116 protein-coding genes, 1 tRNA gene, 2 other RNA genes and 1 pseudogene (2 of these 120 running past the window's edge) are annotated in these 110259 nt (G+C 68.2%); 54 read left to right on the forward strand and 66 right to left on the reverse strand.

The window, feature by feature from the left end:
- The 6 genes in view from FBR43_RS08835 to FBR43_RS08855 are tightly spaced (at most 30 nt apart) and all read left to right on the forward strand, a layout consistent with a single transcriptional unit that may run on beyond the window.
- Positions 1–1100, forward strand: partial view of a 2-oxoglutarate dehydrogenase E1 component gene (locus FBR43_RS08835; protein ID WP_136942807.1) — the 3' portion only. It extends 1867 nt beyond the left edge of the window; the window shows 1100 of its 2967 coding nt (coding positions 1868–2967); its start codon lies off the left edge, out of view; the stop codon is at positions 1098–1100.
- A gap of 30 nt (positions 1101–1130) precedes the next feature.
- Complete coding sequence (gene odhB, locus FBR43_RS08840; RefSeq protein WP_136942808.1) at positions 1131–2399, forward strand: 2-oxoglutarate dehydrogenase complex dihydrolipoyllysine-residue succinyltransferase; 1269 nt, start codon at positions 1131–1133, stop codon at positions 2397–2399.
- Positions 2399–2593 carry a hypothetical protein gene (locus FBR43_RS16165; protein ID WP_169542556.1) on the forward strand — a complete coding sequence of 65 codons (195 nt, stop codon included), beginning with the start codon at positions 2399–2401 and terminating at the stop codon, positions 2591–2593. The genes odhB and FBR43_RS16165 overlap by 1 nt, the downstream gene beginning before the upstream one ends.
- Positions 2586–3977, forward strand: coding sequence for a dihydrolipoyl dehydrogenase (gene lpdA / locus FBR43_RS08845; RefSeq protein WP_136942809.1), 1392 nt, complete (start codon positions 2586–2588; stop codon positions 3975–3977). The genes FBR43_RS16165 and lpdA overlap by 8 nt, the downstream gene beginning before the upstream one ends.
- A 13-nt stretch (positions 3978–3990) precedes the next feature.
- A complete protein-coding gene (locus FBR43_RS08850) occupies positions 3991–4272 on the forward strand; it encodes a GCN5-related N-acetyltransferase (RefSeq protein WP_136942810.1) in 282 nt (93 codons plus the stop codon).
- On the forward strand, positions 4269–4901 hold the full coding sequence (locus FBR43_RS08855) for a trimeric intracellular cation channel family protein (RefSeq protein WP_136942811.1): 633 nt from the start codon (positions 4269–4271) through the stop codon (positions 4899–4901). Before FBR43_RS08850 ends, FBR43_RS08855 begins: the two co-directional genes overlap by 4 nt.
- A gap of 4 nt (positions 4902–4905) precedes the next feature.
- Here the strand turns inward: FBR43_RS08855 and FBR43_RS08860 are convergent, their stop codons facing one another.
- From FBR43_RS08860 to sppA, 3 genes are read right to left on the reverse strand one after another with little or no spacing between them, the layout of a single operon-like run.
- Positions 4906–5586 (reverse strand): DUF2490 domain-containing protein, encoded by a 681-nt coding sequence (locus FBR43_RS08860; RefSeq protein ID WP_136942812.1) that lies wholly within the window; start codon positions 5584–5586, stop codon positions 4906–4908.
- 31 nt (positions 5587–5617) lie between these two features.
- Positions 5618–6178: a GNAT family N-acetyltransferase gene (locus FBR43_RS08865; RefSeq protein WP_136942813.1), complete on the reverse strand. Its 561-nt coding sequence runs from the start codon at positions 6176–6178 to the stop codon at positions 5618–5620.
- The gene (sppA, locus tag FBR43_RS08870) at positions 6175–8058 is read right to left on the reverse strand and encodes a signal peptide peptidase SppA (protein WP_136942814.1); all 1884 of its coding nucleotides are present in this window, start codon (positions 8056–8058) and stop codon (positions 6175–6177) included. Before sppA ends, FBR43_RS08865 begins: the two co-directional genes overlap by 4 nt.
- Positions 8059–8285: 227 nt before the next feature.
- Here sppA and groES point away from each other — a divergent pair, with 227 nt between their 5' ends.
- The 5 genes from groES to FBR43_RS08895 all read left to right on the forward strand — a co-directional run bounded on the left by groES (position 8286) and on the right by FBR43_RS08895 (position 13535).
- Positions 8286–8576, forward strand: a complete 291-nt coding sequence (gene groES, locus FBR43_RS08875; protein ID WP_136942815.1) for a co-chaperone GroES — start codon at positions 8286–8288, stop codon at positions 8574–8576.
- Between the two features lie 51 nt (positions 8577–8627).
- The gene (gene groL, locus FBR43_RS08880) at positions 8628–10271 is read left to right on the forward strand and encodes a chaperonin GroEL (protein ID WP_136942816.1); all 1644 of its coding nucleotides are present in this window, start codon (positions 8628–8630) and stop codon (positions 10269–10271) included.
- A gap of 133 nt (positions 10272–10404) precedes the next feature.
- On the forward strand, positions 10405–12012 hold the full coding sequence (locus FBR43_RS08885) for a DUF6311 domain-containing protein (RefSeq protein ID WP_136942817.1): 1608 nt from the start codon (positions 10405–10407) through the stop codon (positions 12010–12012).
- A gap of 192 nt (positions 12013–12204) precedes the next feature.
- On the forward strand, positions 12205–12738 hold the full coding sequence (locus tag FBR43_RS08890; RefSeq protein WP_136942818.1) for a CarD family transcriptional regulator: 534 nt from the start codon (positions 12205–12207) through the stop codon (positions 12736–12738).
- A gap of 74 nt (positions 12739–12812) precedes the next feature.
- On the forward strand, positions 12813–13535 hold the full coding sequence (locus FBR43_RS08895) for a head GIN domain-containing protein (RefSeq protein ID WP_136942819.1): 723 nt from the start codon (positions 12813–12815) through the stop codon (positions 13533–13535).
- Here the strand turns inward: FBR43_RS08895 and FBR43_RS08900 are convergent.
- The 5 genes from FBR43_RS08900 to FBR43_RS08920 form a co-directional block, all read right to left on the reverse strand.
- Complete coding sequence (locus tag FBR43_RS08900) at positions 13532–14050, reverse strand: tetratricopeptide repeat protein (RefSeq protein ID WP_136942820.1); 519 nt, start codon at positions 14048–14050, stop codon at positions 13532–13534. The two genes, FBR43_RS08895 and FBR43_RS08900, sit on opposite strands and share 4 nt — an antisense overlap.
- A 35-nt stretch (positions 14051–14085) precedes the next feature.
- Positions 14086–15255, reverse strand: a complete 1170-nt coding sequence (locus FBR43_RS08905) for an RsmB/NOP family class I SAM-dependent RNA methyltransferase (RefSeq protein WP_136942821.1) — start codon at positions 15253–15255, stop codon at positions 14086–14088.
- Positions 15252–17084: a M61 family metallopeptidase gene (locus FBR43_RS08910; RefSeq protein ID WP_249276515.1), complete on the reverse strand. Its 1833-nt coding sequence runs from the start codon at positions 17082–17084 to the stop codon at positions 15252–15254. Before FBR43_RS08910 ends, FBR43_RS08905 begins: the two co-directional genes overlap by 4 nt.
- A 10-nt stretch (positions 17085–17094) precedes the next feature.
- On the reverse strand, positions 17095–18552 hold the full coding sequence (guaB, locus tag FBR43_RS08915; protein WP_136942822.1) for an IMP dehydrogenase: 1458 nt from the start codon (positions 18550–18552) through the stop codon (positions 17095–17097).
- 65 nt (positions 18553–18617) lie between these two features.
- Positions 18618–19448, reverse strand: coding sequence for an HpcH/HpaI aldolase/citrate lyase family protein (locus tag FBR43_RS08920; RefSeq protein ID WP_136942823.1), 831 nt, complete (start codon positions 19446–19448; stop codon positions 18618–18620).
- A gap of 50 nt (positions 19449–19498) precedes the next feature.
- Here FBR43_RS08920 and FBR43_RS08925 point away from each other — a divergent pair, with 50 nt between their 5' ends.
- From FBR43_RS08925 to FBR43_RS08935, 3 genes are read left to right on the forward strand one after another with little or no spacing between them, the layout of a single operon-like run.
- On the forward strand, positions 19499–20473 hold the full coding sequence (locus FBR43_RS08925) for an SPFH domain-containing protein (RefSeq protein ID WP_136942824.1): 975 nt from the start codon (positions 19499–19501) through the stop codon (positions 20471–20473).
- A gap of 5 nt (positions 20474–20478) precedes the next feature.
- Positions 20479–20931: an NfeD family protein gene (locus tag FBR43_RS08930; protein WP_136942825.1), complete on the forward strand. Its 453-nt coding sequence runs from the start codon at positions 20479–20481 to the stop codon at positions 20929–20931.
- Positions 20932–20935: 4 nt separating this feature from the next.
- A complete protein-coding gene (locus tag FBR43_RS08935) occupies positions 20936–22741 on the forward strand; it encodes a DUF885 domain-containing protein (RefSeq protein ID WP_136942826.1) in 1806 nt (601 codons plus the stop codon).
- On the opposite strand, the gene FBR43_RS08940 is transcribed toward FBR43_RS08935, so the two are convergent.
- The gene (locus tag FBR43_RS08940; protein ID WP_136944112.1) at positions 22730–23776 is read right to left on the reverse strand and encodes a mechanosensitive ion channel family protein; all 1047 of its coding nucleotides are present in this window, start codon (positions 23774–23776) and stop codon (positions 22730–22732) included. The genes FBR43_RS08935 and FBR43_RS08940 overlap by 12 nt on opposite strands.
- A gap of 135 nt (positions 23777–23911) precedes the next feature.
- Here FBR43_RS08940 and FBR43_RS08945 point away from each other — a divergent pair.
- Positions 23912–23986, forward strand: a tRNA-Glu gene (locus tag FBR43_RS08945).
- A 36-nt stretch (positions 23987–24022) separates the two neighbouring features.
- Here the strand turns inward: FBR43_RS08945 and rimM are convergent.
- The 3 genes from rimM to ffh form a co-directional block, all read right to left on the reverse strand.
- Entirely contained in the window at positions 24023–24514 is a 492-nt protein-coding gene (gene rimM, locus FBR43_RS08950; RefSeq protein ID WP_136942827.1) for a ribosome maturation factor RimM, read from the reverse strand.
- A 66-nt stretch (positions 24515–24580) separates the two neighbouring features.
- A complete protein-coding gene (gene rpsP / locus FBR43_RS08955) occupies positions 24581–25036 on the reverse strand; it encodes a 30S ribosomal protein S16 (protein WP_169542557.1) in 456 nt (151 codons plus the stop codon).
- A 119-nt stretch (positions 25037–25155) separates the two neighbouring features.
- Entirely contained in the window at positions 25156–26646 is a 1491-nt protein-coding gene (ffh, locus tag FBR43_RS08960) for a signal recognition particle protein (protein ID WP_136944114.1), read from the reverse strand.
- A 254-nt stretch (positions 26647–26900) separates the two neighbouring features.
- On the opposite strand from ffh, the gene FBR43_RS08965 reads away from it, so the two are divergent.
- Positions 26901–28538, forward strand: coding sequence for a putative bifunctional diguanylate cyclase/phosphodiesterase (locus FBR43_RS08965; protein ID WP_249276517.1), 1638 nt, complete (start codon positions 26901–26903; stop codon positions 28536–28538).
- Here the strand turns inward: FBR43_RS08965 and FBR43_RS08970 are convergent.
- Complete coding sequence (locus FBR43_RS08970; protein WP_136942828.1) at positions 28513–29091, reverse strand: DUF924 family protein; 579 nt, start codon at positions 29089–29091, stop codon at positions 28513–28515. The genes FBR43_RS08965 and FBR43_RS08970 overlap by 26 nt on opposite strands.
- On the opposite strand from FBR43_RS08970, the gene mtaB reads away from it, so the two are divergent.
- Genes mtaB through FBR43_RS08985 form a run of 3 tightly spaced genes read left to right on the forward strand, consistent with a single transcriptional unit; the run spans position 29090 to position 31850 of the window.
- Positions 29090–30301: a tRNA (N(6)-L-threonylcarbamoyladenosine(37)-C(2))-methylthiotransferase MtaB gene (mtaB, locus tag FBR43_RS08975; protein WP_136942829.1), complete on the forward strand. Its 1212-nt coding sequence runs from the start codon at positions 29090–29092 to the stop codon at positions 30299–30301. The two genes, FBR43_RS08970 and mtaB, sit on opposite strands and share 2 nt — an antisense overlap.
- Positions 30298–31227 (forward strand): signal recognition particle-docking protein FtsY, encoded by a 930-nt coding sequence (gene ftsY / locus FBR43_RS08980; protein ID WP_136942830.1) that lies wholly within the window; start codon positions 30298–30300, stop codon positions 31225–31227. Before mtaB ends, ftsY begins: the two co-directional genes overlap by 4 nt.
- Complete coding sequence (locus tag FBR43_RS08985; RefSeq protein ID WP_249276518.1) at positions 31224–31850, forward strand: septation protein A; 627 nt, start codon at positions 31224–31226, stop codon at positions 31848–31850. The genes ftsY and FBR43_RS08985 overlap by 4 nt, the downstream gene beginning before the upstream one ends.
- A 69-nt stretch (positions 31851–31919) precedes the next feature.
- On the opposite strand, the gene FBR43_RS08990 is transcribed toward FBR43_RS08985, so the two are convergent.
- Both FBR43_RS08990 and pspF read right to left on the reverse strand, forming a co-directional pair.
- On the reverse strand, positions 31920–32537 hold the full coding sequence (locus tag FBR43_RS08990) for a superoxide dismutase (protein WP_136942831.1): 618 nt from the start codon (positions 32535–32537) through the stop codon (positions 31920–31922).
- A 101-nt stretch (positions 32538–32638) separates the two neighbouring features.
- A complete protein-coding gene (gene pspF / locus FBR43_RS08995) occupies positions 32639–33643 on the reverse strand; it encodes a phage shock protein operon transcriptional activator (protein WP_136942832.1) in 1005 nt (334 codons plus the stop codon).
- 172 nt (positions 33644–33815) lie between these two features.
- Between pspF and FBR43_RS09000 the strand changes: the two genes are divergently transcribed.
- The 9 genes from FBR43_RS09000 to FBR43_RS09040 all read left to right on the forward strand — a co-directional run bounded on the left by FBR43_RS09000 (position 33816) and on the right by FBR43_RS09040 (position 37417).
- Positions 33816–34316: a TonB family protein gene (locus tag FBR43_RS09000; RefSeq protein WP_169542558.1), complete on the forward strand. Its 501-nt coding sequence runs from the start codon at positions 33816–33818 to the stop codon at positions 34314–34316.
- Between the two features lie 74 nt (positions 34317–34390).
- Complete coding sequence (pspA, locus tag FBR43_RS09005; RefSeq protein ID WP_136942834.1) at positions 34391–35059, forward strand: phage shock protein PspA; 669 nt, start codon at positions 34391–34393, stop codon at positions 35057–35059.
- A gap of 4 nt (positions 35060–35063) precedes the next feature.
- Complete coding sequence (pspB, locus tag FBR43_RS09010; protein ID WP_136944117.1) at positions 35064–35336, forward strand: envelope stress response membrane protein PspB; 273 nt, start codon at positions 35064–35066, stop codon at positions 35334–35336.
- A gap of 1 nt (position 35337) precedes the next feature.
- Positions 35338–35718, forward strand: a complete 381-nt coding sequence (pspC, locus tag FBR43_RS09015; protein ID WP_136942835.1) for an envelope stress response membrane protein PspC — start codon at positions 35338–35340, stop codon at positions 35716–35718.
- A 39-nt stretch (positions 35719–35757) separates the two neighbouring features.
- Positions 35758–36045: a hypothetical protein gene (locus FBR43_RS09020; RefSeq protein ID WP_136942836.1), complete on the forward strand. Its 288-nt coding sequence runs from the start codon at positions 35758–35760 to the stop codon at positions 36043–36045.
- An 86-nt stretch (positions 36046–36131) separates the two neighbouring features.
- Positions 36132–36389 carry a hypothetical protein gene (locus FBR43_RS09025; RefSeq protein ID WP_136944118.1) on the forward strand — a complete coding sequence of 86 codons (258 nt, stop codon included), beginning with the start codon at positions 36132–36134 and terminating at the stop codon, positions 36387–36389.
- Between the two features lie 11 nt (positions 36390–36400).
- Positions 36401–36664: a hypothetical protein gene (locus FBR43_RS09030; RefSeq protein ID WP_136942837.1), complete on the forward strand. Its 264-nt coding sequence runs from the start codon at positions 36401–36403 to the stop codon at positions 36662–36664.
- 41 nt (positions 36665–36705) lie between these two features.
- Complete coding sequence (locus FBR43_RS09035) at positions 36706–36945, forward strand: hypothetical protein (RefSeq protein WP_136942838.1); 240 nt, start codon at positions 36706–36708, stop codon at positions 36943–36945.
- Between the two features lie 61 nt (positions 36946–37006).
- Positions 37007–37417: a SufE family protein gene (locus FBR43_RS09040; RefSeq protein WP_136942839.1), complete on the forward strand. Its 411-nt coding sequence runs from the start codon at positions 37007–37009 to the stop codon at positions 37415–37417.
- On the opposite strand, the gene FBR43_RS09045 is transcribed toward FBR43_RS09040, so the two are convergent.
- Positions 37405–37719, reverse strand: coding sequence for a (2Fe-2S) ferredoxin domain-containing protein (locus tag FBR43_RS09045; RefSeq protein ID WP_136942840.1), 315 nt, complete (start codon positions 37717–37719; stop codon positions 37405–37407). The two genes, FBR43_RS09040 and FBR43_RS09045, sit on opposite strands and share 13 nt — an antisense overlap.
- A 7-nt stretch (positions 37720–37726) precedes the next feature.
- A complete protein-coding gene (locus tag FBR43_RS09050; protein WP_136942841.1) occupies positions 37727–38278 on the reverse strand; it encodes a J domain-containing protein in 552 nt (183 codons plus the stop codon).
- A gap of 131 nt (positions 38279–38409) precedes the next feature.
- Here FBR43_RS09050 and FBR43_RS09055 point away from each other — a divergent pair, with 131 nt between their 5' ends.
- On the forward strand, positions 38410–39981 hold the full coding sequence (locus FBR43_RS09055; RefSeq protein WP_136942842.1) for a SulP family inorganic anion transporter: 1572 nt from the start codon (positions 38410–38412) through the stop codon (positions 39979–39981).
- Positions 39978–40526: pseudogene (locus tag FBR43_RS09060) on the forward strand (carbonic anhydrase); the annotation flags it as partial. The gene FBR43_RS09055 and the pseudogene FBR43_RS09060, both read left to right, overlap by 4 nt.
- Before the next feature lie 137 nt (positions 40527–40663).
- On the opposite strand, the gene rnpB reads toward FBR43_RS09060, so the two are convergent.
- The 9 genes from rnpB to FBR43_RS09105 all read right to left on the reverse strand — a co-directional run bounded on the left by rnpB (position 40664) and on the right by FBR43_RS09105 (position 48075).
- An RNA gene (rnpB, locus tag FBR43_RS09065) (RNase P RNA component class A) lies at positions 40664–41050 on the reverse strand.
- A 10-nt stretch (positions 41051–41060) separates the two neighbouring features.
- Complete coding sequence (locus tag FBR43_RS09070; RefSeq protein WP_136942843.1) at positions 41061–41750, reverse strand: N-acetylmuramoyl-L-alanine amidase; 690 nt, start codon at positions 41748–41750, stop codon at positions 41061–41063.
- A gap of 38 nt (positions 41751–41788) precedes the next feature.
- Positions 41789–42646 (reverse strand): CheR family methyltransferase, encoded by an 858-nt coding sequence (locus FBR43_RS09075; RefSeq protein ID WP_136942844.1) that lies wholly within the window; start codon positions 42644–42646, stop codon positions 41789–41791.
- The gene (gene cheB, locus FBR43_RS09080; protein WP_136942845.1) at positions 42643–43719 is read right to left on the reverse strand and encodes a chemotaxis-specific protein-glutamate methyltransferase CheB; all 1077 of its coding nucleotides are present in this window, start codon (positions 43717–43719) and stop codon (positions 42643–42645) included. Before cheB ends, FBR43_RS09075 begins: the two co-directional genes overlap by 4 nt.
- Positions 43720–43729: 10 nt before the next feature.
- Positions 43730–44098: a response regulator gene (locus FBR43_RS09085; protein ID WP_249276519.1), complete on the reverse strand. Its 369-nt coding sequence runs from the start codon at positions 44096–44098 to the stop codon at positions 43730–43732.
- Positions 44099–44169: 71 nt separating this feature from the next.
- Positions 44170–44592 (reverse strand): chemotaxis protein CheW, encoded by a 423-nt coding sequence (locus FBR43_RS09090; RefSeq protein ID WP_136942847.1) that lies wholly within the window; start codon positions 44590–44592, stop codon positions 44170–44172.
- Complete coding sequence (locus FBR43_RS09095; RefSeq protein WP_136942848.1) at positions 44592–46907, reverse strand: chemotaxis protein CheA; 2316 nt, start codon at positions 46905–46907, stop codon at positions 44592–44594. Before FBR43_RS09095 ends, FBR43_RS09090 begins: the two co-directional genes overlap by 1 nt.
- A 53-nt stretch (positions 46908–46960) precedes the next feature.
- Positions 46961–47602, reverse strand: coding sequence for a histidine phosphotransferase family protein (locus tag FBR43_RS09100; protein ID WP_136942849.1), 642 nt, complete (start codon positions 47600–47602; stop codon positions 46961–46963).
- Positions 47603–47676: 74 nt separating this feature from the next.
- Positions 47677–48075, reverse strand: coding sequence for a M67 family metallopeptidase (locus FBR43_RS09105; RefSeq protein ID WP_249276520.1), 399 nt, complete (start codon positions 48073–48075; stop codon positions 47677–47679).
- Between the two features lie 25 nt (positions 48076–48100).
- Between FBR43_RS09105 and FBR43_RS09110 the strand changes: the two genes are divergently transcribed.
- Positions 48101–49057 carry an RluA family pseudouridine synthase gene (locus FBR43_RS09110; RefSeq protein ID WP_136942850.1) on the forward strand — a complete coding sequence of 319 codons (957 nt, stop codon included), beginning with the start codon at positions 48101–48103 and terminating at the stop codon, positions 49055–49057.
- A gap of 70 nt (positions 49058–49127) precedes the next feature.
- Positions 49128–50033, forward strand: coding sequence for an RNA polymerase sigma factor RpoH (gene rpoH / locus FBR43_RS09115; RefSeq protein ID WP_136942851.1), 906 nt, complete (start codon positions 49128–49130; stop codon positions 50031–50033).
- A gap of 6 nt (positions 50034–50039) precedes the next feature.
- Here rpoH and FBR43_RS09120 read toward each other — a convergent pair whose 3' ends face one another.
- On the reverse strand, positions 50040–50453 hold the full coding sequence (locus FBR43_RS09120; RefSeq protein WP_136942852.1) for a nuclear transport factor 2 family protein: 414 nt from the start codon (positions 50451–50453) through the stop codon (positions 50040–50042).
- A complete protein-coding gene (locus FBR43_RS09125; RefSeq protein ID WP_212611913.1) occupies positions 50446–50934 on the reverse strand; it encodes a nuclear transport factor 2 family protein in 489 nt (162 codons plus the stop codon). Before FBR43_RS09125 ends, FBR43_RS09120 begins: the two co-directional genes overlap by 8 nt.
- A gap of 77 nt (positions 50935–51011) precedes the next feature.
- Between FBR43_RS09125 and mtgA the strand changes: the two genes are divergently transcribed.
- Positions 51012–51731, forward strand: a complete 720-nt coding sequence (gene mtgA / locus FBR43_RS09130) for a monofunctional biosynthetic peptidoglycan transglycosylase (protein ID WP_136942854.1) — start codon at positions 51012–51014, stop codon at positions 51729–51731.
- Here the strand turns inward: mtgA and FBR43_RS09135 are convergent, their stop codons facing one another.
- From FBR43_RS09135 to FBR43_RS09145, 3 genes are all read right to left on the reverse strand, one after another.
- Positions 51732–51983, reverse strand: coding sequence for a hypothetical protein (locus FBR43_RS09135; protein WP_136942855.1), 252 nt, complete (start codon positions 51981–51983; stop codon positions 51732–51734).
- Positions 51984–52074: 91 nt separating this feature from the next.
- Complete coding sequence (locus FBR43_RS09140) at positions 52075–52398, reverse strand: YbaB/EbfC family nucleoid-associated protein (protein WP_136942856.1); 324 nt, start codon at positions 52396–52398, stop codon at positions 52075–52077.
- Complete coding sequence (locus tag FBR43_RS09145) at positions 52395–54026, reverse strand: DNA polymerase III subunit gamma/tau (protein ID WP_136942857.1); 1632 nt, start codon at positions 54024–54026, stop codon at positions 52395–52397. Before FBR43_RS09145 ends, FBR43_RS09140 begins: the two co-directional genes overlap by 4 nt.
- A 94-nt stretch (positions 54027–54120) precedes the next feature.
- On the opposite strand from FBR43_RS09145, the gene FBR43_RS09150 reads away from it, so the two are divergent.
- Together FBR43_RS09150 and FBR43_RS09155 are read left to right on the forward strand one after the other, a co-directional pair.
- Entirely contained in the window at positions 54121–54465 is a 345-nt protein-coding gene (locus FBR43_RS09150) for a hypothetical protein (protein ID WP_136942858.1), read from the forward strand.
- Entirely contained in the window at positions 54462–54743 is a 282-nt protein-coding gene (locus FBR43_RS09155) for a cupin domain-containing protein (protein ID WP_249276521.1), read from the forward strand. Before FBR43_RS09150 ends, FBR43_RS09155 begins: the two co-directional genes overlap by 4 nt.
- A 7-nt stretch (positions 54744–54750) precedes the next feature.
- Here FBR43_RS09155 and ffs read toward each other — a convergent pair.
- The 6 genes from ffs to FBR43_RS09185 form a co-directional block, all read right to left on the reverse strand.
- An RNA gene (gene ffs, locus FBR43_RS09160) (signal recognition particle sRNA small type) lies at positions 54751–54846 on the reverse strand.
- A 46-nt stretch (positions 54847–54892) separates the two neighbouring features.
- Complete coding sequence (locus FBR43_RS09165) at positions 54893–55972, reverse strand: catalase family protein (RefSeq protein WP_136942859.1); 1080 nt, start codon at positions 55970–55972, stop codon at positions 54893–54895.
- A gap of 67 nt (positions 55973–56039) precedes the next feature.
- Positions 56040–56897: a class A beta-lactamase gene (bla, locus tag FBR43_RS09170; RefSeq protein WP_136942860.1), complete on the reverse strand. Its 858-nt coding sequence runs from the start codon at positions 56895–56897 to the stop codon at positions 56040–56042.
- A complete protein-coding gene (locus FBR43_RS09175) occupies positions 56897–57232 on the reverse strand; it encodes a 2Fe-2S iron-sulfur cluster-binding protein (protein ID WP_136942861.1) in 336 nt (111 codons plus the stop codon). The genes bla and FBR43_RS09175 overlap by 1 nt, the downstream gene beginning before the upstream one ends.
- A complete protein-coding gene (locus tag FBR43_RS09180; RefSeq protein ID WP_136942862.1) occupies positions 57229–58323 on the reverse strand; it encodes a cysteine desulfurase family protein in 1095 nt (364 codons plus the stop codon). The genes FBR43_RS09175 and FBR43_RS09180 overlap by 4 nt, the downstream gene beginning before the upstream one ends.
- On the reverse strand, positions 58320–59426 hold the full coding sequence (locus FBR43_RS09185) for a cysteine desulfurase family protein (protein WP_136942863.1): 1107 nt from the start codon (positions 59424–59426) through the stop codon (positions 58320–58322). Before FBR43_RS09185 ends, FBR43_RS09180 begins: the two co-directional genes overlap by 4 nt.
- 107 nt (positions 59427–59533) lie before the next feature.
- Here FBR43_RS09185 and FBR43_RS09190 point away from each other — a divergent pair, with 107 nt between their 5' ends.
- Positions 59534–60190 (forward strand): alpha/beta hydrolase, encoded by a 657-nt coding sequence (locus FBR43_RS09190; protein WP_136942864.1) that lies wholly within the window; start codon positions 59534–59536, stop codon positions 60188–60190.
- Between the two features lie 14 nt (positions 60191–60204).
- Here the strand turns inward: FBR43_RS09190 and FBR43_RS16170 are convergent, their stop codons facing one another.
- Positions 60205–60375 carry a hypothetical protein gene (locus FBR43_RS16170; protein ID WP_169542559.1) on the reverse strand — a complete coding sequence of 57 codons (171 nt, stop codon included), beginning with the start codon at positions 60373–60375 and terminating at the stop codon, positions 60205–60207.
- A 36-nt stretch (positions 60376–60411) separates the two neighbouring features.
- Positions 60412–61323, reverse strand: coding sequence for a threonine ammonia-lyase (locus FBR43_RS09195; protein ID WP_249276658.1), 912 nt, complete (start codon positions 61321–61323; stop codon positions 60412–60414).
- A 203-nt stretch (positions 61324–61526) separates the two neighbouring features.
- Here FBR43_RS09195 and FBR43_RS09200 point away from each other — a divergent pair, with 203 nt between their 5' ends.
- Entirely contained in the window at positions 61527–62759 is a 1233-nt protein-coding gene (locus FBR43_RS09200) for a type III PLP-dependent enzyme domain-containing protein (protein ID WP_136942866.1), read from the forward strand.
- 63 nt (positions 62760–62822) lie between these two features.
- Here the strand turns inward: FBR43_RS09200 and FBR43_RS09205 are convergent, their stop codons facing one another.
- The 14 genes from FBR43_RS09205 to FBR43_RS09270 form a co-directional block, all read right to left on the reverse strand.
- The gene (locus tag FBR43_RS09205; RefSeq protein ID WP_136942867.1) at positions 62823–64001 is read right to left on the reverse strand and encodes a carboxynorspermidine decarboxylase; all 1179 of its coding nucleotides are present in this window, start codon (positions 63999–64001) and stop codon (positions 62823–62825) included.
- A gap of 131 nt (positions 64002–64132) precedes the next feature.
- On the reverse strand, positions 64133–65341 hold the full coding sequence (locus FBR43_RS09210; RefSeq protein WP_136942868.1) for a saccharopine dehydrogenase family protein: 1209 nt from the start codon (positions 65339–65341) through the stop codon (positions 64133–64135).
- A gap of 100 nt (positions 65342–65441) precedes the next feature.
- Entirely contained in the window at positions 65442–67325 is a 1884-nt protein-coding gene (locus FBR43_RS09215; RefSeq protein ID WP_136942869.1) for an XrtA/PEP-CTERM system amidotransferase, read from the reverse strand.
- Between the two features lie 7 nt (positions 67326–67332).
- A complete protein-coding gene (gene xrtA, locus FBR43_RS09220; protein ID WP_136942870.1) occupies positions 67333–68871 on the reverse strand; it encodes an exosortase A in 1539 nt (512 codons plus the stop codon).
- Entirely contained in the window at positions 68868–70046 is a 1179-nt protein-coding gene (locus tag FBR43_RS09225; protein ID WP_136942871.1) for a TIGR03087 family PEP-CTERM/XrtA system glycosyltransferase, read from the reverse strand. Before FBR43_RS09225 ends, xrtA begins: the two co-directional genes overlap by 4 nt.
- Positions 70043–71101, reverse strand: a complete 1059-nt coding sequence (locus tag FBR43_RS09230) for a FemAB family XrtA/PEP-CTERM system-associated protein (RefSeq protein ID WP_136942872.1) — start codon at positions 71099–71101, stop codon at positions 70043–70045. The genes FBR43_RS09225 and FBR43_RS09230 overlap by 4 nt, the downstream gene beginning before the upstream one ends.
- Complete coding sequence (locus FBR43_RS09235; protein WP_136944121.1) at positions 71098–71940, reverse strand: XrtA system polysaccharide deacetylase; 843 nt, start codon at positions 71938–71940, stop codon at positions 71098–71100. The genes FBR43_RS09230 and FBR43_RS09235 overlap by 4 nt, the downstream gene beginning before the upstream one ends.
- A gap of 17 nt (positions 71941–71957) precedes the next feature.
- Positions 71958–72995 carry an AAA family ATPase gene (locus FBR43_RS09240; protein WP_136944122.1) on the reverse strand — a complete coding sequence of 346 codons (1038 nt, stop codon included), beginning with the start codon at positions 72993–72995 and terminating at the stop codon, positions 71958–71960.
- A 28-nt stretch (positions 72996–73023) separates the two neighbouring features.
- Positions 73024–74652, reverse strand: a complete 1629-nt coding sequence (locus FBR43_RS09245; RefSeq protein WP_136942873.1) for a hypothetical protein — start codon at positions 74650–74652, stop codon at positions 73024–73026.
- Positions 74649–75560, reverse strand: coding sequence for an AAA family ATPase (locus tag FBR43_RS09250; protein WP_136942874.1), 912 nt, complete (start codon positions 75558–75560; stop codon positions 74649–74651). Before FBR43_RS09250 ends, FBR43_RS09245 begins: the two co-directional genes overlap by 4 nt.
- 8 nt (positions 75561–75568) lie before the next feature.
- Positions 75569–77110 (reverse strand): XrtA system polysaccharide chain length determinant, encoded by a 1542-nt coding sequence (locus FBR43_RS09255; RefSeq protein ID WP_136942875.1) that lies wholly within the window; start codon positions 77108–77110, stop codon positions 75569–75571.
- Entirely contained in the window at positions 77110–77754 is a 645-nt protein-coding gene (locus FBR43_RS09260; protein ID WP_136942876.1) for an XrtA/PEP-CTERM system exopolysaccharide export protein, read from the reverse strand. Before FBR43_RS09260 ends, FBR43_RS09255 begins: the two co-directional genes overlap by 1 nt.
- 92 nt (positions 77755–77846) lie before the next feature.
- Complete coding sequence (locus FBR43_RS09265) at positions 77847–79079, reverse strand: pyridoxal-dependent decarboxylase, exosortase A system-associated (protein WP_136942877.1); 1233 nt, start codon at positions 79077–79079, stop codon at positions 77847–77849.
- The gene (locus tag FBR43_RS09270) at positions 79076–80575 is read right to left on the reverse strand and encodes an AMP-binding protein (RefSeq protein WP_136942878.1); all 1500 of its coding nucleotides are present in this window, start codon (positions 80573–80575) and stop codon (positions 79076–79078) included. Before FBR43_RS09270 ends, FBR43_RS09265 begins: the two co-directional genes overlap by 4 nt.
- Before the next feature lie 112 nt (positions 80576–80687).
- On the opposite strand from FBR43_RS09270, the gene FBR43_RS09275 reads away from it, so the two are divergent.
- From FBR43_RS09275 to FBR43_RS09285, 3 genes are read left to right on the forward strand one after another with little or no spacing between them, the layout of a single operon-like run.
- Positions 80688–80960 (forward strand): acyl carrier protein, encoded by a 273-nt coding sequence (locus FBR43_RS09275; protein ID WP_136944123.1) that lies wholly within the window; start codon positions 80688–80690, stop codon positions 80958–80960.
- Between the two features lie 2 nt (positions 80961–80962).
- Positions 80963–81688, forward strand: a complete 726-nt coding sequence (locus FBR43_RS09280; protein WP_249276522.1) for an alpha/beta hydrolase family protein — start codon at positions 80963–80965, stop codon at positions 81686–81688.
- Positions 81676–82473: a hydrolase 1, exosortase A system-associated gene (locus FBR43_RS09285; RefSeq protein ID WP_136942879.1), complete on the forward strand. Its 798-nt coding sequence runs from the start codon at positions 81676–81678 to the stop codon at positions 82471–82473. Before FBR43_RS09280 ends, FBR43_RS09285 begins: the two co-directional genes overlap by 13 nt.
- Before the next feature lie 9 nt (positions 82474–82482).
- On the opposite strand, the gene ppsR is transcribed toward FBR43_RS09285, so the two are convergent.
- On the reverse strand, positions 82483–83904 hold the full coding sequence (gene ppsR, locus FBR43_RS09290; RefSeq protein ID WP_136942880.1) for a transcriptional regulator PpsR: 1422 nt from the start codon (positions 83902–83904) through the stop codon (positions 82483–82485).
- Between the two features lie 34 nt (positions 83905–83938).
- The gene (locus FBR43_RS09295) at positions 83939–84790 is read right to left on the reverse strand and encodes a cobalamin B12-binding domain-containing protein (protein WP_136942881.1); all 852 of its coding nucleotides are present in this window, start codon (positions 84788–84790) and stop codon (positions 83939–83941) included.
- A 224-nt stretch (positions 84791–85014) separates the two neighbouring features.
- On the opposite strand from FBR43_RS09295, the gene bchF reads away from it, so the two are divergent.
- From bchF to hemA, 14 genes are read left to right on the forward strand one after another with little or no spacing between them, the layout of a single operon-like run.
- Positions 85015–85527, forward strand: a complete 513-nt coding sequence (gene bchF / locus FBR43_RS09300) for a 2-vinyl bacteriochlorophyllide hydratase (RefSeq protein ID WP_136942882.1) — start codon at positions 85015–85017, stop codon at positions 85525–85527.
- On the forward strand, positions 85524–86816 hold the full coding sequence (locus tag FBR43_RS09305) for a ferredoxin:protochlorophyllide reductase (ATP-dependent) subunit N (protein WP_136942883.1): 1293 nt from the start codon (positions 85524–85526) through the stop codon (positions 86814–86816). Before bchF ends, FBR43_RS09305 begins: the two co-directional genes overlap by 4 nt.
- Positions 86807–88348 (forward strand): ferredoxin:protochlorophyllide reductase (ATP-dependent) subunit B, encoded by a 1542-nt coding sequence (bchB, locus tag FBR43_RS09310; RefSeq protein ID WP_136942884.1) that lies wholly within the window; start codon positions 86807–86809, stop codon positions 88346–88348. Before FBR43_RS09305 ends, bchB begins: the two co-directional genes overlap by 10 nt.
- Positions 88338–91901 carry a magnesium chelatase subunit H gene (locus FBR43_RS09315; RefSeq protein WP_136942885.1) on the forward strand — a complete coding sequence of 1188 codons (3564 nt, stop codon included), beginning with the start codon at positions 88338–88340 and terminating at the stop codon, positions 91899–91901. The genes bchB and FBR43_RS09315 overlap by 11 nt, the downstream gene beginning before the upstream one ends.
- 11 nt (positions 91902–91912) lie before the next feature.
- Positions 91913–92803, forward strand: coding sequence for a ferredoxin:protochlorophyllide reductase (ATP-dependent) iron-sulfur ATP-binding protein (bchL, locus tag FBR43_RS09320; RefSeq protein WP_136944125.1), 891 nt, complete (start codon positions 91913–91915; stop codon positions 92801–92803).
- Positions 92803–93483: a magnesium protoporphyrin IX methyltransferase gene (gene bchM / locus FBR43_RS09325; RefSeq protein WP_394344023.1), complete on the forward strand. Its 681-nt coding sequence runs from the start codon at positions 92803–92805 to the stop codon at positions 93481–93483. The genes bchL and bchM overlap by 1 nt, the downstream gene beginning before the upstream one ends.
- Complete coding sequence (locus FBR43_RS09330) at positions 93483–94901, forward strand: BCD family MFS transporter (protein WP_136942887.1); 1419 nt, start codon at positions 93483–93485, stop codon at positions 94899–94901. Before bchM ends, FBR43_RS09330 begins: the two co-directional genes overlap by 1 nt.
- A gap of 11 nt (positions 94902–94912) precedes the next feature.
- On the forward strand, positions 94913–95689 hold the full coding sequence (gene puhA / locus FBR43_RS09335; protein ID WP_136942888.1) for a photosynthetic reaction center subunit H: 777 nt from the start codon (positions 94913–94915) through the stop codon (positions 95687–95689).
- Complete coding sequence (puhB, locus tag FBR43_RS09340) at positions 95686–96312, forward strand: photosynthetic complex putative assembly protein PuhB (RefSeq protein WP_249276523.1); 627 nt, start codon at positions 95686–95688, stop codon at positions 96310–96312. The genes puhA and puhB overlap by 4 nt, the downstream gene beginning before the upstream one ends.
- Positions 96309–96776, forward strand: coding sequence for a photosynthetic complex assembly protein PuhC (gene puhC / locus FBR43_RS09345; protein WP_136942889.1), 468 nt, complete (start codon positions 96309–96311; stop codon positions 96774–96776). Before puhB ends, puhC begins: the two co-directional genes overlap by 4 nt.
- Positions 96773–97063 carry a hypothetical protein gene (locus tag FBR43_RS09350; protein WP_136942890.1) on the forward strand — a complete coding sequence of 97 codons (291 nt, stop codon included), beginning with the start codon at positions 96773–96775 and terminating at the stop codon, positions 97061–97063. The genes puhC and FBR43_RS09350 overlap by 4 nt, the downstream gene beginning before the upstream one ends.
- A complete protein-coding gene (gene acsF / locus FBR43_RS09355) occupies positions 97060–98142 on the forward strand; it encodes a magnesium-protoporphyrin IX monomethyl ester (oxidative) cyclase (protein WP_136942891.1) in 1083 nt (360 codons plus the stop codon). Before FBR43_RS09350 ends, acsF begins: the two co-directional genes overlap by 4 nt.
- The gene (puhE, locus tag FBR43_RS09360) at positions 98136–98927 is read left to right on the forward strand and encodes a putative photosynthetic complex assembly protein PuhE (protein WP_249276524.1); all 792 of its coding nucleotides are present in this window, start codon (positions 98136–98138) and stop codon (positions 98925–98927) included. Before acsF ends, puhE begins: the two co-directional genes overlap by 7 nt.
- Positions 98928–98929: 2 nt before the next feature.
- Positions 98930–100150, forward strand: coding sequence for a 5-aminolevulinate synthase (hemA, locus tag FBR43_RS09365; RefSeq protein WP_136944128.1), 1221 nt, complete (start codon positions 98930–98932; stop codon positions 100148–100150).
- 6 nt (positions 100151–100156) lie between these two features.
- On the opposite strand, the gene FBR43_RS09370 is transcribed toward hemA, so the two are convergent.
- From FBR43_RS09370 to bchC, 11 genes are all read right to left on the reverse strand, one after another.
- Positions 100157–100825 (reverse strand): DUF4197 family protein, encoded by a 669-nt coding sequence (locus tag FBR43_RS09370; RefSeq protein WP_169542560.1) that lies wholly within the window; start codon positions 100823–100825, stop codon positions 100157–100159.
- A gap of 40 nt (positions 100826–100865) precedes the next feature.
- On the reverse strand, positions 100866–102128 hold the full coding sequence (locus FBR43_RS09375; RefSeq protein WP_136942893.1) for a DUF3422 family protein: 1263 nt from the start codon (positions 102126–102128) through the stop codon (positions 100866–100868).
- 42 nt (positions 102129–102170) lie between these two features.
- Positions 102171–103316 carry a photosynthetic reaction center cytochrome PufC gene (gene pufC, locus FBR43_RS09380; RefSeq protein ID WP_136942894.1) on the reverse strand — a complete coding sequence of 382 codons (1146 nt, stop codon included), beginning with the start codon at positions 103314–103316 and terminating at the stop codon, positions 102171–102173.
- Positions 103313–104311 carry a photosynthetic reaction center subunit M gene (pufM, locus tag FBR43_RS09385; RefSeq protein WP_136942895.1) on the reverse strand — a complete coding sequence of 333 codons (999 nt, stop codon included), beginning with the start codon at positions 104309–104311 and terminating at the stop codon, positions 103313–103315. Before pufM ends, pufC begins: the two co-directional genes overlap by 4 nt.
- A 13-nt stretch (positions 104312–104324) precedes the next feature.
- Positions 104325–105164 (reverse strand): photosynthetic reaction center subunit L, encoded by an 840-nt coding sequence (gene pufL / locus FBR43_RS09390; RefSeq protein ID WP_136942896.1) that lies wholly within the window; start codon positions 105162–105164, stop codon positions 104325–104327.
- A gap of 152 nt (positions 105165–105316) precedes the next feature.
- Entirely contained in the window at positions 105317–105499 is a 183-nt protein-coding gene (pufA, locus tag FBR43_RS09395; RefSeq protein WP_136942897.1) for a light-harvesting antenna LH1, alpha subunit, read from the reverse strand.
- 11 nt (positions 105500–105510) lie between these two features.
- Positions 105511–105888 carry a light-harvesting antenna LH1, beta subunit gene (gene pufB / locus FBR43_RS16460; RefSeq protein WP_249276525.1) on the reverse strand — a complete coding sequence of 126 codons (378 nt, stop codon included), beginning with the start codon at positions 105886–105888 and terminating at the stop codon, positions 105511–105513.
- Positions 105866–107302: a chlorophyllide a reductase subunit Z gene (gene bchZ / locus FBR43_RS09405; RefSeq protein ID WP_136942898.1), complete on the reverse strand. Its 1437-nt coding sequence runs from the start codon at positions 107300–107302 to the stop codon at positions 105866–105868. The genes pufB and bchZ overlap by 23 nt, the downstream gene beginning before the upstream one ends.
- A complete protein-coding gene (gene bchY / locus FBR43_RS09410) occupies positions 107299–108792 on the reverse strand; it encodes a chlorophyllide a reductase subunit Y (protein WP_136942899.1) in 1494 nt (497 codons plus the stop codon). Before bchY ends, bchZ begins: the two co-directional genes overlap by 4 nt.
- Positions 108782–109765, reverse strand: a complete 984-nt coding sequence (locus tag FBR43_RS09415) for a chlorophyllide a reductase iron protein subunit X (RefSeq protein WP_136942900.1) — start codon at positions 109763–109765, stop codon at positions 108782–108784. The genes bchY and FBR43_RS09415 overlap by 11 nt, the downstream gene beginning before the upstream one ends.
- Positions 109762–110259, reverse strand: the 3' portion of a protein-coding gene (gene bchC / locus FBR43_RS09420; RefSeq protein ID WP_136942901.1) for a chlorophyll synthesis pathway protein BchC. It continues 426 nt past the right edge of the window; the window shows 498 of its 924 coding nt (coding positions 427–924); its start codon lies beyond the right edge, outside the window; its stop codon occupies positions 109762–109764. The genes FBR43_RS09415 and bchC overlap by 4 nt, the downstream gene beginning before the upstream one ends.

Consider the following 110259-nt stretch of genomic DNA (forward strand, 5'->3'; position numbering starts at 1 on the left):
GGGCGACCGGCGAGGCGCTGGCGTTCGGCTCGCTGCTCTCCGAAGGCTATGGCGTGCGCCTGTCAGGCCAGGATTCGGGGCGCGGCACGTTCAGCCAGCGCCATGCGGTGTGGGTCGACCAGGAGAACGAGCGCCGCTACGTGCCGCTCGCCGACATCCGCCACGGCCGCTTCGAGGTGCTCGACAGCCCGCTCTCCGAATATGGCGTGCTCGGCTTCGAATATGGCTTCGCGCTTGCCGATCCGAAGACGCTGGTGCTGTGGGAAGCGCAGTTCGGCGACTTCATGAACGGCGCGCAGATCATGATCGACCAGTTCATCGCGAGTGGTGAGGCCAAGTGGCTGCGCGCCAACGGCCTCGTGATGCTGCTGCCGCACGGCTATGAGGGGCAAGGCCCCGAGCATTCGTCGGCGCGCGTCGAGCGGTTCCTGCAATTGTGCGCGCAGGACAATATGCAGGTGGCGAACTGCACCACGCCGGCCAATTATTTCCACCTGCTGCGCCGGCAGATGCACCGCAACTTCCGCAAGCCGCTGGTGGTTTTCACGCCCAAGTCGCTGCTGCGCCACAAGCTGGCGACCTCGAAGGCGGCGGACTTCCAGGGATCGACGCATTTCATGCGCATCCTCTCGGACACCAACGGTGCACCTGATGCCGAGACGAAGCGGCTGGTGCTGTGCTCGGGCAAGGTCGCCTATGACCTCATCGAAGCGCGCGACGCCGTCGGCGACCGCCATACGCAGGTCGTCCGGATCGAGCAGCTCTACCCCTTCCCTGGCGAGCCGCTGGCAGTGCGCATGCGCCGGATGCCCGCGCTCGAGGAAGTGGTCTGGGCGCAGGAGGAACCCAAGAACAACGGCGCGTGGTTCTTCGTCGAGCCGCTGATCGAGGAAGCGCTCGCTGCCGCCGGTGCGCCCGTTTCGCGCGCACGCTATGCCGGCCGCGCGGCGTCGGCCTCGCCCGCCACGGGCCTGATGAAGCGGCACCAGGCCGAACAGGGCGCACTGATCGCCGACGCGCTGGGCCACAACGTGCGCGAGGAAATCCGCCGCGCGCGCAAGACCGAGGATGATCGCACTGCCGGCAAGTCGGCCTCGTGATCGTCGCGTATCCATAAAGGACCAATAACCATGGCCACCGAAATCCTCGTGCCCACGCTGGGCGAATCGATCACTGAAGCGACGCTGGGCGAATGGCTCAAGCAGCCGGGCGACCGCGTCGAGGCCGACGAGCCCGTCGCGAGCCTCGAGACCGACAAGGTATCGGTCGAAGTGCCTGCCCCGGCGGCCGGCGTGATGGGCGCGCATGGCGTAAACGTCGGCGATACCGTTAATGTCGGCGCGGTGATCGGCGCGATCGAGGCGGGTGACGGCGCGCCGGCGGCGAAGGCTGATGCACCCGCGCCGCAGCAGGCGGCACCCGCCCCTGCCCCTACGCCGCCCGAAGCCGGGCAGCAGGCGCCGGCATCGCCCGCCGGGGAACCGTCGTCGAATGTCGAGGCAGCGGCACTATCGCCTTCGGTACGTCGCGCGATCCTCGAGCACGGCGTCGATCCCGCCAACATCAAAGGCACAGGCAAGGACGGCCGCATCACCAAGGACGATGTGGTCGCCGCTGCGTCGAACAAGGCCAGCACGCCGGCATCGCCACCCGCCGCTCCCGCGCCTACCGCGCAGGCTGCAAGCGCGCCCACCGGCAATCGCGGCGAGGAGCGCGTGCGCATGACGCGCCTGCGCCAGACCATCGCCAAGCGGCTGAAGGAAGCGCAGGATACCGCGGCGCTCCTCACCACCTTCAATGACGTCGACATGACGGCGGTCATCGAAGCCCGGACCAAGTACAAGGACCTGTTCGAGAAGAAGCACGGCGTGCGGCTAGGCTTCATGGGCTTCTTCGTGAAGGCCGCGTGCCAGGCGCTGCGCGACATCCCCTCGGTCAACGCGCAGATCGACGGCGACGAGATCGTCTATCACGATTATGCCGACATCTCGGTTGCGGTATCGGCGCCGCAGGGCCTGGTGGTGCCGGTGATCCGCAACGCCGATGCGATGTCGGTCGCCGAGGTCGAGAAGACGATCGGCGACTTCGGCAAGCGCGCCAAGGACGGCACGCTCAAGATGGACGAGATGAAGGGCGGCACCTTCACCATCTCGAACGGCGGCGTATTCGGCTCGCTGATGTCGACGCCGATCATCAACCCGCCGCAGTCGGCGGTGCTCGGCCTCCACCGTATCGAGGACCGCCCCGTGGTGCGCGACGGCCAGGTCGTGGTGCGCCCGATGATGTATCTGGCGCTCAGCTACGACCACCGCCTGATCGACGGCCGCGAGGCGGTGACGTTCCTCGTCGCGCTCAAGAACGCGATCGAGGACCCGACGCGCCTGCTGATCGATCTGTAATGGCTCGTGTATTCCACCTTTGCTTGGTTCTGGCGATCATCGCCGCGATGCTTTGGTGGAGCGAGTTGGTTCAAGCGATCGGACCTTTGGCAGCCTATATCGTAACAGGCGCGCTGGTTCTTATCTTTGGCTGGGAAGTGAAGCGCGCATTGCGTTCGAGGCTCTCGCCTCACCAGGAGCAGACTAATGGCTGAATACGACTTCGACGTTCTGGTGATCGGTGCCGGCCCCGGCGGCTATGTCGCGGCGATCCGCGCGGCGCAGCTGGGCCTGCGCGTCGCGTGCGCCGAAGCCCGCGAGACACTGGGCGGCACCTGCCTCAATGTCGGCTGCATCCCCTCGAAGGCGATGCTGCACGCGTCGGAATATTATGACGCCGCCGCCAACGGCGCGATGGCGAAGATGGGCATCAAGGTCACGCCCGAGCTCGATCTCGAAGCGATGCACGCGCAGCGGCTCGATGCGGTGAAGGGGCTGACCGGCGGCATCGAGTTCCTGTTCAAGAAGAACAAGGTCGAGTGGCTGAAGGGCCGCGCCAGCTTCGTCGACGCGACGACGGTGCAGGTGGGCGAGCGCACCGTAACCGCCAAGGACATCGTCATCGCCACCGGATCGTCGGTGACGCCGCTGCCCGGCGTCGAGGTCGACCAGAAGGTCGTCGTCGATTCGACCGGTGCGCTCGAACTGCCGCGCGTGCCGGGCCATCTCGTCGTCATCGGTGGCGGTGTCATCGGGCTCGAGATGGGCAGCATCTGGCGCCGCCTGGGTGCCAAGGTGACGGTGATCGAATATCTCGACCAGATCCTCCCCGGCTTCGACGGCGACGTCCGCAAGGAATCGCTCAAGCTGTTCAAGAAGCAGGGCATCGAGTTCCGCACCGGCACCAAGGTGACAGGCGTCACCGTCAGCGGCAACAAGGCCAGCGTCACCGTCGAACCGGCCAAGGGTGGCGAGGCCGAGACGATCGAAGCCGACAATGTGCTCGTCGCGATCGGTCGCCGTCCGAACACCGATGGCCTGAACCTCGAAGCGGCCGGCCTCACGGTCAACCAGCGCGGCCAGATCGAGATCGACCACGACTTCGCCACCAAGGTCGACGGCATCTGGGCAATCGGCGACGTGGTGCCCGGCCCAATGCTGGCGCACAAGGCCGAGGACGAGGGCATCGCGGTGGCGGAGAACATCGCCGGCCATACCGGAATCGTCAATCACGACCTCATTCCGAGCGTCGTCTACACGCTGCCCGAGATTGCCGGCGTCGGCCTGACCGAGGAAGCGGCCAAGGAGAAGGGTGCGGTCAAGGTCGGCAAGTTCCCGATGGCGGGCAACAGCCGCGCCAAGACCAATCACGAGCCCGACGGCTTCGTGAAGATCATCTCCGACGCCGAAAGCGACCGCGTGCTGGGCGTCTGGATCATTACCTCGGTCGCCGGCACGATGATCGCGCAGGCGACGCAGGCGATGGAGTTCGGCGCGACGAGCGAGGACATCGCCTATACCTGCCACGCACACCCGACGCATTCGGAAGCGCTGAAGGAAGCGGCGATGGGCGTGCGCGGCAAGCCGATCCATATCTGACGATCGCGCTTCGATGGAGGCGCGATGGCTCGACCTCACGCGCCGCACGCTGCCCGGCCTTGCCCAAGAGCGTGGCTGGCCGGTGACGGCCGATCACTGCTTCCAGCGCATCCTGCTCGATGCGGCGTGCGGGGGCTGCTGGTACGACCATGTCGAAGGCCGGCCGGCCTATGCGCGTGCCGACGCTGCACTGCTCGCGCGCGCGGTGGCGCTGGCCGAAGGAGCGATCACTGGCGAGGTCGACCTGCACGCGCTCAACCGACGCTCGATCGCGTGGCGAAAGGCGCGGCGATGACACCCGACGCCCCCTTCGCGATCGGTCCGCTGCTGCCGTGGCTCGACTGGTTCGGCATCGCGATGTTCGCCGCTTCGGGTGCGATCGCGGCGGCGCGTGCACAGCAGACCTTCGTCACCGCGGCCTTCTTCGCGCTCATCACCGGCGTGGGCGGCGGGACGGTGCGCGACCTCCTGATCGATGCGCCGGTCTTCTGGGTGCACGATCCCGCCATCGCGGCGATCTGCCTCGGCGCAGCGCTGGTAATCTGGGTCACGCCCGAGCGCTGGTGGGCGGGGCGCGGGCTCGACTGGCTCGATGCCGTGGGGCTGGCCGCCTATGCGGTGTTCGGCGCGGCGAAAGCGCTGGGCTACGGCATTCCGCCGCTCGTCGCGATCGTGATGGGCATCGTCACGGCATGCGTCGGCGGCATCATCCGCGACGTGCTGGCGGGCGAGCCATCGATCCTGATGCGGCCCGAACTTTATGTCACCGCCGCCGCGCTTTCATCGGCGCTGTTCGTGGTGCTGCGCCTGGTCGACATGCCGAGCTTCATCGCTGCCACTATCGCCGCGCTGGCAGGCTTCGCGCTGCGCGCCGCGGCGATCGCGCTGCGTCTCCGCCTGCCCGCCTATCGCGGCAAGCGTTAGCGCGTCACAGCGCGTAGAACAGCGTGGCATTGAGGACGTGATTGGTGCGGTCCTCGCCGCGGCGGAACACGCGTTGGTTGAGGTAGCCTGGCTCGATGCGCAGCCGCCGCGCCACCGGCAGCCCGACGCCGACGAAGGTCCGCCACTGGTCGATCCCGGCGCGCGCGCCCCAATCGGTGCCGTTGAGGTTGAAGAAACCCTCGGTGATCGCGATCGCCTGTACGGCGCCACCCTGCGCGATCGGCAACTGCCCGCGGACGAACTGGCGCAGCCGCCAACCGGTTTCTCCCGCACCTTCGATCATCCGCTGCTCGAGGCGCGTACGGCTGATAAGCAGCGGCCGGCCGCCGGCGTCGCGCAGCAGCGGCACCTGCACCTGTTGCCACAACCGGTGCTCGTTCGAGGCCACGCCGTTCTCGGGCGTGGTGCGGATGAAGGCATAGCCGGCAAGCGCGGTCGAATCGGGTGCGAAGCGGATGCCGGCGGCGGGGCGCAGAATGACCTGCCCGGTGCGCGATACGTCGTCGGTCACGCGCCACTGGCCTTCGAGCCATACATACAGGTCGCCTCGCACCGCGCCCTGCGCCACGGCGGCACCCCAGCCCTGCACGTCCTCGTCGGCGTGGGCAGGCGCAGCCGCGAGCGTTGCGGCAACCGCCGCCATCGTCATCGTCCAGTTTTGCATGGGGGCCTGTCTAGCGACGCAGCCCAATCGTTCAATCCCGAACGACCCCCACTGCGCTGAACGGCCGCACCGCAGGCGGCGGCACCGCGCTGTCGTTGAGCTCGCGCTGCCAGAAGCCGACGTCGATCCAGCGACCGAACTTGAAGCCGATCTCGCGATACACCCCCGCGCGCCGGAAGCCGACCTGCTCGTGCAGCGTGATCGAGGCGTCGTTGGGCAGCGTGATGACACCGATCGCCTGCGTGAAGCCCTGCGCGCGCAGCGTGTCGAGCAGCGCCTCGTACAGCAGCCGGCCGACGCCGCGCCGCTGCGCGTCACCGGCCAGATAGATCGACGTCTCGACGGTCCATGCATAGGCCGGACGATCGCGGAAGCGGCCGCCATAGGCATAGCCGAGCACGCCGCCCTCGTCGGCGCCGTTGGTCGCGACGAGCCACGGGTACTGCCCGTCGCTCGCGGCCATGCGGCTGCGCATCGCGCGGGCATCGGGCGCGTCGGTCTCGAAGCTGACGGTGCCCGACATGACGAAGGGCGCATAGATCGCCGCTATAGCCGCGGCGTCGCCCGGCTCGGCAGCACGGATTGCGATCATGGCAGGCTGCGCTCGATCAGATAGCGCGCGATGCGGGCATCGGCGGCGCTGCCCGCCGCCGGTCCGAACGCCTGGCACTCGACGCAGCGTGCCTGCAAAGCCGGACCGGCCGCCAGACGCCGCGCATCGCCAATCGCCTGCGCGAACAGTCCACGCCGCTCGGCCGCGAGACGCGCGAAGATGTCGCGCCCGGCAGTGTCCGACGATTCGTCGTTCTCCGACGCTGCGAGCATCTCGGCGACCCGCGCCGCGAAGCTTGGCGGCTTTTCCAGATAGAGCGGCCGCACCGTTTGCGGATCGAGCTGCGCGCGGCGCGCGGCCTCGGCGATCGCGTCCTCGATGCCGCCGAAACGATCGACCAGCCCCAGCTGGCGCGCGGTGCCGCCCGCCCAGACGCGGCCCTGCGCGACCTGATCGACACGCGCCACGGGCATCTTCCGCGATTGCGACACGACGCTTAGGAAGCGGCGATAATTGTTCTCGACATTGCTCTGAAGGATCGTGTCGACCGCCGCATTGGTGCCGCTGAACAGATCGGGCTGCCCCGATAGCGGCGTCGTGCGCACGCCATCGGCGCCGACACCGATCTTCTCGAGCGTCCCCTCGAAGGTGGGAAGGATGCCGAACACGCCGATCGAGCCGGTGATCGTCTCGGGCTCGGCGAAGATGACGTCGCCCGGCGTCGAGACCCAATAGCCGCCCGACGCCGCGAGCGACCCCATCGATACGACGACAGGAATGCCGCGTCCCTTGGCAGCGAGAATGGCCTGGCGGATCTTCTCTGACGCCAGCACCGACCCACCCGGCGAGTCGACGCGGACGACGAGCGCCTTCAGGTCCTGTTCGGCGAGCCCCTTGTAGAGAAGGTCGGAGAGCGTATCGCCCGCCGCGGTGCCGGGGCCGGCCTCGCCATCGACGATCTCGCCCGCCACGGTCAGGATGCCGATCGCATCGCCGCTCGTAGGCAGCGGGTTCGCGGCCAGCCAGTTCTTCATCGTGATCGTCTTGAAGCTGCCGGCGGGCTTGTTGGCTTCGGCGCCTGCGAGTTCGGCGACACGCTGGCCGAAGGCGGTACGATCGCCGAGCTTGTCGACGAGACCGCCGCGCAGATTGGCCTGCGCGATGTCGCCGCCCGCCGCCGTCACGATCTGCGCGGGCTGCGCAAGAAACGCGCGCACCTGCGCCTTGGGCCGCGCGCGCGCCACTTCCTCCTGCCAGCGCGCGAGCAGCGTGCCGTAGAGCGCGCGATCGGCCTCGGCAGATTCGGGTGACTGGTCGTTGCGCAGGAAAGGCTCGACAGCCGCCTTGTAGGTGCCGACGCGGTAGATGTGTGCGTTGACGCCCAGCCGGTCGATCAGGCCCTTGTAATAAAGCCGCGTACCGCCGGGGCCCGAAAAGAGCGCGCCGCCGAACGGATCGACCCACACCTCGCTGGCATTGGCCGCGATAAGATAGCTGTCGTCGGTGTAGGCCGTGGCGAAGGCGAGCACGGGCTTGCCCGCCGCGCGCACGCGGCCGACGGCATCGGCAACGGTGCTGACCGCCGCGGGATAGCCCCCGAGAAAACGGTCCATGTCGATGACGACGGCCTTGACGCGGGCATCGGTGCGCGCGGCATCGAGCGCGCGTACCACGTCGCGCAGCCGGTGCTGCTGCACAACCTCGCCGCCGGCAAGGCTGGCAAAGGGGTCGCTCTGCTCGGGCTGCTCGACCAGCGAGCCGGCAAGGTCGATGACCAGCGCGCCGTCGGTGATCGCCGCGGCATTGGGTCGCGCTGAGAGCGCTGCGAACAGCAGCCCGAAGAACAGCAGCATCGCGAGCAGCACGAGGCCGTCCTTGATGCCGACCAGCAATTTCCACGTGCCCCGTACCAGCTTCACGTCACGGCTCCCATATTCATCCCATCGCGCTACAGGATGCACTGGTGCGAGTAAACGGCCCGTATTGCCCCGCTAATACAGGCATTGGGTCGGTTCGACTTTTTCGATGGAACTTTTGGCCGCGAGCCCCTTGACGGTGCCGCGCCACCTTCACATATCCCGGCTGCTGGCACTCGCCTTGGGTGAGTGCTAACGCCACCATCATTCTATGCAAAGGGATAGCGCGCATGAACTTTCGTCCGCTGCATGACCGCGTGCTCGTTCGCCGCGTCGAGGCCGAGGAAAAGACCGCCGGGGGCATCATCATCCCCGATACCGCCAAGGAAAAGCCGCAGGAAGGCGAAGTCGTCGCTGCCGGCGCCGGCGCCAAGAACGACAAGGGCGAGGTTTCCGCGCTCGACGTCAAGGCAGGCGACCGCATCCTGTTCGGCAAGTGGTCGGGCACCGAGGTCAAGGTGAACGGCGAGGACCTGCTCATCATGAAGGAAAGCGACATCCTCGGCATCGTCGAGGCCTGATCCCTTCCGCACGCAACGCATCCACATTCCTCAGACTGAAAGGGTAGCCACATGGCAGCCAAGGACGTGAAATTCAGCCGCGACGCGCGCGAGCGCATTCTGCGCGGTGTCGACATCCTCGCCGACGCGGTGAAGGTGACGCTCGGGCCGAAGGGCCGCAACGTCGTGATCGACAAGAGCTTCGGCGCGCCGCGCATCACCAAGGACGGCGTCACCGTCGCCAAGGAGATCGAGCTCAAGGACAAGTTCGAGAACATGGGCGCGCAGATGGTGCGCGAAGTGGCCTCGAAGACCAACGACGTCGCCGGCGACGGCACGACGACCGCCACGGTGCTCGCCCAGGCGATCGTCCGCGAGGGCATGAAGTCGGTCGCGGCCGGTATGAACCCGATGGACCTGAAGCGCGGCATCGACCTTGCGGTCGAGAAGGTCGTCGAGGACGTGAAGGGCCGTTCGAAGCCGGTTTCGGGTTCGTCCGAAGTCGCGCAGGTCGGCATCATCTCGGCCAATGGCGACCGTGAAGTCGGCGAGAAGATCGCCGAGGCGATGGAAAAGGTCGGCAAGGAAGGCGTCATCACCGTCGAGGAGGCCAAGGGCCTCGAGTTCGAGCTCGATGTCGTCGAGGGCATGCAGTTCGACCGCGGCTATCTGTCGCCCTATTTCATCACCAACCCCGAGAAGATGTCGGTCGAGCTGGCCGATCCCTACATCCTCATCCACGAGAAGAAGCTGTCGAACCTCCAGTCGATGCTGCCGATTCTCGAAGCCGTGGTGCAGAGCGGCCGTCCGCTGCTCATCATCGCCGAGGACATCGAGGGCGAGGCGCTCGCCACGCTGGTGGTGAACAAGCTGCGCGGCGGCCTCAAGGTCGCTGCCGTCAAGGCACCGGGCTTCGGCGACCGCCGCAAGGCGATGCTCGAGGACATCGCCGTCCTGACCAAGGGCGAAGTCGTCAGCGAGGATCTGGGCATCAAGCTCGAGACCGTGACGCTCGGCATGCTCGGCACCGCCAAGCGCGTGACCATCGACAAGGACAACACCATCATCGTCGATGGTGCGGGCGATGCCGATGCGATCAAGGGCCGCACCGAAGCGATCCGTCAGCAGATCGAAGTCACGACGTCGGACTATGACCGCGAGAAGCTGCAGGAGCGGCTGGCCAAGCTTGCGGGCGGCGTTGCCGTCATCAAGGTCGGCGGCGCCACCGAGGTCGAGGTCAAGGAGCGCAAGGACCGTGTCGACGACGCACTGCACGCCACGCGCGCTGCGGTCGAGGAAGGCATCGTCCCCGGTGGTGGTACGGCGCTGCTGTACGCGACCAAGGCTCTCGAAGGGCTGACGGGCGCGAACGAAGACCAGACGCGCGGCGTCGACATCGTACGCAAGTCGCTCACCGCGCTGGTGCGCCAGATCGCGAGCAATGCGGGCCATGACGGCGCGGTCGTGTCGGGCAAGCTGCTCGACCAGAGCGACACGTCGTTCGGCTTCAACGCATCGACCGACACGTACGAGAACCTCGTCTCGGCCGGCGTGATCGACCCCACCAAGGTCGTTCGTACCGCGCTCCAGAACGCGGCATCGGTCGCGGGCTTGCTCATCACCACCGAAGCCACGGTGGCCGAGCTGCCTGACGACAAGCCCGCCATGGCCGGCGGCGGCGGCATGCCCGGCGGCATGGGCGGTATGGACTTCTGATCCGGCGTCGGGGGTCGAACCCCGGCACACCGCAAGCAGAAGGAGGGCCGGGGAGCGATCCCCGGCCCTTTTTGCGTTGGTGGTTCGCAAGGTTAACGCTCTTGTAGCACCGATACGCGCATGGTCGCGGCTGATGCCCGCCCTCGCCCGCGCCTGCCTGCAACTCGCCGCTTTCGCGCTGCTGCCGCTGGCGCTGTATTTCGCACTGTTCCACCCCGCGACGCTCGATCCGGGCAATGTCGCGTGGCTGATCTACGGCACCGACAACGGCCAGAACGCGCTGGGCTTCCATGCCTGGCTCGCCGAGCCGCACAAGGGATGGTGGCCCGCCACCACGCTGCTCAACGCGCCCGACGGCGTGTCGATGCTGTTCACTGACGCCAATCCTCTGCTCGCGCTCATCGTCGCGCCGCTGGCGCCGTGGCTGCCGCACGATTTCCAGCTTGTCGGCCCGTGGATCCTCGCCTGTCTGATGCTGCACAGCCTGTTCGCCTGGGCGCTGCTGCGCGATCACGCGCCGTCGCCGATCGCGCTATGGCTGGGCGTCGCGATGTTCCTGCTGCTGCCGACGCTCGCCAACCGCTTCGTCCACGCCAATCTGACGGCGCACTGGCTGATCCTGTGGGGGCTGTGGCTGTTCCTCGACGCGCGGCGCGCGGGCGACCTGCGCTGGTGGGCGGCGCTGATGTTCGTCGCGGCGATGGTGCACAATTATCTGCTGCTGATGGTCGCAGCGATCTGGGCGAGCGCGATGCTCGAACGCTTCGCCGCCAGCGATGGCCGCGCGCGCACCAGGCTCGCCGCGGGGTCGCTTGCCATCCTGGGCGCGGTGACGGCGATCGCGCTGCTGCACGGCGCCGGTGAGCGGTTCGAGATCACGCGCTCCTACGGCGCGTTCGCGATGAGCCTCGATGCGCTGTGGAACCCGGCCAATCCTGACTATTCGGCGTTCCTGCCTGCGACCCCGCAGCGGCAGGGGCGCGGGATGGAGGGGTTCCAGTATCTGGGCGCCGGGCTGATGCCGCTGCTCGCCGCCGCCGCCGCGATCCGCTTCGCCAGGCGCGATCCTTCGAGCGATCTTGTGCGACTGGCGTGGCTCGCGCCGGCGCTCGCCGTGCTGACCGCGCTGGCACTCACGCCGTCGCTCGATTTCGCCGGCCAGCCCGTCGCGCGGCTCGGCTATCCCGAATGGGCGGCGCGCGCGCTCGATACGGTGCGCGCCTCGGGCCGGTTGTTCTGGCCCGTCGCCTATGTGCTCGTGCTGCTCGCGGTACGCATGGCCTATCGCCTGAGCGCCGAGCGCGCGGCGTTGCTGCTAGGCGCGTGCGCGGCGATTCAGATTGCCGACCTGTCGGGCATGTTCGCGGCGATCCGGCGCGAGAGCATCGGCGCGGCCGATGGTCGAACCTATCGCCGCACTCCCTCGTCCGACTGGCAGGCGGCGATCGCGCGCGCGCGCTACGTGACCTTCGTGCCGGCCGACGCCAATCGCGATCTTCCGCTGTTCCAGGAAATCGCCTGGCGCGCGACCGGTGCCGGCGTGCCCGTGCGGCTCACCTATGCCGCGCGCACCGGGACGGCCACTGCCCAAAGACTGGCGCGCGAGGATACCGATTTCGCGGCCGGCAGGCTCGAACCCGATCGTCTCTACATCCTGCTGCCGGGCACGCAGGTTCCAGCGGCAGCGCGCGCGCGCCTGACGCAGATCGACGGCGTTCGGGTCCTGCTTCCGCTACGCTAACGCCGCCGCCATCGACACAGCGCGACACTGGTAATTTTGTTACGAGTGTGTTAAATGGCGGTAACGGAGACGAGAATCGCTCCGCGCCCTCGGAGACGCACGCGCTTGACCCTGCATGTGCCCGCCAGACCCGCCGGTCCGGTCGCCGCCATGCCATAACGGTCAAGCTTTCACGGAAAGGTTTCGATACATATGGCTGCCAAGGCGCTGTCTTTCGACGTCGGTGACTATGTCGTTTATCCCAAGCACGGTGTTGGCCGTGTGATCGAGCTGCAACGCCAGGAAATCGCGGGCATGCAGCTCGAGCTGTATGTGCTGCGTTTCGAGAAGGAGCGCATGACGCTGCGCGTACCCACCAACAAGGCCGAGAGCGTCGGCATGCGCAAGCTCTCGAGTGACAAGACTCTCCGCGAGGCGATGGATACGCTGACGGGCAAGCCGCGCGTCAAGCGCACCATGTGGTCGCGCCGCGCGCAGGAATATGAGGCGAAGATCAACTCGGGCGATCTGGTGTCGATCGCCGAAGTGGTGCGCGACCTGTTCCGCGCCGACGATCAGCCCGAGCAGAGCTATTCGGAACGCCAGATCTTTGAGGCGGCGGCCAGCCGCCTGGCGCGCGAGCTTGCCGCAATGGAGGAGATCGACGAGCCCAAGGCGCTCCAGAAGATCCTCGAGGTGCTCAACAAGGCTGCGGCGATCTACAACAAGGACAAGGTCGAGGCCTGACGCCCGACTAACCTGCTTGCGCTCCCTCGGCATGTGTATTAATGCAATAATACACATGCCGAGGGAGCCATCCGATGCGCCTGCTTTATTCCGCGATCGCACTCGCCGCCGCGCTGGCGGCCTGTTCGGGTAACGCCGCTCCCGATAGCGGCCCGCGCGAAACGCGCGCTTTCCAGCTTTCGGGTTTCGACAAGGTCGATCTGCGCGGCGCCGACGATGTGCGCGTGACGACGGGCGGCGCCTTCTCGGTTCGCGCCGAAGCACCGCGCGAGGTGCTCGACGCGCTTGAGATCGACGTGGTCGACGGCATTCTGCGCGTCTCGAGGAAGCGCGGCGAAGGCTGGAACTGGGGCAGCGGCAATCGCGGATCGGCGCTGGTGTCGGTGACGATGCCGGCTGCCACCGCGGCGTCGATCAGCGGCGCGGGCGACCTGACGCTCGATCGCGGCAGCGGCGACTTCGCCGGCACCGTCAGCGGATCGGGCGATCTGGCGATCGGCCGGATCGAGGGCGGCAATGTGCGCCTGTCGGTCTCGGGTTCGGGCGATATCGCGGCCGCCGGCAACGCGGCGAACCTTAACGCCACGGTATCGGGCGCGGGCACGATCCGCGCCGGCGAACTCATCGCGCGGAGCGGCGATGTGCGCGTGTCGGGGGCGGGCGACATCGTCGCGCGGATCGATGGCAACGTTGATGTGCGCCTCTCGGGCGTAGGCTCGGCCGATCTTGGACCGCAAAGCGTCTGCCGGACGCGCAAGAGTGGCGTCGGCGACGTCAAATGCGGGCGCAGCGTCTAGTTGCGGACAGGCGCGGTCGAAGCCGGCGGCGTCACGCTCTGCTGCGCCGTCGCGGTGACGGGCGGGCCCTTGGCGATGGCGGCGGCGAGCTGCGTCGCCGGGGCGCAGGCCTGGCTGCCGCATAGCGACTGAATCTTGGCGAGATTCTGCCGCGCGCGCGCCACGGCGCCCTTCTGCACCAGCGCTTCGCCCTGCCCGCGCAGTGCCGCCTGATCGTTGGGCTCGATCGTCAGCGCCTCGCGATAGAAGCGGATCGCCTTGCCCGGCAGATCCTGCGCGCGCGCCACCTCGGCCAGCACGGTCAGCGCCTCGCGGTTGCGCGGATCGACGACGAGCGCGGTCTCGAGCAGATCGTTGGCGCCCTTGAGGTTGCCCGCGTTGCGCGCCGCCTTGGCGCGCTCGACCAACGCGACCGAGCGCGCATCGATCTGGTCATCGGGCCGCTGGCCCTGCAACGAGGTCGAAAGGCTGAGCGCGGCAAGCGCGATCGCCACCGAAACGCTGGTTACCCGCATGAACGTCTCCAGAACCGGTACAGGCGTTGTTGCTATCATGACCGCTGCATCATCGCGACAAAAAAGCCGTCGGTCGAGTGGGCTGCGGGGGTAAGCCGCAATCCGGCGCGATGCGGCGTGCCCACGGGCAGGTCGATCGGCACCGCCCGCCAGCCAGCATGGCGCGCAAGAAACGCCTCGATCTGATCGGCGCCCTCGGCGTCGAGCAGCGAGCAGACGACGTGAACCAGCCGCCCGCCGGGTCGCACCAGCGCGGCCGCGACATCGAGCAGGCGCGCTTGCGTTGCCGTGAGCCTAGCAAGCCGCTCGGGCGTGAGGCGCCATCGCGCCTCGGGATTGCGCCGCCATGTGCCCGTGCCCGAGCAGGGCGCATCGACGAGCACCAGGTCGGCCGCATCGCGGCAATCCGCCAGCGCCTCGGCCTCGCGACCGGGATTGAGCAACCGCGTCCTGGCGATCGTCACGCCGGCGCGTTCGGCGCGCGGCGGCAAGCGCTGCAGCCGCGTGCGATCGGTATCGGCGGCGATCAGCGTGCCGCTGTTCTCCATCGCCGCCGCGAGCGCCAATGTCTTGCCGCCAGCCCCCGCGCACAGGTCGATGACATGTTCGCCAGGCCGGGCGGCACAGGCCAATGCAACCCATTGGCTGCCGGCATCCTGAACCTCGATGCGACCTTCGCGCCAGTCGTCGCTGGCTTCGATCTGCGTATCAGGAGGCAGGCGCAACGCATTGTTAAGAAAAGCGATCGGTTCGCCTTGTAGCGACAGCGGAACGGACTTGAGCACATTGCGGCGAATGTCGAACGGCGCACGATCGAGCAACGCGGCCTGCTCGTCGGCAGCAACGCCCGAATCAATCAGCAGTGCCGCAAGCCAATCGGGCGCGATCCCCGCAGCGGCGCGCGGCTCGCCCGTCGTCGCCGGCTGTGGGCCGTAAGGCGAACCATCGAACGCCTGCGCGATGGCATCATCGCGATCGGCGAGCGCCAGCATAGCCGCACGGCCGCTTGGCGGCACCTCGCCGCACAGCCTTATCGCGGCATAGACATGCTCGCGGATTGCACGCCGATCCTTCGATCCCGCATAGCGCCGCGTCGCGAACCAGCGCGCGATGATCGTGTCGGCCGCCGCCCCGCCCCCTCGCGCGGCCTCGATGATCGCGTCGAGCAGCTCGATCGCTGACTGGACGCGTGCGGCTGGCGTCATGGTGTCGGCAGCGCGCCGAGCCAGGCTGCGCGGAAGCTGCGCTGCGCCGGAGTGAGGCGCGTGCCCAGCGTCTCGGCGCGCACGATGCGGATCGTCGGATCGGCCGCCGCGGTCAGCGTCGCGCGCCGTTCGATTCCGCGCTGGACGAAGACGAGCTCGGCGCTACTGCCCGGTGCCATCGCTGCCACTGCCGCAGCCCACGCATCGGGCGTCGTGATCGGTGTATTGCCTAGCCGGAGGATGCGATCACCCTGCGTGATACCGGCAGCGTAGAGCGGCGTGCCCGGGGCGCTCAGCCCGTTGAGCCGTATGCCACCCTCGTCGGGCACCATCGTCACGTTGCCCACCCAGCCGCTGCGCGCCGGCGCGACCGCGAGCCCCGCCTGCGCGAGCAGCGGCGCCAGTTCGGGCAATTCGGTACCCTCGATGGTGCTGGCGAAAAACCGGTCGGCGAAGGCGCGGTCGCCGCTCACCGTTGCCAGCGCATTGCGCAGATCGGCGGTACGATAGGGCTTTTCGGGCCGGCCATGCATCTGCCACAGCCGGCGCATATAGGCATCGAGCGTCGTGTCGAAGCGGCCGCGCAGCTCGAGGTCGAGCAGCATCGCAATCGTCGCGCCGTAGATATAGTAGCTGGTGAAGATGTTGGTGTTGCGCGGGTCGATCGCGGTTGCGGCATCGTTGAACGGCGCGCGCAGGCTCATCTCGATCGGCGAGCCGTAGCGGCGGCCGGGGCCGTTGACCGTGCGATCGACGATGGCCGACATCTGCATCAGGAACGCATCGATATCGGCGATGCCCGCGCGGTGCACCGTGAGCGGGCCGTAATAGGTGGTGAAGCCCTCGGCGAACCACAAAGACGGCGTGGCATTGGCGCGCGTGAAGTCGAACGGCTCGAGCTCGGCGGGGCGCAGCCGCTCGACGTTCCAGGCATGGAAGAACTCATGTGAGAGCGTATCGATCTGTGCGAAACCGTCCTCGGCGAGCCCTGCCGTGTCGGTCAGCCAGGTCGAGTTGCGATGCTCCATGCCGTCGCCCGAGACATGCGGCAGATAGTCGGCGAGGAAGGTGTAGCTGCCATGATCGAAGTCGGGCACGTCACCGAAGACCGCGATCTGCTGCGCCACCACCTTCTTCGCCATTTCGGCGTAGCGATCGGCATCGGCGTCGCTGCCGCGGTGATGCAGCGCGATGCGGATCGTACGGTTGGTGCCGGCATCGTCCACCGGCCATTCGCGCACGACATGCGCACTCAGCTCGGCGGGACTGTCCATCAGATATTGCAGATTGGGCGCGGTAAAGCTGTTTTGTGCCTGTCCAGCAGGCAGTTGCGTCGCGATCTTCCAATCGGCAGCAAGGGGCGTGAAGCGCAGCTCGACCGGTCGAGCCTCGAAACCCTCGGCCCAAAGCAGCGTCGCGGGCATGTTGAGATGCGCGTGCGTCGCGTCAATCTGCGAATAGGTGCCGTCGGCGCGATCGGCGAACAAAGTATACGTAACGGTGACGGTGCCGTCATGCGCCGGGATCGTCCAGCCATAGGGGTCGCTCCGCTCGACGGTGAGCGCCCTGCCCGCGCCATCGACCGCGCGCACCGAATAGACGTTCTTCGCGAATTCGTGAATCGCGTAGCGGCCCGGCGACGAGCGCGACATGCGCACGCGCAGCGGGCCGACAGGCACGTCTGCGAAGGTGACGGCGATCTGCGCTTCGTGATGCACTGCGTTGTCGAAGCGCAGTTCGTAGCGCACCGGCGGCGGCGCGGCGGTCTGCGCCGAGGCGGCGAGCGGCGCGAGCGCCAGCGCGGAAATCAGCAGCAGCGTGCGCATCATCGGGTTGCCCTTATCGCGTTGGGTAGTTGGGCGCCTCGCGGGTGATCGTCACGTCGTGGACGTGGCTCTCGCGCAGGCCGGCATTGGTGATGCGCACGAACCGCGCCTTCTCGCGCAGTTCGGCGAGCGTCGCTGCACCCGTATAGCCCATTGCGGCCTTCACCCCGCCGACGAGCTGATGGATGACGTCGCGCGCCGGCCCCTTGTACGGCACTTGTCCCTCGATGCCTTCGGGCACGAGCTTCAGCTGGTCCTTGATGTCCTGCTGGAAATAGCGATCGGCCGAGCCGCGCGCCATGGCGCCCACGCTTCCCATGCCGCGATAGGATTTGTACGCACGTCCCTGATATAGAAAGGTTTCGCCCGGCGCTTCCTCGGTGCCTGCCAGCAGCGATCCGACCATAACGGTCGAAGCGCCGGCCGCCAGCGCCTTGGCGATATCGCCCGAGGTGCGGATGCCGCCATCGGCGATCACCGGCACGTCGGACTTCGCGGCCTCGCGCGCGGCGTCCATCACCGCGGTCAGCTGCGGCACGCCGACGCCCGCCACCACGCGCGTCGTGCAGATCGAGCCCGGTCCGATGCCGACCTTGATGCCATCGGCCCCCGCATCGATCAGCGCGCGCGTGGCCTCGCCCGTCGCCACATTGCCCGCGATCACCTGCACCGAGTTGGACAGCGCCTTCACGCGCGAGACGGCGCGCGCCACGTCGCGGTTGTGGCCATGCGCGGTGTCGATGACGATCAGGTCGCACTCGGCCTCGACCAATGCCTCGGTCCGGTCGAACCCCTTGTCGCCTACCGTCGTCGCCGCCGCCACGCACAGTCGGCCGGCGGCATCCTTGGTCGCCTCGGGGTAGAGCACCGCTTTCTCGATGTCCTTCACCGTGATGAGGCCCACGCAGTTATAGGCGTCGTCGACCACCAGCAGCTTTTCGATGCGGCGCTGATGCAGCAGGCGGCGCGCTTCCTCCTGCGTCACGCCGGCATGGACCGTGGCGAGGTTCTGGTGCGTCATCAGTTCGCGCACCGGCTGGTCGGCATGCTCGGCGAAGCGCACGTCGCGATTGGTGAGGATGCCCACCAGCCTGCCTGACGCCTCGACCACCGGGATGCCGCTGATCCGGTGGCGCTGCATCAAGGCGCGCGCCTCGGCGAGCGGCGCGTCGGGGGCGATGGTGATGGGGTTCACCACCATGCCGCTTTCGAAGCGCTTGACCTGGCGCACCGCTGCGACCTGTTCCTCGACCGTGAGGTTACGGTGCAGAACGCCGATGCCGCCCAGCTGCGCCATGGCGATCGCCATGTCGGCTTCGGTGACGGTATCCATCGCCGACGACAGGATGGGTATGTTGAGGCTGAGCGCGCGCGACACGCGCGTGCGCGCATCGGCCTGGCTTGGCAGCACTTCGGATTCGCCCGGATAGAGCAGGACGTCGTCGAAGGTGAGGCCGAGGGGAATGTCCATGGGAGCTGCCGAATCCGTGCGCTGATGGGATTGGCGGCCCATCTAATCGCGTAACCCGACGCGCGCTACCCCCGCGCTGCGCGGGCGACGATGCGCTCGGCCTGTGCCACGTGCAGCGCCTCGATCATGCGGCCGCGAAAGCGCTCGGCGCCGCCCGTTGCCGCGGCGATCAATGCGCGCGCGTCCTCGACTTCGGCAGCGTCGGGGCCGAAGGCGCCGGTCGCGCCGGCGATCTGCGCGGGGTGGATCACCGCCTTGCCGTCAAACCCCAGCAGCCGCCCGGCTCGCGCCTCGGCGATCAGGCCGGCCTCGTCGTCGAGCGCGTTGAACACGCCATCGATCGCCCACAGCCCGCGCGCGCGCGCGGCGAGCACGATCGTCTGCAACGCCATCGCCATCGCGGTGCGCGGCGCGCCCGGCGGCAGGCCGAGCGACAGCGCCAGATCGTTGGTGCCTGCGATAAGGCCGCACAAGCCTTCAGCCTCGACCAACGGTGCGATCGCGAGCACGGCGGCGGGGCTTTCGATCATCGCCAGCACTGGCCGGCGCGTGGCGGCATGGACTTGTGCGATCGTCGCCGCGCGCTCGGCTTTGGGCAGCACGACATGGCTTGCCCCGCTCGCGGCGACGGCGCGCAGATCCTCGGCGAACCATGGCGTATCCTCGCCGTTGATGCGGATCGCCACCGGCCGGTCGCCGAATGACCCCGCCGCCGCCACGGCAGCCGCGCGCGCGGCGCCCTTGTCCTCGGGCTTCACCGCATCCTCGAGATCGAGGATGAGCATGTCGACGGCGAGCGTCCGCGCCTTTTCGATCGCGCGCGGGTTCGATGCCGGGAGGAACAGCGCGGCGCGCGGCGGCAGCGTTGCGGGCGAACGGGTTTCGGCTGTGCTCATCGCCGCTTCATGCTAGCACTGGGCCTGCTTTCCAACCCCGGAGGACATGCATGTTGACTACCGCGCTGCTCACGATCGTGCTGCTCGTAGTCCTGTACCTGTTCTTCAGCATCAAGATCGTGCGGCAGGGCTATCAATACACGATCGAGCATTTCGGCCGCTTCACTGCGGTCGCCCGGCCAGGCTTCAACCTATACCCTGCCTTCTTCTACCGCGTCGGCCGCAAGATCAACATGATGGAGCAAGTGATCGACATTCCGGGTCAGGAGATCATCACGCGCGACAATGCGATGATCTCGACCGATGGCGTGGTGTTCTTCCAGGTGCTCGACGCGCCCAAGGCGGCCTATGAGGTATCCGACCTCTATGTCGCGCTGCTCCAGCTCACCACCACCAACCTGCGCACCGTGATGGGGTCGATGGATCTCGACGAGACGCTGTCGAAGCGCGACGAGATCAATGCGCGCCTCCTATCGGTCGTCGACCACGCGACGACGCCGTGGGGCGTCAAGATCACGCGCGTCGAGATCAAGGATATCCGCCCGCCCGCCGATATCGTCAACGCGATGGGCCGGCAAATGAAGGCCGAGCGCGAGAAGCGCGCGAACATCCTCGAGGCCGAAGGCGCCCGCGCCAGCGAAATCCTGCGGGCCGAGGGACAGAAGCAGGCGCGCATCCTCGAAGCCGAGGGCCGCCGCGAGTCGGCGTTTCGCGACGCCGAGGCACGCGAGCGCGCCGCCGAGGCCGAGGCCAAGGCGACCGAGCTCGTGTCGACCGCGATCGAACAGGGCAGCGGACAGGCGCTCAACTATTTCATCGCGCAGAAATATGTCGAGGCAGTCGGCAAGTTCGCCACCAGCCCCAACGCCAAGACGATCCTGTTCCCCGTCGAGGCGACGCAGCTCATCGGCACTTTGGGCGGTATCGGCGAGCTCGCGCGTGAGGTGGTCGGAAGCGGGAAACCCGCCGCCGAAAGCGACGAGCGCCCGCGCATCCCCCCTGCCCCGTTCGGCGCGCGCGACTGAACGGCGTGGACTGGCTCGATGCTCCGGCCCTATGGTGGCTCGCCGCTGCCGCGCTGCTCGCGGCGATCGAGCTGGTGGTGCCCGGCGTGTTCCTCGTCTTCCTCGCCTTCGCCGCGGCGGTGACGGGCGTGTTCTCGCTGCTGTTTCCCGATCTGCCGCTATGGGGCCAGGCGATCAGCTTCGCGGCCTGGGCCGGCGTCGCGGTCGCGGTGGGCGGGCGATGGTATCGCGATTTCGGACCCGCCAGCGCCGATCCGCTGCTCAACGATCGCGCGGCGCGGCTACTGGGCGATGTTGTCACCGTGACCGTCGCGATCGAAGGCGGTCGCGGCCGCGTGCGCGTGGGCGACAGCGAATGGCCTGCCGCCGGGCCGGACTTGCCAAGCGGCGCGCGCGCGCGGATCATCGCCGCACAGAATGGTGTCCTCACCATCGAACCAATTCTCATTGCGGAGTAATCTGATGCTGTTCCACCGCCGCGACATCCTGTCGGCGGGCGCCGCCGCGCTCGCGCTCGCGCCGCTTCGCCTCCACGCACAGGCAGCACCGGGAGCCGCCGCTGTGCTGCTGGATACGCTGGCCGAGGAATATCTGGCGCTGTCGCCCGAAAGCGCATCGTCGCTCGGCATCGACACCGGCGCGCGTGCCGCGCTCAAGGCACGCTCGGGCGATCGTACGCCCGCTGGGGTCGCGCGGCGCGCGGCGTGGCTCGATACCGCGCTGGCCCGCCTCGACGCGCTCGACGCCAAGTCGCCCGATCCCGCGACCGCCACGCATGTCGCCGTCGCGCGTACCGCCTACGCCACCGCGCGCGAGGGCTTCGCCTTCCCGTATGGCGACGTGGCGATCGGCGGATGGCGCAACGGCCCCTATGTGGTGGCGCAGAATATGGGGAGCTGGCTCGACACGCCCAAATTCCTCGATTCGAGCCACAAGATCGAAACCGCCGCCGATGCCGAGGCCTATCTGGCGCGGCTCGATCAATGGGCCGCCAACCTCGACGGCGAGACCGAGCGGCTGCGCGCCGCGCGTGGTCAGGGCGTCGTCGCATCGGACGTGCTGATGGACAAGACGCTGGCAGGCGTGCGCATGACGCGCGCCGAGGCGCCGAGCGAGGCGCTGGTCGTCACGTCGCTCAAGACGCGTACCGCCAGCATCCCCGGCGATTGGGCAGCGCGCGCCGAACGGCTGCTGACGTCGCGCATCCACCCCGCGCTCGATCGCCAGATCGCCGAGCTTGCCGAGCATCGCCGCGTCGCCACCGCCGACGCCGGCGTATGGAAGTTCAGGGACGGCGCCGATTACTATGCCTGGACGCTGCGCGCCTCGACCACCACGACGATGACGCCTGAAGAAGTGCATCGCATGGGCCTCGATGAATTGAAGGCGCTGCAATCCGAGATGGACGGCATCCTGCGCAAGCTCGGCCATACCGGCGGCACCGTGGGCGAACGCATGACCGCGCTCGGCAAGGACCCGCGCTACGGCTTTGCTGCCGGCGACGAGGGTCGCAAGCAGATCATGGCGCTCATCGAAGGCGTCATCGCCGATATCCGCCCGCGCCTGCCGCGGGCCTTCGCCACATTGGTCGACGGCAATGTCGAGGTGCGTCGCATCGCCGCCGCCGAGGAAGCCGGCGCGCCGCTGGCCTATGGCGGCGCCGGATCGATCGACGGCAGCGTGCCGGGGCGGTTCTGGATCAACCTGCGCGATCCGGCGCTGCACACGCGCTACAGCCTGCCGACGCTCACCTTCCACGAGGCGATCCCCGGCCATGTGTGGCAGGGCGAATATCGCGAGGACTTGCCGCTGCTCCGCACGCTGATGGGCTTCAACGCCTTTTCCGAAGGCTGGGCGCTCTATGCCGAGCAGCTCGGCGCCGAGCTGGGCGTGTATGACGACAACCCCATCGGCCGCCTCGGCTATCTCCAGTCGATCGCGTTCCGTGCCTGCCGGCTGGTCGTCGATACCGGGCTGCACGCCAAGCGCTGGACGCGCGCCCAGGCGATCGACTGGTTCGCCACGACCAACGGCTCGTCGGTCGAGGAAGTGACGAGCGAGGTCGATCGCTATTGCGCATGGCCGGGCCAGGCGTGCGGCTACAAGGTTGGGCACAGCACCATCAACCGCCTCCGGGAACGCGCAACGGCGAAGCTTGGGCCGCGCTATGATTTCCGTGCGTTCAACGATCTGGTTGTCAGGGGCGGCGGCCGGCCGATGACGGTGCTCGAAGCCTCAGTCGATCGCTGGATAGCCTCACGCGCTTGAGAGGGCGGCGCGTTCGATCAGCGCGCGGGTGCGCGGCAGGGCTTCGGGCATTTCGGCGCGGATGAACACCAGCATCGCCTCGCGGATGTCGGCGCGCAGGTCGAAGGCGTCGCCGGCATCGCGCGCAGTGGCGAGGATGCGGACCTCGATCGCATCGGGTTTGGTGTCGGTGACCTGCAACGCGAAGGCGCGTCCGTCCCAGCGGGGGTTTTTGCGCACCACCGTTTCGGCACGTGCGCGGAGGCGCTCAATGTCGGCGGCGGGATCGAGCCAAAGGAACGCCGAACCCAGCAGATGGCTCGAATGGCGCGTCCAGTTCTCGAACGGCGCTTCAAGGAACCGCGATACCGGCACCACCAGCCGCCGCTCGTCCCACAGCGCGACGACGACGTAAGTCAGCCGGATCTCCTCGATCCGCCCCCATTGCCCTTCGATGATGACCACGTCGTCGAGACGGATCGGCTCGGTGAACGCCATCTGCATGCCCGCGATAAGGTTCTTGAGCAGCGGCTGCGCGGCGGCACCCACCGCGAGGCCCGCAAGGCCCGCCGACGCCATCAGCGTGACGCCGATGTTGCGGATGCTCGGGATGCTCAGCAGCATCAGGCAAATGGTGACGAAGCCGATCGCGAACACGCCGATGCGCACGAGGATGGCACTGCGCGTACGCCGTCTGCGCGCCGTCAGATTGTCGGCGACCGAGATGTCGGCGGTGAGTTCGATCGATTTGCCCAGGGCGCGGAGCATCGCGATCGCCAGCCAGCCGATCAGCAGCGGCACGATGAGGCCGGCGAGCAGCGTCCACAGTGCATCGGCATCGTCGCTCAGCGTCAGGAAGCGCCGTACCGCCGCCAGCGCCATGCCGATGGCGATCCAGCGCGCGGGCTTGGTTGCATGCGCCACGAACAGGTCGTCGCTCGATCCTGGCGTGCGCGCCGCCAGCCGCCGCAACACGAACATTCCGGCACCATGCAGCGCCAGCGCAGCCGCGACGGCGAGTGCGACCGCGCCCAGATTATAGGCGAGCACCGACATGCTGCGTCCGGCAATCTCGATTGTCTGCATAACGCTCAACCGCATCAGCAAGGCAGGTGTTCCCGCAATGCAGCATTGTCGCGCCGGACGCTTGACGCTGGCGCAATCGCCGACTAGATCGCCGCTTCCCGCTAAGGCCCCTTCGTCTAGCGGTCAGGACGTCGCCCTCTCACGGCGAAAACACGAGTTCGATTCTCGTAGGGGTCACCAGCGGTTTGGCAGCGACGCTTACACAGCGTGTCGCGTTCAATCCTCGATGAAGTTCGGCGCGACGACGAGCTGTTGCGTGTCGAAATGTGGCACGGCCTGTTCGGTCATCGGCACCATGAAGCGCTTGCCCGTGGCGCGCTCGATCTCGATCACGTCGCCGGCACCGTAATTCTCGACATTCACGACCGTGCCGATCGGCTGTCCGTCGCTGCTGACCGCCGCGAGGCCGATGAGATCGGCATGATAATATTCGCCCTCGGCAAGCGGCGGCAGGCTCGATCGCGGGACCGTCAATTCGGTGCCGCGCAGCGCCTCGGCAGCGTTGCGATCGCCGATGCCGGCGAAGCGCGCGATGCCGTTGCGATAGCTGGTCATCGCCAACGCGCCGTCGTTGAAGCTGCGATGCTGCTCGATATTCTCGGCGAACACCTTGAGGCGCACGTCACCCTGCACGCCATGCGCGCCGGTAACGACGGCGAGCGTAACGTGCCGCTCGGCAGCCGGAGGAGAAGGCGGTTTCGATGCCATGCTATGGGCGCCGGCCGCTCCACCCCGCGTGGGGGATGGAGCGGCCAGCCTGTCCCGGTGCCGCGATCAGCCCTCGGCCGGAGCCTCGGCGCTCTCGCCCTCGTTGGTCGCCTCGGCGGGTGCCTCCTCCTCGGCGGGCTTCGCCTTGGCAGCTTCCTCGGCCTCGCGCTTGGCGTCCTCGGCGGCCTTGGCCTTTTCGGCACGCTCCTCGGCGCGCTCGGTAGCCTTTTCGCCGGGCTTGGCCTTGTTGGGGTTGTTGCGCGGCGCGCGCTCCTTCACGCCCGCGGCGTCGAGGAAGCGCAGCACGCGATCGGTCGGCTGCGCGCCGACGCCGAGCCAGTGCTTGGCGCGATCGGTGTCGAGCTTGACGCGCTCGGGCGAATCCTTCGCGAGCAGCGGGTTGTAGGTGCCGATCTTCTCGATGAACTTGCCATCGCGCGGGCGGCGGGCGTCCGCGATCACGATCCGGTAATAAGGCCGCTTCTTCGAGCCGCCGCGCGACAGACGCATGCTGATTGCCATGACTTCTTCTTTCTTCCTTGATCGTTACCCCAGCGAAAGCTGGGGCCTCGTGGGTTGGTGTTCCGCCCCTTCGCCGAGACCCCAGCCTGCGCTGGGGTGACGGATCGGGAGCGGTTGGCTCACTTCTTCTTCAACAGGTTCTCGAAGCCGGGGGGCAGCTTGGGCGCGTCGCCGCCACCCAGGCCGGGGAGACCCCCGCCCGCCTTCGCCATGAAATCGCCCATCGCCGGGCCTCCCAGCGCATTGCCGATGCCGCCCATGCCGCCGCCGGGGCCGCCCTTGCCCAGCATCGCCGCCAGCCCCTTGATGCCACCCATCTTCTTGATGCGCTTCATCGCGGTCGACATTTCCTGGTGCATCTTGAGCAGCTTGTTGACGTCCTGCACCGTCGTGCCCGAGCCCTTGGCCACGCGGATCTTGCGCTTGGCGTTGAGCAGTTCGGGCTTGGCGCGCTCCTTGGGCGTCATCGATCCGATCATCGCATCCATGCGCAGCAGCACGCGCTCGTCGACGTTCGATGAAGCCATCGCCGCCTGCGCCTTCTTCATGCCGGGGATCATGCCCGCCAGCGCGCCGATGCCGCCCATGCGGCGCATCTGCGCGAGCTGGTTGCGCAGGTCGTTCATGTCGAACTGCCCCTTGGCGAGCCGCGCGGCCATCTTCTCGGCATCGTCGGCCTGAATCGCCTCGGCGGCCTTTTCGACGAGCGACACGACATCGCCCATGCCGAGGATGCGGCCGGCGACACGCTTGGGATGGAACGGCTCGATCGCGTCGAGCTTCTCGCCGACGCCCGCGAACTTGATGGGCTTGCCCGTGACCGCGCGCATCGACAGCGCAGCGCCGCCGCGCGCATCGCCGTCCATGCGCGTCAGGATAACGCCCGTCAGCGGCACCTGATCGGAGAAGTTGCGCGCGACGTTGACTGCATCCTGGCCGGTGAGCGAATCGACCACCAGCAGGATTTCGTTTGGCCGCGCGATATCGGCCACCGCCTGCATCTCGGCCATCAGCGCCTGGTCGACATGCAGCCGGCCCGCGGTATCGAGCATCACCACGTCATAGCCCTGGAGCTTGGCCGATTGCAGCGCGCGGCGCGCGATCTCGACGGGCTGCTGCCCTTCGACGATCGGCAGCGTCGCGACTTCGGCCTGCGTGCCGAGCACGGTGAGCTGCTCCTGCGCAGCGGGGCGATTGACGTCGAGCGACGCCATCATCACCTTCTTGCCCTGCTTGCGCAGCAGTCGCGCGAGCTTGGCGGTCGTCGTCGTCTTGCCCGATCCCTGGAGGCCGACGAGCATCACCACCGCGGGCGGCGTGACGCCGATCTCGAGCTCGGCGCTGTCGCCGCCGAGCATCTCAACCAGCGCGTCGTTGACGATCTTGACGACCTGCTGGCCCGGCGTGACCGAGCGCAGCACCTGCTGGCCCACCGCGGCCTCGGTGATCTTGTCGACGAAGTCGCGCGCGACGGGCAGCGCGACATCGGCCTCGAGCAGCGCGATCCGGACCTCGCGCATCGCCCCGCGCACATCGGCTTCGGTCAGCGCGCCACGGCCACGCAGGCGGTCGAAAACGCCGCCTAGCCGATCGCCGAGGGATTCGAACATCAAGCCACCTTCCGTTGCTCGCCACCGGCAGTCGGCGTAACGCAAAACACGCCGGCGGACGAAACCTCGTCGGCCGGCGTACCCCTCGGGGCGCTGCTGCGTCACGCCGGGCATGCCGGCGATCGGCCGCTCCGATAGGCCAAAGCGCGTTTCGGCGCAACCCCGGCGCCGCGCGCTCGCACGCCGGCCGCTTTAACCTCTTCTACACGCCCGCACTGGCATGATGCATCCTGAACGACTGCGGGGATTCCCAAGTGAGCAAGGCCGGCGACATCGAACCGGGCGGCGGCGCCCCACGAATCTTCGACCGTGCCGATCTGGTGACGGGCGCGATCAGCATCGCCGCGATTATACTGTTCGTCGGCACCGGCAGCACCGTGCTGACGCAGACGATCGGCTATTATTTTGCCGGCGGCGAGGCCGCCGATCGCACGCTGGTGATCGCGCTGCTGCTCAACGTGGCACTGATCCTGTTCGGATGGCGCCGCCACCACGCCCTGAGCAACGAGGTGCGCGTTCGCGCGGCCGCCGAGGAGCGCGCGCGCCATCTGGCATCGCGCGACGCGCTGACGGGGTTTCTCAACCGCCGCAGCCTGGCCGAGGAAGGTGCCGCGTTGGTGATGCACGCCACACGCCGCAGCAAGGCGACGGCGCTGATGATGCTCGATCTCGACCATTTCAAATCGGTCAACGACATGCATGGCCATGCCGTGGGCGACGCACTGCTGCGCGCGGTGGCGAGCGAGATCACCGCGATCATGCCATCGGGCACGCTGTGCGCGCGGCTGGGCGGCGACGAGTTCGCCTGCGCCTTCGTGTTCGATACCGGCGCGCCCGAGATGGTCGATCGCGTCGCCGAGCGGCTGGTCAGCCGGCTGGCACAGCCGTTCGAGGCCGAGGGGTTCCGCCTGCACATCAGCTGTTCGCTGGGTGTCGCGCGATCGGACTTCGATTGCCCGACGATCGAGAAGCTGATGCGCGCGGCCGACATCGCGATGTACGCGGCGAAGAAATCGGGCCGCAACCGCTTCGCCTGGTTCGACCAGTCGATGGAGCGCGAATTGCAGGCGCGAAACGACATGGAACAGGGGCTGCGCGTTGGCATCCCCAAGGGCGAGATCGTCCCCTATTTCGAGCAGCAGGTCGATGTTGCGACCGGCCGGCTCGACGGGTTCGAGGTGCTGGCGCGCTGGGAGCATCCGACGGGCGGCATCATCAGCCCCGAACGCTTCATCCCGATCGCCGAGGAAACCGGCATGATCGCCGACCTCTCGATGTCGATCATGCGCCAGGCGTTCGTCGCCGCGCGTGACTGGGATCCCGCGCTCACCATCTCGATCAACATCTCGCCCTGGCAGCTTCGCGACGCGTGGCTGGCGCAGAAGATCATCAAGACGCTGACCGAAACGGGCTTTCCCGCCAGCCGGCTCGAGATCGAGATCACCGAAAGCGCGCTGTTCGACAACATGGCGCTTGCGCAATCGATCGCGGGCAGCCTCAAGAATCAGGGCGTGCGTCTCGCGCTCGACGATTTCGGCACCGGCTATTCGAGCCTCGCGCACCTGCGCGCGCTGCCCTTCGACCGCATCAAGATCGACAAGTCGTTCGTCACCTCAATCAACGAGAGCGGCGATTCGGCGGCGATCGTCACCGCGATCGTGCGTCTGGGCGAAAGCCTCAACCTTCCCGTGACGGCCGAAGGCATCGAGGATGCTGCGATCGAGGAGCGCCTGCGCGCGATCGGCTGCACCAAGGGCCAGGGCTGGCATTATGGCAAGCCGCTGTCGCTGGTGGGCGTGCGCCGCCTGCTCGCTGAGCGTCGGCTGCTTCAGGTGCAGCCCGCGCCCGCCGCCGGGCCCGTCGACATCACCAGCCGGCGCCTGGCTGGCTGAGATATGCCGCTTCCTCGGGCGTAGTCTCGCGCCCCAGCGCGGCATTGCGCCCCGGATATCGGCCGAAGCGCGCGATCACGTCGCGATGATCGATCGCGAACTTCAGATTGAGCTCGCGGCCAAGCTCGGTGAACAGCCGCACCGATTCCTCCTGCACGCCCGCATCCTTGGCATGCATGAACGGCAGATAGAGAAACGCGCGGCGATCCACGGGCAGCTCGCGATCCCAGCCAGCCGCGATCGCGCGGCGTGCGAGCGACAGCGCCAGATCGTCGGTCGCGAACGCCTCGGCCGATCCGCGATGCAGGTTTCGGCTGAACTGATCGAGCACGATCACCGCCGCCAGCAGCATGTCGGGGTCGCCGTCCCACCCTGCCGCCCCCGTCGTCGCCAGCTGCTCGCGCAAGGCACCGAAGCGGCGCGCGATCTCGGCATCGAGCGCGTCGTCCTTGGCGAATTGCCGCTCGGGCGCAACCTCGTCGAACCAGAAGGCGAGCACCGCCGCCGCCTCGTCATGGACTTCGCCTGTCGTCGCCCCTAGATCGCCCGTCATGTCGTTTCCTTCCGCGCAGCCTGTCGTCGGCGACCATATCGTCACGCTCGGCTGCCGTCTCAACATTGCCGAGAGCGAAACCATCCGCGCGCTGGTGCGCGAACGCGACGTGGCCGTGGTGAACACCTGTGCCGTCACCAACGCCGCGATGCGCCAATCGCGCCGCGCGGTACGGCGCTTGCGTCGCGAGCGCCCCGACGCGACGCTGGTGGTGACGGGCTGCGCCGCCGAGATCGATCGCGCAGGCTTCGCCGCGATGCCCGAGGTCGACCGTATCGTCGCCAACACCGCCAAGCTCGATCCCGCGGCATGGGATGCGCCTGCCGCGCCGCCGCAGCGCTTCGATCGGCACGCGCGCGCCCTTGTCGAGGTGCAGAATGGCTGCGACCACGCCTGCACCTTCTGCATCATTCCGCAGGGGCGCGGCGCCAGCCGCTCGCTCCCCGCTGGCGGCGTGATCGACCGCGTGCGCGCGCTGGTCGATGCCGGCCACCGTGAAGTGGTGCTCACCGGCGTCGATCTCACCAGCTATGGCGACGATCTGCCGGGCATTCCCACGCTGGGGATGCTGGTCGAGCGCATCCTGCGGCTCGTCCCCGATCTCGAGCGGCTGCGCCTGTCGTCGATCGACTGCGCCGAGATCGACGACCGGCTGTTCGCGCTGCTCGCGCATGAACCGCGCGTGATGCCGCATGTCCATCTGTCGTTGCAGGCAGGCGACGACCTGATCCTGAAGCGCATGAAGCGCCGCCACAGCCGCGCACAGGCGGTGGCGCTGGTCGATCGCCTGCGCGCCGCCCGGCCCGAAATCGCGATCGGCGCCGATCTCATCGCCGGCTTCCCGACCGAGGACGAGCGCGCCTTCGCCAACACGCTCGCGTTGATCGAGGATTGCGCGATCGTCCATGCGCATATCTTCCCCTTCTCTCCGCGCGACGGCACCCCGGCGGCGCGCATGCCGCAGGTGGCCGCTGCCATCGTGCGCGATCGTGCTGGGCGGCTGCGCGCCGCCGCGGCGGCGCGCAAGGCGCGGTGGCTCGACACGCTGATCGGCACGCGGCAGCGCGTACTGATCGAACGACCCGGCGATCGCGGGCATACGCCTTGTTTCGCCGAGGTGCGGCTGGCGCATGCCGCCGAGCCCGGCACTCTCGTCGACGTCGCGATCGCCGGCAGCGACGGCACCTTTCTCACCGGAGATCTCACATGAGCACGAGCTGGCACGACCGGCTGCTGGGCGGCTTTCGCAAGACGTCGGACCGGCTGATGGGCAATCTGGCCGGGCTGTCGCTCGCCCGGCTCGACGACACGACGCTCGACGAGATCGAGGAAGCGCTGATCGCCTCGGACATCGGTCCCGAAACCGCCGCACGCGTGCGCGCCCGGCTCGCCGAAGGCGCCTATGAACGCAATCTCGAGGAACTGGGCATCCGCCTCGTCGTCGCCGAGGAAATCGAGAAGTCGCTGGCGCGCGTCGCCCGGCCGCTCGAGATCGAGGCGTTTCCGCGTCCGCAGGTGATCCTGGTGATCGGCGTCAACGGATCGGGCAAAACGACGACCATCGCCAAGCTGGCGAAAACGCTCATCGAGCAGGACTATGGCGTCATGCTGGCGGCGGGCGACACCTTCCGCGCCGCCGCGATCGGCCAGCTGCGCACCTGGGCCGATCGCGTCGGCGTGCCGATCGTGTCGGGGGTCGAGGGCGGCGATGCCGCGGGCATCGTCTACGAAGCGGTGAAACAGGCGACCGCCACCGGCATCGACGTGCTGATCGTCGATACCGCCGGCCGCCTCCAGAACAAGCGCGAACTGATGGACGAGCTGGCAAAAGTGCGCCGCGTGCTTGGCCGGCTCAATCCGGCCGCGCCGCACGACGTGGTGCTCGTGCTCGACGCCACGACGGGCCAGAATGCGCTCAGCCAGATCGAGGTGTTCCGCGACATGGCGGGCGTGACCGGGCTGGTGATGACCAAGCTCGATGGCACCGCGCGCGGCGGCGTGCTGGTGGCGGCGGCCGAGAAATACGGCATCCCCATCCATGCCATCGGCGTCGGCGAAAAGGTCGACGACCTGCGCCCCTTCGACGCCAACGAGGTCGCGCGCATCATCGCGGGCGTCGAGGAACTGGTGCGATGAACGCGCCTGCCCCGCCGCGCCAGCCGCTGTCGCCCGCTGCGCGGATGGGCGTCGACTATGGCCCGCTCGTCGTGTTCTTCGCCGTCAACAGCTTCGCGCCCGGCAGCCAGATCGAGCGCGTGCTCGCGGCGACGGCGGCGTTCATGGTGGCGATCGTCGCGGCGATGGGCTGGTCGTGGTGGAAGGTGCGCCACATCTCGCCGATGCTGTGGATGTCGGGCGCGCTGGTACTCGTGTTCGGCAGCCTCACGCTGTATTTCCACGACCAGACGTTCATCCAGATCAAGCCGACGATCGTCTATGCGATGTTCGCCGCGATCCTGGGGTTCGGATTGGCCACTGGACGACCGCTGCTGCAATCGCTGCTCGAGAGCGCCTATCCGGGGCTGACCGCGAAAGGCTGGCGGCTGCTGACGATCAACTGGGCGGTGTTTTTCGTGTTCCAGGCGGTGCTCAACGAGGTGATGCGCGGCTGGCTCGATTGGGACGGCTGGGTGACGTTCAAGACCTGGGGCGTCATTCCGATGACGTTGGTGTTCGCCATCGCCAACATCCCGCTGCTGCTACGCCACGGTCTGATGCTCGAGGATGCGAAGGACGCGCCGGTCCCGCCCGAGGGGTGACGAAAAAAAGGTGCGCGGGTCATCGCCCGCGCACCCCTCATCGTCATCACTGTATTAGGTAAGGTTCGATCAGCCCTTCGCCGCGGCGTAGCGCTCGGAAACCACGGCCCAGTCGACCACGTCCCACCACGCCTTGAGATAGGCGCCGCGGTCGTTGCGATAGGTAAGATAATAGGCGTGCTCCCACACGTCGTTGCCGAGCAGCGGGGTGCCGCGATCGGAGACGACGTCCATCAGCGGATTGTCCTGATTGGGCGTTGACGTGATCTTGAGCTTGCCGGCATCGTCGGCGATCATCCATGCCCAGCCCGAGCCGAACTGGCCCGCACCCTTGGTGTTGAACTCCTCCTTCAGCTTGTCGAGATCGCCGAAATCGCGACCGATCGCCTCGTGCAGCTCGCTCGACATCGCATCGGGCTTGCCGCCGTCGGGCGACATCGTCTTCCAGAAGAAGTCGTGGTTCCAGTAGCCGCCGCCATTGTTGCGTACCATCGCCGATGCCGACGAGATGCTGCCAAGGATTTCCTCGATCGACTTGCCGCCCAGACCGTCTTTCTCGACGCCCTCGTTGAGCTTGTCGGTATAGGCCTTGTGATGCTTGTCGTGGTGGAACGTCATCGTCTCCTTGTCGATCGTCGGTTCCAGCGCATCATAGGCATAGGGCAGCGGCGGCAGTTCGAAGGCCATCAGGTAGCTCCTTGCAAAAGGGGTTCGGCGAGGAAACGCCGCAGTCCCTCAATGGGTCCGGGCAAATCGTTGCGCAACCGTCCCGTTGGCCGTGCACGCCATCACAGCAGATCGTGGCGGCGCAGCGCATGGCGCAGCTGGTCGTAGGTCAGCCCCAGCGCCTCGGCGGTGGCGCGCTGGTTGTAGCGCTGCTCGGCCATCGCGCGCGTCAGCAGGCTGCGCTCATAAGCCTGCACACTCGCCTTGAAATCGCCGGCGACGGGGGTTTCGGGCTGGGGCTCTGCGGCAGCGGTCGCTGTCGGCTCGGCACGCGCGGCGGGTGCGGCCCCCGGCCGCCAGGGCGAATCGAACGGGTCGACCTGGATCGCGTCGATCGGCCCGTCACGCTCCCAGCGATATACCGCGCGCTCGACGGCGTTGCGCAGCTCGCGCACATTGCCCGGCCAGCGATGGTGTTGGAGCTGATCGATCGCATGGCGGCCGAAGCCCGGCCAATCATGCCATCCGAGCTCGGCGGCCATGCGCCGGCCGAAATGCTCGGCCAGCACGAGGATATCGCCGGCGCGCTCGCGCAGCGGCGGCAGCGTGACCACCTCGAAGCTCAGCCGGTCGAGCAGGTCGGCGCGAAACGTGCCTTTCTCGACGCGCTCGGGCAGATGCTCGTTGGTGGCCGCGACGATGCGCACGTCGACGCGCAGCGGCCGCGAAGAGCCGATGCGCGTGATCTCGCCATATTCGACAGCGCGCAACAGCCGGTCCTGCGCGGCCATCGAGAGCGTGCCGAGCTCGTCGAGAAACAGCGTGCCGCGATCGGCTTCCTCGAAGCGGCCGGCGCGCGCCTTGGCGGCACCGGTGAATGCGCCTGCCTCGTGGCCGAACAGCTCGGCCTCGATCAGCGTCTCGGGCAGCGCCGCGCAGTTCATCACCACCAGCGGCTGGTCCCAGCGCGGGCTCAGGCGATGCAGGCGCTCGGCGACGAGTTCCTTGCCCGTCCCGCGCTCGCCGATGACGAGCACCGGCCGGTCGAGCGCAGCCGCGCGGCTGGCATGTTCGAGCACGTCGAGAAACTCGCTCGACTCTCCGATAACGGGATTTGCACGTTCCATCGCCGCATCTGGCGCAAATCACCAATAGTTGGCAAGCGCCTCGCGCGCGCGTCGGTTGCCGTTCATGTAAATGGCAGATTACCGTCGATTTTCGATTTGGCACGCGCCCTGCAAAGCACTGGTCAGCCGCCACAGAGCGGCGAGAAAGAAGCCAAGGTTCAGGGAGAACCCAATGTCGAACGAGAGCGCAAATGCCATTCGCCGCACTACCCTTGCCGCCATCGGCGCAGTCGCTGCCAGCATCACGATGCTCGGCGCCGCCGCTGGTCCGGTCAACGCAGCCGGCCCCGTCGGCACGGCGAACTGGAGCCGCAACGCCAGCCGTGTTCTCGGTGCCGAGCTTCGCACGCTCGATGCTGTGCCGTACGCGGTGCGGCGCAACGCAGCGGCGATCGTGACGGCGCGGTTCGATACGAACGGCCGTGTCGCCGATGTCATGCTAGTGCGCGGCACTGGCGATGCCCGGCTCGATGCCGAGGCGATGCGCGCCGCACAGGCCGCCCGCCTGCCCCGCCTGCCGATTGCGCTGCGTGGCCGGAGCGTGGCGGTGCCGCTCGAGATTTTCTTCGCCGACCCCGATCTCAATCCCGGCCGCGCCACCGTACGTGCGCAGACGCGGGCAGTGATGGCGGCCCGGCACCACGATGTTCCCGCCGGGCCGCCGCAAGGCTGACCGGTCCCTGCCGGGGCGGGTCCCCCAGCCCGCCTCGGCCTTTTGAAGACGCGATTGCACGAAGGAGTATAGCAATGGGTATCTTTTCGCGGACCCGCGACATCATCGCGGCGAACATGACCGACCTGCTGGACAAGGCTGAGGATCCGGCGAAGATGATCCGCATGATCATCCTCGAGATGGAGGAGACGCTGGTCGAGGTTCGCGCATCCGCGGCGCGCACGATTGCCGACCAGAAAGAAATGCGCCGGCACATCGCCAAGCTCGAGAAGCTCCAGGAAAGCTGGACCGAAAAGGCCGAGCTGGCGCTGTCGAAGGATCGCGAGGATCTGGCCAAGGCCGCGCTGGTCGAGCGCCAGAAGGCTGCCGACATGGCCGAGCAGCTCGTCGCCGAGATCGCCGTGCTCGACGATGCGCTGAAGGCCTCCGAAGCCGATATCGCCAAGCTGCAGAACAAGCTGCGCGAGGCGCGTACGCGGCAGAACTCGATCATGACGCGGCTCGAGAGCGCCAACAACCGCTACCGGATGCGCGAGATGCATTCGGGCGAGAAGGTGGCCGACGCGTTCTCGCGCTTCGACGTGCTCGAGCGCCGCGTCGATCTGGCCGAGGGGCGCGCCGACGCCGCCGGCATGGGCGGCGGCCCCAAGAGCCTCGAGGAGGAGATCGCCGAGCTGCGCTCGTCCGAAAAGGTCGATGCCGAGCTCGCCGCGCTCAAGGCGCGCATGAACAAGGAAGGCTGAGATGATGGAAGACATCCTGGTCCCCATCATGGTGTGCGGCATCCTGTTCGTGGGGATGCCGTGGATCATCCTCCACTATCTGACCAAGTGGAAACAGTCGCCCACGCTCACCGGCGAGGACGAGAAACTGCTCGACGAGCTGCACCACATGGCGCGCCGCCTCGACGAGCGGATCGAGACGATCGAACGCATCGTCGCTGCCGACAACCCCGATTTCCGCCCCTCGGCCAAGCGCCCCGAGACGGATACCGACTACGACTACAGCAGGAGGAACTGATATGTCCGCCAGCCGCACCAAGCTCTATCTCGACAAGCAGAACGGCAAGTGGATGGGCGTCTGCTCGGGCATCGCCGACTATACCGGGGTCGATGTCATCTGGGTCCGCGTCGGCGCGGTGATGCTCACCGTGCTCGGCGGCTTCCCCTGGACGCTGGTCGCCTATCTGATGATCGCCTGGATGGCGCCGCAGAAGCCCTATGGCCTCTACGAGACGCCCGAGGACCAGAAGTTCTGGCAGCGCGTGCGCTCGAACCCCAAGCGCTCGACCGCCGAGGTCCGCTCGAAGTTTCGCGACATCGATCGCCGGCTTGCCGAGATCGAGGGCTATTATGTGAGCCGCAACACCCGGCTCGCCGACGAGATCGACCGGCTGCGCTGAGCAGCCGGGCCGACAAGAACAGAATAAGGGAGAAAAGACATGCAGTGGAGTTGGCTGGTCCCCGTCCTCATCGTGGGTTCGATCGCCGTCTGCACCGCCTTCACCACCTGGGTGAAGGCCCGCCACGGCTACCCGCTGGAGGACGACAACGGTAACGTCGTCCATCGCAGCGGCCCTGATGCCGAACGCAAGATCGCGCTGCTGACGTCCGAGAACGAACGCCTGACCGGCCAGGTCGGCCGGCTCGAGGAGCGGATCGCGGTGCTTGAGCGCATCGCCACCGATCCTGCCGAGCGGCTGGGCCGCGACATCGACGCGCTGCGCTGAGAGGGAACACGATCATGGAAAGCGCCGACAAGGTCACCTTCCTCACTGCCCTGGCCCCCACGATCGCGATCGTCGGCGTGGCCGGCATGATCGGCTGGGTGTTCACCACCTGGCTCAAGATCCGCAACGGCTATCCGCTGGAAAATGGCTGGGGCAAACCGCTCTATCCGCAGAAGAACGACGAGACGGTCGAGCGCGTCAAGCTGCTCAGTCAGGAGAATGCCCAGCTGCGCGCCGAGCTCGGCGCGGTCAAGGACCGGCTCGCCAATGTCGAGCGCATCGTCACCGACAGCGGCCACGGCCTCGATCGCGAGATCGAAGCGCTGCGCGGCCGGGCGAACTGAAGGACAGGCCGATGAACCCGATCATCATCCCCATGATGGCGCTCAGCATCCCCATCATCGCGCTGGTTTCCACCCTGATCGTCAAGCCGCTGCTCGAACAGCGCAGTCGGCGACTGGAGATCGAAGCCAACGCCACCGCCGAGAAGGCGGCGCAATATGCAGCCCAGGTCGAGCGGCTCGAACAGCGCGTGCGCGTGCTCGAGCGGATCATCACCGATCGCGGCATCGGCGTCGCCGACGAGATCGAGCGGCTGCGCGACGCGCCGCTCAACTGAACCATTTTCGCGAACGACATCGCACACAGGGACCAGCAATCATGCAAGACCCCCTCGTCTATCTCGCCATCGCCACCACCGCGCTCGCCGCGCTGGGGATGATGACCGCCGCGGCCCTTGCCGGCTGGCGCGGATGGCTGGCGCTCAAGCGCCACGAACTGAGCCTCGCCAGCGACGGCGGCGTGGCGCCGGCGGCATCGGCAGGCCAGCGCATCGAGATCGCCGACCTGAAGGAGCGGCTGCGCAAGCTCGAGGCGATCGCCGCCGGCGTCGACCTCTGACGCGGATGACGGCCCGACGGGCGGGGTGACGCCGCCCGCCCCCGCGCCTATAGCGCGCGGAATGACCAGCACGCTTGCCGACATCGCCGACGAATATGGCTTTCTAGACCCCGACGATCGCTACCGTCTGCTGATCGATCTGGGTCGCGCGCTCGAACCGATGCCCGATGCGCTCAAGACCGATGCGACGCTGGTGCGCGGCTGTTCGGCATCGGTTTGGGTCTATCCCACGCTCCGAGATGATGGCGCGCTGCATTTCCTGGCCGACAGCAATGCCGCGATCACCAAGGGCATCATCGCGCTGGTCCTCGCCTCGGTGCAGGACGAGCAGCCGCACAAGATCCTTGCCACCGACGTCGGCGAGGCGCTCGCTCCGTTCGACCTCAAGAACCAGCTCAGCTCGAACCGCACGCAGGGCATTCCGAACATGATCGCGCTGATCCGCGAGACCGCCGCGCGCTACGCGGGCTGATCGGCTTCCAGTCCGAGCGTGCGTGCCACGGTGCCAAGGTCGGTCGCCGGCGGCACCAGATGCCAGACGCGCGCATCGGCGCCGTTCAGCACCACCACCGCCCCCTTCGGGCACACGCCCATGCAGCGCGTCTCGACGATGCCGGCAGCACCCTTGCGGCCCTTGCGCAGCCCCAGATAGCGGCGCAGCGCCTTGGCGAGCGGCTTGCGTCCGTCGTCGCCGAACCCGCCGCCCAGCTTCTTCGAGCATTTGCCGCAGACGAGCACCATCGCCTGCCAGTTCGAGCGGACCTCGCGCTTCATGCGGCGCTCATTCGCCGCCGGTAGCTTCGGGCCGCCACTGCCGCCGTTCCTCGGCCGCCTTCAGCACGTCCCACGCCGCCTGGATGGCGCGAAAGCGCGTCGCGGCTTCGGCGTCGCCGGGGCGGATATCGGGATGATTGGCCTTGGCGAGCCGCCGCCAGGCGGTGCGGACCGCCTCGAACGCCATGTCGGGCTCGCATTCGAGCACCTCGAGCGCGCGCATCTCGTCGCGCGATCTCGATCCGTCGCCGGGACCGGCCCAGCCGTGATGGCGCGATTCGGCATAGCCCGCCGACGTGCGGCGCTCGTCGGCCTCGCGCCGCGCCGCTTCCTCTGCGTCGAGTCCTTCGAAATAGTTCCAGCCGCGATTATATTCGGCGGCGTGCGTCTCGCAGAAATACCAGCGTTCGGGGCTGTTGGGCGATTTGGGTGCGGGCCGGTCGCCGGGCCGTTCGCAGCCCTCGCGGTCGCACAGTCGCACGCGCGCAGCCTCGCGCGAGGCCTCGTATCCGCGCCAGCGCGGGAAGCCCCAGTCGTTCGATCGGGTGGAACGTGCCATCGCCGTCGACATAGGCTAGGCACGGCTCAACGCAAGCCGGGTGACGATACCGCTGTAATCCGCTATTGATCGAGGCTCGCAACAGCCCATATTTGTCTAACGCAGATCAACACCAACATAAGGGGTCCGGCTTGAGTAGGCCATTCGCAACCTGGCGGCAGGATGTGCCCGCCTCGATTGTCGTGGCGCTCGTCGCCCTTCCACTTTGTCTCGGTGTCGCGCTCGCCTCGGGCGCGCCGCTATTTTCAGGCCTGATCGCGGGCATCGCCGGCGGCATCGTCATCGGCTTCCTGTCGAAGTCGCCGCTGTCGGTCAGCGGCCCCGCCGCGGGCCTCACCGTGATCGTGTTCGCCGCTATCGAGCGGCTGCCGACCTACGAGGCGTTCCTGCTTGCCGTCGTGCTCGCGGGCGCCCTGCAGATCGCCTTCTCGTTCAGCCGCGGCGGTGTGCTCGCGGAGTTCGTGCCAACCTCGGTCATCACCGGCATGCTCTCGGCGATCGGCCTCATCCTCATCCTCAAGCAGTTCCCGCATGCCGTGGGCTATGACGGCGATCCCGAAGGCGATTTCACCTTTTTCCAGCCCGACGGCATGAACACCTTCTCCACCATGTGGTACGCCCTGACTGACAGTTTCATCTGGGGTGCGGCCCTCATCGCGCTCGTCAGCCTCGTGTTCCTGTTCTGGTGGGATGCCAACAAGCCCAAGGACGGCTTCTTCCGCTATGTCCCCGGACCGCTGGTGGTTGTGGTGGGCGCGGTGTTGCTCAACCAGCTTTTCGCCGGCGTCGCGCCTGCGCTCGCCATCGGGCAGACGCATCTGGTCGAAGTGCCGATCGCCACGTCGGTGACCGAGTTCGCCGGGTTGTTCACGTTGCCCGATTTCGGCTCGATCGCGCTGCCCGCGGTGTGGACCACGGCGATCACGCTGGCCATCGTCGCGAGCCTCGAATCGCTGCTCAGCGTCAAGGCGGTCGACGAGCTCGATCCGCAGCGCCGCACGACCGACAAGAATCACGAGCTGCTCGCGCAGGGCGGCGGCAACATCGTGTCGGGCATGCTCGGCGGTCTGCCAGTCACCTCGGTGATCGTGCGATCGTCGGCTAACGTCGACGCCAATGCGGGCTCGAAGATGTCGACCATCCTGCACGGCTTCTGGTTGCTGCTGTCGGTCGCGCTGATCCCGACGGTGCTCAATCTCATCCCGCTGTCGGCGCTTGCCGCCATCCTCATCCAGACGGGTTACAAGCTCGCCAAGCCTGCGCTTTTCCGCCAGTTCTGGAACCGCGGCTGGGGCCAGTTCATTCCCTTCGTCGCGACCATCCTGGCGATCCTGCTAACCGATCTGCTCGTCGGCATCTTGATCGGCCTCGCCATCGGCTTCGCCTTCGTCGTCGCGCGCAACTTTCGCCCGTCGGTGAGCTTCGTCGAGCATAATGGCAGCGTGATGGTACGCGCGCGGCGCAACCTGTACTTCATCCACAAATACGAGTTGCAGGCCGCGCTCAACCGCGTGCCCGACAACGCGGCCGTGGTGGTCGATCTCACCGCGACCGAATATGTCGATCCCGACAATATCGACGTCATCAATGCGTTCATCAAGAATGCCAGCTTCCGCGGCGTGACGGTGACGGTGCGCGGCGACCTGCCCGGTCGCAGCTCCTCGCAGATCAACGCGCCGACCAAGGAAGTGGTGTACGCATGAAGACCTATGAACAGCTGATCCTCGCCAACAAGGCGTGGGTGCAGGAAGTCACCGATCTCGATCCCGACTTCTTCGCGCGTCAGGCGCGCGGGCAGCGCCCCGAGATCCTCTGGATCGGCTGCTCTGACAGCCGCGTCAGCCCCGAACAGCTCACGCAGACGCTGCCGGGCGAGATGTTCATCCACCGCAACATCGCTAATCTGGTCCATGCGCACGACCTCAACTTCATGTCGGTGCTGCAATATGCGGTGCAGGTGCTGAAGGTGCCGCACATCGTGCTGTGCGGCCATTATGGCTGCGGCGGCATCCGCGCGGTGCTCGAGGGCGGTACGCGCGGCCAGATCGCCGAATGGCTCAAGAATGCCGACAATGTCTGCAACGCGCATGCCGACGAGATTGCGCGGCAGCCGAGCGACGATGCCAAGCTCAACCGGCTGGTCGAGTGCAACGTGCGCGACCAGATCGTCGATCTTGCGAATACCGATATCGTCCGCAACGCCTGGGCCGCGGGCCAGCCGCTACAGCTGCACGGCTGGGTCTATGACCTTCGTGACGGATTCCTGAAGCCGCTGGTCGAGGTGCAGAGCGCCGACGACGTTGCCAGCCTGCCTGCCGAGCCGCCGAGCATGCTCGGTACCGATGGCGCGCCCGAGCTGAGCGCCACCGAAGTCGCGCGGCAGAAAATGCCAGAGGGCCTGTAAGCCGGGTTCTGTCCACCGGCCGCTCCCAATAGGGCGCGGCCAGATGGGCGACCATTCCTCTAGTCGCGGACTTGCGCCCGCGATCCAGCAACCAACCCGGACGACGGGCCGAAACGAGGCCCATATGCCGTCCCTATTCGGTCTTGCTCCCGGTGGGGTTTGCCGTGCCGTCCCCGTTGCCGGGGCCGCGGTGCGCTCTTGCCGCACCCTTTCACCCTTGCCTGGCCAAAGCCGTGGCGGTCTGCTCTCTGTGGCACTTTCCCTGGGGTCGCCCCCGCCGGGCGTTACCCGGCACCGTCGTTTCGTGGAGCCCGGACTTTCCTCGCCCCGCACATCGCTGCGCGAGCCGCGGCCGCCCGGCCCTCTGGCCCCGCTTCCCTAGTCATCGCCGGTGGGTTTGGGAAGCAGCAACGCAAGCAGGATCATGCGGCATTCGGCATCGGGCTCGCCGTCGATCATCTCGGGACGGAAACGCCGCTGGAACGCCGCGATCGCCGCGCGCGGCTCGCTGACGTCATAGCCGAACCGTTCAAGCGCGAGCAGGAAGCTCGCCTCGTTCCAATGCGGGTCCATCAGCCCCTGCGTGGGGCGCGGCAGTGCCAGCCGCAATCGCGCCAGCCGGTGCCACGGAAACAGCTCGCCGGGATCGAGCTTGCGCGCCGGCGCCACGTCCGAATGCCCCACCACATTGCCGCGCGTGATCGCGTGCCGGTCCTTTACGTCGTGGACAAGGCGCACCACCGCATCGACCTGCGCTTCGGGAAACGGGCGATAGCCCCATTCCTCGCCCGGATTGACGATTTCGATGCCAACCGAGGCGCTATTGACATCGGTGATGCCGCGCCAGTGCGAGCGCCCCGCATGCCATGCCCGATCGGCCTCGTCGACCAGCCGGAAGATGCGGCCGTCCTCCTCGACCAGATAGTGCGAGGAGACTTTCGCCGCGGGATCGCGCAGCCGCTCGAGCGCGGCTGCACCCGATTGCATGCCGGTATAGTGCAGGACGATCATCGTCACGGGCAGCGTCCGTGCGTCGAAATTGGGCGAAGGCGTTTCGATGCAGCGCATCGCGGCAGCGTGCGTGCGCCGCCCGCCCTTTGCAAGCCTCAGCCGTGCGCGCTCGCGCGTAGCGGCGTGTCGGCGCGCGCTTGATAGAAGCCGCGATAGGCGGTGCTCGGTTCGAGGAGGTCGGTCTGCCCGATCACCGTCTCGCTCGCGCCGAGCACGATGACCCCGCCCGGCCGCAACGCGCCAGCAAGCGTCGCGAACACCTGCCGGCGGACCGGCGGCGAGAAATAGAACAGCACGTTGCGACACAGGATGATGTCGAAGCGGCCAGGCAGCGCCGGATCTACGACCAGATTGTGCCGCCGGAACTGCACGCGCGCGAGCAATTCGGGCCGGGCCACCCAATCGTCGCCCGCAGGCTCGAACCAGCGGATCATGCGCTGGATTGCTAGCCCGCGCTGCACCTCGAACTGCGAGAAGCGGCCACTGCGCGCGCGCTGGATCGCGCTTGCCGAAACGTCGGTCGCGCAGATGTCGGGCGCGGGCGCATCGCGATGCATCTCGTCGAGTAGCATCGCGATGCTCAGCGGTTCCTGCCCCGTCGAGCAGCCCGCCGACCAGAGGCGCAACCGGCGCGACGGATGCGCAGCCTGCATCTGCGACGCGGCGATGCCGATCTGCTCGATCACGCCGAAATCGCGGAAGAACGAGCTCTCCTGGTTGAGCAACGCGTCGACGACTTCGGCCTTCAGCGCAGCATCGCCATCGCGCAGCAGCCCCGCGGCCAGCTGATCGAGCGTGTCGAGGCCGTGCGCGCGCAACAACGGCTTCAGCGCGCTGTCGATACGCCAGGCGCGGCCGGCACCGATCTGCTGACCGGTATGCCGCTCGAGCAGCGCGGCGATGACGTTGCGCGCGCCGGCAGAGGTCGTGTCGGCTGGAACGGGGGCGATCATCGCCGGCCCTGCCGCGCGCCGATGCGCCTGCCGATCTGGTCGGGCGGCAGTATCGCGCTTGCGAGGCCCGCCGCCGCGACCGCTCCCGGCATGCCCCATACCACCGAGCTCGCCTCGTCCTGCACCACTATTGTCGCGCCGTCGGCAACGGCCTGCCGCGCGCCTTCGCACCCGTCGCGTCCCATGCCGCTCAGCACCACGCACAACGCGCGCGTGTTCCATACCGCAGCGGCGCTCGCGAACATGGGGTCGGCCGAGGGACGGCATCCGCTTGCGACGCGCTCGTCACTCAGGCGCAGCGCCGCACCATCGGCCATCGCGACGCAGCGCAGATGCGCGGCGCCGGGCGCGACATAGACATTGCCTCGCCGGATGCGCATCCGATCGTCGCCGACATGGCAGGGCCTCCCTGCGATCATCGCGATCTGCGCGGCAAAATAGGGCATGAACGAACCCGGCAGATGCTGGGTGATGAGGATCGGCGCATCGAAATGCGGCGGCAACTCACGCAGCAGCAGGCTGAGCGCATGGATGCCCCCCGTCGACGCGCCGATGGCGACGATATCGGGATCGGAGCCTTCCCAGCTCCCGGCCGTACGCATGAGGGGCACGGATGCGGGCGCCTGCCCCGGCGATCGGTCGTCGGAAAGGCGCGCCAGGCGCTCGCGCAGAACGGTCACGAAGCGCCCGGCGAAATTGCCGATGCCGGGCTTCACCAGCGTGTCGCAGGCGCCCAGCGCCAGCGCCTGCACCGTGGCGGCAGCGCCGTCCTCGCAAGACGAACTGACGACGAGGATGCGCGCACCCCGGCCTGCGGCCAGCAGATCGGGAAGCGCGGCCAGCCCGTCGACCCCGGGCATTTCGAGATCGAGCAGAATGATGTCGACGCGCTCGACCGCGAGGAACGCCAGCGCCCGATCGGCGTCGGCGGCGACGCCGGCGGTGCGAAAGCCGGGCGAACTGTCGATCACGCGCGTGAGCACGGCCCGCGCGACCGCCGAGTCATCGACGATCAATACGCGACGTTCATCGGCTTCCACCGTCGCGGCATGCAGGAAATCGGCAGCCGACATGCCCGCTCCGTCAGTGCATGCCGACGAGTTGCAACTTGCTTTCGAGCGTCTCGCGATCGAACGGCTTCATCACATATTCGTCGGCGCCGGCCTCGATCGCCGCGCGGATATAGGCCATGCCGTTCTCGGTGGTGCAGAACACCACCTTGGGCCGCGTCGGCAGGTCGCTGTCGCGCAGCGCGCGCAGGAAATCCATGCCGCTCATCACCGGCATGTTCCAGTCGAGCAGCACCACGTCGGGCACTTCGGCCAGGCACGCGTCGAGCGCCTCGCGCCCGTCGGCCGCTTCGCGAACGGTGAACGCAAGCCCTTCGAGGATATGACGCGCGACCTTGCGGATCACTTTCGAATCATCGACTACCAGACAGGTTTTCGTCACGCGACACATCCCCTTGCGACTATCATTGTGGTTCTTGGCACGGCCAGGGTAAGCGCCGCGTTAATCGTCGATCACGCTGCCGTCAGCGCCGGCACCAGCGCGGTGAGGTCGATGACGAGCACGGGCTCGCCATCGCGATCGACGATGCCGCGACCGGCCTCGCTCCACGCGCCGTCGAGCGCAACGCCGGCGGCGAGCGGCTGGAGATCGAAGGCGGCGATGTCATCGAGCGTGTCGACCAGAAAGGCGTAATGGTGGCCGTCGACCTGCGTGACGACGGCGCGGCGCGCCTTCGCCTCCGCATTGCCGCCGAGCGCGACCTGCGTGTCGATCACCGTCACCACGCGGCTGCGCAGCGTCGCCAGCCCGCGTACGGTCGCGGGCGCGCGCGGCACCGGCGTGATGTCCCCGATGTCGACGACCGATTCGACCGCCGCCGATTCGATCGCCACCGCCCGCCCGGCCACATGCGCAATGAGATAGAGGTCGGGCATTATCGGCTCCCCGTGCGGCGCATCGCCGAACCCACTGCCGCCAGCACGCGCTCGCGATCGTAACGATAGACGCCGTCAGGCGCCGCAGCGTCGCTCGAGAGGCGCAGGATTGGCACGTCGGCGGGCATTGCGGTGGCACCGGCCGCGTCGAGCGCGACGACGATGCCCGGCACCTCGCCCGCGCGCAGGCTGGTGGCAACGCGATAGCCCGCACCGCGCAGCAGCGGCGCGAGGAAGGTCTGCAACCAGCCGCCGGCATCGGCATCGAGCAGGCAGAGCGGCTGCTCGGCCGCCGGCGCCGCCGCTCCATGCTCGGCGAACAGCCAGAACGCATCGATCAGTTCGACTGGCTCGTCGCCGACCAGCACCACACCCGCAACGGAGCCGGGCTGCGCCGCAGGCTCGATCGCATCGCCGATCGTCACGATGTCGGCCGCCTCGGCAATGGCATAGCCGATCTCGCTCGCGCCATCGCGCAGGCGCAGCACCGCAAACCCGCGATCCTCGGGTATCGACCCGGCGGACGCAAGCGGCAGCAACTGCCCGTCGATCGCGAGGCGCAGCCGCCCCGCCGTCATCTGCACCGCTTCGGGCGTCGCCTGCTCGATGCGATCGAGTATCGCCAGCGGAACAGCGCGGCGCACGCCGTCGAGGTCACGGAACATGAGCACTGGCAAGCCCTCGCGCTCGGCTTCGGCATGCGCGTCGTGCGGTTCGCTCGTCTCGCGATGGAAGCGCAGCCCCGCCGCCGTCGCCAGGCCGGCGCAGTCGAGCAGCAGCATTGGCCGGCCGCTGTCGGGCAGCGTCTGCCCGGCATAGACGCCGGCGCGCATCACCGCCGGGGCCGATGGCTTGATGACGAGCTCTTCGGTATCGAGCACCGCATCGACCGCAAGCGCATAGGTGACCGCACCCAGCCCGATCACCGCGAGCATCTCGGGCTCGCGCGCGGCCTCGGGGGTGCGCAGGCCGAGCATCACGCCCAGGTCGACGATCGGCATACGGCGGTCGCGGATCGTCGCGACCTGCGTGCCGCCGACGCGATCGATGCGGATCGCCTGCGAACGCGCCGACAATATCTCCTCGATCACCATGCGCGGCGCGGCGAAGCACTGCTCGCCGACGCTGACGACGATGGTGGAGATGATCGAGAGCGTCAGCGGCACATGGATGCCGATGCGCAGGCCTCTTCCGGGCAGATTGTCGAGATCGATGCGCCCGCCGATCTGGTCGACGCAGGCGCGCACCACGTCCATGCCCACGCCGCGCCCCGACACCGACGACACGCTGTCCTTGGTCGACAGGCCGGGCTCGAAGATCAGCGCCAGCTTCTCGGCCTCGGGCAGTCCGCGCAGCCTTCGCTCGTCCTCGCCCGCCGCGACCAGCTTGGCGATCACGCGCTCGATATCGATACCGCGCCCGTCATCGATGATTTCGAGCACGATCTGGTTGCCCGCCTGGCTCGCGGAAACGGTCAGCCGGCCGCACTCGGGCTTGCCAAGCAGCCGGCGTTCGGCAGGCGCCTCGATGCCGTGATCGATCGCGTTGCGGATGATGTGCACCAGCGGGTCGCGCATCACCTCGATCATCTCGCGGTCGAGCTCGACCTCTGCGCCTTCGATCCTGAGCGCCACCTGCTTGCCCAGGCCCGCGGCGGTATCGCGCACCACGCGCGGCAGTGCCGAGAACAGCGCGTCGATCTTCTGCATCCGCGTGCGCGTGACGGTATCGCGCATATCCGCCACCGTCGCCGACATCCGCTCGAGCGCGGCCTCGATCGCGGGATCGACGTCGCCGCCGCGCAGGCGGCGCGCCAGCTCGTTGCGCGCGAGCACCATGTCGGACATGCCGGACATCATGCGGTCGAGCAGATCGACGCTCAGTCGCACGCTGCGCGCGGGGGCGCGCTGCACATGCGCTGGCTGCTGCTGCAAGGGCGCATCGGCGCTGCCGCCGGCGAGCGCGGCGATGAGCAGATCCTCGCCGGTATCGTCGAGCGCGGTGCCGGCGTCGATCGCCTCGACGATCTCGCCGATCCGGTCGACGATGCCGAGCACCGCATTCACCAGCGCGCGGTCGGGCGTGCGCTCGCCCGAGCGGACCAGCGCCAGCACGTCCTCGGCGGCGTGGCTCAGCCGTTCGAGGCGCGGCAGGTCGAGAAAGCCGCAGCTTCCCTTGACGGTGTGGACGAAGCGGAAAATCGCATCGAGCCGCGCGCGATCGTCGGGCGACGCTTCCCAGGCGATGATCTCGCCCGCAAGCGCCTCCAGCGTCTCGCGCGTCTCGGCAATGAACTCTTGCAGCAGATCGTCCATGCGTCCCCGAACCCCCGACGGGAAAGCCTTGGACGAACGGCGTTAAGACGGGGTTATTGCGGCGGAAACGATGCGCCGAACATCAGCACCGGCGCATCGGGTTGCGAGACCACGAGCTGGCCCCCGCCCTGCGCGACCAGCGCATGCGCCAGATGCGCCGCCGCCGAGCGCGGCGTGACGGCAGCATCCTCGCCGCCTTCGAGCGCGGCGTGCAATTCGCGATCGAGCACGATCCGCTGCCCCTCGGCGCGCACGACGATCTCGATGCCGCGCTCGCTCTCCTCGGCGCCGATGTCGAGCGCGCCGCCGCGCACCAGCGCATCGCCGGCGATCAGCGCCAGGTTGAGCAGCACCTTGATAACCTGCTTGGGCAAGACCGGCGCCTCGACCATCCAGCCAATCTGCAACCGGGCATGGTCGACGAAAAGGCCCTCAATCGCCGCCTTGGCCTCGCGCGTGTCGACGGTCTCGCCGAAGCCGCCCGCGGCACCGAAGGCGAGCCGAAAGAATTTGAGCTTGTTCGCCGATGCCCGCGCGCTCTCGCCGAGCAGTTCGAGGCAGCGCTGCCGCATTTCGGGGTCGTGCTCGTCGGCCAGCAGTTCGAGCCCGTTGTTGAGCGCGCCGACGGGCGAGAGCAGGTCATGGCACAGGCGCGAGCAGAGCAGGCTGGCGAAATCGGTGGCGGCAAGGTTCAAAGCAACTGGCTCCGCGGCAAAATTGGGGGCAGCGCGCGTTGTGGCGCACGCGGCGGGTGCGTGCAAGCGAGTGGTCAGACCACGCGCAGCGCCAGCGCGTCGAACCGACCATGCACGCTGCCACCGGCTACCGCGCGCCAAGCCGCGACCGCCTCACCCGCGACGATCAGCCACAGCCGGCCATCAGGCGCGGCCATTGCAGCGTCGGTCGCCGACGGTCGCGCGTCGCCGCTGGGGTGGCTGTGCCACCAGCCTGCGATGCGCGGCCCACCTGCCCGCTCGGCGCGCAACGCCGCAAAAAATGCGGCTGGGTCGATCTCGAAACGGCATCGCGGATCCTCTGCGACGTTTTTGGCGACATTCGCCACCTCGACGCGATCCAGTTCGCCGAACAGCAATCCGCAAGCTTCGAGCGGCGCCACACGCTGCGCTTCCGCAACGATCAGGCGCTGAACGCTGCTTGAAATCGCCACCGTCTCCACCCATTTCGGATAGCGAATGGACCGGGGGGTTTCCAGTTTAGACGCGGTGATCGCATCCGATGCCGATGGCTGGCGCCTCGATCGCGCGCTGGCGGCTTCTCTGCCCACGCTCTCGCGCGAACGGCTCAAGACACTGATCGCGGCGGGCCAGGTGCACGATGCCCACGGCCAGTTGGTGCGCGATGCGCGCATCGGCGCGATTGCCGGAGCGCGCTACACGATCGCGCTGCCCGATCCCGCGCCCGCGCATAACGAAGCGCAGGCGATCGCGCTCGCCGTGGTGTTCGAGGACGAGCATCTCATCGTCGTCGACAAGCCCGCGGGGCTGGTGGTGCATCCGGCGGCAGGCAATCCCGACGGCACGCTCGTCAACGCGCTGCTGCATCACTGCGCTGGCCAGCTGTCGGGGATCGGCGGCGTCGCGCGGCCCGGCATCGTCCACCGGATCGACAAGGATACATCGGGGCTGATGGTTGCGGCCAAGCACGATCGCGCGCATGTCGGGCTGGCGAGGCAGTTCAAGGCCCACAGCATCGACCGGCGCTATCGGGCGATCGTCGGCGGGGTACCGCGCGCTTCGGGTGGCACGGTCGATGCGCGCCTAGGGCGTTCGGCGCAGAACCGCAAGAAGATCGCCATCGTGCAGGGCGATGCCGGCAAACATGCGGTGACGCACTGGCGCATGCTGGCGCCGCTGCGCGAGGCGGCGCTCATCGAATGTCGGCTCGAGACGGGGCGGACGCACCAGGTGCGGGTGCATATGGCATCGATCGGCCACCCCTTGCTTGGCGATCCGGTGTATGGCAAAACTAAGACAGCCCATCGGGCCGTGCTGGAAACCTTGGGTTTCCGCCGTCAGGCGTTGCACGCCGCCCGGCTGGGGTTCATTCATCCGGTGACAAGCCTCGCTTTGGCATTTGATAGCGAGATGCCGGGCGACATGCAGGAACTGAAGTCTAGGCTTCTCGTATAGGACTTTCGGCGAGATTGCGCAGCGGCCTGCCCGCGCGCGATATCGACGCAGCGTTAGGGAGATTGAGATCATGGCAAGCGGCAGCAACGTCCCTGCGACGATACCCGCGCTCGGTGGCGAGGCGAGCCTCAACCGCTATCTGTCGGAGATCAAGAAATTCCCGATCCTGGCGCCCGAGCAGGAATATATGCTCGCCAAGCGCTTCCAGGAGCATCAGGATCCCGAGGCGGCGGCACAGCTGGTGACCTCGCACCTACGGCTCGTCGCCAAGATCGCGATGGGCTATCGCGGCTATGGACTGCCGGTTTCCGAGCTGATCTCCGAAGGCAATATTGGCCTGATGCAGGGCGTGAAGAAGTTCGAGCCCGACCGCGGCTTCCGCCTTGCCACCTATGCGATGTGGTGGATCAGGGCCTCGATCCAGGAATTCATCCTGCGCTCGTGGAGCCTCGTCAAGATGGGCACCACCGCCGCGCAGAAGAAGCTGTTCTTCAACCTCCGGCGCATGAAGGCCAAGCTCGATGCGTTCGAGGACGGCGACCTGCGGCCTGAGGACGTGGCCAAGATTGCCAAGGATCTGGGCGTCACCGAGGACGAGGTGACGAGCATGAACCGCCGCATGGCAATGGGCGGCGACACCTCGCTCAACGTGCCGATGCGCGAGGATTCGGAAAGCCAGTGGCAGGACTGGCTGGCCGACGAAGGCCCATTGCAGGACGAACGCGTCGCTGATCGGCAGGAAGCCGATGTCCGCCACGACATGCTGGTCGAGGCGATGGACGACCTCAACGATCGCGAGAAGCACATCCTCACCGAGCGGCGGCTGACCGACGATCCCAAGACGCTCGAGGAACTGAGCCAGGTCTACGGCGTCAGCCGCGAGCGCGTGCGCCAGATCGAGGTGCGCGCATTCGAGAAGCTGCAAAAGGCGATGATGCGGCTGGCGGGCGAGAAGCGGCTGCTTGCGGTCGGCTGAAGCCGGTCAGACGCTGGCGCGCATCCAGTTGCGGCGGAACGTCGCCGCGCGGATGCGTGCGTAGCGGTCGCCGGCGAGATCGTAGAAGGCGAAGCTGTTGATCGCCAGCCGATCGCCCTTGCGCATCGGCCCCGAGGTGAAATCGGGCGCATCGGCGACCGCCAAGAACTCCGATCTCAGCTCCGCCGACAGCAATATTCCGTCGGAAAGCGCCTCAACGATCTCGATCGTTCGCGTCGTCGCGCCGTTGACCGCCGCGTAGAACTCGACGATCGCCCGACGCCCGCGCAATTCGGTGCCGTTGCCGATCACCAGCACGATATCCTCGGCATAATAGCCGGCCAGCGCATCGTAATCACGCGCGTTGAACGCCGCCATATAGGCGCGGAAGCGCGCCACGTCGGCCGCCGGATCACCCATTGGGCAGCGAGCGAAACCGCGCCGAGCGGATGCGCGTGAAGCGCCCGCCCTCGATATCGTAATGGATGAAGTTGATGCTGCCGCGCCGCTGCCCCCTGGCGAGCGGCCCGGTGGGAAAATCGGGCCAGTCCTCGCGTGCGTGCAGCACGGTCTTGATCTCGGCGGCGATCCGCGTCGGGCTGCCGACAAAGCTCAGCAATTCGAGCTGCTCGTCGACGCGCGCCTTCACCGCGCGATAGAATGCCAGCACCTCGGCCGCGCTCGAAAAGCTGCCGCCCTGCCCCATGAACGTGACATTTGGCGCATAATAGGCAGCGAAGCCGGCAAAATCGTTGCGATTGAACGCATCGATATAGGCCTCGAACCACGCGCGGCTGCCGATTTCAGCCGCTTGCGCCGTCTCCGCGTGCGCGAGCACCGGCACTACCAAGCCCATCGCGATCACGGCCCGCCGCGCGAAGCCTGTTGGATTGTCCGCCATGGCGACGATCATATGCCGCCTGCGCCGCGCGCGCAAACGGGGATGACGTCATCGAACGCGCACGGTAACGCCGCACCATGCCTGCCCAAGCCGCCCGCCGATCGCCCCCTGCCCGCCGACCTGTGCGACGCTTGGCAGCGTTGCTGCTCAAGATCGTGCTGTGGTTCGTGCTGCTGTCGGCGCTTTACGCGGTCGCATTGCGTTTCGTGCCCGTCCCCTTCACCGCAACGATGCTGGGCGACGTGTTCGCGGGGCGCGGCGTCACCAAGACATGGGTGCCGATTGAGCGCATCGATCGCGACATGGCGCGCGCGGTGATCGCGGGCGAGGATGCCAAGTTCTGCACGCATCACGGGTTCGATTACGAGGCGATCGCCGCCGCGGCGCTGCGCAATGCCGAGGGCGGGCGGATACGTGGCGGATCGACGATCAGCCAGCAGACCGCCAAGAACGTGTTCCTATGGCAGGGCGGCGGCTTCTTCCGCAAAGGGCTCGAAGCGTGGTTCACGCTGCTGATCGAGACGATCTGGCCCAAGCGGCGGATCATGGAAGTCTATCTCAATGTCGCCGAGACGGGCATCGGCACCTATGGCGTCGAGGCCGGCGCGCGGCGCTATTTCGGCAAGGGCGCGGCCAATCTCAGCGAGAGCGAGGCGGCGCGGATCGCAGCGGTGCTGCCGCTGCCGAAGAAGCGCGCCGGGATCGCCCCCACGGGGTTCACCCGGCGCTATGGCAACAGCATCAGGGCGCGTATCGGCGTCGTCCGTCGCGACGCGCTCGATGCCTGTCTCGCCTGATTACTCGACGACCTTCTTGGCGGCATCGCCGACAGCGGTAGCACCGTCGCTCACGGCATCCGCCGCCCCGGTGATCGCCTCGGTCTGCACGGCGTCGTTGCGGCTCTGGTTCATCAGAAAGAATGCGCCGACGATGACCGCGATCAGGATCGCCAAGCCGATCAGCAGCGTGCCCCCGCCGCCGCTGCGACGCTCGACGACCGTGGTGGTGTGCGGCGCGTCGGTATAGGTAGTGCGTTCTTCCTCGACCATCTGAACTTCCTTCCCTCCGTTGCAGATGCGGGCTTCAACGTAGGCAGGAAAGCGATTGTTCCCGTTGTGAAATGTTCAGGAAAGCCGGCGCTCAGAACGGCAGCTTGAAGCCCGGCGGCAGCGGCATGCCGCTCGTCAGCTTCGACATTTCAGCCGAGCTCGCGGCGTCGGCCTTGGCGCGCGCATCATTGAACGCGGCAGCGACCAGATCCTCGAGCATTCCCTTTTCCGACGGCTGAAGCAGCGACTCGTCGATCGCGATGCCCAGCACGCGACCCTTGGCGCTCGCGCGAACCTTGACGAGCCCGCCGCCCGATGCACCCTCGACCTCGATGGTATCGAGATTGGCCTGCGCCTTTTGCAGCTCGTTCTGCACGTTCTGCGCCATCGCCATGATGTCTTCGAGATTCTTCATGCCATGTTTCCTCTGGTCTTGGGGCCTAGCAGTTCGGCGCCCGGAAAGGCGAGCGCCGCGGCCACCACGGGCTGCTCGCGCACCCACGCCTCGTATGCGGCGTTGTCGTTCGCCTCGGCTTCGCGCAGCGAGGCGGCGCCGGGTGCATCGCTGGTGGTCACGCGCCAACGCGTGCCGGTGGTCGCGCGCAACGCCTCGCCCAGATCGCGGACGAAATCGGAGGGGATGGGGCGCGCGGTCGAAAGCTCGAGATCGGGTGCCGCCAACCGCACGATGCGCGCGTGGTTGCGGAGCGCCTCGGCCAGCGCGTGCCGGCCATGCGCGGCAAGCAGATCGCGAATCGCCTCGAGGCTGTCGGGGAGCGCGGCCGTCGCCGCCACATCGGGTGCTGGCGCGGGGGCGCCGCTGGGCTGCGCCACCGCAACCTCGCCTTCGCGCAGCCGCCGTGCCAGCTCGCCGGGGTCGGGCAGTTGCGCGGCATGGATGACGCGCAGCAGCGCCATTTCGCTCGCCTCGACGGGCAGCGCCGCGCGCGCCGTTTCCTCATAGCCGCGCAGCAGCAATTGCCACAGCCGGTGCAGCACGGGGAACGACAGGCTGCGTGCCCACTCGCCCAGCGCCTCGCGCTCCTCGGCTGCCTGCGCCATGTCGACCTCGGCGCCGACCTTGGCGAGCGTGATGCCGTGCACCGTTTCCATCAACATGCGCAGCACCGATGCCGGATCGATACCGAGATCATATTGCCGCCGCAGCGCCGCCAGCGCGGCGCCCGCATCGCCGGCCAGCAGCAGCGCTAGCAGGTCGCGCACCGCGCCGCGATCCGAGAGCCCCAGCATGGCGCGCACCGCCTGGGCTTGCACGCCACCGCCCTCGATGCCCGCATGCGCAATCGCCTGGTCGAGGATCGACAGGCCGTCGCGTGCCGACCCCTCCGCCGCACGCGCGATGAGCGCCAGCGCCTCGGGCTCGGCCTCGAAGCCTTCGGCGCGCGCCACGGCATCGAAATGCGCTGCCAGCTTCTCGGCGGGGATACGCCGCAGGTCGAAGCGCTGGCAGCGCGACAGCACCGTGATCGGCACCTTGTGCACCTCGGTGGTCGCAAGCAGGAACTTCACATGCGAAGGCGGTTCCTCGAGCGTCTTCAGCAGCGCGTTGAACGCCGGCTTCGACATCATGTGCACTTCGTCGATGATGTAGATTTTGTAGCGCGCCGAGACCGCCGCATAGCGCACCGCTTCGGTCATCTCGCGCACATCGTCGACGCCGTTGTGGGAAGCGGCATCGATCTCGACCACGTCGATGTGCCGCCCCTCGGCGATCGCTCGGCAGGGTTCGCACTGGCCGCAGGGGTCGATCGTCGGCCCGCCGCTGCCGTCGGGGCCGACGCAGTTGAGCGCCTTGGCGATCAGCCGCGCGGTACTCGTCTTGCCCACGCCGCGCACGCCGGTCAGCAGGAATGCATGCGCCAGCCGGTCGCGGCGGATCGCGTTGCCCAGCGTCTGCACCATCGCATCCTGCCCGATGAGCTGGGTGAAGGATTGCGGCCGGTACTTGCGCGCCAGCACGCGATAGGCCGCGGCACGCGGCGGGGCGGGCGGATCGCCCAGGTCGAATAGCGGATCGTCCATCGCTGCCTGTCTAGCGCGCCGCGGCGCGCAAGTCGAAGGGGCACATCGAGGGGCCGCGAGTTGACCGCGTCCGGGCAGCGGCTACACGAACGCGATGGCAAAGGCCGACCGCCTCGAGCGTCTCGATACGCAGCGCGTCGAACTCGAACAGGAGTATCGCGAGGCCCTGATTGCCGCGCTGCACAATACTGCCAAAGGACGGTGGGGCCTGTTCGATCACCAGCAGGATCGTGGCGCCCGCGCCCGGATCGCACCGGTGATCGCGCAACTGGACGAACTTGCCCGCACAATCGACACAATGCGCGCCCGGCTCGGGCTCGAGCCGTTCGCACTCGACCGCGAGTTTCGAGCGGCGCGCGGACCGGTGCCCACCCACGCCGTCGGCGAGCCCAAACAGGCGCAGGCGTGGCTGCACCGGCTTGGCGAGCGGCCGGCGTGAGCGAAGCGTTCGAAACGCTGCTGGCACGGCCCGGTGTGCGAATCGAACGCATCGTTTCGCGGGGCGATGTCATGCCGCCCGATCGTCCGCACCTGCAAGCGCATGACGAATGGGTGCTGATCGTCGCGGGCGAGGCTCGGCTGCGGATCGGGGACAACGCCGAACACATGTTGATGCCGGGCGATCATCTGCTTATCCCGGGTGGCGCGCGCCACTGGGTGACCCACACCGCCACCGACCGCGAAACGATCTGGCTGGCCGTGCATTTCGGCGACTGACGGCTTGGAGGTGGGAGCCGGGACGACCCGCAGCAAAATCGTTGCGGCTGCTTCCTTCCGGACCTGACCGGGTTGGCGACGGCTACGCCCGCCCGACTCCCGCTGGCCATATGGCGCGCCTTGCGTCGCGGCGCAACCGTTGCGGGCGGTCAGCCCTGTACCATTGCCAGTCGATGCGCAGGGCAGCCGTTGAACCGGCGCCGGAATCCCGCCGAATGCCTGTATGGATCGCGACGCGCGCGATTGATGCCGCCAAGCGGCTGATGCGCTGCAATCGCCTGCCACGGACCAAAGGCGATCTGCGCCTCACGCTCGGCAATTTCCGCATTCCACGCCGGCTGTGGGATCGCCTCGATCCGCGCCACGGTCTGGAAGGGGCTTTGCCGGGCGTCCCATTCCACGGTGGCATCCTCGATCGGCATCGTGTCCAGATCGGTGCACAATTGCACGCGCAATTCCCACGCGCCGCCATGTGCACGCGCCGCCGCATCGACCTCTTCGCGCAACGCATCGTCGCGGCCCTCGAGATCGATCCGGACGCCGCCGAGCGAAACCAGCGCGGGTGATACCGGCACGAGTTGCCATTTCGCGATATGGTCGCCGAACCGATAGGGCGTCTGGCTCCAATAGGTTTGACCCAACGGATGCGTCTGTGGGGCGCCGCCCAATTGCTTCAGCATCCCGCGTTCGAGCCCTACGCTTTCGAGCGCGGTACCCACACCCTGCAACGTCTTCGACAACAGCTTCTTGGCGCCTTCGCCGCGATCGGTGGTGGCCGCCAGCAGCTTGAGCGTGTTCAGGAACGCCGCAGGATCGGCCGCCGCAAATACCGGCGCGTCAGCGAATACGAAATCCTGCACATCGGCATCTTCGGATCCGGCCAGCCGCACGCCCCCGACACCCTGCACCTTCATCGCCACACCGCGCGGCAGCGCCACCGCGTCGTCCAATATATCGCCTGCATTGGTCGAGAAGCGCAGCAGCGCGGCGTAGTCCCCCGGCTGCGCGAACATGCCCTGCGCCAGTTCGGGTGGCAGCGCTTTGGCCACGGTCATCCGCGCCTCGATCAATCCATGCGCCTTGGCATGGACCGCACGCACCGCCCGCCCGTAATCCTGCGATGTGGTTTCCAGAATGCGATCGAACTGCGCGATCAGCGCGTCGATGGTTTGGGCCTCGTCGGCAGCGACCTGCTCGACATCGGATGTGAATGGTACGGGCGTGGCCATGATGATCCCCTGCGGACGACACTGCGCGAACCGCTGCAATCGTGACAGGTTCCGGTTCGGCGCAACGTCAGGCGAACAGATGCCCGATCTGCGCGCCGATATCGGCGTGCACGGCATCGGCGACCGCAGTGTCGGCCCCCGGTGCATCGAGATAACAGGCTACCACGATGGGCTTTCGCTGCGGCGGCCAGATGATCGCGATGTCGTTGAACCAGCCGTCGCCGCTCGTCCCCGTCTTGTCGCCGGCGCGCCAGTCGGCAGGCAGGCCGGCACGCAGGCGCGACGCGCCGGTGCGGCTGGCGACCATCCATTCGATCCGTCGCGCACGTGACGCGGAGGACAAGACATCGCCGACAAGCATCCGCTCGAGCGTTGCGGCCATCGCCAGCGACGAAGTCGTGTCGCGCGTCTCGTCGCCGCGCACGTCGTTGAACGTCGGCTCGGTGCGATCGAGCCGCGACACGCCGTCGCCCATGCTGCGAAACCAGCGCGTGAGGCCCGCGGGCCCACCGATCAGCGGGAGCAGCAGATTGGCCGCGCTGTTGTCGCTCAATACGACCGCGGCCTCGCACAGTTCGGCGACCGTCATCCGCCCTTCGGCGCGGCGTGCGCGCACTGCCGGCGCATAGTCGAGCAGATCGCCGTCGCCGAAGCGCACCGGCTGGTCGAGCCGCAAGCGACCAGCATCGACGCGCGCGAGCACAGCCGCTGCGAGCGGTGCCTTGAAGGTCGAGCACATCGCATAACGGCCCATCCCGTCGATCGTGAGCCGCCGCCCCGTGCCGGTATCATGCACCGCGAGCCCCAGCCGCACGTCGGCGCGACGGCGCAACGCCTCGAGCGCGCCATCGGCCTGTCGTGCCGAGACGCGCGGCGCGAGCATTGCCGCAAGCGCGCCCGCGATCATCATGCGCCGGTCGGGCATCACCGCCCCAGCATGTCGCGGCGTTCGGCGGGGATGCGGACGGTCATCCCGTCGAGCGCGGTATCGAGGACGATCTGACACGCGAGCCGGCTGGTGCGCGTGGCGCCGGCGGCAAGGTCGAGCATGTCCTCCTCCTCCTCGCTGGCGGGCGGCAGCCGGTCGAAGTCCTCGGATGAAATTATGACGTGGCAGGTCGAGCACGCCATCTGCCCCTCGCACGTACCTTCGAGCGGCTGGCCATCGGCCTGCGCGACATCGAGCAGGCGCTCGCCCTCGGGCGCTGTGACCTCGCGCACCTCGCCGCCATCGGCGCTGACGAAGCGTATGCGGATCATGCCGCGATCCGCTGCGCGCGTGCAGCCGCATCGATACGCGCGAGCGCGGCGGCGAGTTCGTCGATCCGCGTATAGCGACCGAAGCCGATGCGGATGCTCGATCGCGCGTCGCCGTCCGAAAGGCCGATTGCGCGCAGCACATGGCTCGCGCGCCCCGATCCGCTGGCACAGGCGGATCCGGCCGAGAAGGCGATGTCGCGGCATTCGGACATCAGACGCGCGACATCGAGCCCGGCACGGCGGAGATTCAGGTTGCCGCGATAGCGTGGCGACGCCGCTCCGTTGAGCGTCCAGCCCCGCCCTTCAACCAGCGTCGCACACGCTGCAGTCCACAGCGCTTCGACATGCGCGGCGTCGTCGTCGGCGCGTTCCTGCATCAGCCGTGCTGCCGCGCCGAAGCCCGCGCACAGAGCCGGGCTGAGCGTGCCCGATCGACCATCCTCCTGATTGCCGCCGTGCAGCAGCGGCGCGAGCGCAACGCCGTCGCGCCGCCACAGGGCGCCTACGCCTTTGGGTCCGTGCAGCTTGTGCGCCGAAAGCGCGACCAGATCGACCTCGTCGGGAATTGGCACGCGGCCATAGCCCTGCACCGCATCGCACAACATCAACGCGCCGGCCTCGTGCGCGAGCCTCGCCAGCGCACCGACGGGCTGGATCACGCCGATCTCGTTGTTCACCAGCATCGCCGCAACCAGCGCGGTGCCGGGGCCTATCGCGCGCTCCGCGGCATCGAGATCGATCAGCCCATCGGCCCCGACGGGGAGCACCGTGACGGCCCGGCCGCGGACATGCTCGGCCTCGACGGTATCAAGGACTGCGGCATGTTCGGTCGCGAAGGTCACGATCGCGCCGGTGCTGCCGCGGATCGCCCAGTTGATCGCTTCGGTCGCGCCGCCGGTGAAGGCCAGCCGACCGCCAACGGGAAGCAGCGCCTCAATCCAGTCGCGCGCTACCTCGATCGCGGCCTTCGCCGCGCGGCCTGGGGCATGTGCCGAATGCGGATTGGCATGGCCGCGTTCGAGCCAGGGCAGCATCGCCGCCAGCGCCTCGGGTGCGAGCGGCGTGGTCGCCTGATAATCGAGATAGGTCATTCGGTCAGGTCGTCGGTCATCGTCTGCGCTGCGACATCAGCGGCGATGGCGCGCCACGTCTCTACAAAGCGGTCGATATCGTCCTTGCCCGTTGCGCGGCCGAAGCTGACGCGCACCACCTGTGCCGCCTCGGCCGAGCCGATGCCCATCCGCGCGAGTACATGGCTCGGCCGCATCGATCCCGACGAGCATGCGGCGCCCGCCGATACCGCGATCCCCGCGAGATCGAAGCGGATGAGCTGCGTCGCGGCGGCGACGCCGGGCATGCGATAGCTGGCAATCAAGGGCGTGCGCCGCTCGGCATCGGGCGCGATCCGTTCGCCGCCCGCCTCGGCGATCGCCGCATCGAGCCGCTCGCGCAGTTCGGCCATGTAGGGCAGATCCTCGGGTGAATCGAGCGCGGCCTGGAAGCCTGCGGCACCCGGCACATTCTCGGTGCCGCCGCGATAGCCGCGCTCCTGCCCGCCCGATGGCAGCAGCATCGCCAGATCGCGCACCAGCAGCGCGCCGATGCCCGGCGGCCCGCCGCGCTTGTGGCCCGAGACGCTGATGAAATCGGCATGATCCTGCGGCAAATCCTCATCGTCCCAGCCAACGGGCATCTGCGCGGCATCGACCAGCAGCAGTCCGCCCGCCCGATGCACCATCGCGGCGACAGCGGCGATCGGCTGGAGCACGCCCGTTTCGTTGTTGCCCCATTGCACCGCCACCAGCGCGGGCGTCTCTGCCTTGGCGAGCGCCGCCTCGAGCGCAGCCAGATCGATTACGCCGTCACCATCCACTTCGATCCGCGGCGCATCGGGAAGCGCGCGCAGCACGGCGTCGTGCTCGACGGCCGATGCCATGCGGCCTGCAACCTGCGCGCGACGGCAGGCGATCTCGATCGCCTCGGTAGCGCCGCTAGTCAGGATCACTTCGCCATCCCAGCCATAGGCGGCGGCGATGCGCGCACGCGCGCGCTCGATCGCGGCGCGTGCCGCGCGCCCCTCGGCATGCGGCGACGAGGGATTGGCCCAGCTGGCGAGCGCCGCCGCCATGGCTTCTGCCGCGGCGGGCACTACCGGCGTCGTCGCGGCATGATCCAGATTGATGCGGTCGGACAAGGCAGCTCCCGTCTGGCGCGTTGCGTCGCTATCCAAGGCGCTTATATAGCCCGCACGCCGCGTCGCGCCATCCGCGACCCAACTCCTTTTGTCGAACAGGTTCGCCGATGCCCGAAGTGATCTTTCCCGGCCCCGAAGGTCGCCTCGAAGGGCGGTTCGCGCCTGCCCCGCGCCCGCGCGCACCCGTCGCGATGATCCTGCATCCGCACCCCCAATCGGGCGGCACGATGAACAACCGCATCGTGCAGGAGCTCTACAAGACCTTCCAGCGGCGCGGCTTCGCCACGCTGCGTTTCAATTTCCGGGGCGTCGGCAAGAGCCAGGGCGTGTTCGACAATGGCGTGGGCGAATTGTCCGATGCCGCCTCCGCGCTCGACTGGGTGCAGAGCTTCCATCCCGAAGCGCAGACGACATGGATCGCCGGCGTCAGCTTCGGCGCATGGATCGGCATGCAGCTGTTGATGCGCCGCCCCGAAATCCGCGGCTTCATCTCGATCGCGCCGCCGGCGAACATGTATGATTTCACCTTCCTGGCCCCCTGCCCCTCCTCGGGCATCATCATCCAGGGCGACGCCGACGAGGTGGTGACGCCCAGCGCCACGCAGAAGCTGGTCGACAAGCTGCGTACGCAAAAGCACATCACCATCCATCATGACACCATCCCCGGCGCCAACCATTTCTTCGAGCACGAGATGCCGCAGCTGATGGGCAGCGTGGACAAGTATCTGGACATGCGGCTCGACCCCAATTCGCCGATCCGTTGACGGCCTGATCGGCGTCAGACGCTCCAGATCAGCACGTTGAGGAAGGTGACGACCGCTGCGGCCACCATCAGCAGCGGTTTCTGCCGTTCGCCCCCGCGCCAGAGCAGCGTCGCGCCAACCAGCAGCGCAAGCACGCCGAGCATCGCGATCGACAGGAGCGTAGCGGCAAGCGGGCTATCGGTCATCGCAATCCTCGATGCTGTTGGGGCCGAGGCACATGTTCAGCCACCGGCCAGCACGCGGGCATAGGCTGCCGGATCGGTATTGCCGCCCGACAGCATGACGAGCGTGCCGGGCGCCGGATCGATCCGGCCGGCCAGCAGCGCCGCCAGCGCAACGGCGCCGCCGGGCTCGACGACGACGCGCAGTTCCGCCGCCGCCCAGCGCTGTGCCGCCGCGATCTCGTCCTCCCTAACCGCCACACCGCGCGCGTCGCGTCGTGCCAGCACCTCGAAGGTGCGTTCGGCAACGCGCAGCGTCTGCAATGCGTCGCACGCGGTAGGCGGCGGCTCGGGCGCCACCGGCTCGATCCATCCGGCCTCGAGGCTGCGACGCATGTCGTCCCACCCCTCGGGCTCGACGACGACGATTTCGGCGTCGGGCACGGCGAGCGCGCAGCCTGCCGCCAGCCCGCCGCCGCCGCATGGCACGACGATCCGCAGCGGCGCGCCGAGCCCGGCGCTTTCCATCTGCTGCACCGCTTCGATCGCGGCGCTGCCCTGGCCTTCGATCACCCACGCATCGTCGAAGCTCGGCACCAGCACTGCGCCGCGCGCATGCGCGAGATGCGCGGCGATCTTTTCGCGATTCTCGGTCATGCGGTCATAGCTCACGACCTCGGCTCCCAGCGCCAGCGTCGCGTCGCGCTTTACGCGCGGCGCATCGGCGGGCATCACGATCACCGCGGGCATCCCCAGCCGCTTGGCAGCCCATGCGACGCCCTGCGCATGATTGCCTGACGAGAAGGCGACGACGCCGCGCGCACGCTCGTCCGCCGCGATCGCCGTCAGCCGATGCCACGCGCCCCGCAGCTTGAACGCGCCGACGGGCTGGAGGCATTCGGCCTTGAAAGCGACGGCAACGCCCCCAAGTGGATGGACGAACAATGGCGATGGCGGCAGCACTGCTGCGATCTTCGCCGCGGCGTCGCGGACGCCGGCCCGGGTTGGCTGTCGCAAAATCGTCACAAATCACCCTGGCCGTCGAAAAAACCCGCAGAATCGCTTTACACCAGGGGGGCCGGACCCTATGTGCACCCCCCGCTGCCCCATGGGACTTCCAACCGCAAGGCAGCTTTTGTCACCGTATGCCGAAAGGCAATTGGAGGTCCCTTGAATTGGCCAAGCATCATCGCGCGCTGGGGCTAGCAACCGCCCCCTTTTCCGACGCTATTGCCGTCGTACAAGCAACGCAGCCTGTCCAGCCGGTAACGCTGGTACGCCCGCACGCCGCGAGTCGTGCGGCCCGTTTCTTCGTCGAGAAGTTTCCGGGCCGGTCGATGTATGCGGTGAAGGCGAACCCGTCGCCCGAGCTGCTGCACATCCTATGGGATAGCGGGATCACGCATTACGACGTCGCCTCGATCGGCGAGGTCCGGCTGGTCGCGCGCGAACTGCCCGAAGCCACGCTTTGCTTCATGCACCCGGTCAAGGCCGAGGAAGCGATCGCAGAGGCCTATTTCACGCACGGCGTGCGCACCTTCTCGCTCGATACGATCGAGGAGCTCGAAAAGATCGTCCGCGCCACCAAGGCGGCCGACGACCTGACGCTTTGCGTGCGCATCCGCGTATCGTCGGACTTGTCGAAGCTCAGCCTCGCATCGAAGTTCGGCGCGGGTCCGGGTGAGACCAAGGAATTGCTGTTCGCCGCGCGCCAGGCCGCCGATGCGCTCGGCATCTGCTTCCATGTCGGCAGCCAGGCGATGTCGCCCGATGCCTATGCGCAGGCGATGGAGCGCGTGCGCCTCGCCATCGTCGAGGCGGCGGTGACGGTCGACGTCGTCGATGTGGGCGGCGGTTTTCCATCGGCCTATCCCGGCATGGAGCCGCCCCCGCTCGAGCGCTATTTCGAGACGATCCACCGCGCGTTCGAATCGCTGCCGATCAGCTATTCGGCTGAATTGTGGGCCGAACCCGGCCGCGCGCTGTGCGCCGAGTACAGCTCGCTGATCGTGCGCGTCGAGAAGCGCCGTGGCGACGAGCTGTACATCAACGACGGTGCCTATGGCGCGCTGTTCGACGCCGCGCATGTCGGCTGGCGCTTTCCCGTCACGCTGTTGCGCGAGCCCGAAAGCCGCGCGCGCGACATCGGCTTCAGCTTCTACGGCCCTACCTGCGACGATCTCGACCACATGGCGGGTCCGTTCGATCTGCCCGCCGACATCGTCGCCGGCGACTATGTCGAGGTCGGTATGCTGGGTGCCTATGGCTGCGCGATGCGCACCGCGTTCAACGGCTTCGGCACCGATGCTCTGATCGTCGTCGAGGACGAGCCGATGGCGTCGCTATATGGCGCCGACGAGGACGAGGCCGATAGCGGCAACGTCGTCCAGCTCGGCGCGCGTCGCTGATACGAATAGGGCGGCGGGAGCGCGGATGCTCCCGCCGCCCTGTTTCGATTGCCACGCCCGCGATCAGGATAGCCGGTCGCGAAAACTCTCCCAGCCGAACTCGCGCACGATCTCGAGGCTGTCGTCGCGGCTGTCCCATAGCGCGATGGCTGGTAGCGGGACGCCGTTGAAGGTGGTGGTCTTGACCATCGAATAATGCGCCTGATCGAGGAACGCGATGCGCTGGCCGGGCACGGGCAGCTCCCCAAAGCGATAGTCGCCGATGATGTCGCCCGCCAAGCATGACGGGCCGCCGAGGCGCACCGCCACGCCTTCGCCCTCGGGCATCTCGCCGATCATCGCGGGACGATAGGGCGCCTCGATCACGTCGGGCATGTGGCACGTCGCCGAGATATCGACGATGGCGACGGGCATGCCGTTGTCGATGACGTCGAGCACTTCGCCTACGAGAACGCCGGCATCGAAGGCGATCGCCTCGCCGGGTTCGAGATATACTTCGAGACCAGTGGCTTCGCGCAAATCCCTGAGGAACGCCACGAGGTCGTCGCGCTGATAGTCGGCGCGAGTGATGTGATGGCCGCCGCCGAGATTGAGCCATTCGAGACGGTTGAGATAAGGCGCCACGCGCGGCGCCAGCGCTTCCCAAGTGCGTCGGAGCGGCGGGAAATCCTGTTCGCACAGCGAATGGAAATGGAGGCCCGTCACGCCTTCGAGGTCGGCGGCGGTTAGCTGGTCGGCGGGATGGCCGAGGCGCGAATGCGGTTGCGCGGGATCATATTTCGCCACCTCGCCCTCGGCATGCATGGGATTGAGGCGCAGACCGATATCGAACCGCTCGCCGGCATCGCGCGCGGCTGCAAGTTCGCGCCGGAAACGCCTGATCTGCGACGGCGAATTGAAAATTACATGGTCCGAAAGCGCGCACACCTCGGCCAGGTCGCCGGCCTTGTACCCAGCGCAGAAGGTGGCGACCTCGCCGTGATAATGCGCTTTCGCGAGCCGCGCTTCCCACAGCCCCGACGTGGCGGTGCCGTCGAGATAGCGTCCGACCAGGTCGCCGAGCGACCACATCGAGAACGCCTTGAGCGCCAGCAGCAGCTTGATGCCGGCGCGGTCGCGCACATCGGCGAGGATCGCCAGATTGCGCTCGATGGCGGCCTTGTCGATCACGAAGCAGGGGCTCGGCACGCGCGACAGGTCGAACCGCGAGAATGCGCCCGCCCCGCCCGACTTGGTGGTCATGGGGGGGGCGGCGCGGGTATCGTCTGGCTTCATTGTCGCGTCACCCCAGCGAGCGCTGGGGTCTCCTGCTTGGGAAAGTGGCTGCGGCGCGAGACCCCAGCTCTCGCTGGAGTGACGGTCCTTCGTGCCCGTCAGAAGCGCAGCGGCTCGGGCAGTTCCTTCACCTGCCATGGCAGGCCATGCTTGTTGAGCATCGCCATGAAGGGATCGGGATCGAGCTGCTCGATGTTGAACACCCCCTCGCCGCGCCATGTGCCGTTGAGCATCAAAGCGGCGCCGATCATCGCGGGCACGCCAGTGGTGTAGCTCACCGCCTGGTTGCCCGTCTCGGCATAGGCGTCCTCATGGTCGCAGACATTGTAGACGTAGAAGGTCTTCTGCTCGCCCTCGGCAGTGCGGCCGGTGGCGATGTCGCCGATGTTGGTCTTGCCCTTGGTCGTCTCGCCCAGCGTCGAAGGTTCTGGCAGCACGGCCTTGAGGAACTGAAGCGGAATGACCTCGCGGCCTTCGTACAGCACCGGCTCGATCGATGTCATGCCGACATTCTCGAGCACGCGCAGATGCGTGAGATACTGCTCGCCAAACGTCATCCAGAAGCGTGCGCGCTGAAGCTCGGGAATGAACTTCACGAGGCTTTCGAGCTCCTCGTGATACATGAGGTACATGTTCTTCGCGCCGACCTGATCGAAGATGAACACCTGCCGCTCGCTGAGCGCAGGCGTTTCCACCCACTGGCCGTTCTCCCAATGCCGCGCGGGCGCGGTCACCTCGCGGATGTTGATCTCGGGATTGAAGTTGGTGGCGAAATGCTGGCCATGGTCGCCGCCGTTGCAATCAAGGATGTCGAGCGTCTCGATCGTCTGGAGCAGATGCTTCTTGATGTGCATCGCGAACACGCTGGTGACGCCCGGATCGAAACCCGAGCCGAGCAGCGCCATCAGGCCGGCGGCCTTAAAGCGGTCCTGATACGCCCATTGCCAGCCATATTCGAACTTCGCCTCGTCGCGCGGCTCGTAATTGGCGGTGTCGAGATAGTCGACGCCGGTCTTGAGGCACGCCTCCATCAGGTTGAGGTCCTGATAGGGCAGCGCCAGATTGACGAGCAGCTTCGGCTTCACCTGATCGATCAACCGCGCCGTCGCATCGACATCGTCGGCATCGACTTCGGCAGTCGCGATCTCGACACCGAAGCGCTCGTGCACCGATTTGGCGATCGCATCGCACTTGAACCGGCGGCGGCTGGCGAGCGTGACCTTGCCGAACAGGTCGGGGTTCTTCGCCATCTTGTGCACCGCGACCGAGGAGACACCGCCCGCGCCGATCACCAGAACATCGTTCACGCCAAAGCCTTTCGCATGGAAATCCGAACAGCGCCCATATGGGATGGGTGCCCACGATGCAAAGGTGGCGATGGCGCATGACGCGCGCATGACGGCGCGATCAGCCGAAGATGCGTGCTACGCTTTTCTCGAGCATCAGCAATTGCCACAAGGTGCGGCCATGCTCGGCGCGGCCCAGGCGGTGATCGTCGGCCAGCGCCGCGAGCGCGCGCGGCTCGAACCATTGCGCCAGCCGTGATGATCGCGTCAGCGCCTGCGCCTCGCCGGCCAGGCTGCCGCGGAACCACGCGCTGATCGGTGTGACGAACCCCTTTTTCGGGCGATAGAGAATGTCGTGCGGCAGATAGGGCTCCAGCGCCTTCTTCATCAGCCACTTGCCCTGCCCGCTTCGGATGCGCAGCGAAGATGGCAGCGTCGCGGCGAATTCGACCAGCCGATAGTCGAGCAGCGGCTCGCGCGCTTCCAGTCCTACGCCCATCGACGTGCGATCGGCCTTGGTCAGGATGTCGCCAGGCAGCCAGTGACGAAAATCGGCATATTGTGCGGCGTCGAGCCCGTCACGCGCAGGCGCGTCGGCCATCGCGGCCAGATAGCGATCTTCGGCGCGATGCTCGCCGATCGCGCGGCACATGGCATCGTTGTAGAGCGCGAGGCGCGTCGACGGCAGCGTTACGCCTACCGCGCGCGCATAGGCCGCCGCACCGTCGTCGGCGAGTGCGAGCAGTGTCGTCTTGGCGCGCAGCGGACGCGGCGCCCAGTCGGCTTTTGGATAGAGCGCGCCGGCGATGCCCGCCGCACGGCGCAGCGGTGCCGGCAACATCCCGCGCACGCGCTCCTCGGCAGCGTGGAAGCGATAGCGGCGATAGCCGGCAAAAGCCTCGTCGGCGCCGTCACCCGAGAGCGCCACCGTCACCTGCTCGCGCGCCAGTTCGCACACGCGCCAGGTGGCTAGCGCGGAAGCGTCGGCGAAAGGCTCGTCGAAGGCTTCGACCAACCGGTCGATCAGCGCGAAATCGTCGGCCGCGACTACGCGCGTGCGATGATCGGTGGCGAAGCGATCGGCCACGGCCTGCGCATGGCCACGCTCGTCATGCCCCGCCTCGTCGAAGCCGATGGTGCAGGTGTTCACCGCGCGCCCGCTCGCCTCGGCCATCAGCGCCACGACCGCCGACGAATCGACGCCGCCCGAAAGAAACGCGCCGAGCGGCACGTCGGCGACCATGCGCGATCGCACCGCGGTGCGCAGATGATCGGTAAGCTCGGCGGCCAGATCGGCAGGCTTGCCGTTGGCGCGCCGCGAGAAATCGACATCCCACCAGCATATGGGCGCCGGCACCGGACGACCGCGCTCGACGAGCAGGAAATGCCCGGCGGGCAGCTTGCGCACGCCCTGCACGATGCACGCATCGTCGGGGACGTAGCCCAGCCCCATGAAATCCTCGACCGCGCGCAGATCGAGTTCGCGCCGCAGCAGCGGATGCGCCAGCAAGCCCTTGAGCTCGGAAGCGAAAGCCAGCGCGCCGTCGGCAAGTTCGGCATAATGGAGCGGCTTCACCCCCATCCGGTCGCGCGCCAGGAACAGGCACTGGCGGCTCGCATCGTGCAGCGCGAAGGCGAACATGCCGTTGAGCCGCGCCAGCATGTCAGTGCCCCAGGCGCGCCAGCCGTGGAGCAGCACTTCGGTGTCGCTGTGGGTACGGAACCGTGCGCCCTTGGCCTCGAGCTCGGCGCGCAGTTCGGCGAAATTATAGATCTCGCCGTTGAAGCTCACCGTGACGGCGCCATCGTCGCTCGCCATCGGCTGGCGCCCGCCGGCGAGATCAATGATCGACAGGCGGCGATGCCCGAGCCCCACGCCTTGCGCGGTCCAGATGCCCGATCCGTCAGGCCCGCGATGCGCCAGCGCGTCGGTCATCGCCGCGACGCGGCCGGGTTCGATGGGCTTGGGCGTGCCGGGATAGAACAGCCCGGCTATGCCGCACATGGCGCCGTCACTTCGCGGTGCCGGTCACGCCGTCGGCGATCGTCTCTATCCCGCCTGCCGCCACGAGAAAGCGGCGGATCGCGGCGCGCGTGTCGATGCCGGGTGCCTGCACCGCCGACATCACCACCGCCACGCCGGCTTGATCGCCCCTCAGCAATTTCACGCGCAGCGTCTCCAGCTTCACCCTTTGCGGGTCGCCGGTCACGATAGCGCCGATATGATTCCACGTCACGGTTTCGCGGTTCACCGGGCCGGCATGCGTCATGCGCAGCGCCGCGCCGCCCATCAGCGGGGGCAGATCGTCGATGCGGATCCAGCGGTCGTTCTCGGCGATCGGGCCGATGCCGAAGCCCACCATTTCCTTGCCTTCGTGCTGTGCGCCATAAAGCGCGACGGCGAGATCGACGCGGACGCCGCGATCATCGGCATAGCGGCCATAGACGAAATGATCGGCGCCCGGATAATTGGGCACGAACGGCGCCTGCGTATCGACGGCCACGCGCGTCCAGCCGGGCACCTGCGGCAAATCGATCCTTGCGGGCAGCGTCGCGTGTCGCTCGGCGATCGCGTGCGCGGCGCCCGCCGCACCGCCTGCGATCATCAGGATCGCCGCGAGCGCTAGCCCCGCGTCAATGCGCCCACGCACCGGCGACTGGAGGCGCGTCGGATCGAACCACGACGCATCGGGATCGCGATCGAACCAGCGCCAGCCGGCCGCCAGCACCATCGCCATCACCAAGGCGAAGAACACCCAGCCATAGACGATGTGATCGAGACCCGTCGCCGCCTCGACCGAGGTGAGCTCGGCCGCGACGATCGTGCCCCAGGCGCGCAGCACGTTCGCCAGCATCGGAATGACGATCGCGATTCCCAGGAAGCCCAGGCGACGGCGCCACGAGACGAAGCAGACATTCGCCGCGAGCACGCCATAGGCGAGCATGGCGATGACGAACTTGGCGCCCGAACATGCCTCGGCCACCTCGAAATAGCCCGCCGGCGTGGTGATGAGCACGCCGTCGACCTGTGCCGGTATCCTGACCACGTGCAGCAGCGGCATCATCAGCGTGACGGTGAAGTCCTGCAACGGCGCCTCGAGGAACTCGCCGAACGGAACAAGGAACAGCAGATAGGCGATGGGGAAGAGCAGCGCGCGCGTCGCCTGTATGCCCAGCAGCGTCACCACCGCGCCCTGCAGCATCAGCACGAGCCCGAGGTGCCGCGCGAGCGCAACCCCCGCCACCGCGCCTGCGAACCAGACGAACGCCCCGCCCGCCACGATCGCCAGCGCCGGCGCCCAGGCCGCGACGGGCACGGCCGGAAGGTCGGCCCGGCGCTGCCATACGAGCCAGCCGACGATCGGCAGCACGAACAGGCAATGGCCGAAGGTCGTCGAGTTCCAGTAGATGCCGGCGAGGTCGCCTGCATCGGCGCGGAACACGAGCAGGATCGCCGCCCATGCCGCGGCGAGCCACAGCGCATGCCGCCGCCAGCCGGCGAGGTCGGCACGCGCGGCGCTGAACTCGCGATGATCGAGCGCGATCGTCATGCCGCCGCCCGCGCATCGTCGAGGCCGAGCAGCGGCGCCAGCCGGGCAAGCCGCGCATCCCAGCCATAGCGCGCCAGCACGCGCGCGCGCGCCGCCTTGCCCATTGCATCGGCCGCCGCGCGATCGCCAATCAGCGTGGCGACGCGATCGGCGAAGCTCTCCGCATCGTACGCCACCGCGATGGTGCCGCCATGGTCGATCCCCTCGGCCGCCTCGGCGCTCGCCACCACGGGCCGTGCCATCGCCATCGCCTCGAGCACCTTGTTCTGGATGCCGCGTGCGTGGCGCAGCGGTGCCACCACCACATCGGCTCCAGCAATCCAGCCGCGCGTGTCGGGCACCGCGCCAGTCACCGTCACGCGGTCGCCTGCCAGCACCCGTACCTCGGGAACCGGCGCGCGACCGACGATCGCGAAATGGGCGCCATCGATCCGCGGCAGCACCTCGTCGGCGAACCAGCGGACGGCCTCGACATTGGGCGGGTAATCCATCTGTCCGGTGAACACGATTTGCGCCGCCGCCCCGCGCTCGGACGGCGGCGCGGCGGCGGGGTCGAAACGAGCGGAGTCGATGCCGTTCTCGATCACCTGCACGCGCGGCCCGTCGAACAGCGCGGCTTCGGCGGCGCTCACGAACAGGCTGGCATCGGCACGCGCGGCGACGGCGCGCTCGAAGAGGCCCAGCCGGTGCGCCTCGCGCTTCAGCAGCACGCGCAGCAGTGGCGTGGCGCGCGCGGCATAGCCCGCGAACTTCGCCGAATCGAGATCGCAGAAGTCCATGACGAACCGGCCCCGCCAGTCGCCCGGCACATATTGCGCCATCTGGCCCGAAAACACGAAGATCGCGCCGATCCGCTCGCGCGCTATCACCTCGCCCGCTGCGCGGTGCATCGCCGGGTCGGCGAAGCTGGTGAGCGAAACGGGGCGCCCGCTTACCAGCGCCTCACCCAGCCCGCGCAGCCGCGACTTTCCACGCCACAGGATGCGATGGCTGGCGCACAGCTCGCCGAGCGCGGCGTCATGCCCCATGTCGTCGGCGCTGTCGGCGAAGCTAAGCAGATGCACGCGCGCGCGCTGCGCGAGGAAGCGCAGAAGGTTGAAGCTGCGGATCTTGTCGCCGCGATCGGGCGGAAACGGCGTGCGATGCGCGAGGAAAAGGATGTCGTCGCCGCTCATCCCAGCCCCTTCGCGATCCACGGTCCCAGCCGGTTGGCGATGGGCAGCGGCAGCTTCTGCCATAATGCCACACGCGCGGCATAGCGCGGATCGAGCGGATTGACGCTGCGCTTCGCTTCACTCTGCGCGACGCGCGTGTGGTACGCGCGGGGCGAAGGCTCGAACCCCCAATTCTTCTTGAACGCCGCAGCACCCGTGCCGGCTTTCGATCGCCCGAAATCGAAACGGGTGCAGCCACGCGTGCGCGCGTGGCGCATCAGCGCGAAATACATCGCGTCGTTTGCGCGCAAGCCGCGCGCTTCGGCGGTGCCGCCGCCCCAATAGGGCATCACGGTGCCGCGCCAGTAGAGGCTGAGCACGCTCGCCACCGCCCGCCCCTTATGGCGCACCGTCAGGATATCGGCATCGTCGCCAAATGCCGCGAGCACCGCGCGGAACAATTTGGCGGGGAATACCGGCGTGCCCAGATTGCGCACCGATTCGGCATAGACGGCGTAATGATCCGACGGATCGACATCGATCGAGGCGTTCAGGTCGAACCCCAGCGCGCGCCGCACCTCGGCGCGCTGCTTGCGCGGAATGGCGAGCAATTCGGCATCGTCATCGGCGGCGAGATCGCGGACGAAGCCCAGATAGGTGTCGGTATCGGTGTCGAAGCCCGCTCTTGGCTCTGCACCGCCGCGCAGTTCGAGCGTCGGGCAACTCAGCCGCTCGGCAAGCGCCCAGGCCGATGTGGCGAGCGTCTGCGCCGTCGCAGAGTCATCGGCGAGCACGCCGCCATCGACGCCGAAACCCGACGAGACGAGCGCGCGGCCGAACAGCGGCGAGTGCATTGCGGTAAGCGGCACCAGCCCCACCAGCGCGCCACAGCGCTCGGCGAGCAGCATATGTGCGGGCTGGCCGCAGCCCCGCGCGACCGCGTTCAGCCAGCGCGGCGTGTGGAAGGGCGTGCCGTCCGGATGCCCGGCGACGAACGCCTCGATCCGCGCAGCCTCGCCCGGCTCGGCAAGACCGGCGGCGCGGATCGCCAAGTCGAGGCGTGCGGGCGCGTTCATGCCGGTGTCGCGTGATGGTCGGCGATGATCCGGTCGACGCGATCCCACTGATGGCGGCGCACCAGCTTCGCGAGCTTGCCGGCCATCGCGCCAAGCCGGCTGTAATGCCGAATACGCGACTTGAGCGGCGCCGTCCGCACGCGCGGCTGGGCGGGATCGATTTCCCACGGGTGGAAGTAGAACATCGCCGGATGTGCATCGGCGCGGTTGGCGCGCACGATCGCGCGCTCGACGACCGACGAGGGCAGCAGGCGGAAGAAACCGCCGCCCGCCGTCACTTCGCGGCCGAGCACGCTGGCGATGGTGACGGGAAACTCGACCAGCGGCGAATCGGCGAGCGGGCGGAACAGTTGGCGTGGCGCATCGGGCCAGCCATAATGATCGTGCGCGATCGGCGCGATGCTCGAGGAATAGGCGTAGCCCGCCTCGGCCAGCACGGCATGTGCCCAGGGCGTGCGCTTGTCGAACGAGAAGCTCGGGGCGCGATAGCCCGTCACCGCCTGCCCGCCGGCATCCTCCAGCGCGCGGCGCGCCTGCGCCAGATCCTCGCGGAACTGCGCGGGTGTGAGGTTGAAGACGCGCTTGTGATCCCAACCATGGCTGGCGATCTCGTGCCCGGCATCGGCGATGCGGCGCATTAATGACGGATTGCGATGCGCCACCCAGCCAAGCGTGAAGAAGGTGGCACGCACATCGGCCTCGGCAAACAGGTCGAGCACGCGGTGCGTGTTCGCCGCCACGCGCTGGTCGAGCGACTCCCAGTCGTCGCGATCAATGACATGCTCGAACGCGCCGACCTGGAACCAGTCCTCGACATCGACCGAAAGGCCGTTTCGTATCACGCCGCCCTCCCGGATCAGGCGGCGCCGCGCACTTCGGCCGCCTCGTTGCGTGTATCGCCTTCGACCCAGTCGACCAGCAGCGTCAATACGCGCCGAAGTGCTGCGTCCTGCTCGACGAGCCGCGCTTCGAGCTCGGCGACGCGGCCGTGCAGCGCATGATCGACCGGCAAGGGCGCATAGCCGCGCGGTGCAGGCTCTTCGGCCGCAATCGGCGTCGCGACGGGATCGCCGCGATCGGCCATGTCGGCGTCGATATCGGCCATGACGGCTTCGACATCAGCCCGCGTGAAATGCTCGATGCTCTCGAGCGCGCCGTGCAGCATCACCCGGCTCGCCAGCAGGTTGAGCCGGCGCGGCACGCCGCCTGACCAGCCATGCATCGCGGCGATCGCGTCGAGATCGAAGTCGGGCCGCCCTTCCCAGCCGACCACGCTCAGGCGGTGGATGAGATAGGGCTCGACTTCCTCGATCCCCATCGGCTCGAGATGATGCATAGCGATCACGCGCTGGCGCAACTGTTCGAGGCTGCCGGCGCCTTGCAGCACCTGGCGGAACTCGGGCTGGCCGAGCAGAAAGATCTGCAAAAGCGGATAGCCGCCGGCCTGGAAGTTGGAGAGCATGCGCAGCTCTTCGAGGCTGTCGACAGGCAGCGACTGCGCCTCGTCGACGATCAGCAGCGTGCGCTTGCCCGATCGCGCGACGGCGTGCAGCCCGCGCTCGATTGCCGACAGCAGCTGCGCCTTGCCCATCCGGCCGCCTTCGACACCGAGCCCGGCCGCCACCAGCGCCAGAAGATCGGACGCGGCGATCTGCGTCGATACGATGCGGATGACGTGCAGGCGCGTGGCGTCGATCTCGGCCATCAGATGGCCGACAAGCGTGGTCTTGCCCGCCCCCGGATCGCCGGTGATGACGATGAAGCCCTCGCCCTGGCTCAGGCCATAGCCCAGATACGCCATCGCCTTGCGGTGCGTGGCGGTATCGAACCAGAAATCGGGATCGGGCGTCAGCTGGAATGGCCGGCCGCGCAATCCGTAATGTTGATCGTACATCATCGTCTCCGGCGGGTTGGCCCGCGCTTCAGAATCGGTAGCCGAGGCCGAGCAGCGCCTGTCCCGACACGTCGGGGCGCGGCGCGCCTTCCTGGTCGAAGGTATAGACGCCGGCAGTAACGATCGCGTTGACGCGGCCGAGCTGGCGTACATACGCCGCCGTGGCGCCCGCACCCCAGATATCGCCGCCGAGGCCGAGCCCGCTGTCGAAATAGTTCAGATAGATGTCGCCGGTCAGCACCGAGTCGATCGACAGGTTATGCGCGGCGAAGGTCTGGAGATAATAGCTCTGGTCGGCCAACCCGTCGATGCCGAGGCCGAGCGTGTCGTCGGGCGCGATGAAGCGGCGATGGGCATAGCCCGCGCCCAGCCCGTAGCGCGTTGGTCCGACGGTCGCGGCATAGACCGCATCGACGCCGCGCGCGCGGAAATTGGCGGTCGCGATCGATTGCAGCACGGGCGAGAGGCAGCCGCCCACCGCGCCGCCCTCGGTGCCGAAGATGCAGCCGTTATACTGGTCGCTGAACGCATCGAACGGGGTGTTGAAGCTCGTCGGCAGCGACGACAGGCTCGAGTTGAGCTGACGCCCGAAGCTCGTCACGCTGTCGTACACGCCCACCTGGATGCCTGATGCGGCATCGATCTGGTAGCTGAGCGAGCCGATGCCCGTGAACGTGCCATATCGCTCACCGATCCGCGCCTCGAGCGTGGTGCGCGGGCTGGGGCGCCAGAGCACTCCAGCGTCGTAGAACACGCCGTCGATGTCGTAGGCGATGCGCTGCGGCGAGGCGGGATCGGTGACGAACCGGCCATTGCCGTCGAGCACGGGGAACCCGTCGGCACCAACGAGCGCGTCCTTCTGGCTGATCTCGATCTGCTCCCAGCCGACGCCGCCGACCAGTGCCAGCGTGGGCGACAGCGGCTGGACGATGTCGCCGCGCGCGAACCAGCCCTCGTAGCGCTGGTCGAGCTGGCCCGCATCCTCGCGCGCATAAGCGCCCGACAGCGTGAAGCCGAACGGCGCATAGGTGCCCGCCCACGTGCCGATGCTCGCGGTGGCCAGATGGCTGAGCGCATCGTCGTAATAGTCGAGCCGCGGTTCGCCCGGCAGCAGGCCCACGCCGTTGTCGGGCGTTTCCACCTTGGTATAGCCGACGCGGTAGAGCGCGTTGACCGCGAAATCGTCGATCCGCCCCGAATAGCTCGGACCGGCGTAAAGCGAATAGAGCTGGCTGATGTTGCTGATGTCGCCCACCAGATTGCCGGGCGCTGCGCCGCGGAAATCGGAGCGCGCACGCGTGGCGAGCGCGCCGCCCTCGATCGTAAGCCCCGGCGCGATCTGGAACGCGCCGCGCGCGAGGCCCGAATGCACGTCGTCGTCGCCGATCTGGTCGTCCCACGAGAAGCGGTGCTCATACTGATAGTTGAGCTGGAACTCGACGCGCTGCGTCTGCACCGCCACGTCGACACCTGCCGCCACACTGGTGAAGGTCAGCACGTCGCTGGTCTGGAGATCGGCGGTCAGGATCTGGCCGACCTGAATATAGGGCGAGACCACGCTCTGGCGCTGCCCCCCGCCCTGCTGCTGCTGCTGCGCGAACGCGGGCTGCGCGGCGGCGAGAGCCGCGGTGCCGCCAAGCAGATATGCGAACTTCACGCCGGGTCTCCATAGCCATAATAGTCGCCGAACCGTGTTCCGTCGGGCCGCAGCGTCACGCCGTTGAGCAAGAGCTGAATGTTGTCGCAGGGCGAAAGCCGGCTCACGGCATCGCGCACATCGGCCTCGCTGGTACGATCGGCGCGGACCACCAGCATCACCTGGCCGACGAGGCTGGCGAGCACGACCGCGGGCGACGCCGCCAGCGCCGGCGGCGAATCGAAGATGACGATGCGGCGCTTGTCGGCGCGCATCAGGCTGGCGATCACCACGCGGGCGCGTTCGCTCGAGAGCAGTTCGGTATCGGCATGTCCGCGCGTTCCGGCAGGCAACAGCAGTAACTGCGGCACATCGGTTTCGACGATCAGTTCCTCGACGTTGCGCGTCGGATCGGCGACCGCATCGAGCAGGCCGGGACCATCGGCCACGCCCAGCCGGTTGAGCAGATCGGGCTTGGCGACATCGGCATCGACGAGGAGGATCTCGACATCCTTCTCGGCAGCCATCGACAGGCCGAGATTGGCCGCGCAGAAGGTCTTGCCGTCACCGGGCTTGGCCGAACAGACGAGCATGGCGCGTGCGCGCGGTTCGTCGCCGAGCTTGGCCGCGCCGACCAGAAGCTGGCGCTTCACCAGCCGGAATTCCTCGGCCAGCGGCGTCACCGCGGCGCCAGGCACTAGCAGGCCCGCATCGGCGAGGCGCGAAGGCTCGATGATCGCGACGCGCCGGTCGACCGGCGGCGGGGCCGACACCGCATCCGCGCCGTCCCATCCCTCGGTTTCGGCGAGCGGCGGCGGCACCGGATCATGGCGCGGCGCGATCACCGGCGGCGGCGGCGCGTAATCGTACATGCCGGTGGCACGTTCGAGCAGCGAGCCCTTGAGGCGATTGGGGGTATGCGCGTTCATGCTGTTCCTCACGCCACCATGCCGCGCTGGACGAATTCGACGCCGAGCAGCACGACGAACACCGCCGCCAGCCCGCCGGCGCCGCCCGCGAACATCCGCAGCTGCTTCTTGCGCAGCGCCTGCTGCGCCTCGGTCACCACTTCGCCGATGGCACCCAGCACGGGCATGCCGCTGGCCTTTTCAAGCCGCTGGACCGTCGGGTAGCTGGTCTGGAGCTTCGACAGGCCGAACGCCGCGCCCACGCCGCCTCCGAGCCCGAGGATCAGCACGCCCGCCAACAGGAGCGGCCGGTTGGGTGCCGTCGGCACGCGCGGCGCCGTCGGCGGGTCGATCACGCTGAAGCGCACCGCATCGGTCTCGGACTGCACCGAGCTGCGGATGCGCACCTGCTCGCGGCTGGCGAGCAGCTTGTCATACTGGTCCTTGAGGACGAGATAGTCGCGGTCGATCGCAGCCATGTCGGCAGCGGCGGCCGGATCGGCAGCCATCGCCTGGTTGAGCCGGTCGAGATCGCCTTCGAGCTGCGCCTTGCGCTGGCTGAGCGCTGCCACCTGTGCGGCGCGATCGGCCTGCATCGAGCGCAGGCTGAGATACAGCGGATTGGTCGCGCCCGCATCGCCACCGTACATCGGCTCGTTGGCGGCGGCCGCCTGCGCGGCGCGCAGCTGGTTGTTGAGTGCGATCACGTCGGGATGGCTGTCGGTCCAGCCGCGACCGCGCGCTTCGGCAAGCTGGCCCTGGATGGTGGCAAGGCGCGCACGCGTCGGCCCCGATACCGCGCCGCCGGTGCCCGGCGTCGTCGCGGGCGTACCCGCCATCTGACCGTTGACTGCCGACAGGCTCGACTGCGCGGCGGCGAGATCAGCATCGACCTGGCCGAGCTGCTGGCGCGCCTGCCCCAGGCGATCGGCGATGGTGCCGGTGCCCGGCAGGCTGCCCAGATAGCGCGCGGCGAAATCGGCCTTTTTGGCCTCGGCTTCCTGCAACGCGCGCTGGCGCTGCTCGATCTGCTGGTCAAGGAAGCGCAGCGACGTGCTCGTCTCGTCGCGGTTCGATTGCAGATTGTCCTCGACGAAGATGTCGATAAGCTTCTGCACCACGTCGCGCGCGAGCTTGGCGTTCTCGGCGTCGGACATGCCGGCATTGGCGATCGTCGCCGAAATCTCGAACAGATTGGGGTCCTGCTGCGGCGTCAGCTTGATCGCCTTCTGCAAGCCGGCGATGCGATCGGTCACGTCGCGCTCGCTCGACACGCCGTCGGCGATGCTCGTGCCCAGCACGACCTTGCGCATGTTGACCGCCGAGGTGAGCGTCTGGCGGACGCGCTCGATATCCTTCTGCTGCTCGACCTGCGCGATCGAACCGTCCTGCGCGGGCAGGATCGAGCGCAGCTGCACGAACACGCGTGCGGTCGAGACATACTGGTTGGGAATCATCGAAACGACCAGCCAGCCGAGCAGGCACAGCGCCCAGGCCACGCCCAGCGCTAGCCAGCGCCGTATCCATACGGCATGCAGCGCCGCGCGGAATTCGTCGTACAGGCCGTCCATCAGAACATGCTCTGGGGGATGATGATGACATCACCCGGCGAGAGGCGGACGTTGGCGGAGGTGTCGCCTTCGCGCAGAAGACTGTTGATCCGCAGCGCATATTCGGTCTGTTTGCCCGAATCCTTGTCGAACCGGATCAGCCGCGCGCGGTTGCCCGATGCGAACTCCGACAATCCGCCCACCGCGATCATCGCGTCGAGCAGCGTCATGTTGGCGCGATAGGGCAGCGACGCCGGTTTCTCGGTCGCGCCCACCACGCGGATCTGCTGGCTGAACGTGCCCGAGAAGTTATCGACGATCACCGAGACGATCGGCTGGTTGATATATTCCTTGAGCGCGATCTTCATGTCGTCGGCGAGCATCGACGGCGTCTTGCCCACTGCGGGCATGTCAGCGATCAGCGGCGTGGTGATGCGGCCGTCGGGGCGCACCTGCACCTTCGCCGACAGCTCGGGATTGCGCCACACGAAGATCTGGAGCGAATCGAGCGGGCCGATGATATATTCCTCGCCCGGCCCTTCACGCTCGGCGACGAATTGCGCCGGCGGCAGTTCGGGTCGGTTGCCGCTACCTGCGCAGCCGCTCAATCCCACCGCTGCGATCAGCGGCGCTACCAGCAGCTTCCCCAATCCGTGCAAACGCATCACCCAAGGCCTTTCGTGTCGCGCGCCTCGCCGCACCTAAGGTGCGGGAAACTCACGCAGGAACAGCTCTGCTTAGGGGGTGAGAGGTTAAATTAGCGTTCAGCAGCCACGCCGACGATCAGCTCGCGCGCCGCTGGATGGCCAAGGAACAGCCCCGGACTGGCAGTGAGGCCATAGGCGCCCGCCAGAAAGATCGCGACGACATCGCCAACGCGCGGAAGCGGCAGCACCACCTTGTCCCCAAGGCGATCGAGCGGCGTGCACAGGCTGCCCACGACCGATACCGGGTCGCCCGGCGCCTCGTTCATGCGATCGACGAGCGCTAGGGGATAGTTGCGGCGAACCACCGTGCCGAAATTGCCGCTGGCGGCGAGCTGGTGATGCAGCCCGCCATCAACCACGGCGAAGGTCTCGCCCTGGCTTTGCTTCACGTCGATCACGCGCGTCAGATACACGCCGCATTCGCCCACCAGCCAGCGGCCGAGCTCGATCGCATAGTCGGTGTCGGTGTCGCCGTCGCGGTCGAGCGTTTCGGCAAGCGCGGCGCCCACCGCCGCGATATCGACCGGCGCATCGCCGGCGAAATAGGGAATGCCGAAGCCGCCGCCCAGATTGACGTGCGGCGCGCGCGCGCCCGCTGCGTCCGCCAGCCGCGCAGCGAGCGCGACGGTCGCCGCCTGCGTCTCGATGATCGCGGCGGCCGACAGCGCCTGCGAGCCGGCATAGATGTGGAAGCCACGCCAGTCGACGCCCGTTGCCAGCAGCCGGCGCACGAGCGCCGGCACGCGCGCGGCATCGATGCCGAAGGGCGAGGCGCGCCCGCCCATCTTCATGCCCGATCCCTTGAGATCGAAATCGGGATTGACGCGGATCGCGAGGCGCGGCCGCACGCCCAGCCGTTCGCCGATCGCGAGGGCGCGCTCGGCCTCGCCTTCGGATTCGAGATTAAGCGTCGCGCCGCGCGCGATCGCCAGTTCGAGCTCGTCGTCGCGCTTGCCGGGACCGGCGAAGCTGACGAGCGCGGCTTCCTTCACCGCCAGCGCCTTTTCGAGCTCGCCGCCCGACGCGACGTCGAGCCCGTCGACCAGCGGGGCGATGCCGGCGAGCATCTCGGGGTGCGGATTGGCCTTGATGGCATAATGGATCGCCAGCCGATCCGGCATCGCCGCGCGCAGCCGCGCGATCCGTTCGGCGACGATGCCGAGATCGTAGACGAACAACGGCGTGTCGCCGGCCTGCGCGATCCAGTGCTCGGCATCGTGCCCCGCGATCGTCAGCACGTCCTGGCCTGCGAAATATGGCGGAATCGGCCCCATCGGCTTCATGCCGCGATCTCCTTCTTGAGCGCCGCGCGATCGAGCTTGCCATTGGCGTTGCGCGGCAGTGCGTCGCGCCAGACATAGGTGGCGGGCTGCATGAAGCTTGGCAGATCGCGTCGCAGCCGCTGGCGCAGCGCCACCTCGGCAGCCTCGCTGTCGCCATTGGCGCGCGCGACGACGGTGATCGCCTGCCCGAGCCGAGCATCGGCGACGCCCAGCGCCACCGCCTCGGCCACCTCGCCCCCCGCGAGCACCGCTTCCTCGACTTCGGTAGGGCTGATGCGGTTGCCCGACGACTTTATCATCTCGTCGTCGCGGCCGACGAAGCGAAGCAGGCCGGATTCGTCCTCGGTCACGCTGTCGCCCGACCAGACCGCGGTGCCGCCATAGGTGGAAAACGCCGGCGCGGACTTGAAGCGCAGCGCGGTGCGCTCGGCATCCTGCCAATATCCCTGCGCGACGAGCGGTCCGGCATGGACCAGCTCGCCCGCCTCGCCGGGGGCGGCAGGCGTGCCGTCGGCGCGCACGACCATGATCTCGGCAAAGGGGATGGCGCGCCCCATCGAATCGGGATGGGCATCGACGAGCTCGGGATCGAGATAGGTCGAGCGGAACGCCTCGGTCAGCCCGTACATCGGATAGAGCCGCGCCTGCGGAAAGCGCGCGCGCAGTTCGCGCACCAGCTTGGGCGTGAGCGCGCCGCCCGAATTGGTCAGGCGCCGCAGCGACATGGCCGCAGCATCGGGCCAGTTCGCTTCGAGCAGTTGCACCCACAAGGGCGGAACGCCGGCGAGCGAGGTGATGCCCTCACGCTCGACCGCGCGCACCACGTCGCGCGCGGTGAGATAGTCGAGCGGATGGACGCAGCCGCCCGCCGCCCAGGTCGAGAAGAGCTGGTTCTGCCCATAGTCGAAGCTGAGCGGCAGCACCCCAAGCACTCGATCGTCAGGCGTAAGGCGCAGATAATGCGCGACGCTGACCGCGCCCAGCCACAGATTGGCGTGGCTGAGCATCACGCCCTTGGGGCGCCCGGTCGAGCCGGAGGTATAGAGGATCGCGGCGAGCGAATGCGGATCGGCCAACGATGGCGGGAGCGGATCGCCGCGGCCGGCTTCGTCCGCCAATGTCGCCGCCGCCAGATCACCGGCCGCGAGCGTGGCGGCACGGCCCGGTTGCGTCAGCAGCAGCGAAGCGCCGCTGTCGGCGAGAATATGCGCGACCTGCGCGCGCTTGAGCACCGGGTTCACCGGCACGTACACCAGCCCCGCTCGCGGGGCCGCGAGCGGCATCAGGCACGCCTCGCGCGTCTTGGGCAGCCAGCTCGCGACGCGCGCGCCGGGCTCGAACCCGAAACCGGCGAGCCAGCCCGCCAATGCTGCGACCTCGGCCTCGAGCGCAGCATAGTCGAGCACTCCCTCGCGCGTCGCGAGTGCCGGCGCGTCGCGAGCGCCGGTCAGCGCCACATGGTCGATCGGGCGGGGCGTGGGATCAAGCGGCAGCATCGGCACCTTTTTCGAACGCGACAACCTCGCCCGCAGGGGGTGCGGGCTTGGCAGCATGGCTCAAGCGCTCTAACGCGCAGCTCTTAAGCAAATCGTGACGCTGGGGGAAATCTTGCTGCCCGAAGGACATGCCGAGGTCGAGGCGACGGTGCGCGCGGTACTGCGCGACGTGCTGGGGATTTCCGACGAGCGCGTCGCCGCATTCGACGACGATACGCCGCTGTTCGGCGCGTTGCCCGAGCTTGATTCGATGGCGGTGGCCGGCGTGCTGACCGAGATCGAGGATCGGCTTGGCATCACCATCGACGATGACGATGTCGATGGTGAGACGCTCGAGAGCTTCGGCGCGCTCGTTCGCTTCGCGCAGGACAAGGCGCTGACGTGAGCGTGAGCGATCGGGCCTTCTCGATCGAACACTATCAATGGTCCGGCGGGCGTGAGGCGATGCTCCGCTTTGGCCTCACGACCGGCGCGGTCGTGCTGCTGGCGATGCCGCTCTTCGAGGAAGCCAACCGCACCCGCGCGCTGATTGTCACGATGCTGCGCGCGCTCGCCGAGCATGGCATCGGCGCCGCGCTGCCCGATCTGCCCGGCACCGGCGAAAGCCTGGTGCCGACCGAAGCCGCGCGGCTCGAAGACTGGCGCGCCGCCTTCGCCGCCGCCGAGGAACAGGTGACGCGCGGCGGCGGGCGCGTGCACATCGCTTCGCTGCGCGGCGGCGCACTCGTCGACACGCGCGCCAATTGCGCGGGACGCTGGCACTTCGCCCCCGTCGCCGGCGCGGCGCTGGTCCGCGATCTGATGCGCGCGCGTCAGGCATCGGCGCGCGAGGCGGGCGAACCCTTCGATCCCGCCGCGATCGCACCCGGTGGTCCACCGGTCGAGCTGGCGGGCAATCTGCTCGCGCCCGAGCTGATCGACGAGCTCAAGGGCGCGGTGCCTACCGCCGCGGCACCGCTGCGCACCGTGCGCCTGCTTACCGAGGCCGCCGCTGCCGATCACAAGATCGCCGCCCGCCCGCTGTGGCGTCGCGCCGAGCCCGAGAACAACCCCGCGCTCGCGCGCGAACTCGCTGCCGATCTGGCGGCCTGGGTGAAGACATGCGGCGGCTGATCGCGTTCGATTGCGCCGGCGAGACGCTGGCCGGCACCCTGGACGAGGCCGGAGGCACGACGGGCCTGCTGATCGTCTCGGGCGGCAGCGAGATCCGCATCGGCGCGCATCGCGGCATGGCGCTGATGGCGCAGGCGATCGCGGCGGCGGGGCATCCGGTCATGCGCTTCGACCGGCGCGGCATCGGCGATTCTACCGGGCATGACCGCGGCTTCGAATCGAGCGCCGACGATATCGCGGCGGCGCTGACAGCGTTCCGCGCCAAGATGCCGCAGCTCCAACGCGTGATCGCGTTCGGCAATTGCGATGCCGCGAGCGCGCTCGCCCTGCATGCGCCGGCGGGGCTCGACGGGCTGGTGTTGGCCAATCCCTGGGTGATCGAAGCTGCCGCCGACGATGCGCTGCCCCCCGCCGCGGCGATCCGCGCGCGCTATGCCGAGCGGCTGCGCGATCCGCGCGCCTGGTGGCGGCTGCTGCGCGGCGGCGTCGATCTGGGCAAGCTCGCGCGCGGGCTGCGCAAGGCCGCCGCGCCGCCGCCCGCCGCACCGCAGGGTCTTGCCGCGCGCGTCGCATCGGGCATCGCTGCCGCCACGTGTCCGATCACGGTGTTGATGGCGCGACGCGACAATACCGCCATCGCCTTTGCCGAAGCCTGGGCCGGCGACGCCTTCGCGCCCACGCGCGAGCGGGCAACGCTGTACGAATGCGAGACCGACAGCCACAGCTTCCACCGCGCCCAAGATCGTGCATGGCTGCTCGAGAGGCTGTCCGCCGCGCTCGGCTGACGCGTGCCGTTATTCAGCGGTATCGCTGGTCAGGCTGCCCAGTCCGTGGCGGTGGAGCTTCGAATAGAGGCTCTGTCGGCTGAGGCCCAGGATTTCGGCCGCCGAGGCGCGATTGTCCGACGTGAAATCGAGTGCCGCCTCGATGCACAGCCGCTCGATAAGGTCGGTGCTTTCGCGCACGATGTCCTTCAGCGGCATGCGCCCGACGAGTTCGGTGAGCTGCTCGACCGAGCGCGGTGCCTCGCGCCCCGGTTCGGCGACCTCGCCCAGCCGCCGCGCGACGACACGGATGCTGAAGCCGTAATGCGAGACCCCATCCGCGCCCGGCACCGCAACGCCCGAAAGCTCGACTTCTTCGGTCGCGCCGTTCGATCCGCGCACGATCGAGGCGACGTTGCGCACGCTGCCATGTTCGCGCAGCTGCGCGCCGATCAGGTCGAGATCGATGCCCGGCCTGCCCAGCCAGCGATCGAGCATACGCCCCGTCAGCCGGTCGGCGGCGGGAACTTCGGCGAGCTCGACGAACGCCTGGTTCGCGGTCAGCACGCGCAGCTCGGCATCGGCAAGCACGAAGGCATCGGGCATCCGCTCGACTACCTCGCCGACCGGGTCCGGTCGGCGGTCCTGCCCTGCTCCCGCGTCGATCCGCAGCAGCAGCGCGGCAGAGCGACCTTGGCGAAAGGGCGTGGCGGTCAGCTGCGCTTCGCCAAGCCCCTTGCGCAAGGCAAAGGTCGCGCTTGTCGGCGTGGCTGCGGCTTCGGCGGCGCCCAGATAGGCGAGCAAGGGCTCGCGATCGCTGGCGGCGACCAGCCCCGTCATCGCCTGATCGACCAGCGATCCCGCACGCACGCCGAACAAACGATGCGCGGCCGCATTGGCTTCGCGCACGCGGCGGTTTGCCGTGTCGACGATCAGCACCGCCTCGTGCGCCATGTCGAACACCATGCGGTAGCGCGCCTCGACCTGTCGCAGGCGGATATAGTCGCGCTCGAGCAGCTGCTGCGTCTGGAGGAGCCGCTGCTGCGCCACGGCGGCGCCGCGCATGTCGCGGCCGATTGCGATGCGCCGCCCGTCATCGCCAAGCGCAAGCGCGAGATAGCGGATCGGGACGTCGCCGCCCGCCGTCATGTGATTGACCTGCCGCCAGCGCGCCGGCTCGCCCGCCTCGGCCATCATCTCGGCGATCTTGGGCTGGCTTTCGGCCGTGACGGTCTGCGCCCAGGGGCGGCCTTTCCAGCCGCCGAAACCGAGCCTTGCCAGCTCGCGATCGCTGACCGACACGTCGAGGATGACGCCCGCCGCGTCGAGGATCAGCGTCACGTCGCCCGCCGCCGCCAGCACGCGTGCGGCAGCCCCCGCATCGAGCGGTCCTGGAGAGCGCTCGGGGGTGGAAAAGCCGCTTGGGCCACCGGGTGCGGGGTGTCTGGTCATCGACGTGCCGCAACGCTCCTGGAAACCAAAATAGTCAGTCGGGACAAGCCACCTGGCTTGCCGATATCGCCAGCAGCCGATCGGCCGCCGCCACCGCGGCGCGCGCATCGCCCGCGGTGCCGTCGGCCCCCAGCCGCGCCGCCAGCATCTGGTCGCCCTGCAAGGCGTGCCCGCCGAGCATCACCTTCAACGAAGGGTTGCGCGAAGCCGCACGCATGCCGGCAATCAGCGACGGCAGCGACGCGATATGGCAGGTGCAGGTCGCGGTCAATCCGGCAACGTCGAACCACCCGCCGGCTAGCACCTCGTTGATTGCGGCCGGATTTTCGGGCGCGATGCGCAGCGTGTCCCAGCCGGCACGCGCGAACATCTCCTCGACGATGACCGTCCCGAAGCCATGCTGATCGCCGGGCATCGGCGAAAACAGCGCGCGCGGCGCAATGCCGGCGCGCGGCGCGACCGGCGGCGCGCCCCGACCGGAAAGCGCGTGCACCGCCTGTTGCAGCCGCCACAGCCCCATCGTCACGTCGACGAAATCGCAGCGATCCTCGACCCAATATTCCCCCAGCCGACGCGCGGTGGGCGCCAGCAGGTCGACGAGCAGCGTCTCGACGCAGACGCCGTCGTCGGCGAGCCGCTCGACCTGCGCGACGAGCTCGTCGCCCTCGACCGCCAGCGCGAGACCGGCGAACATCTCGACCATATGCGCATCGACGGACAATTGGCGGCGCGGCCGGATGCGCTGCAGCGCGCCGGTGCCCATCAACCTCGGTATCACCTCGCCTGTGATGATCGCCGACAACGACACGGCGGCACGCGCAGCCGGCTGGCGACGTACCGGATCATGCCGGTCGACCGTCGGTCGCGTGGAATAGTTCGTCGCCATGCCCGGGCACTCCTACGGCCGGATCGAGCAAATCATACACGGCGGAGTCGCTCTCGGTCGCGACCCTCGTCACGCCGGAGGCTATGCCTCGAACATGCCACCCGCAACCCCATAACGATGCGGCAGCGCAACAAACTGTCTTATTTACTGGACGTCAGTTTGGTTTGACACTTTGATGCCCGCGTGCGTAGGATCGGCGCACGGGAAAGGCAGGGCAACGTACCATGCGGGCCGATGGCGGGATCGAGGAAAGCGAGGGCGGGCGGCAGCGCCAGCCGCTCTACACGCCCGATCAGCGCCGCCGGCGCGACGCCACGCGCTGGACGCTGGTGCAGGGCGTGCTCGCGCCCGTGCAGTTCGCGCTGTTTGCGGCAAGTCTCGTGCTGGTGGTGCGCTATCTTGTCACGGGCGCGGGCGAAGACGCGGCCGCCTGGTCGATCGTCGCCAAGACGATCGCGCTCTATGCGATCATGGTGACGGGTGCCGCTTGGGAGAAGGCGGTGTTCGGCCAATGGCTGTTCGCCCCCGCCTTCTGGTGGGAGGACGCCTTCAGCATGATCGTGCTGGCACTGCATACCGCCTATCTGGTGCTGCTGTTCGCCGGCTGGGGCACGCCAGCCGAACAGATGGCCGTCGCGCTGGCAGGCTATGCCGCCTATGTCGTCAATGCCGGCCAGTTCGTGTGGAAGCTGCGACTGGCGCGACTCGATGCGCCGCGCCTGGCGGTGCCGGGATGAGCGGCGCGCTCGCCTCGGGCTGTGCCGCGCCCGTCGGTATCGAGCGGCCGGTGCTGCGCGAGCGCGGCCAGCGCGAGGTGTTCTGCGGCCTGACGGGCATCGTCTGGCTGCATCGCAAAATCCAGGACGCCTTCTTCCTCGTCATCGGCTCGCGCACCTGCGCGCATCTGCTGCAATCGGCGGCAGGCGTGATGATCTTCGCCGAGCCGCGCTTCGGCACCGCGATCATCGAGGAGCGCGACCTCGCCGGCCTCGCCGACGCCAATGCCGAACTCGACCGGATGGTCGCGCAGCTGCTTGCGCGGCGGCCCGAAATTCGCATGCTGTTTCTCGTCGGATCGTGCCCCAGCGAAGTCATCAAGCTCGATCTGGCGCGCGCCGCGCAGCGGCTCGATACCGCGCATGGCGGGCAAACGCGCGTGCTCGCCTGGTCGGGCAGCGGAATCGAGACGACCTTCACCGAGGGCGAGGATGCTTGCCTCGCATCGCTGGTGCCCGGCCTGCCCGAAACCGACGAAAGCCGCCTGCTCGTCGTCGGCAGCCTGCCCGACATCGTCGAGGACCAGTTCGCGCGCATCTTCGCCGCGCTCGGCATTACCGCCGATTTCCTGCCGGCGCGGCGCGCAGGCGCGATGCCGGCGATCGGCGCGTCGACGCGCTATCTGCTCGCCCAGCCCTTTCTGGGGGCGACAGCGCAGGCGATCGAGGCGCGCGGGGGCCGGCGGATCGACGCGATCTTCCCGTTCGGCGCCGAAGGCACGACCGAATGGCTGCACGAAGCCGCGCGCGCCTTCGGCGTCGACGAGCTGCATTTCCGCACAACCATCGCGCCCTTGCGCGAACGCGCCAAGCGCGCGCTGGCGCCGTTGCGCGATCGGCTGGCGGGCAAGCGAATCAGCTTCCTGCCCGATTCGCAGCTCGAGATTCCGCTCGCGCGCTTTCTTTCCACCGAACTCGGCATGGTGCCCGTCGAAGTCGGCACGCCCTATCTGCACCGCGGCCACATGGCACGCGAGCTCGCACGGCTGCCCGCGGATGTGCGGCTGAGCGAGGGGCAGGATGTCGATCGCCAGCTCGATCGCGTCCGCGCGGACCGGCCCGACCTCACCGTCTGCGGCCTCGGCCTCGCCAATCCGCTCGAGGCCGAGGGGCTGGCAACCAAATGGGCGATCGAACTGGTGTTCTCGCCGATCCACGGCTTCGATCAGGCCGCCGATCTGGCCGATCTGTTCGCGCGCCCGCTGCGCCGGCGCGATGTGCTGCGGCTGGAGGGCGCGTCATGCAGCTGACGCTATGGACCTATGAAGGCCCGCCGCATGTCGGCGCGATGCGCGTCGCGACGGCGATGGAGGGCGTGCACTATCTGCTCCACGCCCCGCAGGGCGATACCTATGCCGATCTGCTTTTCACGATGATCGAGCGGCGCGGCAAGCGCCCGCCCGTCACCTACACCACCTTTCAGGCGCGCGATCTGGGCAAGGATACCGCCGAGCTGTTCCAGGCGGCGGCACGCGATGCGATTGACCGATTCGCCCCGCAGGCGCTGATCGTCGGCGCGTCGTGCACTGCCGAGCTCATCCAGGACGACCCCGCCGGGCTGATGGCGGCGATGGACCTCGACCTGCCGGTGATCCCGCTCGACCTGCCGAGCTACACACGCAAAGAAAGCTGGGGCGCGAGCGAGACCTTCTACCAGATCGTCCGGCACTTGGCCGATCGCACGCTGGCACCGCCACCGCGCGAAGGGCGCCGGCCGTGCGTCAACCTGCTCGGCGCCACCGCGCTCGGCTTTCGCCACCGCGACGACGTGATCGAAGTGACGCGGCTGCTGAACAGCATGGGCGTCGACGTGCATGTGACCGCGCCGATGGGCGCATCGCCCGCCGATATCGCCCGGCTGGGCGAAGCCGACGCCAATGTCGTGCTCTATCCCGAAACCGCCGACACCGCGGCGCGCTGGCTGGAGCGCACATTCGGCCAGCCGATGATCCGCACCGTGCCGATCGGCCATGGCGCGACGCACGATTTCATCGCCGAGGTCGCGCGCGTGCTCGGCATCGCCGCCGACGCGCCCGATGCGTCGCGGATGCCGTGGTGGAGCCGTTCGGTCGATTCGACCTATCTCACGGGCAAGCGGGTGTTCGTGTTCGGCGACGCGACGCACGCCATCGCCGCGGCGCGCGTGGCGCGGGACGAGCTCGGCTTCACCGTCGTCGGACTGGGCTGCTACAATCGCGAATTCGCGCGCGAGCTGCGCGCCGCCGCCGCACTCTACGGCGTCGAGCCGCTCGTCACCGACGATTATCTGGCGGTCGAGGCGGCGATCGCCGCCGCCGCGCCCGAGCTGGTGCTCGGCACGCAGATGGAGCGCCACATCGCCAAGCGGCTGGGGCTGCCCTGCGCGGTGATCTCGGCGCCCGTCCACGTCCAGGATTTTCCCGCGCGCTACAGCCCGCAAATGGGCTTCGAGGGCGCCAACGTGCTGTTCGACAGCTGGGTGCATCCGCTGGTGATGGGGCTCGAGGAGCATCTGCTGACGATGTTCCGCGACGATTTCGAGTTCGCCGACGAGGCGGGCGCCAGTCACCTCGCCGCCCACGCCCCCGCGGCGCCCGCCGTGCGCACGGAGGAAAGCGGATCCGAAGCGGCGGCCGATCGTCCGGGCGAATGGACCGCCGAGGCCGAGGCCGAACTGCGCAAGATCCCGTTCTTCGTGCGCGGCAAGGCGCGCCGCAACACCGAAATCTATGCCGCAGAGCGCGGGCTGGCGCCGATCGGTATCGACACCCTGTATGAGGCGAAGGCGCATCATGCCCGCTAGCGCCCCCCTCCACGTCGTCATCGTGACGCTCGACAACCATCTGTCTGGTGCGGTCGAGCGCGCCGCCGCGCGCTTCGCCGCCGAGGGCAGCGGCATCACCATCGGCTTCCACGCGGCCTCGGACTGGGATCGCGATCCAGCCTCCCTGCCCGCCGCCATCGCCGATATCGGCCGCGCCGACATCGTCATCGCGACGATGCTGTTTCTCGACGACCATATCCGCGCGATCCTGCCCGCCATGCAGGCGCGGCGCGAGGCGTGTCACGCGATGCTGGGGCTCATGTCGGGCGCCGAAGTGGTGCGGCTGACGCGCATGGGCGCCTATCGCATGGACGCGCCCGCCAAGGGGCCACTCGCGATGCTCAAGAAGCTGCGCGGATCGGCCAAGCCCGGCCAGTCGGCGGGCGCCGGGCAGATGCGGATGCTGCGCCGGCTGCCCAAGCTGCTGCGCTTCATCCCCGGCACCGCGCAGGACGTGCGCGCCTATTTCCTGACCCTGCAATATTGGCTGGCGGGCAGCGACGCCAATGTCGCCGACATGATCCGCGCGCTCGTCGATCGCTACGTGCCCGGCGAACGGCGCGGCCCGACCGCGCAGCCGCCACGCGACTATCCCGAAGTCGGCGTATATCATCCCGCGCTGCCCGGCGGCATCGCCACCGACAGGCGTGCGCTGCCGCGGCAGGCCAACGCACACGGCACGATCGGGCTGATTTTGCTGCGATCCTATCTGCTGGCGGGCGACGCCGCGCATTATGACGGCGTGATCGCCGCACTCGAGGCGCGCGGGCTTGATGTCGTACCGGTGTTCGCCAGCGGCCTCGATGCACGGCCTGCGATCGAGGCGTATCTGACGCGCGACGGACGGCCGAGCGTCGATGCGATCGTGTCGCTCACCGGCTTCTCGCTCGTCGGCGGTCCGGCCTATAACGATGCCGATGCCGCGGCGGCGGTGCTCGCCGCGCTCGACCTGCCCTATGTCGCGGCGCACCCGATCGAGTTCCAGTCGCTGCAGCAATGGGGCGCCGGGCGCGCCGGGCTACTGCCGATCGAGGCGACGATGATGGTCGCGATCCCCGAGCTCGACGGCGCGACGCAGCCGATGGTGTTCGGCGGGCGATCGGACGGATCGGGGCCGTGCAGCGGCTGCGAGCGCGGCTGCGCGCTGCCTGTCGCGATGGCGCGCGCGATGCACGCCTGCCCCGAGCGCGCCGCGACGCTGGCGGCGCGTGTGGCGAAGCTGGTGGCGCTGCGCGCCACGCCGCGCCCCGAGCGCCGCACGGGCATCGTGCTCTTCAACTTTCCGCCCAATGCCGGCGCCACCGGCACGGCGGCGCACCTCGCGGTGTGGGAATCGCTTTACGGCACGCTCGCGCGGATGGCAGCCGAAGGCCACCATGTCGAGCTGCCCGCCGATGTCGATGCGCTGCGTGCTGCCGTGCTCGAAGGCAATGCCGCGCGCTTCGGCGCCGACGCCAATGTCCATGCGCGCATCGCCGCCGACGATCATGTCCGTCGCGAGCCGCATCTGGCGGCGATCGAGGCGCAATGGGGTCCGGCACCGGGCCGCCATCAGGCCGATGGCCGCACCATTCATGTGCTGGGCGCACGGTTCGGCAACGTGTTCGTCGGCATCCAGCCCGCCTTCGGCTTCGAGGGCGATCCGATGCGGCTGCTCTTCGAGGGCGGCTTCGCCCCTACCCATGCCTTTAGCGCCTTCTACCGCTGGCTGCGCGAGGATTTCGGCGCGCATGCGGTGCTGCATTTCGGCACGCACGGCGCGCTCGAGTTCATGCCCGGCAAGCAGACGGGGATGAGCGCGCGCTGCTGGCCCGACCGGCTGATCGGCGACCTGCCCAACCTCTATCTCTACGCCGCCAACAACCCGTCCGAAGGGCTGCTCGCCAAGCGCCGTTCGGGGGCGACGCTGGTGAGCTATCTCACGCCACCGCTCGCGCGTGCCGGGCTCTACAAGGGGCTCGCCGACCTCAAGCTGCTGATCGAGCGCTGGCGCACCGCCGACGCCGCCGACCGCACGCTGCTGGCCGAGCCGATCGCCGACGCCGCCGCCGCGCTCGATCTCGACGGCGGCGACGTGGCGGCGCTCGCGGCGCGCCTCTACGAGATCGAATGCACGCTGATCCCCGACGGGCTGCACGTGCTCGGCGCCGCTATGCCGGCCGAGCGCCGCGACGCGTGGCTCGCCGCAATTGCGGAGGGCAATCCCGACGCCGACACCGCGACGATCGCCACCCGGCTTGATGCCAATGACGAACTGGGCGCACTCATCCGTGCGCTCGACGGCGGCTATGTGCCCCCCGCCCCCGGCGGCGATCTGGTGCGCACGCCCGATGTGCTGCCGACAGGCCGCAACCTGCACGGCTTCGATCCCTTTCGCGTGCCGAGCCGCTTCGCGCTCGACGAGGGGCGCGCGGCAGCCGACCGCCTGCTGGCACGGCACGTGGAGGATCACGGCCGCCTGCCCGCGAGCGTGGCGATGGTGCTGTGGGGCACCGACAATCTCAAGACCGACGGCGCGCAGCTTGCGCAGGCGCTGGCGCTCATGGGCGCGCGTCCGCGCTTCGACGGCTATGGCCGCCTCGCCGGCGCCGAGCTGGTGCCGCTGGCCGAACTCGGCCGTCCGCGCATCGACGTGGTGGCGACGCTTTCAGGCATCTTCCGCGACCTGTTGCCGTTGCAGACGCGGATGCTCGCCGAGGCGGCATGGCTGGCAGCGAGCGCCGACGAGGCCGCCGCCGAAAATCATGTCCGCGCGCACGCGCTCGCCTTCGCCGCCCAACATGGCTGCGACCTGGAAACCGCCGCGCTGCGCGTATTCTCGAACGCCGAGGGTGCCTATGGCGCCAACGTCAACCAGATGATCGACGCCGGCGGCTGGACCGATCCCGACGAGATCGCCGAGATGTTCGAGCGTCACAAGGGCTTCGCCTATGGCGTGAAAGGCGCGCCGGTGCGCCACGCCGCGCTGCTCAAGTCGCAACTCGCGGGCGTCGAGGCGACCTACCAGAATCTCGACTCGGCCGAACTGGGCGTCACCGACATCGACCAGTATGTCGATACGCTGGGCGGCATCAGCCGCGCCATCACGCGCGCGCGCGGCGACGCGGCGCCCATTTACATCGTCGACGCCACACGCGGGGCACCCAGGGTGCGCACGCTCGGCGAGCAGGTCGATCTCGAGACGCGGACCCGCATGCTCAATCCGGTGTGGAGCGAGGGGATGCTGCGCCACGGCTTCGAAGGTGTCCGCCATATCGAGGCGCATGTGACCGCGACGATGGGCTGGTCGGCCACCACCGATCAGGTGAGCCCTTGGGTCTATCAGCGCATCAGCGAGACCTATCTGCTCGATCCCACAATGCGGGAGCGGCTGGCGGCGCTCAACCCGCGCGCCTCGGCACGCATGGCCAACCGGCTGATCGAGGCGAGCGACCGCGAATTCTGGCGCCCCGACGCCGATACCCTGGCAGCACTCCATGCCGCGAGCGATGCCATCGAGGACGCGCTCGAAGGCGTGTCGGCGGCGGCCTGAAAGGAACGATGATGGCACTCGACGATCCGATCCGCCGACCGCCAGATGGCGAAGGCAGCGTGCAGGTGCGGCTCGATCCCGTCGATCGCATCGGAACCGCCAAGGTATTTGCCGTCTACGGCAAGGGCGGGATCGGCAAGTCGACCACCTCGTCCAACCTCTCGGCGGCATTCTCGAAGCTCGGCAAGCGCGTGCTGCAGATCGGCTGCGATCCCAAGCACGACAGCACGTTCACGCTCACCAAGAAGCTGATGCCGACGGTGATCGACGTGCTCGAAACGGTCGATTTCCACCATGAGGAGCTGCGGCCCGAGGACTATATGTTCGAGGGCTATAACGGCGTCATGTGCGTCGAGGCAGGCGGGCCGCCCGCGGGCACCGGCTGCGGCGGCTATGTCGTCGGGCAAACGGTCAAACTGCTCAAGCAGCATCATCTGCTCGAGGATACCGATGTGGTGATCTTCGACGTGCTGGGCGACGTGGTGTGCGGCGGGTTCGCCGCCCCCTTGCAACATGCCGAGCGCGCGCTGGTGGTGGCGGCCAATGATTTCGACAGCATCTTCGCGATGAACCGCATCGTCGCGGCGATCCAGGCCAAGGCGAAGAACTACGAAGTGCGCATGGCCGGCGTCATCGCCAATCGTTCCGCCGCGACCGACGAGATCGATCGCTTCAACGCAGCCACCGGGCTTCAACGCCTTGCGCATTTCCCCGATCTCGACGCGATCCGCCGCAGCCGCCTGAAGAAATGCACGCTGTTCGAGATGGACCAGACCCCCGAAGTCGCCGCCGCGTGCGACGAGTATCGCCGCCTCGCCGCGCATCTGTGGGCAGGCACCGACGCGCTCGACGCGCAGGCGATGAAGGATCGCGACATCTTCGATTTCCTGGGGTTCGAGTGATGACCCCCAGCTACGCGCTCTATCGAAACCGGCTCGAAACCTATTTCGATCGCACTGCCGCCGCCGCATGGGAGCAGCTCACGTCCGACGCGCCGGTCAGCCGCATCCGCGCGACGGTGCGTGCCGGGCGCGACCGTATGCGCGACACGCTGCTCGGCTGGCTGCCCGCCGACATGACCGGCATGCGCCTGCTCGATGCCGGCTGCGGCACCGGCGCGCTGGCGGTGGAGGCCGCGCGTCGCGGCGCCGAGGTGGTGGCGATCGACGTCGCGCGCAATCTGGTCGAGGTGGCGCGCCGCCGCGCGCCCGAGGGGCTGCCGATCGAATGGCGTGTCGGCGACATGACCGATCCTGCGCTCGGCCGGTTCGATCATGTCGTGGCGATGGATTCACTCATCCATTACCCCGCCTTCGACGTCGCCGAAGTGGTGCGCGATCTGGCCGACCGCACCCAGAGATCGGTGCTGCTAACCTTCACGCCCGCAAGCCCCGCGCTCCGGCTGATGCATCGCCTGGGTGGCCTGTTCCCGCGCGCCGATCGCGCGCCCGCGATCGTGCCCACCGATCCACGCCTGCTGCGCACGCTCATTCACGCCGCGCTGCCCGCCGCGCATATCGCGCGCAGCGAGCGCGTGTCGAGCAGCTTCTACATCAGCCAGGCGATCGAGGTGGTGCCCTGATGTCCGGCGGCACCGCCATGTGGCAGCGGCTCGGCTCGCGCTTCCTGCCCTTTGCCGATGCCGCCAGCCCCGAGCTGCCGCTCGCGCGCATCCTGCGCCTGTCGCTGTTCCAGGTATCGGTCGGTATGGCGGCGGTGCTGCTGACGGGCACGCTAAACCGCGTGATGATCGTCGAGCTGGGCATGGCGGCCAGCCTCGTCGGCGCGATGGTGGCGTTGCCGCTCGTGTTCGCGCCGCTGCGTGCGCTGATCGGCCATCGATCGGACCATCATCGCTCGGCGCTCGGCTGGCGGCGCGTGCCCTATATCTGGTTCGGCAGCCTGTTGCAGTTCGGCGGCCTCGCCATCCTGCCCTTCGCAATGCTGGTGATGTCGGGCGGCGCGCAGGGGCCTGAATGGATCGGCCATGCCGGCGGCGCGATCGGCTTCCTGATGGTAGGCGCCGGGCTGCACATGACGCAGACCGCCGGGCTCGCGCTCGCTACCGATCTCGCGCCCGAGGCGACGCGCCCGCGCGTCGTGGCGCTGCTCTACGTCATGCTGCTCGGCGGCATGCTGGTGGGCGCGATCGTGATTGGCGGGCTGCTTGCCGATTTCACGCCGACGGCGTTGGTGCAGGTCATCCAGGGCGCCGCGCTGCTCGGGCTGATGCTCAACATCGTCGCGCTGTGGAAGCAGGAACCGCGCGACCGCACGCGTGCCGTTGCGGCACGCGACGCCGCGGCGGCTCCCGGCTTCGGCACGCTGTTCGCGAAGCTGCTGGCGCAACCGCGCGCACGCCGGCTCTATTGCGCCGTCGCACTGGGGGCGGCAGCCTTCGCGATGCAGGACGTTCTGCTCGAGCCCTATGGCGGCGCGATCCTGGGGCTGTCGGTCGCCGCCACCACCTCGCTCACTGCCTTGTGGGCGTTCGGCATGCTGGGCGGCTTCGCGCTGGCCGCGCGCGCAATGGGCAGCGGCGCCGATCCGATCCGCCTCGGCGGCTATGGCGCGGTGGCGGGCATCGGCGCGTTCGCGCTGGTGCTGTTCGCCGCACCGCTTGGCCAACCGTTGCTGCTCGCAGCCGGCGCGGCGTGCATCGGCTTCGGTGCCGGACTGTTCTCGGTCGGCACGCTCGTCGAGGCGATGGCGCTGGCCGAGCGCGATACCGCCGGCCTCGCGCTCGGCGCCTGGGGCGCGGTACAGGCGACCGCGGCGGGGGTCGCGGTGGCGACGGGCGCGATCGCGCGCGATCTTATCTCGGCGGGTGCGGTCGACACGCGCTTCGGCGCCACGCTGGCGCATCCGGGCACCGGCTACGGCGCGGTCTATACTTTCGAAATCCTGCTGCTGTTCGGCACGCTGGTGGCGCTTGGGCCATTGGCGCGCGGCCGCGAGATGCCTTCCACCCGCTTCGGCCTTGGCCAGTTCCCGACCTGAGGAGACGCCCGATGAATGTCCTCATCACTCCCTATCTCGATGTGGCGTTGCTCACGCTGTACGCGTTCTTCCTCTTCTTCCTGGGGCTCGTTGTCTATCTGCGGCGCGAAGACCGGCGCGAGGGCTATCCGCTCGAGGACGAGATGTCGGGCCGGCTCGACACGATGGGCGGCCCGCTCTTGCAGGCCAGCCCCAAGACGTTTCGCCTTCCCTTCGGTCACGGCACCGTCACGACGCCTACCAAGGGCCGCGAGCCCGTCGAGATCGCGGCGCGCCGCATCGATCGCTTTGCCGGCGCGCCCTATGCGCCCACCGGCGACCCACTGGTCGACGGCATCGGCCCCGCGGCATGGGCCGAGCGCGCACGCCGGCCCGATCTCGACTGGGAAGGCCATCCGCGCATCGCGCCGCTTTCGGCGGGCGACCAGTTCTGGATCGCGAGCGGCGATCCCGATCCGCGCGGCTATGCCGTGGTCGCCGCCGACGGGCGCACCGTTGGTACCGTGAGCGACCTGTGGATCGATCGCGCCGACCGGCTGATCCGCTATATCGAGGTGTCGCTGGGCGACGTCGCGGGGCGCGGCGTGCTCGCGCCGATGTTCATGGCCACCGTCGAGCGCGGCCGTCGCCGCGTGGTGATCGACGCGATCAATGCCGAGCAGTTCGCGCGCGTTCCGGCTCCCGAGGGCGAGCGCGTACTGACGCTCTACGACGAGGAGCGCATCCAGGCCTATTATGGCGGCGGCTATCTCTATGCCAGCCGCGACCGGCAGGAGCCGTTCCTGTGATCGCCGAGCACGAGATCGAGCCGATCCGCGGCCTGCCGGGCCAGCTGCCGCCGGGCGAGCGCATCCTGTGGCAGGGCAGTCCCGAATGGCGCACGCTGGCACGCACCGCCTTCCACACGCGCGGGATCGCCGCCTATTTCGCGATCCTCACCGGCGTTGCGCTGGTGACGGGTGCGGGAGCATTCGGCGTTGTCGCGACGGGCGCGTCGGGCATCGTCGCGGTAGCGCTGCTCAACCTGCTGGCCTGGGCGACGGCGCGCGGCGCGGTCTACACACTGACCGACCGTCGCGTGGTGCTGCGCATCGGCGTGGCGCTGCCCAAGTGCATCAACCTGCCGCTCGCCAGCATCGGCTCGGTCGATCTGGCGATGCGCCCCGGCGGCAATGGCGACGTCGCCCTGGCAGTCGAGGGCGCGCAGGCGCTGGGCTATGCCGCGCTCTGGCCGCATGCACGCGCATGGCATGTGGCGCGCCCGCAGCCGATGCTGCGCAGCATCGCGCAGGCCGATCGCGTCGGAGCTATGATTGCGCGCCATTGTCTGGCGGCGCAGCCGGGTGGCAGCTTCAGCCCCGCAGCCGCAGCGACGACGGGCGATCTGCCGCCAAAGGCGATCGCGGCATGACCGCGCGCAGCCACGCCAACACCGTACCGCGCGGCGCGCTGCTGCTCGCCGGCGGACTGGTGGGGTTCACGCTGCTCGCCACGATCGGCTTCCGCGCCGCCGGTCTCGACCCCGCCGCATCGCCCGTCGCCGAGCGTGTCGCCAACCGCGCGCAACCGCTCGCCCAGCGCACGCTTGTGTTCGCCGACCTGCCCGATGGCGGCGTGCGGATCGCGGATGCGGACGGCGCCGTCACGATATTGCCGGCAGGCGGGCAATCGGGCTTCATCCGCGGCGTGATGCGCGGGCTGGCACGCGACCGGCGGATGCGCGGGCTTGGCGCCGATGCCCCCTTCGCGCTGACCGCGTGGGACGATGGCAGCCTCTCGCTTGCCGACAGCGCAACGGGGCGCATCGTCGAGCTCAACGGCTTCGGTCCCGACAACCGCGCCGCCTTTGCCGCACTGCTGGAGATGCCGCGATGATTCGCCGCCGATCGTTCGAGACGCGTTGCCGCGTCGAGGTCGAACATAGCGACCGCTTCCTGTGCGCGCATGTCGAGCTGGAGGGCGAGGTGGCGCTCGAACCCGGCGACAGCGTGCGCGTGCATGGTCAGCCGATCGCGGTGCCCTTCGGCGAGCGCCGGGTGTTCGAGCGCACCGCCACTGTCGAGCGCGCGAGCCTCGCCGAGCGGCTGTGGACGCGCATCGCCGGCCATTTCGAGATGACCGAACTATACGAAGTCAGCTTTTCCCCCGGGAGCCGCCCATGACCGCCGCCGCGCTACGCCTTGCCGAAGCCCCCGCCACGCCCGCTGCCGACACGATGGCGATCGCGCGGGAAGACACGGTCCTCAGCCCGCGTTTCTACACCACCGATTTCAAGGCGCTCGACGCGATCGACGTGTCGAGCGTGCGCGCCGAATGGGATGCGCTGATCGCCGAGATGGCCGCCGATCCCAACAAACATCATTTCCGTCGCACGGGCAGCTTCGCCGGCGTGATTGAAGGCCTGCCGCCGGCGCTGCGCGCCGAGTTCACCGACTTCCTCGTCAGCTCGCTTACCGCCGAGTTCTCGGGCTGCATCCTCTATGCCGAGATCGCAAAGCGCGCGAAGAATCCCGACGTCAAGCAGCTGTTCCGGCTGATGAGCCGCGACGAAAGCCGCCATGCCGGCTTCATCAACGATGCGCTCAAGGATGCCGGCGTCGGCATCGATCTCGGCTTCCTCACGCGCGCCAAGAAATACACCTATTTCCGGCCGAAATTCATCTTCTACGCGACCTATCTGTCGGAGAAGATCGGCTATGCGCGCTACATCACCATCTACCGGCATCTGGCGCGCAATCCCGATCGGCGCATCCACCCGATCTTCGACTGGTTCGAGGAGTGGTGCAACGACGAGTTCCGCCACGGCGAAGCCTTCGCGCTGCTGATGCGCGCCGACCCGAAGCTGCTGTCGGGCTTGAACAAGCTGTGGGTGCGTTTCTTCCTCGTCGCGGTCTATGCCACGATGTGGGTGCGCGACCACAACCGGCCCGAATTCCACGCCGCGCTCGGCATCGATCCGAGCGACTATGACCGGCAGGTATTCCGCATCTGTTCGGAGATCAGCCGCCAGACCTTTCCGATGATGCTCGATACCGACAGCGCAGGCTTTCAGCGTGGGCTGGTGGCCATGCAGCGCGCGGCCGCCCGGATCGAGCGCGGCAAGGCGCGAGGCGGGATAGCCGGCGCCATCGATCGCATCGCCGGCACCGCTGCGGCCGGCTTCACCTTCGCGCGGCTATACTGCACGCCCGTGCGCAAGACCGCGCTGCCCGCACAGATCCGGCTCGCGCCCGCATGGTGATCGCCGCGCCGCTCCTGTTCGCGCTCGCTGCCTGGTTCCTGGGCACCGCTGCGGTCGTGTGGCTCAACAGCCGCGCGCCCGCGACGTTCGCGCGCAGCCTGAGGATCGGTGCGGTGCTCTCCCTTGCCGCCACCTTGTGGCTGGCGGTGCTCGTGCGCGACCCCTCGCCGGCAGCCGCCTATGCGGCGTTCGCGGCGGCGATCGTCATCTGGGGTTGGCATGAGCTCGCCTTCCTGACCGGCGCGGTGATGGGCCCCAACCGCACGCTCTGCCCCGCCGGGCTTGCCGGCTGGCCGCGCTTCCGCGCCGCAACCGCGACGGTAATCCATCACGAAGTCGCGCTGGCGGCGCATCTGGCGCTGATCGCCGCGATCGGCTGGGAGCAGCCCAACCAGACCGCGACTGCGGCCTTCGCCGCCCTGTTCGTGCTTCGGCTTTCGGCCAAGCTCAACCTGTTCCTCGGCGTCGCCAACCTGTCCGACGAGGTCTTTCCCGCGCGGCTGGCCTACCTAAAGTCGTATTTCGGCGCGCGGCGCTGGACGCCATTCTACATCGTGTCGCTCATCGGCGGCGGCTGGCTGATATGGACCGGATGGACGATGGCGCAGGCGGCGAGCGGCGGTGCGGCGACGGGCGCGATGCTGGTGACGGGGCTGGCGACGCTGGGCCTGGTGGAACATGCATTGCTGATGCTGCCGCTCAGCGATGCGGCGATGTGGCGCTGGGCAAGCGCTGCGCATACGAGCGGGGTGCGACCCGCCATTTCGATCGACGAGAGGGGATGACGATGGACTATGAGGCTTTCTTCACTCGCGAGCTCGATACGCTGCGCGACGACGGCCGCTATCGCATCTTCGCCGAGCTCGAGCGGCGGCGCGGCGCCTTTCCGCAGGCGCGCTGCTTCAATCACGAAGGCGTGGAGCGCGTCACCGTGTGGTGCTCGAACGATTATCTGGGCATGGGCCAGCACCCCGCAGTGCTCGATGCGATGCACGAGACGCTCGACCGCTGCGGCGCGGGCGCCGGCGGCACGCGCAACATCTCGGGCACCACGAGCGCGCACTGCGAGCTCGAGGCCGAGCTGGCCGATCTGCACGGCAAGGAAGCGGCGCTTTTGTTCACTTCGGGCTATGTCTCGAACTGGGCGGCGCTCGGCACGCTGGCGGCGCGGCTGCCCGATTGCGTCGTGCTGTCCGACGCGTGCAACCACGCCTCGATGATCGAAGGCATCCGCCACAGCCGCGCCGAGCGGCACGTGTTCGCGCACAGCGACCCCGAGGATCTGAACCGTCGCCTCGCCGACATCGACCCCGCGCGGCCCAAGCTCGTCGCCTTCGAGAGCGTCTATTCGATGGACGGCGACATCGCCCCGATCGCCGAGATACTCGACGTGTGCGAGGCGCATGGCGCGATGAGCTATATCGACGAAGTGCACGCCGTCGGCCTCTACGGTCCGCGCGGCGGCGGCATCGCCGAGCGCGAAGGGCTGATGGACCGCATCACCGTGATCGAGGGGACGCTGGGCAAGGCGTTCGGCGTGATGGGCGGCTATATCGCGGCGTCGGCGGCATTGTGCGATTTCGTGCGTAGCTTCGCCAGCGGCTTCATCTTCACCACCGCGCTGCCGCCCGCGCTGGCCGCCGGCGCCACCGCCAGCATCCGCCACCTCAAGGCCTCGAACGCCGAGCGCGAGGCGCATCGCGAGCGCGTCGCGCAGGTTCGCCGCCGGCTCGACGCGATCGGCATCCCGACGCTCGACAATCCCAGCCACATCATCCCGGTGATGGTGGGCGACGCCAAGAAGTGCAAGCGCATCAGCGACTGGCTGATGGAGCAGCACGGCATCTATGTGCAGCCGATCAACTACCCCACCGTACCCGTCGGCACCGAGCGGCTGCGCCTCACCCCTTCGCCCGTCCACAGCGACGGCGATATCGACCGGCTGGTGCGCGGCCTGAGCGAAATCTGGTCGATGTGCGAACTAGCCCGCCGCGACATGGCAGCGTAGCGCGGGCTACGGCGCGCCGCCGCTGAGCAGCAGCGCGACGATTGCAGGATCGCGTGTGGCGCGCGGATTGGCGCGGATCGCGGCTTCCTCGCGGCCGATGGCGCGAAAGATGCTGCGGCTCGCCAATGCCGATGCGGTGCGCGCGAGCGCGAGATATTGCCCGCCGCCGCCCGCGCCGGCGATCGCGCCCAGCACTTCGATCATGTCGCCGCTTAGCCCTGCGCTGAACTCGGGGAACATCGCCTCGACCAGCCGGTCGCCGACCTGCGCTTCGAGCAGATCGGTTGCCGCGGTCGGGCCGCCCCGCGCCAGCGCCAGCGCATCGCTGAAGGTCATGCGCCGGATACCGTCGAGTACGATCGGCGCGGCACGATCGGCCGCCTCGACGGCGATGTCGTTGAGCGCGAAGGCGATGCGCCCGCGCACCGCGTTGGTGCGCAGCACCGCACCGAGCACGTCGCCTTCACGCCCGCTGGCTGCAGGTGGCTCGATGCGCGTCAGCTGATCGTCGTAGAAGCCGCCCGGCTCGGTCAGTCGCGCAAAGGCACGCTGGCTCGACAGGCTGAGCAGGCGATAGACGCCTTCCTCGAGCGAAAAGCCGCCGGGCAGCGTGGCACAGGCGGCGAGCGGCGCGATCGCGATGGCGGCGATGACGGTGCGGCGAGTCGGTTCCATCGCCGCGATGTGGCGCAGCGTGGCTGAACCGGTGATTGCTCTATTCGCGCAACTGGCGGCGCAGCCGATGCGCGGCAAGCCATACCCCCGCGACCACCACCGGCACCGCCACCGCCATAGCGAGGGCGCGTGCCTCGCCGAACAGCGGATAGCCGGCATAGCCGATCAGCGAGACGAGGTAGTAGCTGATCGCCACCACCGAGAGCCCCTCAACCGCCTGTTGCAGCCGCAACTGCATGCGCGTGCGCCTGTCCATCGATTCGAGCAGGTCGCGATTCTGCTTGGCGAGCGCGATGTCGATGCGCGTGCGCAACAGCGAGCTCGTCCAGGCGGTGCGCTGTTGCAGGTCCTCGAGCCGCGCGGCGAAGCTTTCGCAGGTGCGAAGCGCCGGCGCCAATCGCCGCTCGGTAAAGTCGGCAAGCGTCTGGAATCCGCGCACCGCGCCGATGCCGAGGCTCGCCAGCCGCTCCATGCTCAGCTGCGCATAGGCGCGCGTGGCGCTCATCCGGTATCGCGTGTCGGCGACGAGGCGCGCCAGCTCGGCGGCAACGGCGGTGAGCTCGTCGAGCAGCGTGTCGTCGCTCGCGCCGCGTTCGGAAACCTGGTGCGTCAGCGCCGCCAGCCGCGCCTCGATGGTGCTGACCTGCGGGGTGAGCGACTGCGCCATCGGCAGCCCCAGCAGCGCCATGTTGCGATAGTTGCCCAGCTCCTGAAGCCGCATGACGAGCTGCGCCGCCTCGTCGCCTTCGAGCCCCTGATCGGCGATCAGCAGTCGCCCATAGCCATCGGCATGCAGCTTGAAGTCGGAAAGAATGCGTGCGTGGCCGTGCGCGACGTCGCACAAGGTAAGCGCGGCGGGATCGAACCAGCGCGCCGCCGCCGCCCGATCGGGCAAGGCGCTGCCCTGCGGCAGCAGCGCGATGCGCGTCGCGCGGATCACCTGGCCGGGAATGCCGGCGATCAGCGCGCGCTCGGCGGGGCCGAGTATCGCATCGTCGAAGGGGCGCTCGAACGAACCGGGGTGGATCAGCATCCAGCTGGCAAACTCGGTATGCCCTTCCCAGACGAGCGTCGACCCGTCGATGCCGAGCACGCAGAAGCGCGCACCTGCCGAGAGCACGCGGCCATCGCGCGCGGCGAGCTGCTCGACGATCGCGCGCCCGTCGCGCGCCGCATCAGCATCGGTCAGCGCGACGATCTGCACCATGCGGCATGGCGCATCGATATGCGGCAGCCGGCGCACATGCATCTCGGCCGCAAGGCTGGCGCGCAGCGGGTGGCTGCGCGCGGGCAGGTCGTGCATCGCATCCCCTCGCTTGCCCGCGCACCGGCGCGGCGATTGGGTTCAGCGCGTCGTCGCGGGTTGCGCTGCCGGACTGTTCGCCGGCGGTGCCTGCGCCGGGCCGGTATTCACCGCCGCCGGCGCATCGAACTGGCGCGCGGTCGCGGCGCGAGCCGCCGCACCGCCGACATCCTCGGCAGTGGCGACGGCGCCGACGGGTCCGCGCAACGTCGGCGCGCGCGCCAGCATGCTCACGCCGGCCAGCGGCTTGTTGAGGCCTTGGTGGCAGGTCATGCAGTTGATCTTGTACGGATCGCCCATCGGCCCCTTGCGGTTGGCGGGGAACACCGGCGTCAACGGCGTGATGTGCGTATCGTTGATGTCGGCCACCATGCGGATGCCGTAATAGGCAGTCGCACGCTGGGCGCGGCTGAGGTTCCAGGCCCCCAGCGACTGCGTGTTGTGGCAGAAGGTGCAGTTGACGCCGAGCGATGACGACAGGTGCATCATATAGGCGTAGTTCGCCTCGGCATCCTTGACCGACTTGTTGCCGCTGGCCGCGGGATAGATCTGCTTGCCCGCCACGCGCGAGCTGTACTCGCCCTGCGCGAACAGGCTGAACGGATCGCCGGGGAGCGAGGCGTAGCCTACATTGGCGTTGGGCTGGTTCTGCCCCATCCGGTTGTTGCGGCTGCCCGGATCGTCGGTTTCCATCATCGCCCAGTTATACTGGGGCACGCCGTTGCCGCGGTGGCAGGTCCAGCACGTGACGCCCGTTGCCTGCACGTGGCTCGCCCATTGCGAATTGACGTCCCAGGTCATGCGGATCATCTGGCGCGCCACCACCTTCTGATACACTTCGTCGGAGGCGAGATTGGCCGGGTTGTGGCAATAGTTGCAGCCCTGCTCGGGCGGCGCGACCCATTGCGTGATCTGCGCCATCAGATGATTGAAGCGCTCGGCCGAAAGGTCGCCCAGCACCTGCACATTCTGGTACACCTCGCGCGCGCGGGGCCCGGTATCGGCGGGCAGCGCATAGGGATCGGCGGGGATCGCGGCTTCCTCGCGGATGTCGGACACGTCGGTCACCTGCGCCATGCCGGTGCCGCGATAGCCCGTCTGCGTCACCGCCTTCGGCCCCAGATCGCAGCCCGCCAGCACCAGCGCGGCGCCGATCGGTGCCGCCGTCATCAATCGCGCAACGCTCATGGCTGGGTTCCCTGTGCAAGAGCGGGATCGGCAAGGCCGGTGATCGCGGGATCGGCGACGCCGGTGCCCGGATAGGCGGGTGCATAGCCGTGCTGCACTGCCCATAGATACCAGTTGTCGACGACGGTGCCCGTCAGCAGGATGCCGATGCCGCCGGTGAGCGTCGTCAGCACCGCGAACCACCATGCCCAGCGATGGATCGATTCCATCGTGGCGTTGAAGCCCATCGTCCAGCGCCAGAACAGGGCGGCGCGCTCGGATGCGGTGCCGCGATCGGTGATCTGCTCGATCTCACGCTCGCCGCCATAGCGGCCGACCGCCAGGATCGTCGCGCCGTGCATCGCGAACAGCAGCGTCGAGCCGTAGAGGAACGCGATCGAGAGCGCGTGGAAGGGATTGTAGAAGAGGTTGCCGTAGCGGATCGAAAAGGCCGCGGTCCAATCCAGGTGCGGGAAGATGCCGAAGGGCACGCTCTCGGCCCAGCTGCCCATCAGCAGCGGACGGATGAAGCCGATCACCACGAACAGCCAGATGGCCGACAGGAACGCCCACGCGACATGCGTGCCCATGCCGAGCGCCCGCGCGCGGATATAGGTGCGTGCCCACCACAGCAGCACGCTGACGGTGAGAAAGAAGCCCGCCATCTGCCACCAGCCGCCCTCGTTGAGCGGCACGAACAGCGTGAAGCCCCATTCGGGCGCCGGCGGCTCGAGCGCCAGCCAGAACAGCTGGCGCACGAACTGCACCGGGTTCCAGTCGACGCTGGCGAGCATGTTGAGCCCGATGATCTCGAACGCGAGAAAGCCGCAGATCAGCGAGGCGATGCCGAGCTTGCCGAGATAGATGGGGCCGATCTGCGCATTGCCGAACTTGCCCATCCAGTAGCTGAAGCCGGGCTGGCCGGTGCGGCCGAAGCTCGCGTCGCGAAGCGGCGGGCCGAATTCGGGTGCGGCGCGCAGCTGCACCTGCGTGAAGAGGTTCTGATAGCGTGCCATGTTCGCCTCTCCTTCAGGACCAGATCGGCAGATCGAGCCACCACGTCCACCATTCGGGCCAGCCGCGTGTCCACAGCGGCCCCGAGATGATGATGCACACCGCGCTCCAGAATCCCGCGCTCAATGCCAGGAACAGGCCGAGCCGATGGATGCCGAGCGTGCCCACCGAGTAGCCGATGGTGTCGCGGAAGAAGGCGTCCTCATATTCGGGCGTCTTCACCTCGCCGCGCGTACCGTCGCGGTTTTTGGGCGGGTTGACCGCCGACAGCACCAGCGCGCCGTGCAGCGCCAGCGCCAGCGTGGTAGTGAAGAAGAAGCTCACCGCCAGCATGTGCGCCGGATTATAATGGAAATGGAGATACTGGTATCCGGTGTTCGACACCCAATCGAGATGGCTGAAGATGCCGTAGGGAAAGCCATGTCCCCACGCCCCCAGCCAGATCGGGCGGATCACCACCAGGCTGACATAGGCGAAGATCGCGACGCCGAAGGCGACGGGCACGTGATAGCCCATGCCGAGCTTGCGGCAGATCTCTACCTCGCGCAGCGCCCATGAGCTAAACGCGCCGATCGCGCAGATCGTAATGATCTGCCAGAAGCCGCCCTCGAGCAGCGGCGCGAGCGCGAGGCCGTAGGACAAGTCGGGCGGCGCGATCGAGATGAGCCACGGGTTCCACGTCGGCCCTTGCGAGGCGGCGTAGAAGATGAGCGCGGTGCCGAGCGCCGCGAAGAACGCGGTGGTGACGCCGAAGAAGCCGACATAGAAGGGGCCGACCCAGAAATCGAACAGGTCGCCGCCGAGCAGCGTGCCCCCGCGGACCCGGTATTTTCGCTCGAAGCTCAACAGCGCCATGACGCATCCTTTCGCGCCACGCCGGGCAGTGCCCAGACGCGACGGGTTCGTTCCCCTCAGCAGCTACGCAACTCAGGCGGGCAGGGTCGCCGAAACAGGCTTCCTGCCCGCCCGCCCGCGCGCCCGGAGGGAGCGCGCGGGTAACAGGTGGCTCAGGTGCCGGGCGGCGCCATCGGTGCCGCGGCGGCGACGGGCGCCTGACGCGGGCCGTCGAGCCAGTTGAAGCGATCGGTGCTGAGCAGGATGAAGTGAATCAGCAATGCCAGCACGAACAGGAAGATGAACAGCGCCACCAGCGTGCGCCGCGGATCGAAGATCAGCCACGTTCTCCACATGGTATCGCTCCTTATGCGAGGAAGGCGCCGAGCGCGGTCTGGGCGACCTGCACCTTGTCGGCAACGGCGGCATAGCCATCAGGCCCCGGCAGCCAGGGCCGCCACGTCCACGCCAGCACATGCGCGACGATCGCAACGGCGGTGAAGCCGATGAAGCTCGTCATGAACAGCTTGTGGAATTCCTTCGCTTCTTCCGGGGTCAGGTAGGTGCCTGGCCCCATCCTTTCGTCTCTGTGATCGGTCATGTATCTCGCCTCCAAGTTCGACGCGGACGGAAGCCCGGAAAGCAATTCCAGGCGCGATCGCAGCGGATCGACCGCGGCGATGGGGATGCCGCGGTGGCGCGGCGGATGTGTGGGCGCGCGATCATTGCGCGCGGCTTTCGGCAAGTGCGTCGGCCAGCGTCGCCTCGGTCACCCGGGCATTGCCGGCACGGCGCGCGGCGCGTTCGGCGGCGTCGCGGATGCGCTTGGCCGCGCTGATCCGCACCAGCACGGGCTCGGCCTCGACCGCAGCGTCGAGCAGCTGCTTGGCGTCGTCATCCCAGCCGATGCTGTCGCGTGCGGGCGTCGCTTCGACCGCGTCGAGCTGGTGGGCGCTCGGCAGGATGTGGAAAAGCGCGTCGAACAGCGCGTTGCAGACTTCCTGGACGAGATAGGTGGCCCCGGCATAGCCCATGAACGGCGTGCCGGTGTGACGGCGGATGATCGCGCCCGGAAAGCTCGCCGGCACGTACACGCCGCGTCCGCCCGCCTCGGCCATGTACATGCGCTCGTTGAAGCTGCCGAAGAGCACCAGCGGCGGCGTGCTGCGGATCGCCTCGCGCACCGCCTGATTGTCGGGCTTCACGCCCGCGGTGCGACCGATCGCGAAGGCGCAGGGCAGGCCCATGTCCTCCTCGAGAAACGCGCGCAGCCCGCGGGCATAGGTTTCAGTCGCCACCACGCCGAAGCTGGCGGTGCCGAAGAAGTCCTGCGTCACCGATCGCCACAGGTCCCACAAAGGCTTGATCGTGCTGTGCTTCTCGCGCTCGATGAACGGCTCGGGATCGAGGCCGAGCAATTCGCCCAGCTTGCGCAGGAACGCCGTGGTCGACGAAAGCCCGATCGGCGCTTGAAGATACGGCCGCTCGAGCGTCTCGCACAGGTTGCGACCGAACTCGCGGTACATGCAGACATTCACCTCGGCCTCGGCCAGCCGGCGGACATCGGCCAGATGGCTGCCGAGCGGGAAGCACATGCCCACTTCGGCGCCGATCCCCTCGACCAGCCGGCGGACTTCGGCGGTGTCCGACGGGCAGTTGAAGGTGCCGTACATCGGCCCGATCAGGTTGACCTTGGGCTTCGCACCTTCCTTGCGGCGTGCGGGCGGCACCCTCTTGGGACCGAACTGCGTCCACAGCCAGGTGAGCGCACGGTCGGCCGCCTGCCACTGATCCTCATCGATCGTGCGCGGCAGGAAGCGTTGCAGCGTCGTGCCCTCGGGCGTGACGCCGCCGCCGATCATCTCGGCGATCGATCCGGTGACGACGACGGCGGGCAGATCGGGATCGAGCGTCGCCCAGGCGCGCTTCATCGCACCCTCGGTGCCGTCGCGGCCGAGTTCCTGTTCCGAAAGCCCGGTGACGGTGATCGGCAACTCGTGCGGCGGCAGCGCGTCGGTATAATGGAGCACCGAGGTGACGGGCAGGTTCTCGCAGCCCACCGGTCCGTCGATGACGACCTGCAACCCCTTGATCGCGGTGAAGGCGTAGACGGCGCCCCAGTAACCGCCGGCGCGATCATGATCGATGATGAGCGTCATGATCCCACCGCCTCGGTCGCCTTGGCCGCGGCGATGCGCCTCGCGGCGAACTTGGCCTTGAAATCGGGGCGCGGCACCGGCGTGTCGGTCCACAGTCCGGCACTTTCGCCTGCACCCACGCCCTCGAAGAAGTCGCGCATGGCATCGAAGCGCGCGCGGTTGCCGATCGCGGCGTTGACGACCATCGCAAGGCTGCCCGCGCCCGCCACGCCCATCAGCGGGCGCGCCGAAATAAGGTTGGTGAAATAGAGCGCCGGGATCGCCCGCGCCTTGGCGTGCTGGACGACGGGCGTGGTGCCGATCGCCAGATCGGGGCCGAATTCGTCGACCGCCGCCAGATCCTGCTCGAGGCTGGCGCGGAACGCAACGCGCACGCCCCTTGCCTCCAGCCACTCGCGATCGGGATCGGACCAGCGCGTGCGCGGGCACGCGGTGCCGACATAGGGCACGTCGGCGCCGCTTTCGATCAGCAGCCGCGCAACGAGCAGTTCGGAGCCCTCATAGCCCGACACGGTGATGCGTCCGCTTATTGGCCGCGCCGCGAGCGCGGCACGGATCGCGGGGACGAAGCGGTTCTTGGCCGCGTCGACCCTGTCCTGCGCGATGCCGCACGCCTGGCCGATCGCGTCGAGCCAAGCCGCCGTGCCGTCGACGCCGACGGGCGCCGATCCGATCACGCTGCGTCCTGCACTTTCGAACACGCGCACGCTGGCGGTGTAAAACGGGTGGATCGCCGCGACCGCCGCGCAATCGAGCGCCTGATAGAGCTCGCGCCATTCGCGCGTCGGCACCACTGGTCCGGCGGCGAGCCCCAGCGGTTCGAGCATCTGGCCGATGCCCGGCGGATCGGCCGGGAACATCTCGCCCAGCAGCGTCACGGTGGGACGGCTGGCGCGCTCACGCGGGGCGGCGACCGGCCCCGCCTTCACCTCGCCCGCGGCATAGGCGAGCATCGCGCCCGCCAGCACGTCCTTGGCCTCGGCATGCGTCGGAATGCCAAAGCCCGGCACGTCGATGCCGACGATCCGCACGCCGTTGATCGCATCGGGCAGCAATTGCAGCGGTACGCCGCTGGCCGTCGGCACGCACAGATTGGTGACGACGATCGCGTCATACTGATCGGGATCGGCAAGCCCTTCGACGGCTTCCTTGATGTCCTCGAACAGCTTGCCCGTGACGAGCGTTTCCGAGCTGAACGGCACATAGCCGACGCTGCGCTTGGCGCCGTAGAAATGGCTGGTAAAGGTCAGGCCGTACACGCAGCACGCCGATCCCGACAGGATCGTGGCGGTGCGCCGCATCCTGAGACCTACGCGCAGCGACCCGAAGGCGGGACACATCGATTGCGGCTGGTCGTGCGGGCCTTTGGGGTAATCGGCGGCATAGCGATCGAGCACGCCCGCCTTGCCCGCGGCACGCGCGGCATCGGCAAGCGTGTCGCCCGAGGCGCAGGCGCCTTCGGCCAGATCGAGGCGGTCTTTAGACCGCATCGTAGATCACTTCGAGGCTGGGCCGCGTTACGAACGGGCGCCCACGCATGTCGGCCTGCGTCGCCGGCTTCAGCGTCACGTTGCCGCCGGTATCCTCGGGCTTGAACAACCCCAGCAGATCATCCTGCTCGAGCGGCTTGGGCCGCACCGGCGGGGCGCTAGCGACATTGGCGGCCAGATCGGCGAACAGCGAACCCCATTCACCCTCGGGCGTGCCGATGATCTGATAATTGGCGGACTTGCGCCGGATATCCTCGTTGGCGGGGATCGAGCAGAGCGTGGGGATGCCCACGGCCTCGGCAAACGCCTGTGCCTCGCCGGTGCCGTCATCCTTGTTGATGACGATGCCCGCGACGCCGACATTGCCGCCCATCTTGCGGAAATATTCCACCGCCTTGCAGACGTTGTTCGCGACATAGAGCGATTGCAGGTCGTTCGATGCGACGACGATCACCTTCTGGCACATGTCACGTGCGATCGGCAGGCCGAAGCCGCCGCACACCACATCGCCCAGGAAATCGAGCAGTACATAGTCGAAGCCCCATTCGTGGAAGCCGAGCTTCTCGAGCGTCTCGAAACCATGGATGATGCCGCGCCCACCGCAGCCACGCCCCACTTCGGGGCCGCCCAGTTCCATCGCGAACACGCCGTCGCGCTGGAAGCAGACGTCCTCGATCCCGATCTCCTCGCCCGCCAGCTTCTTGGCGCTCGACGTCTCGATGATCGTCGGCGTCGACTTGCCGCCGAACAACAGGCTGGTAGTATCGCTCTTGGGATCGCAGCCGATCAGCAGCACGCGCTTCCCCTGCCGCGCCATCATGTAGCTGAGGTTGGCCAGCGCGAACGACTTGCCCGATCCGCCCTTGCCATAGATGGCGATGATCTGCGTTTCCTTGGTCACGAGGCCGGCGGGCACCGGATCGGGCTCATGTGCCGCCTCGTCGCGCAGCGGGCCGGGGTCGAGCATGGTCATAGGGCACTCCAGTCAAGCACCATCTTGCGGCACTCGGGATCGGTGAAGGCCATCGGATAGGCCTCGGCGGCGCGGTCGGCGGGACGGATGTGGCTGATGCAGCCATCGAACGAGAGCAGCCCGGCACCCAGCAGTTCGAGCACCGCGGCGATGTCGGCGGGCGTGAACTCGGCGGCGATGCGCAGCCGCGCCTCGCGCTGGAAAGCAGGCGCGAACGCGAAGTCGAGCCGGTCGTAGAAGCCCGCGAGCACGATCTCGCCGCCGCGCCGCAGCCGCGCCACCAGCGCGTCGAGCGTGACGCCGCCGCTGGCATCGCAGATCACCGCATAGTCGCTGCGCGGATCGGTATCGGGCGCGATCACATCATAGTCATAGGCGTCGCGGCGATCGGCGCGTATTTCCCATACCGTCGGCGGATCGGCGGCAAGCGCCAGCGCGATGCGCGCGATAAGCATGCCGAGAACGCCATGCCCGATGACGAGCTCGGGCGCTGC

It is taken from the genome of Sphingomonas baiyangensis, assembly GCF_005144715.1.
GTDB classification, from domain to species: Bacteria; Pseudomonadota; Alphaproteobacteria; order Sphingomonadales; family Sphingomonadaceae; genus Sphingomonas; species Sphingomonas baiyangensis.

What these genes read in the sequence shown, in the direction of transcription:
- odhB (WP_136942808.1), top strand. Translation starts at nt 1,131, where the DNA reads ATGGCCACCGAAATCCTCGTGCCCACGCTGGGCGAATCGATCACTGAA.
- FBR43_RS16165 (WP_169542556.1), top strand. Translation starts at nt 2,399, where the DNA reads ATGGCTCGTGTATTCCACCTTTGCTTGGTTCTGGCGATCATCGCCGCG.
- lpdA (WP_136942809.1), top strand. Translation starts at nt 2,586, where the DNA reads ATGGCTGAATACGACTTCGACGTTCTGGTGATCGGTGCCGGCCCCGGC.
- FBR43_RS08850 (WP_136942810.1), top strand. Translation starts at nt 3,991, where the DNA reads ATGGAGGCGCGATGGCTCGACCTCACGCGCCGCACGCTGCCCGGCCTT.
- FBR43_RS08855 (WP_136942811.1), top strand. Translation starts at nt 4,269, where the DNA reads ATGACACCCGACGCCCCCTTCGCGATCGGTCCGCTGCTGCCGTGGCTC.
- FBR43_RS08860 (WP_136942812.1), bottom strand. Translation starts at nt 5,586, where the DNA reads ATGCAAAACTGGACGATGACGATGGCGGCGGTTGCCGCAACGCTCGCG.
- FBR43_RS08865 (WP_136942813.1), bottom strand. Translation starts at nt 6,178, where the DNA reads ATGATCGCAATCCGTGCTGCCGAGCCGGGCGACGCCGCGGCTATAGCG.
- groES (WP_136942815.1), top strand. Translation starts at nt 8,286, where the DNA reads ATGAACTTTCGTCCGCTGCATGACCGCGTGCTCGTTCGCCGCGTCGAG.
- groL (WP_136942816.1), top strand. Translation starts at nt 8,628, where the DNA reads ATGGCAGCCAAGGACGTGAAATTCAGCCGCGACGCGCGCGAGCGCATT.
- FBR43_RS08885 (WP_136942817.1), top strand. Translation starts at nt 10,405, where the DNA reads ATGCCCGCCCTCGCCCGCGCCTGCCTGCAACTCGCCGCTTTCGCGCTG.
- FBR43_RS08890 (WP_136942818.1), top strand. Translation starts at nt 12,205, where the DNA reads ATGGCTGCCAAGGCGCTGTCTTTCGACGTCGGTGACTATGTCGTTTAT.
- FBR43_RS08895 (WP_136942819.1), top strand. Translation starts at nt 12,813, where the DNA reads ATGCGCCTGCTTTATTCCGCGATCGCACTCGCCGCCGCGCTGGCGGCC.
- FBR43_RS08900 (WP_136942820.1), bottom strand. Translation starts at nt 14,050, where the DNA reads ATGCGGGTAACCAGCGTTTCGGTGGCGATCGCGCTTGCCGCGCTCAGC.
- FBR43_RS08905 (WP_136942821.1), bottom strand. Translation starts at nt 15,255, where the DNA reads ATGACGCCAGCCGCACGCGTCCAGTCAGCGATCGAGCTGCTCGACGCG.
- FBR43_RS08910 (WP_249276515.1), bottom strand. Translation starts at nt 17,084, where the DNA reads ATGATGCGCACGCTGCTGCTGATTTCCGCGCTGGCGCTCGCGCCGCTC.
- guaB (WP_136942822.1), bottom strand. Translation starts at nt 18,552, where the DNA reads ATGGACATTCCCCTCGGCCTCACCTTCGACGACGTCCTGCTCTATCCG.
- FBR43_RS08920 (WP_136942823.1), bottom strand. Translation starts at nt 19,448, where the DNA reads ATGAGCACAGCCGAAACCCGTTCGCCCGCAACGCTGCCGCCGCGCGCC.
- FBR43_RS08925 (WP_136942824.1), top strand. Translation starts at nt 19,499, where the DNA reads ATGTTGACTACCGCGCTGCTCACGATCGTGCTGCTCGTAGTCCTGTAC.
- FBR43_RS08935 (WP_136942826.1), top strand. Translation starts at nt 20,936, where the DNA reads ATGCTGTTCCACCGCCGCGACATCCTGTCGGCGGGCGCCGCCGCGCTC.
- FBR43_RS08940 (WP_136944112.1), bottom strand. Translation starts at nt 23,776, where the DNA reads ATGTCGGTGCTCGCCTATAATCTGGGCGCGGTCGCACTCGCCGTCGCG.
- rimM (WP_136942827.1), bottom strand. Translation starts at nt 24,514, where the DNA reads ATGGCATCGAAACCGCCTTCTCCTCCGGCTGCCGAGCGGCACGTTACG.
- rpsP (WP_169542557.1), bottom strand. Translation starts at nt 25,036, where the DNA reads ATGGCAATCAGCATGCGTCTGTCGCGCGGCGGCTCGAAGAAGCGGCCT.
- ffh (WP_136944114.1), bottom strand. Translation starts at nt 26,646, where the DNA reads ATGTTCGAATCCCTCGGCGATCGGCTAGGCGGCGTTTTCGACCGCCTG.
- mtaB (WP_136942829.1), top strand. Translation starts at nt 29,090, where the DNA reads ATGTCGTTTCCTTCCGCGCAGCCTGTCGTCGGCGACCATATCGTCACG.
- FBR43_RS08970 (WP_136942828.1), bottom strand. Translation starts at nt 29,091, where the DNA reads ATGACGGGCGATCTAGGGGCGACGACAGGCGAAGTCCATGACGAGGCG.
- ftsY (WP_136942830.1), top strand. Translation starts at nt 30,298, where the DNA reads ATGAGCACGAGCTGGCACGACCGGCTGCTGGGCGGCTTTCGCAAGACG.
- FBR43_RS08985 (WP_249276518.1), top strand. Translation starts at nt 31,224, where the DNA reads ATGAACGCGCCTGCCCCGCCGCGCCAGCCGCTGTCGCCCGCTGCGCGG.
- FBR43_RS08990 (WP_136942831.1), bottom strand. Translation starts at nt 32,537, where the DNA reads ATGGCCTTCGAACTGCCGCCGCTGCCCTATGCCTATGATGCGCTGGAA.
- pspF (WP_136942832.1), bottom strand. Translation starts at nt 33,643, where the DNA reads ATGGAACGTGCAAATCCCGTTATCGGAGAGTCGAGCGAGTTTCTCGAC.
- FBR43_RS09000 (WP_169542558.1), top strand. Translation starts at nt 33,816, where the DNA reads ATGTCGAACGAGAGCGCAAATGCCATTCGCCGCACTACCCTTGCCGCC.
- pspA (WP_136942834.1), top strand. Translation starts at nt 34,391, where the DNA reads ATGGGTATCTTTTCGCGGACCCGCGACATCATCGCGGCGAACATGACC.
- pspB (WP_136944117.1), top strand. Translation starts at nt 35,064, where the DNA reads ATGGAAGACATCCTGGTCCCCATCATGGTGTGCGGCATCCTGTTCGTG.
- pspC (WP_136942835.1), top strand. Translation starts at nt 35,338, where the DNA reads ATGTCCGCCAGCCGCACCAAGCTCTATCTCGACAAGCAGAACGGCAAG.
- FBR43_RS09020 (WP_136942836.1), top strand. Translation starts at nt 35,758, where the DNA reads ATGCAGTGGAGTTGGCTGGTCCCCGTCCTCATCGTGGGTTCGATCGCC.
- FBR43_RS09025 (WP_136944118.1), top strand. Translation starts at nt 36,132, where the DNA reads ATGATCGGCTGGGTGTTCACCACCTGGCTCAAGATCCGCAACGGCTAT.
- FBR43_RS09030 (WP_136942837.1), top strand. Translation starts at nt 36,401, where the DNA reads ATGAACCCGATCATCATCCCCATGATGGCGCTCAGCATCCCCATCATC.
- FBR43_RS09035 (WP_136942838.1), top strand. Translation starts at nt 36,706, where the DNA reads ATGCAAGACCCCCTCGTCTATCTCGCCATCGCCACCACCGCGCTCGCC.
- FBR43_RS09040 (WP_136942839.1), top strand. Translation starts at nt 37,007, where the DNA reads ATGACCAGCACGCTTGCCGACATCGCCGACGAATATGGCTTTCTAGAC.
- FBR43_RS09045 (WP_136942840.1), bottom strand. Translation starts at nt 37,719, where the DNA reads ATGAAGCGCGAGGTCCGCTCGAACTGGCAGGCGATGGTGCTCGTCTGC.
- FBR43_RS09050 (WP_136942841.1), bottom strand. Translation starts at nt 38,278, where the DNA reads ATGGCACGTTCCACCCGATCGAACGACTGGGGCTTCCCGCGCTGGCGC.
- FBR43_RS09070 (WP_136942843.1), bottom strand. Translation starts at nt 41,750, where the DNA reads ATGCGCTGCATCGAAACGCCTTCGCCCAATTTCGACGCACGGACGCTG.
- FBR43_RS09075 (WP_136942844.1), bottom strand. Translation starts at nt 42,646, where the DNA reads ATGATCGCCCCCGTTCCAGCCGACACGACCTCTGCCGGCGCGCGCAAC.
- cheB (WP_136942845.1), bottom strand. Translation starts at nt 43,719, where the DNA reads ATGTCGGCTGCCGATTTCCTGCATGCCGCGACGGTGGAAGCCGATGAA.
- FBR43_RS09090 (WP_136942847.1), bottom strand. Translation starts at nt 44,592, where the DNA reads ATGCCCGACCTCTATCTCATTGCGCATGTGGCCGGGCGGGCGGTGGCG.
- FBR43_RS09095 (WP_136942848.1), bottom strand. Translation starts at nt 46,907, where the DNA reads ATGGACGATCTGCTGCAAGAGTTCATTGCCGAGACGCGCGAGACGCTG.
- FBR43_RS09110 (WP_136942850.1), top strand. Translation starts at nt 48,101, where the DNA reads ATGGACCGGGGGGTTTCCAGTTTAGACGCGGTGATCGCATCCGATGCC.
- rpoH (WP_136942851.1), top strand. Translation starts at nt 49,128, where the DNA reads ATGGCAAGCGGCAGCAACGTCCCTGCGACGATACCCGCGCTCGGTGGC.
- FBR43_RS09120 (WP_136942852.1), bottom strand. Translation starts at nt 50,453, where the DNA reads ATGGGTGATCCGGCGGCCGACGTGGCGCGCTTCCGCGCCTATATGGCG.
- FBR43_RS09125 (WP_212611913.1), bottom strand. Translation starts at nt 50,934, where the DNA reads ATGGCGGACAATCCAACAGGCTTCGCGCGGCGGGCCGTGATCGCGATG.
- mtgA (WP_136942854.1), top strand. Translation starts at nt 51,012, where the DNA reads ATGCCTGCCCAAGCCGCCCGCCGATCGCCCCCTGCCCGCCGACCTGTG.
- FBR43_RS09135 (WP_136942855.1), bottom strand. Translation starts at nt 51,983, where the DNA reads ATGGTCGAGGAAGAACGCACTACCTATACCGACGCGCCGCACACCACC.
- FBR43_RS09140 (WP_136942856.1), bottom strand. Translation starts at nt 52,398, where the DNA reads ATGAAGAATCTCGAAGACATCATGGCGATGGCGCAGAACGTGCAGAAC.
- FBR43_RS09145 (WP_136942857.1), bottom strand. Translation starts at nt 54,026, where the DNA reads ATGGACGATCCGCTATTCGACCTGGGCGATCCGCCCGCCCCGCCGCGT.
- FBR43_RS09150 (WP_136942858.1), top strand. Translation starts at nt 54,121, where the DNA reads ATGGCAAAGGCCGACCGCCTCGAGCGTCTCGATACGCAGCGCGTCGAA.
- FBR43_RS09165 (WP_136942859.1), bottom strand. Translation starts at nt 55,972, where the DNA reads ATGGCCACGCCCGTACCATTCACATCCGATGTCGAGCAGGTCGCTGCC.
- bla (WP_136942860.1), bottom strand. Translation starts at nt 56,897, where the DNA reads ATGCCCGACCGGCGCATGATGATCGCGGGCGCGCTTGCGGCAATGCTC.
- FBR43_RS09175 (WP_136942861.1), bottom strand. Translation starts at nt 57,232, where the DNA reads ATGATCCGCATACGCTTCGTCAGCGCCGATGGCGGCGAGGTGCGCGAG.
- FBR43_RS09180 (WP_136942862.1), bottom strand. Translation starts at nt 58,323, where the DNA reads ATGACCTATCTCGATTATCAGGCGACCACGCCGCTCGCACCCGAGGCG.
- FBR43_RS09190 (WP_136942864.1), top strand. Translation starts at nt 59,534, where the DNA reads ATGCCCGAAGTGATCTTTCCCGGCCCCGAAGGTCGCCTCGAAGGGCGG.
- FBR43_RS16170 (WP_169542559.1), bottom strand. Translation starts at nt 60,375, where the DNA reads ATGACCGATAGCCCGCTTGCCGCTACGCTCCTGTCGATCGCGATGCTC.
- FBR43_RS09205 (WP_136942867.1), bottom strand. Translation starts at nt 64,001, where the DNA reads ATGACCACCAAGTCGGGCGGGGCGGGCGCATTCTCGCGGTTCGACCTG.
- FBR43_RS09215 (WP_136942869.1), bottom strand. Translation starts at nt 67,325, where the DNA reads ATGTGCGGCATAGCCGGGCTGTTCTATCCCGGCACGCCCAAGCCCATC.
- xrtA (WP_136942870.1), bottom strand. Translation starts at nt 68,871, where the DNA reads ATGACGATCGCGCTCGATCATCGCGAGTTCAGCGCCGCGCGTGCCGAC.
- FBR43_RS09225 (WP_136942871.1), bottom strand. Translation starts at nt 70,046, where the DNA reads ATGAGCGGCGACGACATCCTTTTCCTCGCGCATCGCACGCCGTTTCCG.
- FBR43_RS09230 (WP_136942872.1), bottom strand. Translation starts at nt 71,101, where the DNA reads ATGAACGCGCCCGCACGCCTCGACTTGGCGATCCGCGCCGCCGGTCTT.
- FBR43_RS09240 (WP_136944122.1), bottom strand. Translation starts at nt 72,995, where the DNA reads ATGTACGATCAACATTACGGATTGCGCGGCCGGCCATTCCAGCTGACG.
- FBR43_RS09250 (WP_136942874.1), bottom strand. Translation starts at nt 75,560, where the DNA reads ATGAACGCGCATACCCCCAATCGCCTCAAGGGCTCGCTGCTCGAACGT.
- FBR43_RS09255 (WP_136942875.1), bottom strand. Translation starts at nt 77,110, where the DNA reads ATGGACGGCCTGTACGACGAATTCCGCGCGGCGCTGCATGCCGTATGG.
- FBR43_RS09260 (WP_136942876.1), bottom strand. Translation starts at nt 77,754, where the DNA reads ATGCGTTTGCACGGATTGGGGAAGCTGCTGGTAGCGCCGCTGATCGCA.
- FBR43_RS09265 (WP_136942877.1), bottom strand. Translation starts at nt 79,079, where the DNA reads ATGAAGCCGATGGGGCCGATTCCGCCATATTTCGCAGGCCAGGACGTG.
- FBR43_RS09270 (WP_136942878.1), bottom strand. Translation starts at nt 80,575, where the DNA reads ATGCTGCCGCTTGATCCCACGCCCCGCCCGATCGACCATGTGGCGCTG.
- FBR43_RS09285 (WP_136942879.1), top strand. Translation starts at nt 81,676, where the DNA reads ATGCGGCGGCTGATCGCGTTCGATTGCGCCGGCGAGACGCTGGCCGGC.
- ppsR (WP_136942880.1), bottom strand. Translation starts at nt 83,904, where the DNA reads ATGACCAGACACCCCGCACCCGGTGGCCCAAGCGGCTTTTCCACCCCC.
- FBR43_RS09295 (WP_136942881.1), bottom strand. Translation starts at nt 84,790, where the DNA reads ATGGCGACGAACTATTCCACGCGACCGACGGTCGACCGGCATGATCCG.
- bchF (WP_136942882.1), top strand. Translation starts at nt 85,015, where the DNA reads ATGCGGGCCGATGGCGGGATCGAGGAAAGCGAGGGCGGGCGGCAGCGC.
- FBR43_RS09305 (WP_136942883.1), top strand. Translation starts at nt 85,524, where the DNA reads ATGAGCGGCGCGCTCGCCTCGGGCTGTGCCGCGCCCGTCGGTATCGAG.
- bchB (WP_136942884.1), top strand. Translation starts at nt 86,807, where the DNA reads ATGCAGCTGACGCTATGGACCTATGAAGGCCCGCCGCATGTCGGCGCG.
- FBR43_RS09315 (WP_136942885.1), top strand. Translation starts at nt 88,338, where the DNA reads ATGCCCGCTAGCGCCCCCCTCCACGTCGTCATCGTGACGCTCGACAAC.
- bchL (WP_136944125.1), top strand. Translation starts at nt 91,913, where the DNA reads ATGGCACTCGACGATCCGATCCGCCGACCGCCAGATGGCGAAGGCAGC.
- bchM (WP_394344023.1), top strand. Translation starts at nt 92,803, where the DNA reads ATGACCCCCAGCTACGCGCTCTATCGAAACCGGCTCGAAACCTATTTC.
- FBR43_RS09330 (WP_136942887.1), top strand. Translation starts at nt 93,483, where the DNA reads ATGTCCGGCGGCACCGCCATGTGGCAGCGGCTCGGCTCGCGCTTCCTG.
- puhA (WP_136942888.1), top strand. Translation starts at nt 94,913, where the DNA reads ATGAATGTCCTCATCACTCCCTATCTCGATGTGGCGTTGCTCACGCTG.
- puhC (WP_136942889.1), top strand. Translation starts at nt 96,309, where the DNA reads ATGACCGCGCGCAGCCACGCCAACACCGTACCGCGCGGCGCGCTGCTG.
- FBR43_RS09350 (WP_136942890.1), top strand. Translation starts at nt 96,773, where the DNA reads ATGATTCGCCGCCGATCGTTCGAGACGCGTTGCCGCGTCGAGGTCGAA.
- acsF (WP_136942891.1), top strand. Translation starts at nt 97,060, where the DNA reads ATGACCGCCGCCGCGCTACGCCTTGCCGAAGCCCCCGCCACGCCCGCT.
- puhE (WP_249276524.1), top strand. Translation starts at nt 98,136, where the DNA reads ATGGTGATCGCCGCGCCGCTCCTGTTCGCGCTCGCTGCCTGGTTCCTG.
- hemA (WP_136944128.1), top strand. Translation starts at nt 98,930, where the DNA reads ATGGACTATGAGGCTTTCTTCACTCGCGAGCTCGATACGCTGCGCGAC.
- FBR43_RS09370 (WP_169542560.1), bottom strand. Translation starts at nt 100,825, where the DNA reads ATGGAACCGACTCGCCGCACCGTCATCGCCGCCATCGCGATCGCGCCG.
- FBR43_RS09375 (WP_136942893.1), bottom strand. Translation starts at nt 102,128, where the DNA reads ATGCACGACCTGCCCGCGCGCAGCCACCCGCTGCGCGCCAGCCTTGCG.
- pufC (WP_136942894.1), bottom strand. Translation starts at nt 103,316, where the DNA reads ATGAGCGTTGCGCGATTGATGACGGCGGCACCGATCGGCGCCGCGCTG.
- pufM (WP_136942895.1), bottom strand. Translation starts at nt 104,311, where the DNA reads ATGGCACGCTATCAGAACCTCTTCACGCAGGTGCAGCTGCGCGCCGCA.
- pufL (WP_136942896.1), bottom strand. Translation starts at nt 105,164, where the DNA reads ATGGCGCTGTTGAGCTTCGAGCGAAAATACCGGGTCCGCGGGGGCACG.
- pufA (WP_136942897.1), bottom strand. Translation starts at nt 105,499, where the DNA reads ATGTGGAGAACGTGGCTGATCTTCGATCCGCGGCGCACGCTGGTGGCG.
- bchZ (WP_136942898.1), bottom strand. Translation starts at nt 107,302, where the DNA reads ATGACGCTCATCATCGATCATGATCGCGCCGGCGGTTACTGGGGCGCC.
- bchY (WP_136942899.1), bottom strand. Translation starts at nt 108,792, where the DNA reads ATGCGGTCTAAAGACCGCCTCGATCTGGCCGAAGGCGCCTGCGCCTCG.
- FBR43_RS09415 (WP_136942900.1), bottom strand. Translation starts at nt 109,765, where the DNA reads ATGACCATGCTCGACCCCGGCCCGCTGCGCGACGAGGCGGCACATGAG.